109 protein-coding genes, 13 tRNA genes, 2 pseudogenes and 1 riboswitch (1 of these 125 running past the window's edge) are annotated in these 115,343 nt (G+C 45.0%); of the genes and pseudogenes, 82 read left to right on the top strand and 42 right to left on the bottom strand.

Annotated elements, in window-relative coordinates:
• Positions 1-22 precede the first annotated feature (22 nt).
• The 13 genes from J2T19_RS17955 (at position 23) to J2T19_RS18015 (ending at position 1,280) form a co-directional block, all read left to right on the top strand.
• Positions 23-94: transfer RNA gene (locus J2T19_RS17955), tRNA-Glu, on the top strand.
• Between the two features lie 43 nt (positions 95-137).
• Positions 138-213: transfer RNA gene (locus J2T19_RS17960), tRNA-Val, on the top strand.
• A gap of 18 nt (positions 214-231) precedes the next feature.
• A tRNA-Met gene (locus tag J2T19_RS17965) sits at positions 232-305 on the top strand.
• Positions 306-330: 25 nt separating this feature from the next.
• Positions 331-408: transfer RNA gene (locus J2T19_RS17970), tRNA-Asp, on the top strand.
• A 25-nt stretch (positions 409-433) separates the two neighbouring features.
• Positions 434-509 (top strand) — tRNA-Thr (locus J2T19_RS17975).
• A gap of 96 nt (positions 510-605) precedes the next feature.
• Positions 606-681 (top strand) — tRNA-His (locus tag J2T19_RS17980).
• Between the two features lie 9 nt (positions 682-690).
• A tRNA-Gln gene (locus tag J2T19_RS17985) sits at positions 691-765 on the top strand.
• Between the two features lie 7 nt (positions 766-772).
• Positions 773-845, top strand: a tRNA-Lys gene (locus J2T19_RS17990).
• Positions 846-857: 12 nt separating this feature from the next.
• A tRNA-Leu gene (locus J2T19_RS17995) sits at positions 858-945 on the top strand.
• An 8-nt stretch (positions 946-953) separates the two neighbouring features.
• Positions 954-1,028: transfer RNA gene (locus J2T19_RS18000), tRNA-Gly, on the top strand.
• A 5-nt stretch (positions 1,029-1,033) separates the two neighbouring features.
• Positions 1,034-1,110, top strand: a tRNA-Arg gene (locus J2T19_RS18005).
• A gap of 15 nt (positions 1,111-1,125) precedes the next feature.
• A tRNA-Pro gene (locus J2T19_RS18010) sits at positions 1,126-1,199 on the top strand.
• Between the two features lie 10 nt (positions 1,200-1,209).
• Positions 1,210-1,280 (top strand) — tRNA-Gly (locus tag J2T19_RS18015).
• A gap of 413 nt (positions 1,281-1,693) precedes the next feature.
• On the opposite strand, the gene J2T19_RS18020 is transcribed toward J2T19_RS18015, so the two are convergent.
• Entirely contained in the window at positions 1,694-2,557 is an 864-nt protein-coding gene (locus J2T19_RS18020; RefSeq protein ID WP_307218100.1) for a CYTH domain-containing protein, read from the bottom strand.
• A gap of 212 nt (positions 2,558-2,769) precedes the next feature.
• The gene (locus tag J2T19_RS18025) at positions 2,770-3,672 is read right to left on the bottom strand and encodes a LysR substrate-binding domain-containing protein (protein ID WP_307218102.1); all 903 of its coding nucleotides are present in this window, start codon (positions 3,670-3,672) and stop codon (positions 2,770-2,772) included.
• Positions 3,673-4,030: 358 nt separating this feature from the next.
• Here J2T19_RS18025 and J2T19_RS18030 point away from each other — a divergent pair, with 358 nt between their 5' ends.
• The 4 genes from J2T19_RS18030 to J2T19_RS18045 are packed head-to-tail and all read left to right on the top strand — an operon-like array spanning position 4,031 to position 9,493.
• A complete protein-coding gene (locus J2T19_RS18030; RefSeq protein ID WP_307218104.1) occupies positions 4,031-5,044 on the top strand; it encodes an ABC transporter ATP-binding protein in 1,014 nt (337 codons plus the stop codon).
• A gap of 45 nt (positions 5,045-5,089) precedes the next feature.
• Positions 5,090-6,163 carry an ABC transporter substrate-binding protein gene (locus J2T19_RS18035; protein ID WP_307218106.1) on the top strand — a complete coding sequence of 358 codons (1,074 nt, stop codon included), beginning with the start codon at positions 5,090-5,092 and terminating at the stop codon, positions 6,161-6,163.
• A gap of 1 nt (position 6,164) precedes the next feature.
• Positions 6,165-7,835 (top strand): ABC transporter permease, encoded by a 1,671-nt coding sequence (locus J2T19_RS18040; RefSeq protein ID WP_307218109.1) that lies wholly within the window; start codon positions 6,165-6,167, stop codon positions 7,833-7,835.
• Positions 7,832-9,493: an MBL fold metallo-hydrolase gene (locus J2T19_RS18045; RefSeq protein WP_307218111.1), complete on the top strand. Its 1,662-nt coding sequence runs from the start codon at positions 7,832-7,834 to the stop codon at positions 9,491-9,493. Before J2T19_RS18040 ends, J2T19_RS18045 begins: the two co-directional genes overlap by 4 nt.
• A gap of 177 nt (positions 9,494-9,670) precedes the next feature.
• Here the strand turns inward: J2T19_RS18045 and J2T19_RS18050 are convergent, their stop codons facing one another.
• The 3 genes from J2T19_RS18050 to J2T19_RS18060 are packed head-to-tail and all read right to left on the bottom strand — an operon-like array spanning position 9,671 to position 12,517.
• On the bottom strand, positions 9,671-10,231 hold the full coding sequence (locus J2T19_RS18050) for a GerMN domain-containing protein (protein WP_307218113.1): 561 nt from the start codon (positions 10,229-10,231) through the stop codon (positions 9,671-9,673).
• A 36-nt stretch (positions 10,232-10,267) separates the two neighbouring features.
• Positions 10,268-11,680: an N-acetylmuramoyl-L-alanine amidase family protein gene (locus J2T19_RS18055; protein WP_307218115.1), complete on the bottom strand. Its 1,413-nt coding sequence runs from the start codon at positions 11,678-11,680 to the stop codon at positions 10,268-10,270.
• 12 nt (positions 11,681-11,692) lie between these two features.
• Complete coding sequence (locus tag J2T19_RS18060) at positions 11,693-12,517, bottom strand: hypothetical protein (protein WP_307218117.1); 825 nt, start codon at positions 12,515-12,517, stop codon at positions 11,693-11,695.
• Positions 12,518-12,812: 295 nt separating this feature from the next.
• Between J2T19_RS18060 and nagZ the strand changes: the two genes are divergently transcribed.
• Complete coding sequence (gene nagZ / locus J2T19_RS18065) at positions 12,813-14,486, top strand: beta-N-acetylhexosaminidase (protein ID WP_307218119.1); 1,674 nt, start codon at positions 12,813-12,815, stop codon at positions 14,484-14,486.
• Positions 14,487-14,689: 203 nt separating this feature from the next.
• Here the strand turns inward: nagZ and J2T19_RS18070 are convergent, their stop codons facing one another.
• Positions 14,690-16,123, bottom strand: coding sequence for a serine hydrolase domain-containing protein (locus tag J2T19_RS18070; protein ID WP_307218120.1), 1,434 nt, complete (start codon positions 16,121-16,123; stop codon positions 14,690-14,692).
• 237 nt (positions 16,124-16,360) lie between these two features.
• Between J2T19_RS18070 and J2T19_RS18075 the strand changes: the two genes are divergently transcribed.
• Positions 16,361-18,334, top strand: a complete 1,974-nt coding sequence (locus J2T19_RS18075; RefSeq protein WP_307218123.1) for a methyl-accepting chemotaxis protein — start codon at positions 16,361-16,363, stop codon at positions 18,332-18,334.
• A gap of 305 nt (positions 18,335-18,639) precedes the next feature.
• Positions 18,640-19,866 (top strand): DUF2087 domain-containing protein, encoded by a 1,227-nt coding sequence (locus J2T19_RS18080; RefSeq protein ID WP_307218125.1) that lies wholly within the window; start codon positions 18,640-18,642, stop codon positions 19,864-19,866.
• 210 nt (positions 19,867-20,076) lie between these two features.
• On the opposite strand, the gene J2T19_RS18085 is transcribed toward J2T19_RS18080, so the two are convergent.
• Entirely contained in the window at positions 20,077-22,077 is a 2,001-nt protein-coding gene (locus J2T19_RS18085) for a methyl-accepting chemotaxis protein (RefSeq protein WP_307218127.1), read from the bottom strand.
• A gap of 321 nt (positions 22,078-22,398) precedes the next feature.
• Between J2T19_RS18085 and J2T19_RS18090 the strand changes: the two genes are divergently transcribed.
• The 6 genes from J2T19_RS18090 to J2T19_RS18115 all read left to right on the top strand — a co-directional run bounded on the left by J2T19_RS18090 (position 22,399) and on the right by J2T19_RS18115 (position 29,057).
• Positions 22,399-23,127, top strand: coding sequence for an AzlC family ABC transporter permease (locus J2T19_RS18090; RefSeq protein ID WP_307218422.1), 729 nt, complete (start codon positions 22,399-22,401; stop codon positions 23,125-23,127).
• On the top strand, positions 23,118-23,447 hold the full coding sequence (locus tag J2T19_RS18095) for an AzlD domain-containing protein (protein ID WP_056703634.1): 330 nt from the start codon (positions 23,118-23,120) through the stop codon (positions 23,445-23,447). Before J2T19_RS18090 ends, J2T19_RS18095 begins: the two co-directional genes overlap by 10 nt.
• A 349-nt stretch (positions 23,448-23,796) precedes the next feature.
• The gene (locus tag J2T19_RS18100; RefSeq protein WP_307218424.1) at positions 23,797-24,594 is read left to right on the top strand and encodes an NAD-dependent epimerase/dehydratase family protein; all 798 of its coding nucleotides are present in this window, start codon (positions 23,797-23,799) and stop codon (positions 24,592-24,594) included.
• A gap of 131 nt (positions 24,595-24,725) precedes the next feature.
• A complete protein-coding gene (locus J2T19_RS18105) occupies positions 24,726-25,385 on the top strand; it encodes an SGNH/GDSL hydrolase family protein (protein WP_307218131.1) in 660 nt (219 codons plus the stop codon).
• A gap of 409 nt (positions 25,386-25,794) precedes the next feature.
• Complete coding sequence (locus tag J2T19_RS18110; RefSeq protein WP_307218133.1) at positions 25,795-27,876, top strand: heparinase II/III family protein; 2,082 nt, start codon at positions 25,795-25,797, stop codon at positions 27,874-27,876.
• A 50-nt stretch (positions 27,877-27,926) separates the two neighbouring features.
• A complete protein-coding gene (locus tag J2T19_RS18115; RefSeq protein WP_307218135.1) occupies positions 27,927-29,057 on the top strand; it encodes a glycoside hydrolase family protein in 1,131 nt (376 codons plus the stop codon).
• 369 nt (positions 29,058-29,426) lie between these two features.
• On the opposite strand, the gene J2T19_RS18120 is transcribed toward J2T19_RS18115, so the two are convergent.
• Positions 29,427-30,056 (bottom strand): class I SAM-dependent methyltransferase, encoded by a 630-nt coding sequence (locus J2T19_RS18120; protein ID WP_307218137.1) that lies wholly within the window; start codon positions 30,054-30,056, stop codon positions 29,427-29,429.
• 197 nt (positions 30,057-30,253) lie between these two features.
• On the opposite strand from J2T19_RS18120, the gene J2T19_RS18125 reads away from it, so the two are divergent.
• Complete coding sequence (locus J2T19_RS18125) at positions 30,254-32,638, top strand: Ig-like domain-containing protein (RefSeq protein ID WP_307218139.1); 2,385 nt, start codon at positions 30,254-30,256, stop codon at positions 32,636-32,638.
• A 128-nt stretch (positions 32,639-32,766) separates the two neighbouring features.
• Here the strand turns inward: J2T19_RS18125 and chrA are convergent, their stop codons facing one another.
• From chrA to J2T19_RS18155, 6 genes are all read right to left on the bottom strand, one after another.
• On the bottom strand, positions 32,767-33,312 hold the full coding sequence (gene chrA / locus J2T19_RS18130; protein ID WP_128099962.1) for a chromate efflux transporter ChrA: 546 nt from the start codon (positions 33,310-33,312) through the stop codon (positions 32,767-32,769).
• A 3-nt stretch (positions 33,313-33,315) separates the two neighbouring features.
• Positions 33,316-33,903 (bottom strand): chromate efflux transporter ChrB, encoded by a 588-nt coding sequence (gene chrB / locus J2T19_RS18135; protein ID WP_145050027.1) that lies wholly within the window; start codon positions 33,901-33,903, stop codon positions 33,316-33,318.
• A 12-nt stretch (positions 33,904-33,915) separates the two neighbouring features.
• On the bottom strand, positions 33,916-34,410 hold the full coding sequence (chrS, locus tag J2T19_RS18140; protein WP_056703659.1) for a chromate efflux transcriptional regulator ChrS: 495 nt from the start codon (positions 34,408-34,410) through the stop codon (positions 33,916-33,918).
• Positions 34,411-34,815: 405 nt separating this feature from the next.
• Positions 34,816-35,931, bottom strand: a complete 1,116-nt coding sequence (locus tag J2T19_RS18145; protein ID WP_307218143.1) for a PAS domain-containing sensor histidine kinase — start codon at positions 35,929-35,931, stop codon at positions 34,816-34,818.
• Entirely contained in the window at positions 35,924-36,574 is a 651-nt protein-coding gene (locus J2T19_RS18150; RefSeq protein WP_056703663.1) for a response regulator, read from the bottom strand. Before J2T19_RS18150 ends, J2T19_RS18145 begins: the two co-directional genes overlap by 8 nt.
• Before the next feature lie 170 nt (positions 36,575-36,744).
• On the bottom strand, positions 36,745-37,176 hold the full coding sequence (locus J2T19_RS18155) for a GAF domain-containing protein (RefSeq protein WP_307218146.1): 432 nt from the start codon (positions 37,174-37,176) through the stop codon (positions 36,745-36,747).
• A 386-nt stretch (positions 37,177-37,562) separates the two neighbouring features.
• Here J2T19_RS18155 and J2T19_RS18160 point away from each other — a divergent pair, with 386 nt between their 5' ends.
• Entirely contained in the window at positions 37,563-38,342 is a 780-nt protein-coding gene (locus J2T19_RS18160) for a Crp/Fnr family transcriptional regulator (protein WP_307218148.1), read from the top strand.
• 108 nt (positions 38,343-38,450) lie between these two features.
• Here J2T19_RS18160 and J2T19_RS18165 read toward each other — a convergent pair whose 3' ends face one another.
• The 4 genes from J2T19_RS18165 to J2T19_RS18180 all read right to left on the bottom strand — a co-directional run bounded on the left by J2T19_RS18165 (position 38,451) and on the right by J2T19_RS18180 (position 40,859).
• Positions 38,451-38,969 carry a GNAT family N-acetyltransferase gene (locus tag J2T19_RS18165; protein WP_307218150.1) on the bottom strand — a complete coding sequence of 173 codons (519 nt, stop codon included), beginning with the start codon at positions 38,967-38,969 and terminating at the stop codon, positions 38,451-38,453.
• 17 nt (positions 38,970-38,986) lie between these two features.
• Positions 38,987-39,859: a barstar family protein gene (locus J2T19_RS18170; protein ID WP_307218152.1), complete on the bottom strand. Its 873-nt coding sequence runs from the start codon at positions 39,857-39,859 to the stop codon at positions 38,987-38,989.
• Between the two features lie 169 nt (positions 39,860-40,028).
• Positions 40,029-40,184, bottom strand: a complete 156-nt coding sequence (locus J2T19_RS18175) for a hypothetical protein (protein ID WP_307218154.1) — start codon at positions 40,182-40,184, stop codon at positions 40,029-40,031.
• 267 nt (positions 40,185-40,451) lie between these two features.
• The gene (locus J2T19_RS18180) at positions 40,452-40,859 is read right to left on the bottom strand and encodes a GNAT family N-acetyltransferase (RefSeq protein WP_307218156.1); all 408 of its coding nucleotides are present in this window, start codon (positions 40,857-40,859) and stop codon (positions 40,452-40,454) included.
• A gap of 290 nt (positions 40,860-41,149) precedes the next feature.
• On the opposite strand from J2T19_RS18180, the gene cdaS reads away from it, so the two are divergent.
• From cdaS to J2T19_RS18200, 4 genes are all read left to right on the top strand, one after another.
• The gene (cdaS, locus tag J2T19_RS18185) at positions 41,150-41,779 is read left to right on the top strand and encodes a sporulation-specific diadenylate cyclase CdaS (protein WP_307218158.1); all 630 of its coding nucleotides are present in this window, start codon (positions 41,150-41,152) and stop codon (positions 41,777-41,779) included.
• A 206-nt stretch (positions 41,780-41,985) separates the two neighbouring features.
• Positions 41,986-43,092, top strand: a complete 1,107-nt coding sequence (locus J2T19_RS18190) for a Glu/Leu/Phe/Val family dehydrogenase (RefSeq protein ID WP_307218160.1) — start codon at positions 41,986-41,988, stop codon at positions 43,090-43,092.
• Between the two features lie 219 nt (positions 43,093-43,311).
• Positions 43,312-45,381 (top strand): methyl-accepting chemotaxis protein, encoded by a 2,070-nt coding sequence (locus J2T19_RS18195; protein WP_307218162.1) that lies wholly within the window; start codon positions 43,312-43,314, stop codon positions 45,379-45,381.
• A 300-nt stretch (positions 45,382-45,681) separates the two neighbouring features.
• Complete coding sequence (locus J2T19_RS18200) at positions 45,682-46,287, top strand: hypothetical protein (RefSeq protein ID WP_307218164.1); 606 nt, start codon at positions 45,682-45,684, stop codon at positions 46,285-46,287.
• A gap of 97 nt (positions 46,288-46,384) precedes the next feature.
• Here J2T19_RS18200 and J2T19_RS18205 read toward each other — a convergent pair whose 3' ends face one another.
• Both J2T19_RS18205 and J2T19_RS18210 read right to left on the bottom strand, forming a co-directional pair.
• Positions 46,385-47,491 (bottom strand): LLM class flavin-dependent oxidoreductase, encoded by a 1,107-nt coding sequence (locus J2T19_RS18205; protein WP_307218166.1) that lies wholly within the window; start codon positions 47,489-47,491, stop codon positions 46,385-46,387.
• Positions 47,492-47,766: 275 nt separating this feature from the next.
• Positions 47,767-48,969, bottom strand: coding sequence for an MFS transporter (locus tag J2T19_RS18210; protein WP_307218168.1), 1,203 nt, complete (start codon positions 48,967-48,969; stop codon positions 47,767-47,769).
• 202 nt (positions 48,970-49,171) lie between these two features.
• Between J2T19_RS18210 and J2T19_RS18215 the strand changes: the two genes are divergently transcribed.
• The 14 genes from J2T19_RS18215 to J2T19_RS18275 all read left to right on the top strand — a co-directional run bounded on the left by J2T19_RS18215 (position 49,172) and on the right by J2T19_RS18275 (position 62,314).
• On the top strand, positions 49,172-49,747 hold the full coding sequence (locus J2T19_RS18215) for a TetR/AcrR family transcriptional regulator (RefSeq protein ID WP_307218171.1): 576 nt from the start codon (positions 49,172-49,174) through the stop codon (positions 49,745-49,747).
• Positions 49,748-49,865: 118 nt separating this feature from the next.
• The gene (locus tag J2T19_RS18220) at positions 49,866-51,251 is read left to right on the top strand and encodes a helix-turn-helix domain-containing protein (RefSeq protein ID WP_239292935.1); all 1,386 of its coding nucleotides are present in this window, start codon (positions 49,866-49,868) and stop codon (positions 51,249-51,251) included.
• A gap of 277 nt (positions 51,252-51,528) precedes the next feature.
• The gene (locus tag J2T19_RS18225; protein ID WP_307218175.1) at positions 51,529-52,977 is read left to right on the top strand and encodes a helix-turn-helix domain-containing protein; all 1,449 of its coding nucleotides are present in this window, start codon (positions 51,529-51,531) and stop codon (positions 52,975-52,977) included.
• A 470-nt stretch (positions 52,978-53,447) separates the two neighbouring features.
• A complete protein-coding gene (locus J2T19_RS18230; protein ID WP_307218177.1) occupies positions 53,448-54,524 on the top strand; it encodes an ABC transporter substrate-binding protein in 1,077 nt (358 codons plus the stop codon).
• The gene (locus tag J2T19_RS18235) at positions 54,496-55,788 is read left to right on the top strand and encodes an ABC transporter substrate-binding protein (RefSeq protein WP_307218179.1); all 1,293 of its coding nucleotides are present in this window, start codon (positions 54,496-54,498) and stop codon (positions 55,786-55,788) included. The genes J2T19_RS18230 and J2T19_RS18235 overlap by 29 nt, the downstream gene beginning before the upstream one ends.
• On the top strand, positions 55,781-56,242 hold the full coding sequence (locus J2T19_RS18240; protein ID WP_307218181.1) for a hypothetical protein: 462 nt from the start codon (positions 55,781-55,783) through the stop codon (positions 56,240-56,242). Before J2T19_RS18235 ends, J2T19_RS18240 begins: the two co-directional genes overlap by 8 nt.
• Positions 56,242-58,044 (top strand): ABC transporter ATP-binding protein, encoded by a 1,803-nt coding sequence (locus tag J2T19_RS18245; protein WP_307218183.1) that lies wholly within the window; start codon positions 56,242-56,244, stop codon positions 58,042-58,044. The genes J2T19_RS18240 and J2T19_RS18245 overlap by 1 nt, the downstream gene beginning before the upstream one ends.
• Positions 58,034-58,453: a peroxiredoxin family protein gene (locus J2T19_RS18250; protein ID WP_307218185.1), complete on the top strand. Its 420-nt coding sequence runs from the start codon at positions 58,034-58,036 to the stop codon at positions 58,451-58,453. Before J2T19_RS18245 ends, J2T19_RS18250 begins: the two co-directional genes overlap by 11 nt.
• A gap of 18 nt (positions 58,454-58,471) precedes the next feature.
• Positions 58,472-59,134, top strand: coding sequence for a hypothetical protein (locus tag J2T19_RS18255; RefSeq protein WP_307218187.1), 663 nt, complete (start codon positions 58,472-58,474; stop codon positions 59,132-59,134).
• A gap of 15 nt (positions 59,135-59,149) precedes the next feature.
• On the top strand, positions 59,150-59,650 hold the full coding sequence (locus tag J2T19_RS28170) for a MauE/DoxX family redox-associated membrane protein (protein WP_370874897.1): 501 nt from the start codon (positions 59,150-59,152) through the stop codon (positions 59,648-59,650).
• Positions 59,548-60,099, top strand: a complete 552-nt coding sequence (locus J2T19_RS18260) for a hypothetical protein (RefSeq protein ID WP_307218189.1) — start codon at positions 59,548-59,550, stop codon at positions 60,097-60,099. Before J2T19_RS28170 ends, J2T19_RS18260 begins: the two co-directional genes overlap by 103 nt.
• 371 nt (positions 60,100-60,470) lie before the next feature.
• Positions 60,471-61,040, top strand: coding sequence for a hypothetical protein (locus tag J2T19_RS18265; protein WP_307218191.1), 570 nt, complete (start codon positions 60,471-60,473; stop codon positions 61,038-61,040).
• Between the two features lie 11 nt (positions 61,041-61,051).
• Complete coding sequence (locus J2T19_RS18270; protein ID WP_307218193.1) at positions 61,052-61,759, top strand: ATP-binding cassette domain-containing protein; 708 nt, start codon at positions 61,052-61,054, stop codon at positions 61,757-61,759.
• Between the two features lie 366 nt (positions 61,760-62,125).
• The gene (locus J2T19_RS18275; RefSeq protein ID WP_239292946.1) at positions 62,126-62,314 is read left to right on the top strand and encodes an aspartyl-phosphate phosphatase Spo0E family protein; all 189 of its coding nucleotides are present in this window, start codon (positions 62,126-62,128) and stop codon (positions 62,312-62,314) included.
• A gap of 60 nt (positions 62,315-62,374) precedes the next feature.
• On the opposite strand, the gene J2T19_RS18280 is transcribed toward J2T19_RS18275, so the two are convergent.
• The 5 genes from J2T19_RS18280 to J2T19_RS18300 all read right to left on the bottom strand — a co-directional run bounded on the left by J2T19_RS18280 (position 62,375) and on the right by J2T19_RS18300 (position 65,985).
• Entirely contained in the window at positions 62,375-62,698 is a 324-nt protein-coding gene (locus J2T19_RS18280) for a hypothetical protein (protein ID WP_307218195.1), read from the bottom strand.
• 152 nt (positions 62,699-62,850) lie between these two features.
• Positions 62,851-63,501, bottom strand: a complete 651-nt coding sequence (locus J2T19_RS18285; RefSeq protein WP_307218197.1) for an amino acid ABC transporter permease — start codon at positions 63,499-63,501, stop codon at positions 62,851-62,853.
• A 34-nt stretch (positions 63,502-63,535) separates the two neighbouring features.
• Positions 63,536-64,258, bottom strand: coding sequence for an amino acid ABC transporter permease (locus tag J2T19_RS18290; protein WP_307218199.1), 723 nt, complete (start codon positions 64,256-64,258; stop codon positions 63,536-63,538).
• 102 nt (positions 64,259-64,360) lie between these two features.
• Positions 64,361-65,200, bottom strand: coding sequence for a transporter substrate-binding domain-containing protein (locus tag J2T19_RS18295; protein ID WP_307218201.1), 840 nt, complete (start codon positions 65,198-65,200; stop codon positions 64,361-64,363).
• A 32-nt stretch (positions 65,201-65,232) separates the two neighbouring features.
• Complete coding sequence (locus J2T19_RS18300) at positions 65,233-65,985, bottom strand: amino acid ABC transporter ATP-binding protein (protein ID WP_307218203.1); 753 nt, start codon at positions 65,983-65,985, stop codon at positions 65,233-65,235.
• Between the two features lie 462 nt (positions 65,986-66,447).
• Here J2T19_RS18300 and J2T19_RS18305 point away from each other — a divergent pair, with 462 nt between their 5' ends.
• Entirely contained in the window at positions 66,448-68,061 is a 1,614-nt protein-coding gene (locus J2T19_RS18305) for a glycoside hydrolase family 28 protein (protein WP_307218205.1), read from the top strand.
• 277 nt (positions 68,062-68,338) lie between these two features.
• Here J2T19_RS18305 and J2T19_RS18310 read toward each other — a convergent pair whose 3' ends face one another.
• Entirely contained in the window at positions 68,339-69,190 is an 852-nt protein-coding gene (locus J2T19_RS18310) for a helix-turn-helix transcriptional regulator (protein ID WP_307218207.1), read from the bottom strand.
• A gap of 256 nt (positions 69,191-69,446) precedes the next feature.
• Between J2T19_RS18310 and J2T19_RS18315 the strand changes: the two genes are divergently transcribed.
• Positions 69,447-69,905 (top strand): cupin domain-containing protein, encoded by a 459-nt coding sequence (locus tag J2T19_RS18315; protein ID WP_056703735.1) that lies wholly within the window; start codon positions 69,447-69,449, stop codon positions 69,903-69,905.
• A 148-nt stretch (positions 69,906-70,053) separates the two neighbouring features.
• Here the strand turns inward: J2T19_RS18315 and J2T19_RS18320 are convergent, their stop codons facing one another.
• Positions 70,054-70,881, bottom strand: a complete 828-nt coding sequence (locus tag J2T19_RS18320) for an aldo/keto reductase (protein ID WP_307218210.1) — start codon at positions 70,879-70,881, stop codon at positions 70,054-70,056.
• Positions 70,882-71,288: 407 nt separating this feature from the next.
• Here J2T19_RS18320 and J2T19_RS18325 point away from each other — a divergent pair, with 407 nt between their 5' ends.
• The 4 genes from J2T19_RS18325 to J2T19_RS18340 all read left to right on the top strand — a co-directional run bounded on the left by J2T19_RS18325 (position 71,289) and on the right by J2T19_RS18340 (position 74,909).
• Positions 71,289-72,545 (top strand): DUF445 domain-containing protein, encoded by a 1,257-nt coding sequence (locus J2T19_RS18325; protein ID WP_307218211.1) that lies wholly within the window; start codon positions 71,289-71,291, stop codon positions 72,543-72,545.
• A 420-nt stretch (positions 72,546-72,965) separates the two neighbouring features.
• Positions 72,966-73,247, top strand: a complete 282-nt coding sequence (locus J2T19_RS18330) for a hypothetical protein (protein ID WP_307218213.1) — start codon at positions 72,966-72,968, stop codon at positions 73,245-73,247.
• A gap of 69 nt (positions 73,248-73,316) precedes the next feature.
• Positions 73,317-74,585, top strand: coding sequence for a Tle-like phospholipase domain-containing protein (locus tag J2T19_RS18335; protein WP_370874901.1), 1,269 nt, complete (start codon positions 73,317-73,319; stop codon positions 74,583-74,585).
• Positions 74,586-74,636: 51 nt separating this feature from the next.
• A complete protein-coding gene (locus tag J2T19_RS18340) occupies positions 74,637-74,909 on the top strand; it encodes a hypothetical protein (protein ID WP_056703751.1) in 273 nt (90 codons plus the stop codon).
• 159 nt (positions 74,910-75,068) lie between these two features.
• On the opposite strand, the gene J2T19_RS18345 is transcribed toward J2T19_RS18340, so the two are convergent.
• The 4 genes from J2T19_RS18345 to J2T19_RS18360 form a co-directional block, all read right to left on the bottom strand.
• A complete protein-coding gene (locus J2T19_RS18345) occupies positions 75,069-75,860 on the bottom strand; it encodes a YcnI family copper-binding membrane protein (RefSeq protein WP_307218217.1) in 792 nt (263 codons plus the stop codon).
• Between the two features lie 317 nt (positions 75,861-76,177).
• Entirely contained in the window at positions 76,178-77,893 is a 1,716-nt protein-coding gene (locus J2T19_RS18350; protein WP_307218219.1) for a copper resistance CopC/CopD family protein, read from the bottom strand.
• 371 nt (positions 77,894-78,264) lie between these two features.
• Positions 78,265-78,921 (bottom strand): response regulator, encoded by a 657-nt coding sequence (locus tag J2T19_RS18355; RefSeq protein ID WP_307218222.1) that lies wholly within the window; start codon positions 78,919-78,921, stop codon positions 78,265-78,267.
• A 1-nt stretch (position 78,922) separates the two neighbouring features.
• Positions 78,923-79,753, bottom strand: coding sequence for a sensor histidine kinase (locus tag J2T19_RS18360; RefSeq protein WP_307218224.1), 831 nt, complete (start codon positions 79,751-79,753; stop codon positions 78,923-78,925).
• A 288-nt stretch (positions 79,754-80,041) separates the two neighbouring features.
• Here J2T19_RS18360 and J2T19_RS18365 point away from each other — a divergent pair, with 288 nt between their 5' ends.
• Positions 80,042-80,215, top strand: coding sequence for a hypothetical protein (locus J2T19_RS18365; RefSeq protein ID WP_164848580.1), 174 nt, complete (start codon positions 80,042-80,044; stop codon positions 80,213-80,215).
• A 184-nt stretch (positions 80,216-80,399) separates the two neighbouring features.
• Here the strand turns inward: J2T19_RS18365 and J2T19_RS18370 are convergent, their stop codons facing one another.
• The 3 genes from J2T19_RS18370 to J2T19_RS18380 all read right to left on the bottom strand — a co-directional run bounded on the left by J2T19_RS18370 (position 80,400) and on the right by J2T19_RS18380 (position 84,916).
• Positions 80,400-82,232 carry a bifunctional diguanylate cyclase/phosphohydrolase gene (locus J2T19_RS18370; RefSeq protein WP_307218227.1) on the bottom strand — a complete coding sequence of 611 codons (1,833 nt, stop codon included), beginning with the start codon at positions 82,230-82,232 and terminating at the stop codon, positions 80,400-80,402.
• Positions 82,233-82,531: 299 nt separating this feature from the next.
• Positions 82,532-83,164, bottom strand: coding sequence for a DUF5317 domain-containing protein (locus J2T19_RS18375; RefSeq protein WP_307218229.1), 633 nt, complete (start codon positions 83,162-83,164; stop codon positions 82,532-82,534).
• 318 nt (positions 83,165-83,482) lie between these two features.
• A complete protein-coding gene (locus J2T19_RS18380) occupies positions 83,483-84,916 on the bottom strand; it encodes a hypothetical protein (protein ID WP_307218231.1) in 1,434 nt (477 codons plus the stop codon).
• A gap of 277 nt (positions 84,917-85,193) precedes the next feature.
• Here J2T19_RS18380 and J2T19_RS18385 point away from each other — a divergent pair, with 277 nt between their 5' ends.
• The 14 genes from J2T19_RS18385 (at position 85,194) to nfsA (ending at position 98,939) form a co-directional block, all read left to right on the top strand.
• Positions 85,194-86,225, top strand: coding sequence for a BMP family lipoprotein (locus J2T19_RS18385; RefSeq protein ID WP_307218233.1), 1,032 nt, complete (start codon positions 85,194-85,196; stop codon positions 86,223-86,225).
• Between the two features lie 103 nt (positions 86,226-86,328).
• Positions 86,329-87,828 carry an ABC transporter ATP-binding protein gene (locus tag J2T19_RS18390; RefSeq protein WP_307218235.1) on the top strand — a complete coding sequence of 500 codons (1,500 nt, stop codon included), beginning with the start codon at positions 86,329-86,331 and terminating at the stop codon, positions 87,826-87,828.
• A complete protein-coding gene (locus J2T19_RS18395) occupies positions 87,825-88,892 on the top strand; it encodes an ABC transporter permease (protein ID WP_128100003.1) in 1,068 nt (355 codons plus the stop codon). The genes J2T19_RS18390 and J2T19_RS18395 overlap by 4 nt, the downstream gene beginning before the upstream one ends.
• Positions 88,876-89,799, top strand: coding sequence for an ABC transporter permease (locus J2T19_RS18400; RefSeq protein WP_128100004.1), 924 nt, complete (start codon positions 88,876-88,878; stop codon positions 89,797-89,799). Before J2T19_RS18395 ends, J2T19_RS18400 begins: the two co-directional genes overlap by 17 nt.
• A 45-nt stretch (positions 89,800-89,844) precedes the next feature.
• Positions 89,845-90,516: a sulfite oxidase-like oxidoreductase gene (locus J2T19_RS18405; protein WP_056703787.1), complete on the top strand. Its 672-nt coding sequence runs from the start codon at positions 89,845-89,847 to the stop codon at positions 90,514-90,516.
• Between the two features lies 1 nt (position 90,517).
• On the top strand, positions 90,518-91,303 hold the full coding sequence (locus J2T19_RS18410; protein ID WP_307218242.1) for a nucleoside phosphorylase: 786 nt from the start codon (positions 90,518-90,520) through the stop codon (positions 91,301-91,303).
• Positions 91,304-91,520: 217 nt separating this feature from the next.
• Positions 91,521-91,706 carry a hypothetical protein gene (locus J2T19_RS18415; protein ID WP_056703799.1) on the top strand — a complete coding sequence of 62 codons (186 nt, stop codon included), beginning with the start codon at positions 91,521-91,523 and terminating at the stop codon, positions 91,704-91,706.
• A gap of 125 nt (positions 91,707-91,831) precedes the next feature.
• Positions 91,832-92,314, top strand: coding sequence for a GNAT family N-acetyltransferase (locus J2T19_RS18420; protein ID WP_307218244.1), 483 nt, complete (start codon positions 91,832-91,834; stop codon positions 92,312-92,314).
• Between the two features lie 74 nt (positions 92,315-92,388).
• Positions 92,389-92,799 carry a metal-sensitive transcriptional regulator gene (locus tag J2T19_RS18425; protein ID WP_174715325.1) on the top strand — a complete coding sequence of 137 codons (411 nt, stop codon included), beginning with the start codon at positions 92,389-92,391 and terminating at the stop codon, positions 92,797-92,799.
• Between the two features lie 232 nt (positions 92,800-93,031).
• Entirely contained in the window at positions 93,032-93,232 is a 201-nt protein-coding gene (locus tag J2T19_RS18430) for a copper ion binding protein (protein ID WP_056703804.1), read from the top strand.
• A gap of 195 nt (positions 93,233-93,427) precedes the next feature.
• Complete coding sequence (locus tag J2T19_RS18435) at positions 93,428-95,956, top strand: heavy metal translocating P-type ATPase (protein WP_307218248.1); 2,529 nt, start codon at positions 93,428-93,430, stop codon at positions 95,954-95,956.
• Between the two features lie 269 nt (positions 95,957-96,225).
• On the top strand, positions 96,226-97,386 hold the full coding sequence (locus J2T19_RS18440) for a YhgE/Pip domain-containing protein (protein ID WP_307218252.1): 1,161 nt from the start codon (positions 96,226-96,228) through the stop codon (positions 97,384-97,386).
• 220 nt (positions 97,387-97,606) lie between these two features.
• The gene (locus J2T19_RS18445) at positions 97,607-98,212 is read left to right on the top strand and encodes a TetR family transcriptional regulator (RefSeq protein WP_307218254.1); all 606 of its coding nucleotides are present in this window, start codon (positions 97,607-97,609) and stop codon (positions 98,210-98,212) included.
• On the top strand, positions 98,196-98,939 hold the full coding sequence (gene nfsA, locus J2T19_RS18450; protein ID WP_307218257.1) for an oxygen-insensitive NADPH nitroreductase: 744 nt from the start codon (positions 98,196-98,198) through the stop codon (positions 98,937-98,939). Before J2T19_RS18445 ends, nfsA begins: the two co-directional genes overlap by 17 nt.
• Before the next feature lie 85 nt (positions 98,940-99,024).
• Here nfsA and J2T19_RS18455 read toward each other — a convergent pair whose 3' ends face one another.
• The 6 genes and pseudogenes from J2T19_RS18455 to glxA form a co-directional block, all read right to left on the bottom strand.
• Positions 99,025-99,843: a TatD family hydrolase gene (locus tag J2T19_RS18455; protein ID WP_307218259.1), complete on the bottom strand. Its 819-nt coding sequence runs from the start codon at positions 99,841-99,843 to the stop codon at positions 99,025-99,027.
• A 161-nt stretch (positions 99,844-100,004) separates the two neighbouring features.
• A complete protein-coding gene (locus tag J2T19_RS18460; protein ID WP_370874898.1) occupies positions 100,005-100,937 on the bottom strand; it encodes an ABC transporter ATP-binding protein in 933 nt (310 codons plus the stop codon).
• 42 nt (positions 100,938-100,979) lie between these two features.
• Positions 100,980-101,738 (bottom strand): ABC transporter permease, encoded by a 759-nt coding sequence (locus tag J2T19_RS18465; RefSeq protein WP_307218262.1) that lies wholly within the window; start codon positions 101,736-101,738, stop codon positions 100,980-100,982.
• On the bottom strand, positions 101,738-102,031 hold the full coding sequence (locus J2T19_RS18470; RefSeq protein WP_307218264.1) for an MTH1187 family thiamine-binding protein: 294 nt from the start codon (positions 102,029-102,031) through the stop codon (positions 101,738-101,740). Before J2T19_RS18470 ends, J2T19_RS18465 begins: the two co-directional genes overlap by 1 nt.
• A 215-nt stretch (positions 102,032-102,246) precedes the next feature.
• A complete protein-coding gene (locus J2T19_RS18475; protein WP_307218266.1) occupies positions 102,247-103,287 on the bottom strand; it encodes an ABC transporter substrate-binding protein in 1,041 nt (346 codons plus the stop codon).
• A gap of 215 nt (positions 103,288-103,502) precedes the next feature.
• Positions 103,503-103,614, bottom strand: a riboswitch (TPP riboswitch).
• 157 nt (positions 103,615-103,771) lie between these two features.
• Positions 103,772-103,873 (bottom strand): annotated as a pseudogene (gene glxA / locus J2T19_RS18480) (glyoxalase GlxA); the annotation flags it as partial.
• A 182-nt stretch (positions 103,874-104,055) separates the two neighbouring features.
• Here glxA and J2T19_RS18485 point away from each other — a divergent pair.
• The 6 genes from J2T19_RS18485 to J2T19_RS18510 all read left to right on the top strand — a co-directional run bounded on the left by J2T19_RS18485 (position 104,056) and on the right by J2T19_RS18510 (position 108,377).
• On the top strand, positions 104,056-104,556 hold the full coding sequence (locus J2T19_RS18485) for a DUF2798 domain-containing protein (RefSeq protein ID WP_307218269.1): 501 nt from the start codon (positions 104,056-104,058) through the stop codon (positions 104,554-104,556).
• Positions 104,557-104,668: 112 nt separating this feature from the next.
• Positions 104,669-104,923: a hypothetical protein gene (locus tag J2T19_RS18490; RefSeq protein WP_307218271.1), complete on the top strand. Its 255-nt coding sequence runs from the start codon at positions 104,669-104,671 to the stop codon at positions 104,921-104,923.
• A 91-nt stretch (positions 104,924-105,014) separates the two neighbouring features.
• Positions 105,015-105,137 (top strand): hypothetical protein, encoded by a 123-nt coding sequence (locus J2T19_RS18495; protein WP_307218272.1) that lies wholly within the window; start codon positions 105,015-105,017, stop codon positions 105,135-105,137.
• A gap of 293 nt (positions 105,138-105,430) precedes the next feature.
• Positions 105,431-106,729: a serine--tRNA ligase gene (gene serS, locus J2T19_RS18500; protein WP_307218274.1), complete on the top strand. Its 1,299-nt coding sequence runs from the start codon at positions 105,431-105,433 to the stop codon at positions 106,727-106,729.
• Positions 106,730-107,003: 274 nt separating this feature from the next.
• A complete protein-coding gene (locus J2T19_RS18505) occupies positions 107,004-107,855 on the top strand; it encodes an aldo/keto reductase (protein WP_307218276.1) in 852 nt (283 codons plus the stop codon).
• A gap of 48 nt (positions 107,856-107,903) precedes the next feature.
• Positions 107,904-108,377, top strand: coding sequence for an HIT family protein (locus J2T19_RS18510; RefSeq protein WP_307218277.1), 474 nt, complete (start codon positions 107,904-107,906; stop codon positions 108,375-108,377).
• 24 nt (positions 108,378-108,401) lie between these two features.
• Here J2T19_RS18510 and J2T19_RS18515 read toward each other — a convergent pair whose 3' ends face one another.
• A complete protein-coding gene (locus tag J2T19_RS18515; RefSeq protein WP_307218280.1) occupies positions 108,402-109,247 on the bottom strand; it encodes an AraC family transcriptional regulator in 846 nt (281 codons plus the stop codon).
• Between the two features lie 158 nt (positions 109,248-109,405).
• The gene (locus J2T19_RS18520; RefSeq protein ID WP_370874899.1) at positions 109,406-110,038 is read right to left on the bottom strand and encodes a hypothetical protein; all 633 of its coding nucleotides are present in this window, start codon (positions 110,036-110,038) and stop codon (positions 109,406-109,408) included.
• 254 nt (positions 110,039-110,292) lie between these two features.
• On the opposite strand from J2T19_RS18520, the gene J2T19_RS18525 reads away from it, so the two are divergent.
• The 9 genes and pseudogenes from J2T19_RS18525 to pxpB all read left to right on the top strand — a co-directional run.
• A complete protein-coding gene (locus J2T19_RS18525; protein ID WP_307218282.1) occupies positions 110,293-111,399 on the top strand; it encodes an Ig-like domain-containing protein in 1,107 nt (368 codons plus the stop codon).
• Between the two features lie 158 nt (positions 111,400-111,557).
• Positions 111,558-111,740 carry a hypothetical protein gene (locus tag J2T19_RS18530; RefSeq protein WP_307218284.1) on the top strand — a complete coding sequence of 61 codons (183 nt, stop codon included), beginning with the start codon at positions 111,558-111,560 and terminating at the stop codon, positions 111,738-111,740.
• On the top strand, positions 111,737-112,126 hold the full coding sequence (locus J2T19_RS18535) for a ribosomal maturation YjgA family protein (protein ID WP_307218286.1): 390 nt from the start codon (positions 111,737-111,739) through the stop codon (positions 112,124-112,126). The genes J2T19_RS18530 and J2T19_RS18535 overlap by 4 nt, the downstream gene beginning before the upstream one ends.
• Positions 112,127-112,130: 4 nt before the next feature.
• On the top strand, positions 112,131-112,745 hold the full coding sequence (locus tag J2T19_RS18540) for a GNAT family N-acetyltransferase (RefSeq protein WP_307218288.1): 615 nt from the start codon (positions 112,131-112,133) through the stop codon (positions 112,743-112,745).
• An 82-nt stretch (positions 112,746-112,827) separates the two neighbouring features.
• Entirely contained in the window at positions 112,828-113,157 is a 330-nt protein-coding gene (locus tag J2T19_RS18545) for a DUF952 domain-containing protein (protein WP_307218289.1), read from the top strand.
• Positions 113,158-113,319: pseudogene (locus J2T19_RS18550) on the top strand (DUF1572 family protein); the annotation flags it as partial. It lies immediately after the preceding gene.
• The gene (locus tag J2T19_RS18555) at positions 113,316-113,909 is read left to right on the top strand and encodes a histidine phosphatase family protein (protein ID WP_307218291.1); all 594 of its coding nucleotides are present in this window, start codon (positions 113,316-113,318) and stop codon (positions 113,907-113,909) included. The pseudogene J2T19_RS18550 and the gene J2T19_RS18555, both read left to right, overlap by 4 nt.
• A complete protein-coding gene (locus tag J2T19_RS18560) occupies positions 113,910-114,746 on the top strand; it encodes a DUF2785 domain-containing protein (protein ID WP_307218293.1) in 837 nt (278 codons plus the stop codon).
• 85 nt (positions 114,747-114,831) lie between these two features.
• On the top strand, positions 114,832-115,343 hold the 5' portion of the coding sequence (pxpB, locus tag J2T19_RS18565; RefSeq protein ID WP_442418857.1) for a 5-oxoprolinase subunit PxpB. It continues 295 nt past the right edge of the window; 512 of the gene's 807 nt are visible here — the first part of the coding sequence; it begins with the start codon at positions 114,832-114,834; its stop codon lies beyond the right edge, outside the window.

Consider the following 115,343-nt stretch of genomic DNA (forward strand, 5'->3'; position numbering starts at 1 on the left):
CGCCAGATAATTTTTTTAGCAAGGCCCGTTGGTCAAGGGGTTAAGACACCTCCCTTTCACGGAGGTAACAGGGGTTCGAATCCCCTACGGGTCATAACAATTTTTATTGTTTCAATGAGGGATGAGAATCCTGATATGGAGGCTTAGCTCAGCTGGGAGAGCATCTGCCTTACAAGCAGAGGGTCGGGGGTTCGATCCCCTCAGCCTCCACCATATATTTTTTTCTAACGACGCGGGGTGGAGCAGCCCGGTAGCTCGTCGGGCTCATAACCCGAAGGCCGCAGGTTCAAATCCTGCCCCCGCAATTATACTTTCTCACGAAAGTGATCTGGAACCGTGGTGTAGTTGGCCTAACATGCCTGCCTGTCACGCAGGAGATCGCGGGTTCGAATCCCGTCGGTTCCGCCATTTTTAAAATTTTACCTTACACCTTGCCGGTGTAGCTCAACTGGTAGAGCAACTGACTTGTAATCAGTAGGTTGGGGGTTCAAGTCCTCTCGCCGGCACCATTTATACCTTAACATCTGAGTCTGGATTAGCGTGTATATTTAAGATAAAGATGGGTATACTGAATTACTCTAAGCAAGTTATGAGATGTAACTATGGCGATCGTGGCGAAGTGGTTAACGCACCGGTTTGTGGATCCGGCATTCGGGGGTTCAATTCCCCTCGATCGCCCCATTATCTCATTGGGGATTAGCCAAGCGGTAAGGCAACGGACTTTGACTCCGTCATGCATAGGTTCAAATCCTATATCCCCAGCCATTTACTTGAGTCATTAGCTCAGTTGGTAGAGCACCTGACTTTTAATCAGGGTGTCGAAGGTTCGAGCCCTTCATGACTCACTTTTATATTTTGCGGTCGTGGCGGAATTGGCAGACGCGCACGGTTCAGGTCCGTGTGGGCTAACCCCCCGTGGAGGTTCGAGTCCTCTCGACCGCACCAATTATTATGCGGAAGTGGCTCAGCGGTAGAGCATCGCCTTGCCAAGGCGAGGGTCGCGGGTTCGATTCCCGTCTTCCGCTCCATATTTGCGCCCTTAGCTCAGCTGGATAGAGCGTTTGACTACGAATCAAAAGGCCGGGAGTTCGAATCTCTCAGGGCGCGCCATTATTTTTTTTGTATCGGGATGTAGCTCAGCTTGGTAGAGCACCTGGTTTGGGACCAGGGGGTCGCATGTTCAAATCGTGTCATCCCGATTTTACTTGTGCGGGTGTAGTTCAATGGTAGAACTTTAGCCTTCCAAGCTAATAGCGTGGGTTCGATTCCCATCACCCGCTTATTGTAATAAATGAAAAGGCTCTTGCGCTTAGCAAGGGCTTTTTATTTGTATAAAATGATATTTTCTAATGACAATGTTGGACGATTTCATTCCGTATTTGTGTAGCGTGATGCGCCAAACGAATTACACCGCGCTCTAATGATTAACCATCTCTAAATCCTAAGTGGATAAAATAATACACCACACGATTAAAATAAAAGGACATGAACTGGATTGAACTCCAATGCATGTCCTTTTACGTTTATCTCTACAAAGTTTGTCTTTAAATGGTACACGAATTGGAATCCTTACCTGAACCTTAATTTGTGCCTCAATTCGTACCTCAACTCGACCTTAACTCATACTTATACTATATGCTTACTCTTCCCTAATTCTTGACTCAACTTGTCTGTACCTTGCTATATCAGCAACTCAGTATCTCTCCAGAATAAGCTGTGTTTTCAGGCCATCTGCTGGAAGGAGCCACTGTTTGTTTTCAAGTACCTGCATGAATTGATTACGGAGATCTGATACAGTTGAAGCATTATCTGTTTTGAAGGAGACCTCAACAATGTTCTCTACTCCAGTACCAGCTGCATCACGGATAGGCCATACCTCTAAGGTCATCTCTTGTCCATTCCATGTTCCTTTGTACCGTTGGAAAGTAACTGGACCATACACACGGGAGTCAGTTAACTTTTGTTTGCCCCAGTTGGAGGAAGACCATTTGTTCAACTTACCCGGCAGCTTGTCCAACAACATCTTCAATGCTTCTTGATCTGAAGGCAGGTTAATGCCACTATTTTTCGGGGAATCTACTTTTTTGGTATTAGAGAAGCTAAGTGTTTGTTTGCCATATCCCCAGTCGATCTCAGCTTCATAGTTATCATCTGAAGAATCGAATCCTTCTTGGTTAGCCAGTGTAAGAGCCGCATTTACATCGCCATTGATGATAGGATAGCGCTTCTTGTACGTCAGTTCATAATTATTTTTATCTTCTTTCTTGCGAAAACGCACATTCCAACCTTCTTCGTTCAGCTCCAGCGCATTGGTGTCAAAGTATTCTGTCTGTATAGCCGTTGGAGTGGAATCAAGACCAAGCGTCTGCACAACTTCAGTACGTGGAGTACCATCTGCATTCAATACCAGTTCGGGTTTAGCCAAAAATTTAACCTCATATGCAGGAACCGCATTTGCTGCAGCAGAGGCCTGTGGTGCTTCCAGTACCGTAAGTCCACTTCCCAATGTCACGATGCTCAGCATCAACGACGCCGTTACCTTTTTCCACTTTTTCAAAACCAATCACTCCCTAGGCTGATTTATTGTACAGACCCAACTTTATCGTTCGAGTATGTCGAAGTGATTAACGGGAGAAGCACTTTGCGTTAACCCTGCATAGATTTGATGAATGGCGAACGAGAGTTTCTCTAGGTGATCTGTTGACAGCATCATAGGAATCTGTGATCAGAGTGTACAACGTTAAATGTCTATATCTGGATTAACTTTATTTAGGTTACCTCTGCCTCTAGACTCCATTCTCGCAAAACTTCCTCGAAACGTTTGATCTGAACAGAAGGGTGCCGATCCTTATTATGAACCGTATAAATATGGCGAGGTGCCTGTTCCCCCGGAATCGGAAGAACCCGAATGAGCCCCTGTTGTTCCTCCCACTGTACAGCCATTCGTGACATGAACGAGATATGTCCCCCAAGGAGAACGAGTTGTTTGATTGCTTCCAACGAATCCATCTCAACCGTTCCACGTAATCGCACCTCATGCTGCTCCAGCCATTGATTCGTCAAACGGCGTGTGCTGGATTCGTGACCATGCAGGGCAAACGGCACTTGGGCAATATGTTCAGGCTGTACATCCTCCCGTTGAACCAAGGCATGCTGAGGCGCACAGATCAGCACGAGATCATCTTCACACAATGTCTCTGTCTGTAGCTGCGAGCCGACAAACGGCTCAGATGAAATGATCCCTAGATCAATCTGATGTCGAACTAACATATCTCGGATGACAGGAGAGGGTTTAACCGACAAATGAATTCGAATGCCAGGAAACTCATGAGAGAAAGCATTAAGGATCGGCGGTAATAGATACGTTGCAGGTACATAACTTGCTCCAATGTGCAAGGTTCCCCGGTAGAGACTGTCATATTCCCGCACGACTCGGCGAGCCTCTTGGGTGAGGGCATTGATTTTGACTGAATAATGGAGCAACGCTTGTCCAGCCTCGGTCAGAAATGTTTTTCCACTCCGTGATTCAAATAACCGCACACCCATTTCTTCTTCTAATGACTTCATATGAAATGTAACCGTAGGCTGCTTAATACCTAAAATCTCAGCAACGCTCGTCATGTGATGATGTTTATCAATCAACTCAACGATCTGTAATTTGATCAGATTCAATGGATACTCACTCCTCTCAGTTCTATAAATCTCTAGTTCGTAAGTTAGCTATTAACCTAGCCCCAACGAACAAAGCCTAACAAGAACAAGCAATCCAACCTCAACCTCAACCTCAACTTCAACCCAAAACCTCAAACCTCAAACCTTAGATACTCAGGTTCTCAAAACAAACCTTCCTGGTGCTCTATCCTTGCAAAAGGCAGTGAAAATATCATTAGTTGACCCTTATATAGATTTAATCTATGAACATCAACAGAATTCATCTAAAAAGTTAATTATCATTTTACATTCCTAACATACAACTCTCGAAGGTGAACGTTAGACTGATAATAGTACTAGAAGACAGGCAGGGATGCTTATGAAATTAGAAATACGACAGGTTCAAAAATCATTCAATCGTACTCCGGCGTTACTACCTACTGATCTCATACTAGAGCATGGTCAGTTTACAACACTGCTCGGCCCATCAGGCTGCGGTAAGACAACATTGCTGCGTATGCTGGCTGGGCTTGAACAACCGGATGCAGGAGCCATATATGCAGACGGACAGTGTATCTACTCAGCAGAGAAGCGGATCGATGTGCCAACGCATAAGCGGAATCTGGGCATGGTGTTTCAGGACTTCGCCTTGTGGCCGCATATGACGGTATATGAAAATGTTGCGTTTGGCTTAAGGGCTGGTAAACAGAAGTCCGATCTGCGACAAAAAGTAAAAGAAGCACTCGACATGGTACGCCTGCAAGGGATGGAGGATCGTTATCCTCACCAGTTGTCCGGTGGACAGCAACAGCGGGTTGCTTTTGCCAGAGCCGTGGCCGTTCGACCTGGTGTGATCTTGTTCGACGAACCGTTAAGCGCACTGGATGCTGTACTACGGGAAGAGATGCGAATTGAGATGATGTCACTGGTACGAGATATGGGCTTGACGGCACTGTATGTAACACATGATCAGGTCGAAGCGATGTCTATGTCGGACGAGATTGTGGTGATGGAGAAGGGGCGAATATTGCAAAAAGGCAGTCCAGAAACCATTTACGCTACACCGAGCGAGCCGTTTGTTGCTTCATTTATCGGTAAATCGAATTGGCTGACGCCGAATCAATCTATGGTTCGACCGGAGTATGTCTCCTGGAACAAGATCAATCATGACGATCTCCGGTATCACGGGGTCGTGCTCAGTGTTAGTTATGTAGGTGAGCGTTATGAGGTTCGGGTGCAAATGGATGGGCTGGGCATTTGGACAGCATATCGGAACAATAGAGTAGGTATAGGCGAGCAGGTAGATCTCTATGTGCCTCCTGAGCGCATACATCGAATGAATATAGAAGGCGAGACAAGCTTTACGAGAAACAAGATCGCAGCAGTAAATTAAGTGATTGACCACGACTATAAAACCAACCAAGGGAGATGTCATGATATGTTTGGAATGAATACACGTAAGAAAAGCGCAATGCTGATTTTATCCGCGGTAATGAGTATCAGTTTGTTTGGATGTAGCACAGGTAACACGACTACAGGCTCAGCGGCTCAACCGGCAGGTGAGGGTAACACGGCAGCTGCTGCAGAAACAACGGATAAAACAGGCGGGAAGCTGGTATTGTATAGCGCAGGGCCACAGAAGCTGGCTGATAATATTGTAAGTGGATTTACTGCAAAAACCGGCATTGAGGTGGAAATGTTCCAAGGAACTACAGGCAAAATCCTAGCTCGGATGGAAGCTGAAAAATCAAATCCAGTAGCGGATGTAGTCATTCTCGCTTCTTTACCTTCAGCACAGGCATTGAAAGCAGATGGATTAACCTTGCCTTACCCAGAAGCGGCGAACGCTGATAAATTGAACAAGGATTGGTCTGATGCCGATGGTAACTATTTCAGCAGCAGTGCATCTGCTCTAGGAATCGTCTACAATACCAAGCTTGTATCTACACCGCCTACTTCATGGGCTGAGCTCGCTACACCTGCATGGAAAGATGCAGTGAACATTCCCGATCCTACACTCTCAGGATCAGCACTGGACTTTATCACAGGTTACTTGAGTGCAAATGGAGACAAGGGTTGGGATCTGCTAAGCAGTTACAAAGCGAACGGCGTAGCCATGGCTGGCGCGAACCAAGAAGCACTTGATCCAGTTATTACGGGTGCGAAAAGCATCGTAGCAGCGGGTGTAGATTACATGGCGTATTCCTCCAAAGCAAAAGGTGAGCCACTGGACATTGTGTACCCTGAAGAGGGAACAGTGATTAGCCCAAGACCGGCAGCTATTTTGAAATCAAGCCCGAATGTGGATAATGCCAAAGCATTTATTGACTATCTCTTGTCCGATGAAGCACAAAAGCTGGTTGCCGATGCCTACCTGATTCCAGGACGTGAAGATATTGAAGCGACCAATCGCGCAAACGTGAAAGACATTCCACAGCTTAAGGTGGATTGGGCTTGGATGAGTGAGCATGGAGATGAGACGGCAGCACGCTTCTCTGAAATCTTCAAATAAGATGAATAATCAAACTATTCTACGGAGGGTCGGCGTGATTCTGGCCCTCTTTCTGTTGACGGTAAGCATCGGCGTACCCCTGCTTTTTATTTTCTGGCAAAGTATATATCCCGATGGCCAGTGGGACTGGACGGCTCCTATTCGTACGATCACAGGGCATCATTTGTCTGGGGTGTTGCTTAACTCGGTTTGGCTTGGTATCTGTGTAGTGATGGTAACAACACTGCTCGCCTTGCCGCTTGCCTGGATGATGTCTAAGACTCGAATGGGTCAGCATCGCTGGGTAGACGTCATCTTGATGATTCCGTTTATGACTCCACCATACATCGGCTCGATGGGCTGGATACTATTCATGCAAAAAGGGGGCTATCTCCAGCAATGGATTCCCTCGGCTTCGAAATGGAGTGAGCTGTTCTTCAGTTTCTGGGGAATGGTGCTCATTATGAGCCTGCATCTATTTCCGTTCCTATACTTGCTGCTACGAGATGCATTAATTCGCATCGGCGGCAATCTAGAAGAAGCGGGAGCAGTACACGGTGCAACTGCGGGATATCGATTCCGCCGTATTATTCTTCCATTGTTACTGTCTTCCTACGGAATGGGGATCATGCTGGTATTTGTCAAAACCATTGCAGAATTCGGAACACCCGCCACCTTCGGCAGAAAGATTGGTTATTACGTGATGACTTCTGAGATTCATAAGTATATCTCCAGTTGGCCGATTGATTTTGGCAAGGCAACTTCACTCGCTTCCATCTTGTTGTCGGTCTGTCTCGTCATGTGGTACATGCAATCTACGATGTCCCGTAAGTTCACTTACCGCTTAATAGGAGGAAAGGGGCAACGTTCCAAGCACTATACTCTCCGAGGCTGGACGGGGGTGCTCTGTGGTTCGTACCTTGCCCTGCTCTTGATTCTTTCTGTGGGCATTCCGTATTTCTCCATTATTGCGGCTTCAACGATGAAGTTACGCGGAGCCGGACTGGCTTGGGATAACCTAACGCTGGAGCATTACCGTGATCTCTTGTCGTGGGGCTCTGTTAGTATGAAGGCAATCGGAAATAGCTTAGGGTTGTCACTCGCAGCTTCAACGGTAGCGGTGTTCATTGGTACGGGGCTTGCGCTAACGATCGGCAAATCATCTTCATGGATGCAGCGTATCATCGATTTGTTCAGCCTATTGCCGAACACTGTGCCGGGGATCGTCATGGTTGTGGGGCTGATTTTGTTCTGGAATTCACCTTGGATGCCATTCACGCTCTATAACACCTATGGCATGGTTGTTCTGACCTATGTCGTGCTGTTCCTTCCTTACACCGTGCAATATGTAAAATCAAGCTTTACCCAAATTGATGGATCATTATTTCAGGCAGGTCAAGTATTTGGCGGCAAGCCGCTGTACATCCTACGACGTATTCTTGTACCCTTAATTATCCCGGGCATGCTTGCTGGGTGGATGATGACCTTTACGATTGCGACAAGAGAACTGGTCGCCTCGTTATTAATTCTTCCGCCGTCGATGCAGACATCGGCGACATATATTTTTGCCCAGTTTGAACAAGGTCAGGTTTCATTGGGGATGGCGATGGCAGTTGTTACTGTAGGTATGACGGTACTTATGCTACTTGGGATCGAAATTCTGAATTCGAAGAGAAAGTGGAATGCATCATGATCAAACTGAACGTATGGGGCGGTGCTGGAGAACATGGCCGCTCTGCGTATCTCCTTAGCGGGAGTACACAACGTCTATTACTGGATTGTGGCGTCAAAAAAGGTGGAGCTGGGGAGTATCCGCTCCTTGATAAAAACATTATACCGCAGTTGGATGCAGTGTTACTGTCTCATGCACATGAGGATCACTCTGTTGCTATTCCTCTGCTGTATAACCTTGGATATCAGGGAGAAGTGTGGACGACACGAGAGACTCGGGAACAGCTGGACACGTACTTTAAGGCATGGCGAAATAATACGGAACGTGCAGGGTATGCTGTACCCTATGAAGAGAGTGACGTGCAGTCTATCCGTTATCGCTATTTGGAACAAGAGGCAGCGCGTGGAGTTTGGTTTGAGCTTATCTCTGGCGTGTGGGCGATCTGGGGACGTACGGGTCATCTCGCGGGTTCGGTGTGGTTTGCCATTGAGATGGAGGATCAGCGCATATTTTACTCCGGCGACTATACCTCTGAATCCATGCTACTACAGGAAGATGATCCTTTAGAGACTTTACGTGGGGCAGGCCGATTGCATAGCTCGCTGAGGAGCAAATCAATGCGCAGTCGGGTAGATCATACAGCGTTTAGGAGCAACATCGCTGTGGGTCAGGAAGCCGAGTTTGTAGGTGTTCAAAGGGGCAATGTGTCCACAGCTACGCCATTTGGTGAAATGGAGCAACCTGCAGTCTCTTCTCTTGCTCATGAACCGGTAGCAATGGACGATAAGCGGTCCATGAACTGGCGATCAGCTCCAGCACCTAAGGCAGCGGAGGCAATAGCTCCTAGTGAGAGTAGAATACTACCGGTACAGTCTATGCAACCGTGGGGGGAGATGCTGGATCTCGCGATCATGGATGCTGCATACGGAACAGACCGAGACACGCAGGCTGATAAGTTGCAACAGTTAGACCATGCGATTCGCGAGACGATTGCGCGTGACGGGAAAGTGTTGTTGCCTATGCCTGTGGTAGGACGTGGGCAGGAGATCATGTTATGGGCAGAGCAGCAGTACCCTGGCATTCCTCTATTCGTCGAACAGGGGTTAATGAAGGGAATGAAGCAACTTCTACATTCACCATACTGGTTGAGAGAGAACGAATCATCTAACAAGGGATTACTGACCGAAGCAATTATGGAATGCTTGAACGGATCAAGATGGCAGACCCCTGTGACACAAGATGAGCGCGAGCAATGGTTGAAGCGGAACACAGCCTCACTATGGTTTATACCAGATGGGATGATGCAATCCGCTCTTGCTCGCTGGTATTATAGCCAGTTAGCTGGAGATGAGAACAATATGGTGCTGCTTACTGGCCATGTGTCGGAGGGAACCTATGCAGATCAATTATCGCAAGCTCCTGAAGAGCATGGGAAATGTGAAGTACGGAAGGTTCGTTACAAGGTTCATCAAGGGTGGCTGGATGTGGAAAGAATGATCCGTAGACTTCCTGCACGACACACGATTCTTGTGCACACCAATCGCGAAGAGACGGATAAACTTCGGGATCATCTTCTAAGCGAAGATATGCTCAGTGAAGCTAGGTTAAGTGAAGCTGAAGGAGCTATGCCTGGTCAGATGATTCATTCTCTATCACCTGGGGATGAGCTTGTGGTGTGATTGGTGAGTGCGAATTAGATAGGCAGTGAGAGATTATTGAAATGAGTGAGAAAACGAGAACGCCCTTACTTGGGCGTTCTTTCTTTTACCTCATGAAAATAAAAAAACACGATGATAAGTGTTGCTTATCATCGTGTCTGCAAATGATTCATACATGAATTATCAATTCTTTTTCAACTATGGTGTACGTTGAATGGGGTGCTCTAGTTCAGAATGACCCATCAAGCTCTCGGATGCTTCACCATCCACTAACACATCAATACTGTTGACTTCATCGAATTGAAACATCGTTTGTGTCAATGCATCAAGTGCAAGCAGTTCTCCACTGGATCCCAGGTTGGCTTCCTCTGGAATATGGACATCTAACGTGAGTGCCCCATCCTCAAACGTTGTGGAGAGCAGCTCCACCTGATCCCATAAGGAAATGAGGTTAGCATCGGAGCTGTTTTGTAATGCTTCGAACGTCTTGTGATACTTCTCTGTGTCTTCCTTGAAATCAATGGTCTGCTCTTGTTGCTCCAGCTCCAGTAATTCTGCATCTGCGTAATAGACCTCCACAGCTTGTGAGGTTCTTGTCTCTGGTTCTACCGTGGTTTCCGCTGGGCTCGGGGATTGTCCCTGTCCTTGCACACTGCTCGGTTCATTCGATCCGGATTCAGTGACAGGCTTTTGAGCACAACCGATTCCAACAATCATTAAGATGGACAAGATGAGTGCGCATCCTAGCTTAGCTTTCAATCGAGCACATCCCTTCGAAGTGATATTCAATATAATTTAGAGCCCGAGGTATTCCTTGATTCCATCCACAATCGCTTGAGCAGCCTTCATCTGCATATCCTCGGATAAAAGAGCAGTCTCCTCCTCCGCATTACTGAGGAAGCCGAGTTCTAACAGCACCGCAGGCATCTTAGTGTTTCGAATGACTTCTAGATTCCCATTTTTCACACCGCGGTCTTTAAGGCCCATGGCTTGAATCAAATGTTTATGGATAACGTTCGCCAGATCCTTGCTATTGCTGCGTTGATAATAAAATGTCTCTGTTCCTGATACTTTGGGAGCGGACTCTACACTATTGCCATGAATGGATACAAACACATCTGCATTCAGATCATTGGCAAGTTTGACACGTTCAGGGCGTGTTGGATACACATCCGTATCACGTGTCATGACCAGTTGAATGTTCTCCTCTTGTAGAAGGAGTGCTTGTACTTTCAACCCTACAGCGAGGGTGAAATCCTTCTCAGGTTTGTTCGTAATGCTTATTGTTCCTGGATCACTTCCGCCATGCCCAGGATCAATGACGACCACTTTGCGACCTGGTTCACCTACTGGCGTGACAATGACCGGAATGACGTTCTCACCAGAAACGTTCAGGTCCACTATGAGTTTACCAGCGACTTGCTCTTGGCTGAACTGAACACTTTTTACTTGATTCAATTCAACAACAATCCGGACTTGACCTGGATCTTTTTTGAACAGTGAATATCTTACATCGGTCACATTCGGGAATCCACTCACATCTAACTTTCCATTCATCCCCTGATCCAGAGGTTGGGTCATATCGCCAAATACGGTTCCAGGCAAGTCAACCACCAGCCGGTCGGGGTTCTTCAATGTGGTAATAATCGGTTGCACATCTTGATCCATAGATACCACGAGTTGGTTGTTTGTAAACAGGATATCTGTCACTTGGGCTAGGGTAGAGCTATCATTTTGCCCTGGATCTGTGTTGGGTTCTTGGGCAGGGGTCTTGATGGTATTGACTAAGTATACGATTTTCTCTTGGTTGTTCCACTTCACCGTTAATCCCATCTGTTCACTGACAAATCGAATCGGTACTACGACTGTATTGTTAATAATCTGCGGGGCGGTATTTAAACTTACTTCCTTGTCACCCACCATAGCTTGCTTCTGATTAACGGTTAAAGCGAGTATTTGGTTATCTTGTCGAATCTTCACTTGGCTTGCTTTCTGATTCCAGTCGACCTGGAATTTTAGATTTTCGGCAACAACCCGGATGGGGATCATCACGTTTTTATTGACGATTGTGACTTGAACATCATTAGGTAGATTTAACTGCTCACCATCCAAAAAAATCTTTGACGTGTTCGCTGCAGCATGCCCTGGACTTGGGAGTAAGAACAGCACGAACAGACTCATCCATAAGAGTAGCAAGGTCTTCTTCATTACACACCTCTATTATTTAGATCTAAGAGCTTGATTAAGCTTGATCCATTCTTGGAATTCTTGTCGTTTCATTTTCTTCACGGGCTTTACCTTGTTACTAGCTAACGTGTATCTATACAAAATAAATTGGTCTGATGGATACTCACTGATGTAATCTAGCCATGTGCCGTCCTTTTGCCACAAGATCAGTGAGGTCGTGATGTAGTTCGTTGTCCTTGGCAGCTTCATCAGGCGGTCTTGTTGCGCATTGTAGATGGATATGGTGCTTTTGGAAGTGTCTCCGTAAGAGAAGGCGATCTGATCCTCGGAAGCTGCCCATGCATAAGCGGTAATCGTTTCTACGTTTTTCTGACCAGCCTGGTGTAATCGATCCTGAAGATTCCGCCATTCGCCCGTTTCAAGGTTCAGGAGAATCAATGAACTTCCTGCGCTACGTTCTGCTTGTATGGCAATCCATGCCTTCGAGTCGGAGGCAGTGACACTTGTAATCTGAAGCAGCTTGTCCTCCCAATCGCTAGTTTGCATCGTATACTGCTGTTTCCCTTGGGTGACGACAATGGATTGAATGACATGTTGCTCAAAAGCTGGAACGTCTTCCCGCTGAGTAGAAGTTGTGGTTAAGGTAACGTTTCCCCCCTTCCAATGGAGGGGATTGCTGCTACTTTTTTGGAACGTATGGTTACTGGCATACACAGATGGAGCGGTCGTAGCACTTAGAACGGAGTTGGAGGTCACAGACTCGGATAGGTTCTGTTTAGCGTCCACGACAGAAGGTTCTGTAGTCGTCAATCCTGCTAAGAGCACGCCGACCAATAACCAGCCAGTCACATTTTGCATCGCATCATCTCCTTCATTACCTATGGATTGCAAACATACAATTATAATTCCATAATATCCCTACATAGTATAAACGGTAAAATTGTAAAAATGTTTCTATATGGAATTGATTCATGTGATCAATATTTAAAAGTTTGTATATCATCAATTGATTAACGCTTTAATGCATCCTTCAGTCAGTAAGATATATATTTAATGGATCAAACAGACAAACAGATGTAGGATATGGACATACGCTCTAATTAATTTCATATTTTCATACGATGAATACTGGTTTATCGGGAGGGGAATGGAGATGAGTGAGCAAGGGGAAAGGGTTCGAAGTATTCTGCAGTCTATGAGTTTACAGGAAAAAGTTGGGCAAATATTATTGATTGGATTCCATGGCACGGAAGCTGCCGGAGATATTGAAGCGTTCATTCAGCAGTACCCGGTTGGTGGCGTGATATATTTTGCGCGTAACGTAGAATCGCCCGAGCAGGTACAGCAACTGTCAGAGGGATTACAGAGCATTTCTTCCACAAGTAACCATACTCCACTCTGGATTTCCATTGATCAGGAGGGCGGTATGGTATCCAGGATTACGGAGGGGATTGCGTTAATGCCCGGACAGATGGCGATTGCTGCTGCTGGTTGCCAGGATGATGCTTATCAAGCGGCATATATTAGCGGAATAGAGTTGAGATCTATGGGGATTAACATGAATTTTGCTCCCGTCCTGGACGTTAATAATAATGCGGCTAACCCTGTCATTGGTGTGCGCTCATATGGTGAGAATGCTGATATCGTAGCAGATTACGGAGTTAGAGCTGTAACGGGTTACCAAAATGCTGGAGTTGTAGCGACAGCTAAGCATTTCCCAGGTCATGGGGATACCGATACGGATTCCCATCTTGATCTACCCATTATTCCTCATGACCGAGAGCGGATGAACCGAGTTGAGCTGGTTCCCTTTCGAGCCGCTATAGCAGCAGGTGTGGATGCAGTTATGTCAGCACATATTTATTTTCCTGCACTCGAATCAGAGCGTCTACCTGTCACCTTATCACGATCCGTACTTCACGGTTTGCTCCGCAAGGAATTTGGTTATGAGGGTATGATTGTAACAGACTGTATGGAGATGGATGCCATTGCTGTACACTATGGAACGGTTGAAGCGGCAGTCATGGCTGTAGAAGCTGGAGCAGATCTGGTACTCATTAGTCACACGCCGAGGTTACAGATAGAGGCTTATGAGGCGCTAATTGCTGCGGTACAGCAGGGACGAATTAGCGAAGCACGAATCAATGAGTCGGTGATACGGCTTTTGAGTTATAAGAGTAAGCATGGTTTGTTAGACAGCAGAATGAATGCAGATAATCGAAGTGAGGATGCTAATCGATCTCTCGCACAGCCGGATATGCCCGCTATGGATACTGGAAAAGAGCGTAACAGTCCGCTCCATCAGGCTGTAGCTCAGCGGATCAGTGAGAGAAGCATCACACTTGTACGTGATCAGATTGGGATGTTACCCCTGAAAATGCAGCGTACATTGGTCATTACCGTTGCATCATCGGTGACCAGTGCTGTTGATGAACAATTAAGTGAAACATCCACGCTGGGTGCTGTATTGTCGCGTTATGGGCTGGAGGTTATTGATCTGTATGTTAATGTGGAGAATGTCTCGACTTCCTCTGCGAGTATGTTACAGGCTGCCAGAGCGCAAGAAGTGGAGCAAATTATCGTAGGCACCTACAATGCCGGAAGTCCTTCTGGTGAATCACAAGGCAGATTAATTGAAGCATTGCAGCAAATTGGAAAACCACTAGCAGTCATAGCGCTACGCAGCCCATATGATCTGCTTGCTCTACCTACCGTAAAGGTCTACGTAGCAGCTTACGAGAGCCGGCCGCTCGCGATGAATAGTGTTGCTCAAGCGCTCCTAGGTCACATTCCTTTTCAGGGGATATCACCTGTGTCGATCGAGTGAAGTGAGATAAAAACGATGATGTAGCGTACTAATGTAGAGTGTAGAGTGTGCAATAGCGTGCGTGGTTATGGCTAGTGCACACAGCAAAAAGGACGAATCCATGAGGTTCATTTCCCTGCAACATAGATCGGGAGATGGGTAACCAAGGAAACGTCCTTTTTTGATGATATATTAACTTGGGCTAATTAAAAGGAAGAGCATCATTATTGCAAATGCAGTGCTTTGGCTGTCTCTGCTTCAACCTCACTCATCAGAGTAGTCATGTCCATGCCCGCATGATTACCGAGCAAGATGATTGTGATGTCATCGGATAGATTACGAGAGAACGCAGTAGCGAAGCCACCACCACTACCGTTATGGAAAACGGTACGGTTCTGATCATTTTCTTTCAAAATCCAAGCGTAACCATAGTTTTTGCTAGAGTAGGGCTTGTACATTTGTTCAATCGTATCTTGGCTCAAGATCTGATCGGTGTAGAGCGCACGATCCCACTTCAACATATCATCCACGGTGGAGTAGATTGTTCCTGATCCCGATTGTGAAACGTAATAAGGTGCAGGCACCCAAGCGTTATTTTCGGAAACAAATCCACTGATCGTATGAACTTGACGGGAGGCTTCTCCTGAGTTTTTCATTCCGAGCGGTTTCAGAATCGTTTGTTGTACATAATCAGCGTAGCTGCTGCCGGATACTTGCTCAATGACATAGGCGAGTAACACGTAGCCGCTGTTACTGTATAGATAAGCACTGCCTGGTTCAAACTTCAGCGTTTTGTGCCGGATCTCCTCTACGGTTTCCTCCAAAGAAGTTCCTTCTCCTCGGCCAAATGCGGAAGGAATACCCGAAGTTTGGGATAACAACATATGTAGCGTAATTTTATCCCCTTCTGGAATGCCTGAGATGTACTTGGAGATCGGGTCTTGCACATCGAGCAACCCTTCTTCTGCTAAGTGCAAGATGGATGCAGCAGTGAATGACTTGCTCAGTGAAGCGATACGAGTCTTCTGATCCGGACGATTCATAGTGTGTTCATCAGCCAGGCCGTAACCTTGGCGCAGTAACACCTCGCCGTTCTTAGCAATCAATGCCATGCCAGGAAACTCAGCTTCGCGCAGATACGTATCTACACTCGCAAGTTCAGCATTTAATACGCTGACTTGGTCTGTCTTCACATTTACACTCATCTGTCCGGAGGCGGTACGTTGTACCTTGATATCTGCCTTGAGCGCATTGGCAAGCGGACGAACCGGAATCATCATTGTACCATTCACCGTCCGAGATTTAACGCCTGTAGACAGTTGAACGTGATTGACTTGAATAGAGCTGGTGCTTGCCTGATGAATGAGGGTGTCTCTTCCCACCTTAATGGTAGCTGTCTTCGTAGGTGCATCCCACTTAAGCGTACCATTTAAGGACTGTACAACATCTCGAAGCGGTACGAAGGTTGATCCTTGAAAAATAAGGGGCTGATTCTTCCAGATCTGTTCTTGACCATTCACTTCAATATGGACAGTGTTAGCCGCCTGAGCGGCCGTAGCGACATTCCCGGCCTGTCCCAGCACTGGGCTAGCACACAACATAAGTACGAGCATGATGCGAGATAACGATATAAAGAGCTTAGAAACAGGTTGTTGCACTTGCGACTTGCGTATAATTTGAATCCTCTCCTTCCAAACGTTTCATGAATAACCAGCTTTATGAGCAATTGTAAACGATCTCGAACAAGCGGTCAAAAATTAAGGATGTTCATGGAACTATATTGTAAATTGAAGGCCAATCTCCAAAATCCGAAATATTTAGTATCTATACGTAATATTTTTTGGATGTCTATCCGATAAAAAGAAGGGTGAAGAATTTAATGGAGGATAGAAATAATGAAGAAATCGATGAAAAAATGGTTTACCTTGACCGTCAAAAAACGGCTAATCGCTTCATTGCTCTTGTTCCTGATTGTACCGAGCATTAGCGTAGGCTGGTTATCCTACACGAAGGCAGCGGAGCGGGTTAACGAAGAGCTCATTCGTTCTGCAGAAGCCAAAACAGAAATGCTAAGTCTGCAAATCAATGAAATGCTTGATATGGAGAAGGATAATGCCGCACAGCTAGCTGCAGGAGTAACGTCTAGCGATGTGATTAACAAATCGCCTGCTGTGCAAAAACAGATGGATCGCATGTCTGAAAACCACGATGAACTCGCTGTACTGACTATAGGTGCTGAGGATGGTAGCTGGATGAAGTCCCCAGATCCAGGCGAGCAGATCTATGATCCACGTGAGCGGAGCTGGTACACGCAGGCTATGGCTGAATCGGAGCCTATTATCTCAGACACGTTCCAATCTGCGACAACTGGGGAATGGGTTGTGACGGCAGCGGCCAAGCTAGCCGATGGTAAAGGGGTATTTGGTGCCAATGTAAGTCTCAATCATCTGAAGGAATCGGTAGATAATATACATATCGGTAAAGAAGGTAAGCTGTACATGCTGGATAATGGAGGGAAGTTTCTTTTCCATTACAATATTGAATCTGGGGTACAGTCTGATGCAAGTTATATTAATGAGATGTACACGCAAGACCGGGGTACTGTGAAATACACCTATGAAGGTCAGGAATTACAAGCCGTATATTTCACGAATCCAGCGACGGGTTGGAAAATTGTTGGCGAGCTGGTTCCTTCTGAAGCGACTGAAGCAGTAAGACCCATTTTGATTCGGACGTACATGGTGGTAGGCGCTTCGCTATTGGTCGGTATTATTTTGCTGATCTTTATCATCCGTAGCATCCATCGTCCATTGACGCAGCTTACACAGGCGGCTTCTCAGGTGAGTGCAGGGGATCTTACCGTTCATATCGGCATGAAGCGAAATGATGAATTCGGTCACTTAGCGAATAGCTTTGACACGATGACCTCGTCTCTGCGTGAAGTTCTTGGCGAAGTTCATGGTACATCAAGTCAACTGGCAGCCTCATCGGAAGAGCTGATGGCAAGTTCAGAACAGACATCCAAAGCGACGGAGCAGGTGGCTGAGCTGATGCAAGGCGCGGCGGAAGGAACGACGAAGCAAAATCAAAGTCTTTCGGCTACAGGACAATTAGTTGGAGAGATGTCCTTAGGTGTTAAGGAAATTTCAACGAGCGCCGAAAGTACTGCACGAATTGCACTGGAAGCTTCTACGAAATCCGAGGCAGGGATGGTTACGGTAGATGGAGCGGTAGCATATATGCACCAAGTCAATGATGAGAGTAAGGCAGTTGAAGCTGTGATTGAGGATCTGCGTGCCAAAAATGATGAGATTATTCAGATTGTTACCGAGATCACGGCAATTGCTAAACAGACGAACATTCTTGCATTGAACGCAACCATTGAAGCGGCACGAGCAGGTGAGCAAGGTCGCGGCTTCGCCGTTGTTGCTAATGAAGTGAAGATACTTGCCCAGAGCTCGGGTAGTTCGGCTGAGCGTATTAATGAGCTGATGCAAGAGATGCAAGAGAAGACCAATGCGGTACAGTCGACCTTTGCTCAAACAGGCGAAAGTATGATGAAGAGCTCGCAAATGATTACAGAAGCCGGAGAGGCCTTCCAAGATATTCGGGATGCTGTTCAGCAGGTTGCAGCGCAAGCAGAGGAAGTATCGGCTGCCTCCCGTCAGATTGATGGTGGAATGGGGCATGTAACCAAAGCGGTGAATGACACGATCATTCTGTCGGATCAGATTGCCTCAGGAACCGAGGATGGTTCAGCCGCTGCGCAGGAACAGCTGGCGACGATGGAAGAGGTTGCGGCGTCCTCTGCGGCTCTGTCCCGTATGGCAGAGGATCTTCAGAGTATGATTGAACGTTTCAAACTATAGAACGCGTTGTAGAAAAAGATATGTAAGGCTGTGGGGTTATAACCCTACAGCCTTTTTTGATCTCCAGCTTATAAGCTGACGAGAGAACTACCTTCTGGATACATGTTCTGTCCTATACCTATATGAGTAAGAGCGTTTGTTGACAATTGATAAACTTAATTATATTATATCTATAAATAAACAAACATTATAAATTAATGTCTATATTATTAAATAAATTAATTGGATTGAACCAGTATTAGCGATAAAGTCATGAATTCATTCACATGAGATTAACGATAGAGAATAAAGGAGAGAGTTCTTCCATGAAATCAACGGATGTTATTTTGCAAACAGCCTCATTAGAAGAGATCAAGCGAGGGTACTTGAGGGAAGCATCGAATTATGTGTGCATTTGCTGCGGGTACAGCACCGAAGTAGGGATCATCTATCCCGAAGACGGCGTGTTGTATGAGGCAGAGCGTTACATTCGAGTTCATTTGGAGAAAACGCATGGATCAGTATTTGAATATTTGCTGGAGCAGGACAAAGCTATAACTGGACTATCGGATGTACAGCGGGGCTTGCTTGCTCAATTCTATGAAGGGAAGAAAGATGCCGAAGTGCAGGAGGCACTTGGGATTGGCAGTGCTTCCACCATTCGAAACCATAGATATATGTTGAAGGAAAAGGAACGGCAAGCAAAAATATTCTTGGCATTGATGGAGCTTCTCAAAAGCAAAGATACCCATGCACCAGCTGAATTCGTGACACCTGTGAACAAACCAGTTGGTCAAATGAATAGGGGATCATTCGATATATCCGATCAGGATCGAGCCAAGGTGTTAACTAAATATTTCCCCGAAGGTACGGACGGCATGCTTACGACGTTCCAGATGCAGCAAAAGCACAAGTTTATTGTGCTGACTGAAATCATCAAACGATTCGAACCCGGACGAACCTACACGGAAAAACAAGTCAAAGCGCTGTTACAGCAGGTCTATCACGATGATGTTGAGATCCGTCGTTATCTCGTTGACTATGGATTTCTCGGTCGAGAAGCGGATGGCAGTCAATATTGGCGGGAAGTTGATCAAATTGATGGGGCACAGAGCAGTACGGGTGCAGCCTCCAATGGGGGACATTCAACAACGGTTGAAGAGAATAAATTGAAGAAAGGGGAGTTGGAACGTATGAATCGCCGTAAAGAACTTCAAGAACAGGCTAAAGAGGTTAAGATTGAGGCAGGTGTATATCAAATTCGCAATGAACAAAATGGGAAGGTGTTTTTGGATAGCACCCCTAATCTGAAAACGATGAATGGACAGAAGTTCATGCTCCAGATGGGAACCCATCTCAATCGATCATTACAAGCAGAATGGAATGAATATGGAGAGTCTGCTTTTACGATTGAAGTCGTGGAGAAGTTGAAAAAGCAAGATAATCCGTTTTTTGACACAAAAGATGCGCTGGCGAAGCTGTTGCAGGCATGGATGGAGAAGCTTCAGCCTTATGGAGAGCAAGGTTACCATGGAGATAGCAAGAGTAGCTGATTCAACCCAGGTATAAATTGAGGCAACAGAGGTAAAGTGAAAATAATGTAAAATGTGTATCTTAATGTTCTATAACATGTTCTATAAAAAGAGTGAGCCCCGCTAGGTTAATTTTGACCAGCGGGGCACTTTTTATTTGAAGTAATACTCAATATTAAATGATTTACCACAGCTTAACTGCAACGATGCCAAGCGAATGGATCAGAAGACTTATAGCTTGAATTGGTCAACCAGCTTCTGCAGTCTGTGCGCTAAGTGCGCCAGAGAGTCAGCCGAGGATGAAATCTCCTGCATGGAAGCAACTTGTTCCTCTGTTGCTGCGGAGATATTCTCTGTACCATCTGCATTCGCTTCAGAAATAGAGTGAATATGATCGATGGATTGAACCACTTCTGCTGTACTTGCAGCCATCTGCTGTGAAGCTGCTGCGATACTTTCTAACTGGTGATTAACTACATCCACGGCTTGATCGATCTGTGCAAAAGCTTCATCAGCAGAGCGAACAGCACGGATTCCGCTAGCCACATCCTGTTGCCCAGCTTGGGCATCCTTATTCGCCTGCTCAATCTCCTGTCTGATGGAGGCAACGCGCTCGACAATACGTTGGCCGGATTCGCTGGATTGCTCTGCGAGCTTGCGAACCTCACTGGCCACAACAGAGAACCCACGTCCATGTTCACCAGCTCGTGCGGCTTCAATAGAAGCGTTCAGGGCAAGCAGGTTAGTCTGCGCTGCAATATCAGTAATGACTGAGACCATTTCACCAATGGAGGTTGAGTGATGTCCAAGGCGCTCCGCTGTTTTGGTCATATTATCGACAAAGCGGCTTACCGAATCCATTTCAGTAACGACCGTTTGAATAGAGGCATTGCCCTGCTTAGCTAACTCACTAGCCTGTAGAGCAGCTTCGGAGACTTGCTGAGTGCTGTCCGTCACCTGTCCAACGCCTCCAGCAAGTTCATTCATCTGCTGCGAAGTATGCTTCAGACGGCTAGCTTGTTTCTCGATGCCTGTTGCTGATTCTTCGGTGATCAGCGCAACCTGCTCGGTCGCTTTCGTTGTCTCAGTTGCGTTCACAGCAAGCTGGTTAGATGAGCTGGTTAATTCATCAGCAGTCTGTCTTACATCTTGAATCACACTGCGCAGAGATTGGCTCATTTTGTTGAAGCTAGTGCTCAGTTTACCGAATTCATCTTGACCAGTAACCGGTACCTCTATCGCCAAATTACCATCACTAATCTCATTAGATGCCTGCACCAGGCGATTCAGTGGGCGTGTAATGGATTGTACGATCCAGTAAATGATAATGGAGCTTACGGCAACAGCAATGGCAACGACAATGAGCGTGGTATACAGAATAGGACGAACGGATGCAGTGACTTCATCACTGTCAATAACACCTACAACTGTCCAGCCTGTTGTTTCATTTGTTGTGAAGAATGCATGCTCTTTATGTCCTTCTAATGTATACGTAAGGGAACCGTTTTTCTGATTAAAAATGTCTTGGAATGGAGCAGCAGTACCTTCTGTCCCTGGCTCCACGGTAGGGTGAACGATGATTTTATTGGCGTTATCAATGATGTACACATAACCTTTGGTACCAATCTTGGTATTGTTAACGGTCTGCGACAAGCCTTCAAGTGAAAGGCTGACAGAGACGACGCCATGACCATCTGCTGTGGTCTGAGCTACTGAGGCAACCACGTTACCTGTGTTACTGGAGATATATGGTGTGATAACGGTTGGGACATCTTTGTTCTGTGTTGCAGTTTGATACCACGGGCGTTCACGAGGGTCATACCCTGCCTTATTGACCGCGGTTACGGGAGAATTGACATACACACCTTGATCCGTACCGATCGAGGCAAGCTCTACGTCATCGTGGGTTTCTTTATATGCATCAAGTAGGGTACGAATGGTTTCTGTCTCGTCACCTTGAGTTGATCCTACATTGCCTGCATCCATCTGGGAAGCCAGGAAATCGACATTTTTTCGTGTAGCACCAATGATCTCATCAATGGTCTGATTAAGCACATTCACACTGCTCATGGCACTTTCATACATCTTTTCTTCCACTTTGCCTTCGGCTGTCTGGAATGAGATGATGCCTAGGCTGATCGTTGGAATGAGTAGGACAATCGCAAATGACAGAATCAATTTCTCTCTCATCTGTATAGACCTTTTGACAACAACCTCATGTTTCTTCTTCATACATATTCCCCCTCTAAGCAACACCCGCAATAATTTGGATCAACCACGTTTGAGCAAAAAACAGCGACATCCTACATTGTTATTGTTCTGGATCACGACATAAGCAAGGTTAAGCTTGTCCCATCATGACTTAGGTGATCATGTAATATATATTCGGCTGTATAGGTCATTTGGATTAGGTCTATTTGAGTACTTTTGCATAAAAAATTTACCTCTCCCCGAATCTTTCATCTTGTGGTATATTTCTAGATTAATGTGTGAAAAACACCCATACATCAAGAGGAGTAGGAAGGGGTTGTACCCGAATTGAGTAAAGCAGTCATGGTCGAGGCTGAGCCTTCATCCGCAGCAGACGTGCAGGATACAGCTTCTTTTATGCAAGGGGTTAAAGACTGTATCCCAACATTGTTAGGCTATCTAAGCATTGGTTTTGCCGCAGGTGTTATTGAAATGACAGCGGGTCTAAGTTTAGCGGAAACGGCTCTGCTCAGTCTGATCTTATACGCAGGATCTGCCCAGTTTATTGCTGCTGGCATGTTAGCATCGAATGGGTCAGCAACTGCGATTATATTTACGATATTCTTTGTTAATCTTCGTCACTTGTTGCTCAGTGCAGCAGTGTCTCCGTATTTTCGCCATCTGACTCCACTCAAAAATATGTGGATTGGCTCTCTCCTCACCGATGAGTCGTTCGGTGTGGCCATGACTCGTGCAATCGGGCGCGAGAGATTAAGTGAGCGCTGGATGCATGGACTAAATATTACCGCGTATCTGAACTGGTTTGCAGCGAATATGGCGGGAGCGTACTTTGGGCGCTGGATTACGAATCCAGAGCGGTTAGGGCTTGATTTTGCATTACCTGCTATGTTCATCGGTCTGATCGTGCTTCAACTTGTACAACGGAATAATAAAAAGCTACATATTAACGTCGCAATCATCGCAGTGGTATGTGTCATTATCGCGAGCATGGCGTCACTAGGCAGCATGAGTATTATTGTAGCCGCAGTCATTGCGGCGACCATGGGAGTGGTGATGGAAAGATGGAAGTAAGATGGGATGTATTCTGGATCATTATGGGCTCGGCATTGTTAACATTTATCCCTCGCGTGCTGCCCTTGATGTTGTTCAGTAAAATACAGATTCCGATGTGGCTGCTTCGCTGGCTTGAATACGTACCTGTAGCGGTTATGGCTGCTCTAATTGGACAGGAACTCTTCATGTCTGGTAACAAACTAGTACCGATCACACAGAATCCAGCGTTATGGGCTGCCTTGCCCACACTTATTGTTGCAATCTGGACAAGAAGCCTACTTGGAACCGTCCTAGTAGGTATTGTTGCGATGATGATATTGAGGTATTGGATGGGTTAATTCTACGTTAAATTTCCAGTGATTAGGAGTAAACCTTCGGCTTAATCGGTTAATAATGCTTTATAGTGCGTGTTCAAAAAGGTCGGTTTTCAGTACCGAGAAAATGGGATGAAGATAGAAATGGAGTAGCGGAGCGTAGGCAAAACTACGTGAGCAACTACATTGTTTCCGAAGGAAACAAACTTCGTAAGCCTCGACTTATTTCGGCTGAATCCCATATTCGAAGCTGAGATGCCGCTCGCGCATCCTTCGTAATCAAAAGCGGACTTTTTGAACAACCTCTTATAGAAGTGTCTTACATGATAGAACATGATGCTGAAGAGCGAAGGGAGCGAGATCGATGGGAACGATAGGGCGCAAAGTGTTAATTACAGGAGCGGCTGGTGTAATTGGTCGAAGTCTGCTTACGGGTCTAAGAGCCCTTGATAAGTATGATATTGTGGCTGCTGATCTGCAGCAGGACGATGAAGCGGGAATTGTAGAGCTGGATGTTACGGATGCGGAGAGAATCAAGGAACTCACTCAAGGTGTGGATACGATCCTGCATATTGCTTGGGCAAAAGATGAAGAGGATTTTCTAGGCAAAGTACTGCCGATTAATGTGACCGGGGCATATCATCTGTATGAAGCTGCTCGATTAAATGGTGTGAAACGTGTCATATTTGCAAGTTCGAACCATGCAACAGGGTTCTATAAAACAGGCGAGGATATCGAGGTTGATGATCCGTATCGGCCAGATAGCTTCTATGGGCTCAGCAAGTGTTATATTGAGTTGTTGGGACGGTATTACGTGGATAAGCATGGCTTGTCTTCATTCAATATCCGAATTGGTAACTTCTCTGGGGACACACATCCACATTCCGAACGTTCCGCACATATCTGGATTTCGCCACGGGATATGGTGCAGTTAGCCCATTGTTGTATTGAGGCAGACACAGACCTTACGTACCTTAACCTATATGGAACTTCAGCGAATACAGACAATTACTACGATATTGGATACCTCAAAGAGAAAATTGGTTACATTCCTTTAGATGATGCGGCAGATCTATGGGAGGAAGCCAAACGTCATGGCGCACCCGATAAGCAAGATGAAACGGCCTATCAAGGCGGCGGTTATACAGCGAAAGAGCAAAATGGAACCTAGACATGTGTCTAGGTTCTTTCTTATTTTAAATATGAAAACGCTATTTTCTATTGGGCGGGAAAGGGATAAAATGGGGAATGAGGTAGTCAGGTGTTCATTGCTATTATTATTCGAAGGAAGGAACGGTATCAATGACGAGTACACATTCATCCGTTATATTGTTTCAGGGAGATTCGATCACAGATGGAGGAAGATCCCGTAATGATGACCCAAATCATTTTCTCGGTCACGGGTACGCCTATCTAGTCGCAAGCAGATTGAGTGTAGATCTAGCAGCTAGACAGCCGCTTTTCTACAATAGAGGTATTAGTGGTGACCGCGCATCCGACCTGTATGCACGCTGGAATGAGGATACGTTCAGCTTGAAGCCGGATCTTATTAGCATTTTGATTGGTGTTAACGATGCATGGCGTAGCATGAATGGTGAAGCGAGAGGGTTCACCGATCGTCTGGGACGAGCGTACCGCCACCTTTTGGAAGAGACACGTGAAGTGATGCCAAATACGGGGCTGGTGCTTATGGAGCCTTTTATTTTGCAAACAGGAGCTACCGTGGAAAATTGGGATCGTTGGCAAGAGCGAATTGGCGAATATCAGCACTTGGTTCGTGAGCTCGCCCATGAATTTGATGCTGTATTTGTACCGCTGCAACAGCAATTCAATGATGCACTTCAGCAGGCTGAAGCTGCTTATTGGTTATGGGACGGTGTTCATCCAACAGCAGCAGGACATGAACTGATTGCTCGCCAGTGGTTGGATGTGGTACAGAACAGCCCATTGAAAATACAATAATAGAGGTAGTTCAAAAAGTTCGCTTTGGATTACGAAGGATGCCTGTCGGCATCTCAGCTTCGAATATGGGATTCAGCCGAAATAAGTCGAGGCTTACGAAGTTTGTTTCCTTCGGAAACAATGTAGTTGCTCACGTAGTTTTGCCTACGCTCCGCTACTCCATTTCTATCTTCATCCCATCTTCTTGGTACTGAAAACCGACCTTTTTGAACACGCAATAATATCGTGAGCGAAGGAAGACTATGTAAACTTTCTTCGCTTATTGCAATGCGGTAGGAACAAGTAAATCGAAGCGAGTAGTTCTATTTTTGAATTGGAAGTTACTCCCTAAAGAGTGTTAAAATAATCATATGCATATCAAGCAATAGCTCAAATTGAAATCGGTTACAGTGGTAAGGAGGCTTTTCTCATGACCGTCCATCCTGGACTGAACTGGACGACGAGGCAGATTGCGGAGGCATTGGAGCAGGGAACCCCGGAAGCTTTAGTAAGCGTTTCCGAGTGGAAAGGCAAGATTGCGAATACACGGGATGATCAGGAATACTGTGATTTTTGGAAGGACATCGAGTCGTATGCGTTGAGGGCAGGCCGTGAGCCTTTGCCTGAATTATCGTTTACCCTTTTGCGCCAATTCAGGGATACTGGGGAACGCAAGGCGTATGAAGCAGCTTATTTTGAACGTCGTGGACGAATAGTGGCTCTTAGTGTATTAACGGCTACGTCGAAGACTTCTACATACGTATCTCTGCTGGAGGATCTGATCTGGAGTGTGTGTAATGAACATACCTGGTGCCTCTCTGCCCACATACCATCTGGAGAAGAAGCGACTGCTTACACATGGATTGATCTGTTTGCAGCAGAGACGGCTCAGATGCTTGCAGAGATTATTGTCATGCTGGGTGGCATCATCGATGAGCGAGTAGAGCGCCGGGTTCGCTCTGAGATGGAACGCCGGATTTTTACGCCGCTTTACCGAGAGGATCGAACGTACGGCTGGGAACGTGCAGAACACAATTGGTCGGCCGTATGTAGCGGTGGCTGTGGGGTGGCTGCACTCCTTCTGCTGGAGGATCAATCGCTTCGGGTTAAGGCTGTAGAACATACCTTGCAAGCCATGGATGCCTTTTTGCATGGATACGGCGAGGATGGCGGATGTGCAGAGGGGATTGGTTACTGGGTATATGGGTTTGGCTTCTATACGTATTATGCAGAGATGTTGAGAACCTTCAGTGCAGGTACACTCGATATGTTATCTGAATCTAAGACGAGAGCGATTGCGTTATTTCCCCAGCATATTCACATGTCTGCAGGTACATTTGTTAATTATTCAGACAGTCATGAACGGGAGATTATTCCGTCAGGCTTGTTATCGAGGTTAGCGCAGCGAACGCAAGGGGAAGTCAACTGGCGGTTGTCCATCCCTCGTTTGACAGATGATCCATGTAGGCGCTGGACACATGTCTCACGTAATCTGTTATGGACAGATAGGACTGTACTTGGTGATCATCGTGATCAAGCTGGGCAACTCCTCTCTCAGTCAATGATTGTTCTGGAGGATCTATCATGGATTGTGGGGAAGGCCCGATTGATGAGTGCCGAAGCGAGGGCAGGGATCGAAGTTGCTTTCTCGGTCAAAGGTGGGCATAACGATGAACCTCATAATCACAATGATCTGGGACATTTTATTCTTCATGCAGCGGGTGACAACATACTCTGTGATCCGGGTGCAGGTGCGTATACTCAGGCTTATTTCAGTCCTGGACGGGAGAGTATTCTCCATATTGGTTCTCAGGGACATAGCGTACCAATCCTTGAAGGAACGGTGCAGCAATCTGGAAGAGAAGCGGAAGCAAGGATGCTTGAAATGAAGCATTCATCACCACATAGCGCAGAAATCAAGTTCGACCTCACATCGGCCTATGGGAATGCACCTACGTTGGATCGATATACAAGGCGTTTCAATTGGAATTGTCCTCCGGCAGCGCAAGAGGCCGAACTGTTGGTAGAGGATCATTTTATATGGAAGTCTGTTTACGATTCTGATCGTACAGATATAGATTTAGATGATGTGGCACGAGCAAGTGAGCTGAATCTGTCTGCTGAAGCAAGAACAAATGCAAATACAAATGTAACTGGAAATACAAATGTGAGTGCAACTCCAAATGCTAGTAGTAGTACTTATGCTGTTGCTTACAAAAATGTTACTCAGCGCTTAGTCAGCCACGTCGAACCAGTGATCCATGATGGTGTGGTTCAGTGGAAGACCGATAAAGCCGTGGTGAGTATGACCTATGAACCGGAACACAGCTCGGAACGTTGGGTTGCTCGACTTGAAGTGGTGGATACGGTTGACCATGATCATCTTCCTCTCAGGCTATATGTTACGGAGCTTGTCTTGGTACGTACATCGAGTCAGGGTATGGAAACCACATTGTCATCTGTGCAGGAGACCTGGTGCAGAATGAAGTTCATCACTAAGCCACGAGTGTAGAGAAGAATCAGATGGACACAAAAAAGATTGATTAGAGGAGGATACAACGTATGACAGACACGGCTAATTGGGTAGAAGAGGCATGGCGGCAGGGTTCAGCAAAAGTACTTCGCAACGCAGAGCGGATTAAAGATACCTTTCCACATATCGCTCCGCAAGGCAGATATGATCAGAATGATCCAGAGTGGTGGACGGCGGGCTTCTGGCCGGGGCTACTCTGGCTGGTCCGTGAAGCAGCGCCGAATGCTGAGGCGGTTGCCTCCTTGGCGCGTATTGCTGAAAGCTGTGAGCGCCAACTGGAGGGTTGTCTTCGTGATCCGGACTCTGTCGATCACGATCTGGGGTTCATCTGGCTGCTTAGTGGCGTAGCCAACTACAGCCAGACGGGCAGCGCAGATGGCAAGCGGCGGGGCATACTCGCCGCGAATTTACTTGCTGCCCGGTTCCACGTGCGCGGTGAATTCATCCGCGCCTGGAATTTCAGCTCGTCAACGATGGACACGCGCGGCGTAGCCATCATTGACAGCATGATGAACCTGCCGCTGCTCTACTGGGCGTCAGAGCAGAGCGGCGATCCGCGCTTCCGCTGGCTGGCGGAAGCACATGCGGACACCGTCGCGCGTGAATTCGTGCGCGAGGACGGATCCATCTGCCACGTGGTGGAGTTCGATCCACACACGGGGCAGAAGCTTCGGGAGCATGGCGGGCAAGGCCATGCTCCGGGTTCCGCCTGGGCGCGGGGCACCGCCTGGGCGCTGCACGGGTTTGCGCTGTCATTCCGGCATACGGGCGAAGCCCGCTATCTGGAGACAGCGGAAGGCGCGGCCGATTTCTTCCTCGCCATGCTTGGCGAAGAGATCGTGCCGATGTGGGATTTCCGCGCACCTGCGGAGCATCAGGTGGCGTGGGATTCGTCCGCTGCGGCCATTGCCGCGAGTGGACTGTTGGAGCTCGCGAAGCTGTCGCCACGCGGAGCGGAATACGCTGCGGCAGGTGAGCGGATCGCTCGTGGCTTGTACGAGCGATATAGCTCAGGTGAGTCGGCAGCTGAGGAAGGCTTAATTATGCAGGGAACTGTGCATTATCCAGAGGGACGGGGCATTAATGTCCCGATTATCTACGGTGATTATTTCTATATGGAAGCACTGGCGAAGCTGCAAGGACGTCCCGGGTTCTTTTAATTCATTTCAACAGCCTACTGCAATTATTGATGAGTCATGATAACTAACTTAATCTATAAATAGAAAAACACAGTGGTTGAGTGTGCAAAGTAGAGTCTTCTGTGGAATTCACCAGAATCCTTACATGAGCACATCTTGCCACTGTGTTGTTTTTTATGCCGCTAGAGAACAGCAATTACGTAAAAAGTTTAAGCTGGGGAAGTTTCCTTTTGAGATAAGGGAACTTACAAAAAATATAGACTAAGACGGAATAGAAGGTTACTTAGCTTTCATCGGAGTAGCAAGTTTAATAATATCCTTACGTTCCTTCCAAATAGATTCAAATTGTGTCCCTATAGTATCGAGATATTAGGTAAACTACTGGAGGTTTTACGGTGTGTTCTCATGCGCGTCTCTAAGTTCCAGGCTACGTCTCAAAATAACAAAATCCGCTGAAGATTGATCCGGATAACGCTGCGGGATGATCTCCTGCACTTTGAATTCCGGATAATCATACAGGTAATGGAACAGATTGCGATCTTGGATCGTATCAACGCCTGGGTTTCCTATCTCTTTCAGCCGGGTGTAGAGGACAACCCACTCTCCAGAGGCATGCAGGATATCATACAGTGTATTCCGAAAATCTTGTTCATCTGTAATGTGGTAGAGCACATCGAGACAGATGGTCAGATCTGCCTGAAGAAAACCTCGGTTAATCCACAGACCAGGTGTATATAACATGAAGCTTTTAGATGTATCGCTCGCAAACTTCGAAGCACATAAACGAACAGACGATGCTGCTACGTCCATGCCGAGATACGTACCATAGTTCATATATTGCAGCTGATTACCGTCCCCACATCCAAACTCAATTACGCTGGTGATGCCTTCTCGCTGAATGAGCTCATTCACGATCTCAGCCTTAAATTCAGCCAGCACCCCGTAAGAGCCTCTCCCTGACGTTTCTCCTGAGCGATACGTTTGCTCCCAATATTCAATGTAGTCGAAAGACTTCGTCATCGTTGTCCCCCAATCATCCATCAATTTCAATTGCCGCTATAATATCGTATGCGGGAACTTATCCTATATGATCTTGAGTGCTTTTTACAGCAGAATAAGAATTAATTTCCACTAATTTTCCTGAAAGTCTAAACATCTGGAAAGAACCTGCCGACATTAAACGTAAGGAAAAAAATGATTACAATCGGGGGGAAATGATGTTAAAGCCAAGATTGACCAAGTATATGGTGATGATGCTGGTACTGGTACTGAGTATTTCCAACGTAGGCCTGGCCGCTGCGGCAGATAAAGAACTATCCAAAATTGTATTGTCTAAAAATGAGTTGTCGCTCGAAGTGGGTGATTCGACTTCAGTGACGGCTACAGGGGTATATAGCGATAATACATCGCAGAGTGTGACGATTAGCTCGGATTGGAGCAGTAGTGACAGCTCAATCGCAACAGCGAATAACGGTACGATCAGCGCCAAAGCTGAGGGTGATGCAACCGTAACCGTGTCCTATCAGGGCAAACAACAAACGATTCATGTCAATGTGACGAAAAAGGTCAAAGCGCTATCTAAGGATGTACAGACACTGGATCTGCGAATCGGAACTTCGAAGAAGATCAATCTAACAGCAACATACAGTGACAACACGGTAGAGGAAGCAGCAGCGAAAATTGCGGAATGGTCCTCTAGTGATGACAAAGTAGCGACTGTAGTAAATGGAGAGGTTACCGGCCAAAGTGCAGGTACAGCCGTGATCACAGGTAAGGTTGGTAAACAAAGCGTAACGGTAGATGTTAACGTTGAAGTGGTTAAGCGTGTAGATGTGAATAAGAAACAGATCAACCTGTTATTGAATGGTCAAGATGATGTAGAACTGACAGCAACATATCCAGATGGTTCAACAAAAGTTGTAACTGAGCTTGCAGAGTGGACCACAAGCAACGAGAAGGTAGCAGATGCAATTAAAGGTAAAATCAAAGGTTACGCTGCCGGTTCAGCTAAAATCACAGCAACATACGGTACGAAATCCGTAACGATTGATGTTGATGTTGATCTGACTAGCAAACTGAGTGCGGATGTACAAAGCGTGTTCTTGCGTGTCGATGGTACAAGCCCAGAAAGCAAGGATTCAGCAGATATTGTACTAACCGCTTCTTACCCGGATAGTGCGGATAAGACAGTCACAGATCTTGCCACATGGACATCCAGCAATGAGAAGGTAGCTACCGTATTCAAAGGTAAAATTACGGCTGTGGGTAGTGGTTCAACTACGATTAAAGCGACACACAGTGGTAAAACGGTAGAGATTGCAGTGGATGTAGATACAGCGAGATACCTCGATATCGATGGTGTTGAGGACAAGGTTGCTATGAGCCTTGCAGATAATACCAAAACCAAGAATCTTGTCGTAAAAGCAGAATATATCGACGGAAGCAAGGAAGACGTAACGAAAAAAGCAACATGGACTTCCAATAATGCAGATGTCGTCTATGTATCTAACGGCGAACTGATTGCATACAAATCCGGTACAGCGACCATTACCGTTTCCTATGGCGGCAAAACCGTTAAGTTCACGGTCAATGTTGATGTAGCCGACAAGTATGAGATGGAGAAGAAAAAAGCCTCCGTCGCAGTGGGTGGCACGTTCGCTGCTAAAGTTTTTGCCGTGTTCGGTGACATCTCCAAGGATGTATCTGAGGATGCAACATGGAGCAGCAGCAGTGAAAAAATCGCTGAAGTTGACAGCAAAGGTAATGTAACGGGTGTAGCAACGGGTAAAGCGACCATTACAGCCAAAATCGAAGGAAAAACATTAACGTTGCCCGTAGAAGTTGGCATGGCTAGTGATCTGGAAGCAGATGAGAACTTCGTAGTATTGTCTGTGAAAGAAACAAAACAAATCGAGTTGACTGCTACGGATGAGGATGGATTGACGAAAGACGTATCCTCTGAAGCAACTTGGAAATCAAGTAATGCACGTGTGGCTGATGTGAAAAAAGGCGTTATTACGGCGAACAGCAGTGGTAAAGCAAACATCACAGCAGAGTACGGTTCCAAGAAAGTCACCATTCAGGTTGAGGTTGATGTCATCTCACGGATTGAAGCATCCGTGCCAGCACTTTCGCTGAAATCCGGGGACACTGAAAACCTGACCGTTACTGTCCTATTGAGTGATGGTAGCGAACGTGATGTAACAGATAAAGCAGAATGGAAAACAAATAACTACAAGGTTGCACAGGTGAGCAAAGGCGCTGTAAAAGCTATCGGTTCAGGTAAAGCTAAAATTACAGCAAAGTATGGCAGTAAATCGGTTACGATTGCAGTGGATGTAGATACGTTGAAATATCTGCAAACCGACAAAGTTACGCTGACGATGAAGCCAGGTGACAAAGCGACCGTCATTGCAACAGCAACATTTGCAGATGGTAGTGAAGCAGATGTATCCAAACCAGCGTTGTGGAAGTCTTCCCGTATTGCAACTGCATCGGTGAAGGACGGCGTTATTCAAGCGAATGGTAAGGGTAAAGCAACAATTACGGTCACCTATGCTGGCGTGAAAACGAAAGTGACGATCGTTGTTGAAGCGAAGTAATCGCTACGAATAAGGCAAACTTACTAAACTACTCAAACTTGATTACTCAAAAGAAAAACGGTGATGCCTGTTCCTTAGAACAGGCATCACCGTTTTTTGGCTTTGTTATTATGTTATTAGTATTCCCATTACATGAAATGAGGCAGAACGAATGCGCCATAAGCAAAGGCAATCACAATCAGAATAGCAGGGTGAAGCTTAGTTTTAGTCATGACCCACAGCGAGATTCCAGCAATAATCAGGGTTTGCCAGATGCCGATCGACTCGGTTGAGACTTGGCCGAACTCCCATGTGAGCAAAATCATGAGCACAGCAATGACGGGCTGTACTAACAGCGTCATGCCTTTGACCTTTGAAGAGGTACGGTATTTGTTAAGCAAGCGCAGCAATAGAATTAATGCGACGGCCGAAGGCACGATCGTAGCGAAGCTGGCAATGAACGCACCAAACCAGCCAGCAACCTGATAACCAACAAAGGCAGCAATCTTCGTGGCGATTGGCCCTGGGAGCGCATTGCTAATGGCAAGCACATCACCGAATTGCTCTGTCGTTAACCACTTGTAGTGATTCACGATCTCTTCTTGCATCAGCGGAATGGAGGCTGGACCGCCCCCGTATCCTAATATATTGGCTACAAAAAATCCCCAAAATAACTCCCACCATGTCTGCAGCATCGTCTAGGACACCCCCTTATCGGCGTTGTCCTTCGACTTGAAGCGCTGAACCACATCAAAGTGGAAGAAACCATAGACGAGAAAGACAGCGATGACGATACCGGGGTGAATGTCTAGTAGCAACAAGAGTACAAACGCAATGACCCCAAATAGGAGGGCAAAGGTTTTGCCGAGTCCTTTCCACGCCTTCATGGCGAACTCATAAGCCATCATGCCGAGCATGACAAAAATGACTGGGCGTACGGCTGCCACCATGCCCGCGACCACTTTGGATTCTCGTAGCGCGTACATCGAGCCGAGCAGTGCAATAATGGCAATACTTGTCGGTAATATATGGGCTAGCACTGCTACAATCGCGCCCAAGAGACCTTTGGTTTTATAACCTAAGTATGCAATCATTTTGGTCGCAATCGGACCCGGGAGAGCATTAGCGATAGCTAAAATCTCCCCGAACTCCTCATCACTGACCCATTTATAACGTGTAACGGCCTCATAACGAATCAAGGGAATTACCGAAGGGCCGCCGCCATATCCCAAAATTCCGGTTCGCACCATTCCTGTGACGAGACCGCTATAAACTTTCCAACTCATGCTGTTATCCTCCTACAGTCTCATGCCCATCCGGCTTTTATAACGCTTTAACAATAGTTGTGACTCTACTTTGACGATTCCAGGCATCTTATAGAGCTTCTCTAGTAGAAACTGCTCCATCTCCTCCATGTCGGCAAAAATACCATGCATGTGCAGGGTACTTGGGCCTGTCATATGGTATAGGCTGGTCACGGCTGGTTCTTCATCCAGCTTCTCCGCTACCTCATCCAGAAAAGGAGGTTCTACGTCGACATTGAAAAAAGCTGAGACCTGTAGTCCAACCTTGCTGGGGTTGATGACAACCGTGAATCGTTCAATAACGCCTTTTTCGGATAGTGCATTAATCCGTGCCTGTACGGCTACGCGAGATAACCCAATCTGTTGTCCCAGATCGGTATAGGACATCCGGCTATTGTGGTGCAGAGCAGCCAATATTTTGCGATCTATGTCATCCAGATTGTGCATTTGGGGGATTTCTCCACCCTTAGAAGAGCGTTTCTCTGCCATGATTGACCATCCTTTTCTATCACTAATTACAGTTAGAACATGAAATAAGCATTTATACATTTTGTACGTAGCACTCTTAATTTTAATGACGAAACGTAATTCGAGTCAATATATTTATAATAAATATGGATTATACCTGATAATTCACTTTCACTTTGTTAAATTGAACAAGTTTACTTTCTAAATAGAGCAGAAGTTGCCTCAAAAATAGAAAAAAGACTGCTCAAGAAATGATCCTTGGCAGTCAACAAATGTGTATGAAGTGCTCGAATGTTACGGCATCATCTACCTCAACGTAGCGTCTGCTTCAAATGCGATACGATGAATCCAATCCAATCCAGGCTAGCACGCAGTGCCCTGCTTCATAACAGGGATGGTCAGTCACATCTGATCGTACTCGTTGCATTACTTCGTTGATGTCCTTGGCAGAACGAGGGTGACGGTTGTCCCTTCACCTGGCTCTGAAGATACCCTAAGTGTTCCGCCAGCTCCGCGCGCACGTTCTTCCATGCTGAACATTCCAACGCCGTTACCTACCTTCGTTCCATTGAAGCCGACGCCCTGATCTTCTATGATGACCACGGTTGCATCCTCAGCATCTTCTACGGTCACTTGTGCTTCAGATACATCGGCGTACTTCGCGATGTTGGTTAACGCTTCTTGGATGATCCGGTACATCGCGATCTCACGATTCATCTCCAGTCGTCTGCGTAGATTGCACTCCAGCTTAACTTCGATACCATAGTGCCGGTTGTAATTCTCTATGTAGGTGCGAATCGCAGGTACAACCCCGAGATCATCCAATACAGAAGGTCTGAGCTCCCAAGCCATACCACGAACGTCCTCCATAATCCCGGTCACTTGTTTCCGCAGGGATTCGACGCCAGGATGTGGCTGATCTGCGAGCAGGCGATCCATCTGGATGACGAGAGAGAATAGACTCTGACCGATTCCATCATGCAGCTCGCGAGAGATCCGTCGCCGTTCCTCTTCCTGAATGTTCATAACCTGAGACATCATCGTCTGCAACTCACCCTCTACACGTTTAAGCTTGGTCACTTCACTTCGTACAGCTAAATATTGATAGGGCTGTCCTTCGTTATCGAGGAATGGCACGATGGTGGTGTTCACCCAATAATAGTTGCCGTCTTTGTCCCGGTTACGTATCTCGCCATGCCATACCCTGCCGGAGGATATCGTATCCCACAAGTTCTTCATAAACGCTTTGCCATGATAACCTGAATTGATGATCCGATGATCCTGACCTATCAGCTCACTCCGATCATATTTCGAAATCTCACAGAATTTATCGTTTACATATTGAATTTTGCCTTTACGATCGGTGAGCGCCACGATGGAGGATTCGTCGAGAGCAAACTTCAGGTCGCTGAGTTGATGCAATGAACCTTTCAGTCTGCTGCGAAATTGGTCATCGGTGATATGCTCATCCAGCTCAAGAAGTAACTGCAGAACAGGCTGGTCGGCAAGTCCGCTGAGTCTATTTTCATGTTCACTATTCAAAGTTCAGCAACCCCTTTTTCATCGCAAATTTCACGAGTTCAGGACGGGTACGGAGCCCGAGCTTCTCCATAAGATTGCTTTTGTGGGATTCTACAGTTTTGACACTAATGACGAGATGCTCGGCAATTTCCTTGTTGGCATACCCTTTGGCGATCCATGACAAAATTTCCTTCTCTCGCTCGGAAAGCGTGTCATATGGGCCAGCATTCTCTTGTTTTGCTTTATCCAGATACTCACTCATCAGTCGTTTCGTTGCACTTGGATACAGATATGCACTGCCTTCTGCAACGGAGCGAATGGCGGCGAGCAACTCTTCATGTGGGGCACTCTTGAGGATATATCCAGAGGCTCCAGCATGGATGGCACGGAATAAATATTCTTCATCATCATGCATCGTCAGTATGAGAATGGCGATGTCTGGCATTAATTTTTTTAATTCAGCAGTGGCTGTTAAACCATCCTTGCCTGGCGGCATGCTGAAATCCATTAAGACCACATTGGGTTTTAGTTGCTGAGCTTTGGCAATAGCTTCATCCCCGTCCGCTGCATCTCCAACGATCCGAATATCACTTTTTCCGTCCAACAAGGCAATCAGCCCGGAACGTACGACCACATGGTCATCAACGACCAATAGTTGAATCACATCTTTTTCCCCCTATCCGCATGCATATGTCTACCTCTATCATACCAAAAAAGAAAGCCACCCAGAGAAGGAATCTCAGAATGGCTGGATATCTATACAAGAACAAATAAAGGCCTTGCTCAACCTTAACAGGCGAAACAAGCCTTTGTACGCAAAGTCTATTGCGCAGGTTATCCATGAATGAGAGGTTCTAGGTCACGTGCCAGTTGCTTAACTTCGTGGATCATATCCTCTGAAAATGTGCAGGACATTCGGTTACCTACCAGCAACACCGCTTCAGGCAGGCTGCCTGACTGGAAGACAGGTACCGCAATAGCACATACGAGCCGTTCAGCAAGCATAAGCGGGCACCTCCCAGGTGTATGCTCTGAACTAGATTGTGCATCTGACAGCGTGGTTCGCCCAGTTCGCAGCGCTGTGCCGACGAGGTCTTGTCCGGGACGCATTTCCATGCGCTGTACACGTTCGTTGCTGGCACCGGACGTATATTTCCAGCGGAGCAGCGTACCAGACAAACAGGCGAGACCGCAGAAATCGCTGGAGGTGTTAAGGCGCAAGCGGTCAATCATCTCCTGAATGCCAGATGGATGTTCATCATGCATGAGAGACACTTCCTTTTAGGGTCATACCGTAAAATCCGGTCGAATGAACTAACGTTAACTATATAGAACTGAGGCATCATAAATATGGAGATGTATATGTGTTCTTACGTTCATTTCTATTGTAGACCTTTTCCTTCTCCGTGTAATTCAGGGAAAACCCCTATTTCGTTTCTAGATTTTACTGATCATCCTTGCCCAAGTGCCCTCAGCCCAGACCTACTGCGGTATGCAATGCAACTCAGGTTGTAGGTTTAGTGCGTAGTGTGACTTTTCTCACAGCAAATTCAGGGAATTTATCCGTAAGGTTCAGGTAATCCCCCGATAACCTTTATGGTCTTTTCGCGGTAAGATAGATGCATAAGGAAACACGAGGGGGACGATGAATTATGGGTACGGTATTTATAGAAAGAGCAACCCAAGCGACGGAACGAGAACAGACGGAGGGAAGCAAGATGACACAGAGGAATACTGGCGGAATTCTTTCGTTCGTAACATCCGAACAATGGGCATCGATTGAAGCTATGATGCAATCCAAACGGGTGAAGTCGGGGTATAGTCTCTTTCTAGAAGGCGATGAAGCCGGATACCTGTACTTCATTCGTTCGGGACGTGTGAAGCTGACAAAATCCACTGAGGATGGCAAAGAGATTATTTTGTCCATTCAACAAAAAGGCGATCTGATCGGAGAATTCGGTGGCATTGGTGGTCAGATGCATAGCTACAGTGCTGAGATGACGGATAAAGGGGAACTTGCTATTATCTCGCTGAGTGAACTGGAGAGTGTGCTTAGTAAAGATGGCGATCTTGCGCTGAAATTCCTGCAATGGATGGCGCTCGCACAACGTATTACTCAGTCGCGCTTTCGCGATCTGCTGCTCTATGGTAAAGCGGGTGCATTGGCATCGACTCTTATTCGCGCTAGTAATTCGTACGGAAAGATGACGCCAGATGGTATCGTTCTGGAAATGAAGCTGAACCATACAGAGCTTGCAGAGATGATTGGTGCAACCCGTGAAAGTGTAACGCGGATGCTGGGTGCTTGGAAAGAGCAGGGCACGTTGGATACATTCGATGGCAAACTGATCATTCGCGACTTGGCGGCGTTACGGTGTATGTGTGGTTGTCCTACAGTCCCGAGCTGTCCTACAGAGTTGTGCAGAATGTAATGCAACACAAGTTAGAATAACTGTTTATCTTCATTGGCGATTGGGGTCGTTACGGAGAACGGTTGTTGTACGTAGAAAGAGGGTCAGCCTGTGGGCTGACCTTTTCTGCTATGACTTCGCCAGAATGGAATATAGGAAGGAGTCATGATATTTCCCTTTGTAGTACCAGTGTTCTCGCATCAGACCTTCGCGTTCCATACCGATGTGCAGCATGACCTTCTCTGAAGAGCTATTCTCTGGACGACATTTGGCAAAGATGCGGTGTGCTTTAAGTGTGTTGAAGCCAAATTCCAACATCGCACGTGCAGCTTCCGTTGCATAACCTCGGCCTTGATAGCTCGGGTTCAACACATAGCCTAGTTCGGCATTGGTGTCCATGACATGAAGACCAATACCACCAATTAGTGTACCTTCTTGCTTCAGACATATGGCTAGTTCGTAGCCTTCTCGTGGCTCTGCTTGTTGTAGCTCGATTACATACTTCACATAAGATTGGGTATCTTCTTCCGTATTCGGCCCCCATGCTGTATGTGTAGTAACCTCGGGTAGCGAAGTATATGTATGAATGTGCTCCCAATCTGACTCTACAATCTCACGAATAATTAATCGTTCTGTTTCTAGTTGCATCATGTCACCATCCTTAACTATTGTAAAATAACCGTGATTCCTTGGTGCTCCAAATTTTCAATAATCGCATGATATAAAGGTCTATTCCCCACTTCCACCAGAAAATCCTCTTCTCCTAAACGTTCGTTCTCTGCCCGCATCCAGTCAATCTCTCTCTGCCATGCTTTAGTATCCAGATATGATCTGGCGACTTGATGATTAGCCCACATTAAGGTAAAAGGGGCGTTTGCTCCGAATCCGCCATAAGTACAATCGATGAATGAGTTAAAATCCGATCCATAATAGCCACCTGGCCCGTTAATGGCTTCACCTAATGCACAGAAAAAGGAAGCGTAACTAGTGATATATGTACCGTCTATTTGAAATGTTGTTGCCTGATCTTCCTTTATGTCGAGAGTGTTATCAACGACTTCTGTTGCTATATTCATATTGTTATGGCTCTTCACCACACTGAGCCAGGCTCTTCTTCCATTCTCATCGTAGGTAGCCCACTGGTTAAGCTCAGAAGGGAGCGATGTTCTCCATTGATCCCATATCTGAAGTTCTTGTGCTGAGATCAGACGATGGATGGATACGTTCAACTTGAGATCTGAAGCCAGGGTAGGAAAACCAAGTTTATGATACTTTATTGTGTCATGAATAAACAAACCATAGTTGCCTATCGTGTGATTATCTTTATTCAACATTCCGACATAGGCATATCTTGATAGGGATTCTTTCTTTTGCAAAATGTACTGTTGGAACTCATACGAAAATACGAAATGTTTCAATATAAGCTGGTGGTAACCCTCTGCGAGGTTAATTACTGTACCATCTAGCCCGATGATATCTGTACAATGTCCTATGACCAGATCGGTTGAATCATCTAGAAGCACGAATGGAAAAGTCATGGTCGTGTAACCTCCTAACTGTTATGAATTAATTCTACACATACCGTTTGTGATGAGAAAGGCTTACACCCCAAGCGTACCACATTACTATTAGACGCAAAAAAAGCCCATGACTAATTCTGTACGAATCGGTCACGAGCTATTTTAAGTATATCCGTTGCGTTCTGATCTATTGTGGCTGTTTACATTCCACTGCTGGATAAGCTGCGGATAGCTTACGGATGATTTCCTTTTGCCATTTCACATCACCAATGTTCATTGCTAGGTTTAGAAGATCCAGATAATCATCAAGTTGCAGTGTCGTTCTTTGCAGAGTCGTATCCATTCGATGTTCGTTCCCCTTTATCTATATGATCGTTAATTCATGTACAGTAAACAGAAGAGAGATGAGTCCAAGAATGATAATCATTATCAAACGTATAATATCATTATGCATGGGTTGAAGACAAAATGCAATGGCAAGTGCCTTGGTTTTTAGTTTTTTTTGATGAAAATATGATCAACAACGTGCTTCGTATCCGTCCATCAACGAAAAAAAGCAACCAGAGATTCGGCTGCTGTTGCATCTTATCATAACGTTGAGAGTTTAAAGCTAAATATGTTTGGTCATTAAAATTTCCAAAGGCTCACCCTCAAGCAATAGGCCTCCCGCATCACGATAACCTAATTTTCGATACAGATGCTGAGCACCTTCATTGGCTAAAGTAGAGGTCATGGCCAGTTCAAACCCGAGGTTCTTCATCTCATTTTCCCAGAAAAGAATGGCTTGCTTCCCAAATCCTCTGTTGCGATAGAGTTCATCAATCCAGATCATATTCATAAAAGGGGTATTGTCCCAGAAATAGCTGTGCCGCATCCAACCAATGAGTTGATCCTCATCATTTTGCAGCATATAAATCTCATTGCCTCTGATTTTTGGCAAAATAAAGCTGTCTACGATATGACGGTCATGTTCTCGAATATATTCATAGTGCGATTCTGTTGCTGCAATAATTCTCATTCTACGTCCTCCACGAAATAATGATTTAATGTAAATATTATACAATGGAATCAATATCATAATCCCTTTAGCTGCTTAAATCAAGGCGAGATATAGATCAAAACGGTTTAATTTGTCTATATCTGGTTACAAAAATCTCGTTTTAATGAGTTATGAAATTGATTCAATGGTTTATTTATATGAGGAAGTAGGGATGTTGATATACATAGAATAAGGTGAATAGATTACCTCTGTTACGGGAAACGTATAGGGTAATTATGCAGAAGATGAAGACGAGGAGGCAGCGATCCATGAACCAGCGGCAAGCAGACTGTGACAGCTCATCAATGAGACAAAAGTTAAAGGGGGATCTTCATCGTGTGGCGGAACGCATGAACATAACATTATCCCGTTTTGACAATGATCATGCCTGCTTGCTGGGACAATTCGCTGAGATTCGAGCCGAGATCAAGCAGATCGAGGTGTTGGCCTCATCGTTTTACCTGGATTGTTATCTGTCTCCATTCACTGAAAAGTTTGCCGAGCTCTCAGCCAGCGTGCAGCATCTATCTGATCGAAGATACGGAGCACTCATAGTGATTGAACGTGAAACTCCACTGGATTCCATCATTCATTCGGGTGTCGCTGTAGATGCGAGAATAACGCATGCCTTATTGGAGTCGATCTTTATACCTGGTGCGCCATTACATGATGGGGCTGTGTTAATTCGGGGCAACCAGATTGTATCCGCAGGAAATGTATTACCCTTGTCACAGGTTGAAGTACATGAACGTAAAATGGGAACTCGCCACCGTGCAGCTCTGGGGCTTAGTGAGGTTACAGACGCCGTGGTACTTATTGTCTCAGAGGAGACAGGGCAAGCATCCTTCGCAATAGATGGGGATCTGCATCCGATTAATGTCATTGAAGTCCTTTCCTGACTTTCCCGACGACGAACTTAAAGATCATAAATGATGCACACCTTTTTCCCTGTTCAGGAGAGAAAGGTTTTTTAATGAGAGGCAGATGCCTTACATCGTGATGTGATTTTGCACAAACTTCGTATTCATATGTACAATAGAGAGTGGTCAACAGACAGATCTATAGCGATTCAGGTCGCTAAATTGGTTAGAGGAGCGTTATAATTATGAATTGGTTTGAAGCAATGGAGCATCACGATTATGAGCAATTGGTTCTGTGCCAAGATAAAGCCTCCGGGCTAAAAGCTATTATTGCAATACACGATACCACACTTGGACCTGCACTAGGCGGCACGCGGATGTGGACATATGCATCTGAAGATGCAGCCATGGAAGATGCCCTGCGGCTCGCAAGAGGGATGACATATAAGAATGCAGTATCAGGTCTCAATCTTGGTGGTGGCAAGGCGGTCATTATTGGTGACCCACGGCGTGATAAGAATGAAGCGATGTTCCGAGCATTTGGAAGGTATATACAAGGGTTGAATGGACGTTATGTCACCGCAGAAGATGTGGGTACAACCGAGGAAGATATGAACCTGATCTACCAAGAGACAGATTATGTTACCGGCATTTCTCCAAGCTACGGTTCGTCAGGTAATCCATCTCCTGCAACGGCGTGGGGCGTATATCGGGGGATCAAAGCAGCAGCTAAGGAAGCATTCGGCACGGATCTACTGGAAGGCAAAACGATTGCTGTCCAAGGTGTGGGGAATGTAGCCATGCACTTATGCCAATATCTAAACGAGGAAGGCGCACATCTGATTGTGACAGATATTCATCATGATTCAGTAAAACAAGCCGTAGACCGTTTCGACGCTAAGGCTGTCGACCCAGCAGACATCACCGGAGTAGAGTGTGATATCTATGCCCCATGCGCATTAGGTGGGACAATTAATGATGATACCTTGAAACAGCTCAAGGCTAAAGTGGTGGCAGGCTGTGCCAATAATCAGTTACTTGAGCCAAGGCATGGTGACCAGTTGCATCAGATGGGCATTGTATACGCACCGGACTACGTCATTAATGCGGGTGGTGTGATCAACATTGCCGATGAATTAAACGGGTACAATGCGGAACGGGCATATAGTAAGGTGAGCCAGATCTACAACACACTGGAAAACATCTTTGCCTCGTCCCGTTCGGAAGGCATTCCGACATATGTGGCGGCAGATCGCCTCGCTGAGCGCCGAATGGAGATGATGAAGAACACACGCAGTACGTTTCTGCAAAATGGACACCACGCGTTAAGTTCCCGCAGATTGCGCGGATAATCCACGGTAAGTAACAGGATAGGGACTACTTAAACTGTCTGATACGTCCGAAAACATCCCTTCACATGAACCAGTGTGAAGAGGTTGGCTCGTGTATTTAGACAGTTTTTTGATTTCTTTTTACACAGATAGTAGACATGTACATCAAATTCCCACTTCAATATACCGATAATGAATGTACATCGTTCAGATGGTTCATGAAAGTGGGGGAAATCGTAAATGGGGAAGAAAAAACAAGGCTTGTCTTATCGAATTAGAAATGTCTCGCTAAAGGTTAAGCTACCGATCATGTTAAGCTTGTTAGTCATATTGGTGCTTATGGGAACAACCACAGCAACGTATTTTATCTCATCCAAACTAGTAGTGATGAAGAGTGAGGCAGAGATTAATGGAATGTCCGATCGCCTTGGGGAAGGGTTATGGACTTCCGTACAGCTTCAACAGCAGATGAGTCACGCGATCTCAGTACATAATACGTTTAAAGAGATGTTGGAACTGCGGAATACGAATAGCATGACAGATGAAGAGTTTTTCTCGGATGCTAATCCGTATTTTAACAAAGCGAATACGATCTTGACGAACAGTGTATCGGATACAGAAGTAGCAAAGCCTAATCTGTATTTGTTAGACCAAAATGGGATTATGGTAGCTGCAACCCAGACCGAAGTCATTGGCCAGCCGCGAGATGATCGGGAATATTTCCAAAAATCCATTAAAGGTGAGTCATTTATCAGTGATGCAATAGTATCCAAACAAAGTAAACAACTAGTTATTATCTTCTCAGAGCCTATTCAGGATAATGAAGGTAACACCATTGGTGTGCTCGCGATGTCGATGGATAGCAGCTTCTTCCTAGGACAATTGGGCAATATCCAAATTAATGGTGAGGGTAAGATTGAAGTGCTCAGCCGCAGTGGCACAATTATGTATGATTCAATCGATGAGACCTTGATTGGACAATCGCTCGCAGAAGACAAGAACGTTCAGGCACTCCTTCAAGATAGACCAACAGGTGAAGTGAAAATTACAACTACAACGATTGATAACACGTATTATCGTGTTAATCAGATCCCTGGTGCTGATCTGCTCGTTGTTGTTATTGACAGCTATGACGATATTAAACGCCCGGTGCAGGATATGCTCCAGCAGATGTTATGGCTTACGTTGCTCGCCATTGTGATAGCGATTGGGGTCGGCATGTTAATCTCTCGTAATATTACGAAACCAATTGTTAGGCTTACAGGTTTGTTCAAACAGCTTGCCCAAGGGAATCTGACGGTGAAGGCAGAGGGCAGGTACAACAGTGAGTTCAAGGATCTGGCAGATAGCTTCAACAGTATGGTTGAACAAAACAAGAACCTTATTACCAATATGGGGCAATCTATCACTGTTCTACAAACGAGCACACAGGAACTGGAGGATACCTCCAAACAAACTGCTCGATCTGTGGATGAAACGTCTGCTACGCTAATGAGTATAGCGCAGGCTATGGAGGCTCAATCGGAGGATACGGAGCAGATTGCAGGTAAATTTAACAACTTTGGCGATAAGGTAAACGCTATGAATAGCAGTGCACAGGATGTAAAGGCACACGCTGATGAAATTGAAAGTGTGTTCCACAATGGAAGTGAAGTCGTGAACGAACTGATGCGGATCAATGAGATGAATGAGCGGGAAGTGGAGAAAATCTCTGAGATTACGGTCAAGCTGCAGAATAGTTCAGGCAGTATTAGTCATATTACAGAGGCAATTAGCCAGATCGCCAAACAGACGAACCTGCTCGCCTTGAATGCCTCCATTGAAGCTTCTCGGGCTGGAGAGCATGGTAGAGGATTCGCGGTTGTAGCAGAGGAGATCCGTAATTTGGCAGAGCAGAGTTCCCGGCAATCGAAAGAAATTTCGAGCATTATTACCCAAAATCTAGCTGATGTAGCCGAGAACAATCAAAGTGTTGCGGAAATTCATACCATCTCGTCCAGACAGGATGAACTTGTTATTCAGACACGTCAGGCATTCGACGTGATCTTGGAGAAGGTAACGGAGATTAACCATCAGATCGCTTCAATGGCAGGACAGATGCAGGAGATGATACAGAACAAGGACGATGTGCTGGAGTCAGCGCATAGCCTGTCGGCATCAGGGGAGCAGGTATCTGCTTCAGTTCAAGAAGTTACAGCGACAATGATGGAGCAATCAGCAACTGTACAGCAATTGGCGAATATGGTGGATACCATTGACCAGTTAACACGTAATTTGGCTGATGCTGCTGGCAAGTTCAAGGTGGAATAAGTAACGGAAATAAAATCAAAGCGTTACAGAAGAGCTTTATGATACACGAATGAAATCAAAGAAGTCCCTTGTGCCATTATGGTTGGCAGATCGAGGGGCTTCTTTGGGTATATCAACTTTTTACACAGGAGAACAGAGGGGATAGAAATAAAGGAGAAGATGCACAAATGTGCGGGGGCAAGCAAATACATTAATAAATGGCATATAATTGGAATATTAAGCTAAAAAATAGTATAATGTTAACATATAAAAATTGTAAATATGGGTGATTACGGTTATCTATACAGAAGGAGGTCTAAGATGAGACGACATTGGATGTGGCTGATGCTTATGGTTCTTATCACGAGTGTATTCATGATGGGTTGTACGTCATCTACAACGACTGAACCGAGTACAGAGTCAACAAAAGAAGCGATAACAACACCTACCGAAGTGGATAATGAGGTTCCAAAGGCTACGGATCAGGATGAGCAGGCTGCGCTGCAGACAGCAAAAGACTATAAGGCTACTGAATTTGAAGTCAATGAAAATGATGAGAAAAGTGCAACAACGATGGAGTCTGCCCTAGCCAGGGGAGAACTGATCAAGCCGTTCCTGACCGAGAAGTACTACGAAAAACAGATGGCTGATCGCAATATCATTTTGCCTCTTATGGTGGCTTATAAAGAGCAGGTGAAGCTGCGTGGTGAGAATATGAATTTCACGTTGAAGGAAAATAGAGGCGATTCTCTTCTCGTATCATACACGCTAGATCTTATTTTCATAGATGAACAGGATAAAGAGGTTCGTAAAATACCGCTCGAAGGTGAGCTTACTTTCCTGTTTGAGAACAAGCAGTGGCTCATTGTAGACGATACCTACAACATCAGGGAGCTTCAGGAATTAGTCTACGATTATGGTAACTAATTGTGGAGAGGTTCAGAAGATAAAGTGGGGGGCGATTCAGACGAATCGCCTTATTTACGTTGAACAAGAATGGCTTTTGGATTAGAGGGGATTAGATCTAAAATATCGGAGAGATGGCAGGAGGTGCCGATGGCGTAGGTGTGGCGGGTTGCTGAGTTAAAAGTGGGGCATTGTCCCAGACGGAGCTGGGCAGTTCGCGTCGTAATACGGGGGCTACCTCCCCAGCGAATCGCTCTAGCTGCTCCAGTTGCTCGCTATGGCTGAGTCCATCGACACTAATACTGAGCACCTGATGTCCATAGGCTGCGTGATAATTTACGATTTTCTCAACAACCTGATCTGGACTACCAATCAAGACAGGGCCGTTCGCGATGTTATCCTCCAGATCCTTGAAGGGAGACTGGTTATGCTGTGCTGAAGCAGTAGCATGGAATGTATCGTAATAGGGCTTGTATCTGCGAAGGGCTTCTTCTCGCGTATTGGCGAGGTACAAGCTGCCAGCTCCAGACCCAATCACTGCTCGCTCGGCATCATGACCATAATGATCGAGGCGTTCTCGATAATGATCGATGAGTGCTTTGTATTTGGCCTGAGGATGGAACGAGTTAGAGGTGAACAGCGGTTCACCGTACTGCGCTGCAAGCTCAGTGGATAAAGTACTCGATGCGCTACCATGCCAGATCGGGATGGATTGCTGTAATGGACGTGGTTGAGTGGTTACTTTGTCTAGTGGCGGACGGTATGTGCCTTCCCAGGTCACTTCCTCCTCTGTCCATAGACGCTTGAGCAGACGATAGCGTTCACCCAATGAATCCCACTGCTCTTCCTCTGTGATGCCAAACAGCGGGTAATGCCGAGGATCATTGCCTTTCCCGATAATCATCTCCAGCCGCCCGCCGGATAACTGATCCAGTGTGGCATAGTCCTCTGCAACACGTACAGGATCAAGTACACTGAGTACCGTAACGGTCGTTAGTAGACGGATGCGCGATGTAGTAGCAGCAACTGCCGTCAACACGACAGGTGGAGAAGAGGAGAGGAATGGTGCGCCATGTCGCTCGCCAATTCCGTATGCATCAAATCCCAGACGTTCTGCCAATTTGGCTTGTTCCAGAATGTTCTGGAATTTCTGTTGTGTCGTAAACGCTTCTCCAGTGATGGCATTGGGCAGATTCATCATGAGGCTAAATAACGCAAATTTCATCTGACCCTCTCCTTGATTGATGTAAGGAACGATTACATTATTATTTAATCCAATCTGAATAGTGTGATATGTAAGTTGATATAACTGTACCATGTTGTCCGTGTTTCTTCTAATGGATTTTTTCTATAAGCAAATGTTCACTCTGGTGTACTGTTTACGATCAAGCTTCTTATCGTTGTTGGTTCACTCTTAATAAAAGAGCCGTTCATCGTTATGACGATGAACGGCTCTTTTCGTGTGTAATCACAGAAGGAAGTGTGTCATTGACCTTTGAATTAGCGTGTGTTCTTTTCCGTAAAATAGTACAAGAAAGCGAGAAGTGGCATAGCAATTCCAATGATAGATGTTAGTGCCCAGCCCCCATAGGCATAAGACCAACTTCCGATCGATGAGCCAGCAGCTCCGCCGATAAAAAAGATCGACATGAAGATCCCGTTGATTCGTCCTCTCGCTTCATTCCCTAAAGAATAAATGACGCGCTGCCCAAGCACGAGATTACCGGATACGGCCATGTCTAAGGTGATAGCTGCAATGAGCAATACAATTAGAGCTGTTGTGGAGTTGCTTTGGAATAGATAAGTTATCGCAAATGACAGTAATGCAATCACCATTGCAGCACCCGTAAGAATCCGGGTTAACCCACGATCGGCTAGTCTTCCCGCAATTGGTGCTGCAATCGCACCGCCTACACCGGCTAAAGCAAACCAGGCAATACCTTGCTGTGACATATTGAAGTCATTGGCAAGCCGCATAGGGACTGTCGTCCAAAACAAGCTGAACGCCCCAAAAAGACTAGCCTGGTAAAGCGCCCGGCGACGCAATGGAGGGAGCTTTTTCAACAAAGTACCTAGAGAAATAATGAGTTGTCCGTAATTTAAATTAGGCTCTGGCTGACGTGCAGGGAGCGTGCGGGACAGAAGGATGGTCAATAGCGAAATCATGATGGCGGAGAAGATAAATACGGCTTGCCAGCCCCAGATGCTCGTAATAAAGCTGGCTACGGGGCGAGCGAGCATGATGCCGAGTAGTAGACCGCTCATGACGTTACCTACGACACGTCCGCGTTGCTCTTCTGAGGTCAGATAAGTGGCGTACGGGACTAGAATTTGAGCTACGACAGAGCCTAAGCCAATGAATAGCGATACTATTAGGAATAGACCCGATTGAGGAGCGAATGCGGCAATAATCAGAGCTAGGATCAATACAATTAAAGAAAATGTGGCTAAACGTCGATTCTCAATAATGTCGCTGAGCGGTACGATAAATAACAGCCCAATCACGTATCCCAACTGGGTTAAGGTCACAATAAGCCCGGAAGCGGCAGAAGATAATCCTGTTGTCATGCTGATCGGACCCACTACGGTCTGAGCATAATAGAGATTGGCTACGATTAAACCGCAAGCGGACGCGAGAAGCAACACAATCCATGGCGAGAGCGTAGGTTGAGCAGAAGTTGTTGAAGCTTGTTTGGTTGGCATGTTTATCATCCTCCGAGATTAAGATGGGAATCAGTTTGTATCAGATTAGGTGCAAATAGTTAATTAGTGAACGCTTCGTACACTTATTGTTGATAAATATATACTAAACGTTTAGTATTGTAAATAGGTATTTTTCAATGAACTGGGATTTTAGTATGATGTATCGTGGACACATAGATGTTGCACCGAGGAGGAAACCAAGATGACTGGCAAGAGAGGGCGGCCTCGTAATGTCGAGACACAAAATGCAATTTTGACGGCAGCATATGAACTGCTTTTGGAGAATGGATTTGCATCGGTTACGATTGAAAAAATTGCAGAGCGAGCACAGGTTAGTAAAGCAACGATATATAAGTGGTGGCCTAATAAAGGTGCGGTCATCATGGATGGATACATGCATGAAGCAACAGCAAGGCTACCTGTCCCCGATACAGGCTCTGTATTTGAAGACATAGAGCTTCATGCGTCGAATCTGGCTCGGTTTCTGACCAGCCGTGAGGGGAAAGTGATTACAGAGATTATTGGTGAAGGCCAGTCCGATCCAGCACTTGCGGTGGAATACCAGACTCGTTACATTCAGCCAAGACGACGCGAGGCATGGGGGATTATTGAAAAGGGTGTGGAGCGCGGAGAACTGAAATCGGACTGTGATATTGCGTTATGCATCGACTTGGTCTATGGCGCTATTTTTTACCGTATGTTAGTTTCTGGTGAACCAATAGAGGATGGTTACGTTAAGCGTGTAGTAACTTCATTATTCGACGGCATACAAAAATAAGTTGACATGGATATCGAATTGCCACGGTTTTTATTGACCAATGTAAAAATTAGGATTAAAATTGTGTATATCATATAAATTCAAATTTTTGGATTTATTATTGTGGAGGTGGGATGTATTGGAACCTACAACTACGATACGATCCTATATTGAGGATCACATCAGGAAACAGGGGTATACGCTGCAGTATTTTGCCGATTTATCGGGTGTAAATGCTGGAACACTTAGTGCAATAATCAAAGGCACAAGACCCATCGCAATGGCTCAACTGGATCTCATTACGCAAGGTATGAATCTGGAGCCAGGCCACTTCTACGAACTATATGGAGCAGAATGCTTCGTGGAATCTTCCCCACACTGGAGAAGACTGGAGCCATTTTTGCAACGTTGTGCTGAATTGGACAAGCTGGATTGCATTCATAGGGTCATACAGCAGGTGACAGATGATCGGTCATATATCTCGGAATTATTCGAGATGGCTGAGGGTATGTTCGAACGAGAGCAGAATCAAGCCGCGCTGATGTTGTATGAATGTGTCGCTGAATGTGAGAAGTACCAGCATTCGGAACGACTTGCGCTATGTCACTACCGCATTTTCACCCTCTCGCTGAGTCAGGATCAGAATCAAAATCTGAGAGCTGCCGTGCTGTTCGAACCGTATATTAATCGGCTGGATGAGGAGCGACAACTTGACGCCATTAAGGATCTGGCGAATACATATTCTGCGCTCCGATATTGGGAAAAGTTATTTATACACGCGGAAGAATTGGAACGTAAGACAGAATTCCTGCAATCGTATAAAAAGAAAAATGAAGACAAACTCAACCGTGTAACAGTGTATCCATTATTTGTATACAAGGCGTATTCTAATCTGCTAAAGGCAACCGCTTCCGAGAGAATGGGGAAGTACGAGGAGGCTTTACGGTATACCAAGTCCTTTGCTGAGACCGTGAAGGATGCAGAACCTGATGACGAAGCACTTGAATACATTCATAAATTTAAAAGTTGGGAAGAGGCGAACACTTATCTTTATCGGTTACTAATGGGGGATCAGAGTGTACTGCCAACCTATGTTGAATTTATTGAGAAAAACCAAGCAGAATTGTTGCCTGCATTAGTTAGCATTATGGAGGCGGCCAACAAATATGGCATGAATATTGATCATATTCTTCTAAAATTTGATTTTCAAATCAACTCGGTTGAAACGCTAACGCAAGGATACAGCAAACAGGTTAAATCCGACCTTTATACAACCTTTTTGGTTGAACTAGCGATATATCATCTTACACGTGGTAGACATGAAAAAGGTTTAAGGCAAATAATGAATTGTCTCAAGTCTGCTATCGAAATAAATAATCAATCAGATATTATCCATTGTGTGGCTCTATATGAGAAATACAGAAATAAAGCAACAGATGAAATTCAGAATCAATACAAATCCTTATTAATGGAGGTTCAGAATAGTTATGAAAAGAAAGAATATCCTTTATATAATCTTGCTTAGTTTTATTATCATCAACGGAAGCTTATTTTCAGCAGTTGATACAGTACACACCTACACGACCGCATTTATTCATGGGACAGGCGATTTGTAATCGGTAGGTTATGCAATAAATAGTGAAATAGAGTTTACTGAAACAGTGCAGTCCGATTCAGGACTGCACTGTTTCTCGATGTTTAATATAGCGTAATTAGGTAAGGCGACACCAGTGTGGAAGTTAGATTTGGGGTTTGAACAATAGTCTCAAGAATTTGTGTTAAGACAGGGAAGCTCTCAATATATGAATAATGGTGTAACTTTATATGCATTGACTGTTATAAGATACAGGATTAATATTACATTTATTGAATTGTTTAATGGACTCCACAATATTATGGGGGTGAGGAGAGTGTTACTTACATCTACGATACGCTCACATATAGAAGGTTTTATTAAGCAACACGGGTATAAGCTTCAAGAGTTTGCTAAAGTTTGCGGGGTTAACGTGGGTACAATCAGCGCAATAATCAACGGATCGAGGCCAATAGCTGTGAATCAACTTGATCTGATCACTTCGGGTATGGGTCTTGAGAAGGGATACTTCTATGAGATGTATACTATAGAGTTTTTTATGAAAGCGGCACCAGATTGGCGAAGGTTGGAGCCTTTCCTTTATCGCTGTGCGGAGCTTGATAAGCTGGACTGTATTGAGAAAGTGGTTATCCAAGTGACTGAAGATCGCTCATATACTTCTGGACTGTTTAAAGTTGCCGAGAACATGTATGACAATGGAATGAAATCAGCTTCACTTATTCTGTATGAATGTGTTGCAGAATGTGAAAAATATCAACACTCTGAGCGATTGGCTCTTTGTCAGTATCGGATTTTCCTGCTTAGCTGTGTATGTGATCAAAAAGCTTCTGCGCGCGCAGCCACTCGATTTGAGCCATTTGTAGATCGGTTGGAGGAGGAGTATCAACTGGATGCTCTGAAGGACTTGGGTAACCTATACTTAGCAATCCATGATTTTGAAAGGTTGTATCCATTAACGGTGAAATTGGAGAAGTTATCTACAGTCTTACAAGGGCAGCGATTTAGTAACCTTAATAGGAAAACAACATATCCGATCTTTGTGTACACAGGGTATTCTTTGTTGATGAGAGCCTCGTGTTACTCTAGAGCAAGCCAATATGAAGAGGCGTTAAAGTGCACGCAAACTTATTATCAATTATCAGTAGATAATCCAACAGAAGAAGATATGTTATATATAGAAAAATTTAGAAAATGGGGTGAAATGAATACCTATCTATTTAAATTAATGATGGGACAAAATGAAGTTTTACAGGATTACATAAATCATGTTGAGGGAGAGGACGAAGAATTGGTTGTTGCACTGTACAATATCGTGCAGACAGCGAACCGATTCCGGATGGATGTTAACTTTGTATTAGATAAGTATAAGACTAAGCTCGATCATATTCATATTGGTTCCAATCGGGAATATACGACACAAAGTTGGGGAACCATCCTAGTAAAATTTTTATATGAAATGGCGTTATATCATCTGAGTAGGAGCAATTATGAAGCGGGTATGGATGCACTAATACGAAGTATAGAACTCTCGGATTATATTAATAATGATTCGGTTTTAATAAAATGTGTGAGCTTGTTCGGTGAATATAGAGCATTTGCTTCTGAAGAAACCAGAAGAAAATACAAGCTTATATTAAAAGCAAAATATATGTTGTGAAGAAGACACACTGTAACAACCCGCTTCACTCATGTGGGTTGTTTTTGTTTATTTACCCAAAACTTATTCAAATGAAACATAGTCCAAAGTTTTCCGAAAAAACCATTTATCAGAGTAACGCAAAAAGAATTATAGTCTTGTTAACCAAATATATTCAAATAAAAACAAATAATACAATAATTACTCATAAAGTTAAAATATAAAATTTTAATCATATTAACATTTTTGGAGGATACACTAGGAGGAAAAGTAGGATGAAGAAGTGTCTGATAGTATGGATTGCAATTCTGTTGATCACAACATCTTGTAGTCATCCTGAAGCAACAGAAACTAAAAATATAAAAATTTTGTATAGTTCGTATGTGGATTTCAAACGAGATTATGGGAGTGTAATAGACGCACAATTTAGCGATACCAACATAGAAATTATAGAGTACAAGGGTGTCATGGGAGAGGGGGTTTGGGATGCGATGAAATATACTCCTACAGGTGACCTCGATTGGAACGTTAAGGGCTACATAGACTTGATAAAAACAGAAAGTCCAGATATTTTATTTTTTCCATCGGAAGCTTATATGGAGCTGCAGAACGAGAATATGCTGAAGGATCTCAATATCTTTTCTACAGATGAAGACTTTACTGCAGGGATTAATGAGTATGTATTAACTACGCTCAATGAGATGGGGGGCGGTAGTATTTATGCGTACCCTCAATCCATGGTATCCCAGGCATTATTCTATAATAAAGATGTATTTTCAAAGTATGGTATTCCAGAGCCTGCTGACCGAATGACATGGCGTGAGTTGCTATTGCTGACCCAGCGTTTCTCTGGTGATTCCGACCTCCAAGGTCTGTACACACCATATTATGATTACGCTGATTTGTTAATTGAGATGGGAAAGGCAGATAATCGAAGATGGTATGACGCTTCACAGCAAGAGGCTCACGTTGGAACTGAATTTTGGAAAGACTTGATAACTAATGCAGTCACAGCATATTCAAGTGGAGGTATAAGTATCGAGGGAGGTATTCCAATCGACCTGTTCAGTCAGGGGAAAGTTGCGATGATCTTGGAAACGCCTTATTTTATGAAGCAAGTTCAGAGCGTGAATCCGAAGATTAATTGGGGTGTTGTAACGGAACCTGTGGGTACGGAGAATCCTGATGTCAGTACAACGATAACATACCCAATCATGAGCGGAATAAGCAATAATTCTCAAGACTTGGCTACGGCCACTGAAGTATGGAAGCAGTTGAACAATAAAAGAACTACGGAGATGCGTTCTAACTCAAGTATGGATAAATTCACCACGCCTATAAGGCAGCTAAAGCCGGGAACAGAACAAGATGTATTCTATACGTTAAAGCCTTCGGTCAGTACTCTGATGGAGCGAGTACCTTTGCATATAGAATTGAAGCAGAAGACAGATCGAATTATAAATGATGGCATACAAGATGCAATAAAAAATCTGGATTCACTCCATTCCATTATTGATAAAATGCAGGAGGATTTAACGCATGTATTATATAAAGAAGCACAAAAATAACATATTAGCTTGGTTCTCGATTGCCTTATTACTCAGTCTGTTAACAGGTTGTGGCTTGTTTGGTGAATCTACCAAAGAAAAAATTGAACCTATAACGAATAAGGAACTTACCGTTCTGACTCCTCAGAGTGAGGAGTCATTCTATCAATACTATGGCAATCATATCATGAGTAAGTTTCCGGGCGTGACTTTTAATGTGATCTCATCAAACAACGATAGTTTATATGAGGACGAACGTTTTTTCGAAGATAGTCATGCGGATCTAATTATTTCGTATCTGCCTACATTCCGCAGTTGGCGTGAAACAGATCGAATTGAAATTATGAACCCGTATTTGCAAAATTCAACGAAAGAAATACAACTTGATGATTACTATGATCAAATGAAAGAAGTCCTTTCGAACGAATCGGGAGAACTGTTGGGTCTTGCACCCCAGGTTGTGGTTTCGGGGATTTTTTACAACAAAGATTTATTTGACTCCATACAGGTCGATTACCCGACAGATCAAATGAGTTGGGAACAATTATTATCCTTGTCTAATCGATTTGCTGATGGTGACAGGTACGGATTTGAGGGCGGAGAAGCTACATCCCAAAATGTAGTGATGACAATTCTTGCCACAAATAAAATAAGGTTGCTGGATGACCAAAATCAAGAGCTTATCTTTAATGAGAAGGATTGGCTCAAAATGATTGAGCTAGCGGTGAACTTACAGAAGCAAGGCAGTTTAATTGAGGGCACGGGAGAACATTTTTTAGAAGGAAAGTCTGCGATGTTGTCCTCCAATATAAGTATGATTCCTAAGCTGCAACAACAAAATTCTTTTTCATGGGGAGTGGTAAGCTATCCGAGTGATCCTCTACATACGGAGCTGAGCTCAGGCTTGCAATTTAATCATGTGCTTTCGATAAACAAGGAATCAGCTAACAAGGAAGATGTGTGGAAGATTATCGCGTATTTAATGAGCGAAGAATCGGCAGATCATCTTCAAACGCAGGATTATATAGGGAGCTTACCGACCCTTAACTCTAAATTAGGAAGTTATAGCGGAGTGGAGATCAACCATGTAATTCAGAAAAAAGTCGATACAAGAAGAGGATATTACGATGATCTATCCCAAGGTTTTCAAGAGAAGTTTGGTGGAATGCTGAAATCTGTTTTGGACGCTGGTGTGAAAGATGAGAAGAGCACAGAGCAGATATACAAAGAAATCGTTAGTCAGGGGAGTAATATCTATCGTGAGGAGATGCTAAAGGATGAGTGACCACAGAAGGTTCTTGAAAAGTTCAACTACCGCATATGAAGTAGGAGAGTACATCCCTAAGAAAGTTCAGCTTTTTCAGAATCAAGCTTCAGTAGACTTGTCTTGGATTTATGAATCAAGTCTCGGGAGTGTACTCTTTTTTCTAAGTGGTGGCTGTGAGGCCTGTGATATTAACCCGATCAAAAGAACGATAGAACATTATCCTGAACTAGATTTTGCAGTTTTTTATGAGGGGCCGACTCGTGAAGAGGAAGCGTACTTTGTTGAAAAGAAGGTTCAATATTACTACTGTGATTTGGCCAAAATAGAAAAAGAGCTTCTAGTTAAAGTTGCTCCATTTCAACTGGTAGTTAACAACGTTGGACAAGTAATAACGGCTGGTGTCTGTAATCATGAGGAGCATATCGAGAACCTATTATCACCGCTTACGCGGTTGTTAGCCAACCGAAAATGATGAAATCATCTCGTGAAATAACAAGAGTCACGCTTGAAGCGTTTTTGAAGTTGATTCGATTTGACCCCATATCTTCTATGATTATTATCGCTATTGTAGTATACGGAGCTTTTGAATCCTATTTAAGTATTATCATCTCGAAACAAGTAGTTGATCAAATTTTCGAAAAAAACAACTCTTATTTTGTTATTAACATTCTCATTTTATTAGGGATACAGCTATTAAATCTATACTTACAAGCAATATCATCCTCAAGAAATAATAGGTTGCAGATTGCATACAGCAATTATACGGACGAAGCGTTAATTAATAAAATTTCTAAAATGGACTTAATGAGTAAGGAAAATCCAGCGTTTAACGCCAATTTTTCCTTCCTAAGATTTGCATCAGGGAGAACATATGAGATGTTCCTGCTGTGCAACCAACTGTTGTTGAGAGTTATTACATTGTTGCTAGGTGTGCACTTCCTGGGGTCAACATTAGTTGTATTTGCCATTATTGCAGTAGGTGTTGGAGTGCTCAAAGGAGTACTGTATTACAGAAGTGTGAGTAAACGAACTGAGATAAACGAAAACATAGAGTCTGGTTCAGTAAAGTATCAATATTATTTCAATTTAATAACGGGAGCTGAAGCCCAGAAGGAAATTTCCGCATATAATAGTTACTCCTTTTTGAAAGCAAAATGGAGAGAAGAAAAAGAGTATATAGACAAACATAAAGTATCGCTAGAAAAGTTAAACATTATTACTAATCTGCGCAGTGAAATGTTTACTGTAATCAGTACAGCACTGATTATGTTTATGGTTGCTTCGCAGATCAGAAATAACACGATGACAATCGGTGACTATGTAGCGGTTACAATGGCTGTATCAGTTACTATTATAAATATTTCCTTGTTAATGCAAGATGCTTCTCGTCTAATTGAGAACTATCGTTATATGAATCGTGCTGAAGAAGTGAGTAAAGAACAAACGAAAGTGGAGATCATGTCAGCGGAGAACAAACAAGGTAAACCTTTTGTTTTTCAAGATAGCCTATCAGTAAGAAATCTCTCATTTCGCTATCCTAACACTGCGGAGAATGCAGTAGATAATCTTAGTCTAGACATCAAAAGAGGCGAAACTGTAGCTATATTAGGAGAAAATGGATCAGGTAAATCGACCTTAATCAAACTTCTTCTTGGATTATATGAAGCTAATCGAGAACATATTTTCTTCGATGAAATTCCAGTTAGTGAATTGGATATGGATGAATACAGACAGCGTACGGTCGTTGTGTTTCAAGATTTTATGAAGTATCACATGAATTTGAGGGAAAATGTCGGCATGGGTGATATTCAAAATATGTATAACAATGACCCAAACTTGATTGCCATTTTTAAGAGATTAGGCATTTATGACAAGTTTACAAATGGGCTGGATACCAAATTAGGTTACATTGATCCCGATGCGATTAATCTCTCAGGTGGTCAGTGGCAGCGTGTGGCTTTGTCTAGATTCTATGCTAAAGAAGACGCGGAACTCATTATTTTTGATGAACCAACGGCTGCGCTCGACCCCATGACAGAATATCTGATATTCAAGGATATTCTAGAACTCTGTAAATCGACTACCTCGATTATTATATCCCACAGGGTAGGAATAGCAAGACATGCTGACCAAATTATAGTCATGGAAAATGGGGGGATTGCTGAAATTGGAACGCATGAAGAGTTAATGCGCCTAAAGAAATCCTACTACATGATGTGGAAGACACAAAAAGAATGGTATGAAGAGGAGGCTCAACCTAACTATGCTGTCTGATACAAATAACAAGCTTAAAGAACATTTGCGGGAAGAAGTGTTTTCGAACTGGGATGGAACAGAGCTGAGAATTGTACCGCAAAGATTTACTGCTTATTTCTTCATAACCCTTCATTGTGTTTACTGTATCGATCTAATTCCTTGTCTTAATGAAATTAAAGACAGATACCCGAATGTTGATATTGTTTTATTGTCTTCTGGCTCACAGGAAGACCATAAGGAAATGGTGGAATACTTCCAGTGGGATTTCCCATTAATTGAGATGGAGAGATTGGAAATGCATAAACATTTTGATGTAACAATGCAGCCTTATATGATCATTGTTGACGCAGACAGAATTATTCACTCTTCTACGGTAGTCTATACTAAGGAAGACGTTCTTCGAATGTATGAAGCTCATATCAAATGATTAGACAATGGTTTAGTCATGAAAGGAGGTGAAAAACAATGGCATGTGGATGTTCTAGCGGAACAAATGCAGGTCTGGTTGATCTGCAAACCTACTGCACTACAGGAAGTTGTCAATCTGGCTCTACTATCTATACCAAAATATTGTATGCAGACAAGAAACAATTTTGCAGACAAAGCAATGGTACAACGACAGAGTCGATCTGCACAATCAGAGCGGGCTGCTGTAATTAATCTAATATTTGCAAAAGAGGGGGATATGAATTCACCCTCTTTTTGCTTAGGAGGAATGGGTATGTGGGTGAATATGCTCATATGTGACAAGATTGATGTGAGAGATAATCAGTTTATTTTAGGACGAATTGTAAACAAACTTGCGGTTCCTACGTATCCTTTTGTTATCAAATTCTCGTGTCTTATAAAAATTGCAGGCCTTCCGGAATTAGATACTGTGCAAACGGAGCTGAAAATTGTCAATTCCAATGCAGAAGTAATGGGTAACACGTTGCTCCAGGTTCATAGGAACTATCGTGAGGATTACATGGTTCCTGGTGTGGATCAATATTTCGATTTTAAGGTGTTAGTTGAGCAAAATGAAAATATATACATTGAATGTATTGTGGATGGTGAATTGAAGTCAAGATATCCAATTAACATCAACCTGGTTGAAATGGCTGGTTAAGAGGGAGGATCTTTCATGATTAGATTCGTCTTAGATATCATTGTGGTCTTTATTTTCTTTTCCTCATTCGTTGCTAAGGTTATATCGTTTGAAAATTTCAAGTATGAAGTAAGAGCCTACAGAATCATGAATCTAAGTCATTTAAGTGTGTTACCTCTTCTCATTTTGTGTGCAGAATTGGGTCTATCCACTCTTTTCTTATTACCAATTCAAATTGGATTTTATAAGGAGCTCATCGGTATAATATTTTTGATAGTACTTACACTATTGACCATCAGAAAAGATGGCTTCTCCAAGGAATGCTCCTGTTATGGTAAGAATCATCTACTTAGCAGTTTCCCAATACAGCGAAATATCATATTTATCTTAATTTTATTGGTCAGTCCTTTTGTTCATCACCCATACGTGTTTGAATGGCAACGCGCATTTCTAGTTTTTATTATTGTGGTGCTAATTACATTGATATTCGAAAATATACGAGTATTTCAAGAAGTCAAAAGGGGGGCAAAAGTATGATAGTAGCTTCCTTCATTATGATGATATTGTCTGTTATCAATTGGGGTATTATCGTAATCAGTAAACGAAAAAAAATAGCTTTTTTTAAAGAGAGTTTTAAACAAGTGGGGGACAATGCAAAAGATCAAAAAATAAAGTATATACTGTTTCTTAACACAGCAGATCTTATTAAAATTGAGGGTTACAGTACGCATTTTCCAGAAGACTGGGCGATTATCTATAACGGGCCTGAGTGGTTTTATAAGATTAAGTTGAGAAAATGGAATGTGATGGCTGTACAGGTAGCCGAAATCTTCAAGGAACCTATAGGAATCATGGATAATTCATTCATTTTAATTCGCAATCATTCAACGCGCCAAGATAGCTATAGCATTATTTATGAACTGGAGGAGTTTCTGGAGTTTCACCTATCAAATAAACAAGCAAGAATGGTTTATGCTGAGACATAGTGAAAAGAAACCAAACGGATTGCATAAGCAACCCGTTTTATTGGTATTTTCCGAATGGAATCTATTCTTGAGAATTATTACACAGGTACTAAATATTTTTTGAAAAATTGAATTGACCATTGTAAAAATAAGGATTAAAATTACATTTGTTATCAATTGCAAATGGTGAATTGGAGAGTACTATGAGAATAACATATGAGTATCTCAGGCTTTTTGTAAAGATGATGTTAAGCAACAAAATAGCCTTTGTGTGGTATTTAATTTTTCCGCTCGTTGCTTTTCTTATTTTCAACTATTCCTGGTTTGACTCTAGACCCACCACAATTGATTTTTACATTCAAACGAGCTTCTTTATTTCATATATTACCTTTGTGATGTCAATTGACGTGGCTACCCACTTAATTACATTGCGAGAGAATGGCTTCTATAAAATGTTTAAATTTATATCAGGAAGTAAATACCCGTTTATTTGGGGCAAGGCTCTAAATCAAGTTTTGTTCATTATCGCTACAATCTTTCTGGTGTCATTCGTAACAGGTGTAATGTTCTTAGACCCGGCACAACTCGTGACGTTTCTGATCACTGCCATTGTGAGCTGTATCCTTGGATCCATCATTCTTATTTTGCTATCATTGGTTCTGATGCTGATCCCGATTAGACAAGAGTCGTTGAACGCAGTGATTAGTATGAGTTTGTTGGTGTTATTTTTTGTATCTGCCAAAGGATTTGCATATTCTACGGAGCATAGCTTCCTGTTTGTACTATTGAATCCGCTTGAATATGTGAGAAATATTACGTTTATCTTCGCAGATTGGTTTACGGGTCATTCATTCGATCACGAGAGTATTGGGGTTGTTGGTATAATCTCGGCATGTTATGTAATCTGTGGATTGATTGCTCTTAAACTTGTAAACGTCATATCGAGAACTCATCGGACATAGCAGGAGGATGTATGATTACAATAGACAATGTAAGCTTTTCCTACCGAAAGTCACCGCGTCAGAACTTGGATCGTTTAAGTGTGGAATTCCGGGCAGGTACCGTGAACATGATTATTGGCAAGAATGGTTCAGGCAAAACAACATTATTTGACCTCATTACCAATGTCATTAAACGTCCTCCCGAAATTAGAGGTGTGCCTGAGGAGAAAGATATGATCTATCAGCTTCAAGGCTTATTGTTTCCACCTACGTTGAAATCAAAGGATGTATTTCGTTTCTTTCTATATTCCGATCATGCGAGCCGTATTCGAGTTACGAATGAGCCTTATGTTGATGATGATATGAGCGCGTCTGAGATTGATATGGTAAGACGGGTATGGAATATGGAGTTTGGACAATTATCTATTGGAGAACGAAGGTATCTGTGTATTTTGGCTATTACCTTGATGAAGAGGAAACTATACATCTTTGATGAGCCGTTGGCTGGCATTGATCCCGAGATGAGGCAGTACATATTAAAAAGAATCGAAAAACTTGCATTACACAAGGAATGTACGGTGTTATTATCCAGCCATCATTTACATGATTTTCAAAGGGTTCAATGTACTCTCCATCTACTGCATCAAGGCAGAATATCCTTTAGTGGTTCATACGCTGAGTTTATTCAGAACGTAGAGGGAGAAGATCCGGATGATGCATTTCTAATGAAAGTTCAATGAATAGATCGAAAACCTTTTCTTGTTGTACCTCCATTAATAGTTTGGAATGAGTATCAGCGGTGGCATCCAACTTATTAATCTTAGAGGTAGGATGATAGGCCGATCTTGAATACAACTGGTCTATTGCATGTATGTATCTATATCCCTTCCTTATGTGAGATATATTTTCCTGGATGCGATATATGGAAGGGAGTAGGATTCGAATATCTATATCTTGTAGGCTTAGGCCAATACTGCAGTGTAGATGAAAAGGGTTTGATTGTGAAAGTATTGAGATGCAAATAAACATTTTGTTTTGCAAAGGATTTCATTGTAAATTTTTTAGCAATATATTCTATAATAGTAGAAATAAAGGGGGTGCATGCTGTGAATGAGCGTAAGAAGATCAGCGACCAAATTGAATGGAGCAGGCAAAAGTTATGTCGTATGGCGGAGAATCAGGGCATGCAAGACGGCCAAGTCCTGCAGCAGTCCATGATACTAGATGAACTTATTAATGAATACAATCGTTTCAAGTACAAGAAACATATTCTAAACAGACAGCCAATTACCTAGGTAATTGGCTGTTTTTTGTATAACTTTAACTATCTCTAACCGCTTAATCCTAATGCATGACTATGGAGCGTTATTGGCTAGTTGCATATCGTTGATAATATCAACGGAGTGGATCTGCCAGTGAAGTAGATCACGGGTTAATGAGAACGATAACGTACCGCTGTGGATCTTCTTGAGTTGACCATCGTCAGCATAGGTAAACACCGCAAAGCTGGCTAGAACCTCTCTAGAGGAAAATGATTTTTGAATTGTATTAAATGTCACGGTTGGTGCCGGTAATTGATGATCTGTAACATACTGATTGAATTGAGCTACCGGATTAGTGGAAGAACCTGAGGGATTAACAGTTGTAGATTGTTCGGATATGTGAGGTCGCCAAGGCAATGTACTCAGTCCAACTCAGCTCAAGCCATCTCTACTTCATTGTTGAATGATCTATACTTATAACAACTGTAACGCTTAGAAAGTTGTCTCTTCAACTAAAATAAACATAACAGGCATACCGGGAGGTACACATGTTATGTCTATTTTTTTCCTTAATTCATCCGAGCTTCAAGCCGCTTGGCCACAATGGACAGGGCGTAATTGACAACAAAGTACAGCACGGCTGCCAGCAAGAGAGCAGGAATAATATAATCGAAGCTCTGTCCCCCTAGAATCTGCACATGGTGCATCAGTTCAGGCAGGGAGATGATGATTGCCAGCGACGTATCTTTGAGTAGTGAGATAAACTGGCTGACCATGGGCGGAGACATACGTCGTAACGCCTGAGGCATAATAATACCGCTGAGTGTCTGCATGTAGCTTAGCCCAGAAGAGCGAGCGGCTTCAATCTGCCCACGTTCAATAGACTTGAGACCACTGCGAACAATCTCCGCAATCATAGCTCCTTCAAACAAACTCAGACCGACAACGGTAGACCAGAATACGGACATCTTTATCCCCAATTGAGGCAATACGATATGAATGAAGAAAATGATAAGCAATAACGGTAAATTACGAATGGTGTCTACGATGACTGCGACAATCTGGGATAACACCGGGATGCGTGTATACCGAATCGTCCCTAGAATTGTGCCGAGTGCAAAACTAAATACGATAGATAACCCTGCGACTTGCAGGGTAAGTAGAAATCCTTGTAATAGAAAGCGAAGGTTGGGCCAGGCATAGGCCCCGCTGAAGTCCATAATTCATCGACCTCCTTTTCGAGATAGTACCTGATCACATGGTGACCTGACCTGTTGGCCTCGGCTTGTTCGATTTTCCCTTAGTGGGGGTTGAATCAGCGTCACTTTGTCCAAATCGTCGCTCCATATAGTGAACGAGCAAGCTGAGGGGGAGCGTCAGAGCCAGGTAAAAGAGAGCGACAATCGTATACACACTTAAAGGTAGGAAGGTATCCGAGTTGATGAGATCGGCAAAATACATCAAATCCATACCTGCAACGACCGCAAGAATGGATGAATTTTTGACCAGATTAATGAATTGGTTGCCGATAGACGGCAGTACAATTTTAATCGCTTGAGGCAGAATGACTAGATTCATCGCTTGCACGTAAGATAAACCGGAAGATCTCGCTGCCTCTAGCTGACCTCGTGGTACGGACTGGATTCCCGCCCTTATGGCCTCGGCGATAAATGCCGCAGTATAGATCGTTAGACCCAACGTGCCGGAGATGAAACCATCTAATGAGATGCCAATGGCGGGCAGCCCCAGATAGAAGAAAAATACGACAAGCAGTAAAGGAATATTACGAATAAACTCCACAAAAGCTGTTCCAATCCAGTTCAATGGTTTGATCGGAGAGATGCGGAATATTGCAATAATCGTCCCAAGGATAAAGCTGCCAATCAACGCCATAATGCTTACTTGAATCGTGTTCCAAAATCCTTCCAGGAAACGATCGGAATGCCGGATCAGAACGTTAAAGTCCAAATTGCCCATTCAGGGTAAACCTCCGTTCCTCAGATGTGAGCGGCGACGACAGCCTATCCTTACAGGGAGGAGCACACATACCATCGCCGCTGAACCATCAGTTAATCGAAGTTACTCAGGCTTGGCGCCCAGCCATTTTTCATGTAAAGTGTCATACTCGCCGCTATCTTGCATGCTTTTGAGCAGGCTGTTCACTTCGGATACAAAAGCAGAGTCGCCTTTTCGAATTGCCATACCATAAGGCTCACTGGTGAAATTGCCACCGACCAGCTTGTAGTTATTATCTGTTTGTTGCATACCAATGAGGATGATGTTATCCGTTGTTAATGCTTCACCTTTGCCTGCTTTGAGCGCTGTGAAGGCATCCTGATAGTTATCGAATTCCAGTACTTCGGCATCAGGCGCCTTTTCGCGAATGTTCTGAGCAGAGGTGGAGCCCTTCACGGCCAGTACCTTTACACCTCCGAGGCTCTCTAACCCGGTGATATCACTGTCGTTTTTCACAAGCAAGGACTGTCCTGCCTCAAAATAAACATCACTGAAATCAACCTGCTCTTTGCGTTCATCCGTAATCGTCATCGTGGCAATAATGATGTCAATGTCGCCGTTTTGCAGCAGTGGAATACGTGTCTTAGAGGTAACTTCTTTCAGCTCGACCTTGGTCTCATCTCCAAGAATTTGTTTGGCGAGTGCCTTCGCGATATCGATATCGAAGCCTTCGACCTCACCGCTTGCAGGGTCTTTGAGTCCAAACAGCTTGGTATCGTATTTCACGCCAGCAATGAGTTTGCCCCGTTTTTTAATCTGTTCAATGGTACCTTTGGCTTCCGAGGTGTTGTCACCAGATCCACCGGATCCAGATGATGAATCCCCACCGGTGTTACAACCGGAGATGACAAGCGCCAAAATCAATACGAGCATGAGTGACGGCCACTTCAATATGTTCTTCATTTGTTAAAGACCCCTTTTCCAATGGAATGATATTAGTGGTGAATCAGACGACTCAGGAATTGTTGGGCACGTTCCTCTCTAGGGTTGTCAAAGAATGAGGCAGCAGAAGCTTCCTCCACAATGCGGCCTTCATCCATAAAAATAACGCGATCAGCCACTTCACGGGCGAAGCCCATCTCGTGGGTGACAACAACCATGGTCATCCCGTTGTGTGCAAGGGAACGCATGACATCAAGCACTTCCCCGATCATTTCAGGATCCAATGCGGAGGTGGGTTCGTCGAACAGCATGATTTTGGGCTCCATCGCCAGACCGCGGGCGATCGCAACACGCTGTTGTTGTCCACCCGACAACTGTGATGGATAACTGTCTGCTTTCTCGGCAATGCCTACACGGGTCAGATATTTCATAGCCGTAGCGGCAGCATGTTCTTTGGGTTGTTTGCGCACCTTCATCGGTGCCAGGGTGATGTTATCAATGACTTTTTTGTGGGGATAGAGATTGAAGTGTTGAAATACCATGCCTATGTCACGGCGGAAGAGGTTAATGTCGACCTTTTTCTGATGTAAAGGAATCCCGCTAACAACGAGCTCACCTCCAGAAATGGTTTCTAGACGATTAATACAGCGGAGCAATGTGCTTTTGCCTGAGCCAGAAGGCCCGATAATGACGACAACCTCACCCTCCTCAATCCGAAGATGGATATCCTTGAGAACGTGGAAATGGCCAAAGTGTTTCTGAACCCCTTTGAATTCAATCAACAGTGCATCCCATCCTTTCTGCAACGTTTATAGCTTGAAAAGGAAGATTAAGGAAAACATTGGAAGTGGTTATTTCATCATACATAGTCATCCTGTGTGTGGCAATTAATTTGTTATAAAATGTGACATAAGTAATGGGTTAAGTAGGGCTGACACCGATATTATGTTAGATATTTGTTATATTAGAAGGTTTGCTGTGACGAATTCTGACAGAAAAATGATCCGATTTTCCTAGTAAATTTACAGACATTGGAATAGATGGTTGTAGTATGATGAAAGAGATATTCTGTTAGACCAACCAGAATCCGAACAAATAACATCAAGTTCCTTTCGTAGTTGGCAAAAAAGATCAACCTTTGATCCCATTGCTACTGTTATGATGGAGCGAGAATACACTTCATAGGCCTAATCTATATAAATTGAACGATCATCTTGTTGTTCAATTTATATAATCCAATAAGAAGCAGAAAGGATGATAACTACGCGATGAATACATATAATTCCGCAATACGTGCTGGTGAGGAATTAACGTCTGATAAAATATCATACGACGTTTCCTTACCTAACATTCCTGCTCAGGATTTTCTGATTACCGAATTTGGGGCTGTAGGAGATGGTGTGACCGATAATACAGAGGTGTTCCGGCTTGCCATCGCGGCTTGTTCTGAGGCAGGCGGGGGGCGTATCGTTATTCCTGCTGGTGTTTGGCTCACGGGACCGATTATTTTACGTAGTCGAATCGAGCTGCATGTCCAGGCTGGAGCACTAGTCACCTTCAGTCGAGACTTTGATCAATACCCTTTGATTGCATCGACCTTTGAAGGGTGGCAGGCTGTGCGCTGTCAATCTCCGATTGATGGAGACCAGTTAGAGGATATCGCCATTACGGGTGAAGGTGTATGGGACGGAAATGGTGAGGCATGGCGTCCTGTCAAACGTTCTAAACTGACGGCATCACAATGGAAAGCACTAGCAGCTTCCGGTGGAGTCATTGAACATACAAGCGGTGAGGAAGAGATCTGGTGGCCATCTCAGTCTGCGCTTGAGGGGAATGCAGTTGCGAATCGGATGCATGTAGAACAAGTGCGTGACCTATCAGCCTACGAGGGGATCAGAGATTTCCTTAGACCGAATATGGTGAGTTTGCGTCGATGCAAACGAGTATTGTTGGATGGGCCAACCTTTCAGAATTCTCCGGCTTGGAATCTGCACCCTTGGGCTTCAGAGCATGTGACGATTCGGAACGTAAGCGTTCGAAATCCGTGGTTTTCTCAGAATGGGGACGGACTGGACATTGAATCCTGCCGTTATGTTCTGGTAGAGAACAGTGTCTTCGACGTTGGAGATGATGCAATCTGCATGAAGTCGGGCAAGGATGCCGAAGGTCGCGAACTAGGATTGCCATCGGAGTATGTTACCATTCGAGGTTGTACCGTGTACCACGGTCATGGCGGCTTCGTCATTGGCAGTGAAATGTCTGGTGGTGTAAGACATGTGCGTGTGTCAGACTGTACCTTTATCGGAACAGATATTGGGCTTCGTTTCAAGAGTGCACGTGGGCGTGGCGGCGTAGTGGAGGACATTGAAATTGAGCGAATCTATATGAAAGACATCATTATGGAAGCGATCTCATTTTCGTTTTTTTATGCGAATCAGGAAGGTTCGGCACGAGGAAGTGACATTGCACACGAAGTCACTGAAGAGACGCCGGTGTTCCGGGATATTCGAATTAAGGATGTAGTTTGCTCTGGAGCCGACACTGCATTATTGGTGAGTGGACTACCAGAAATGCCGCTAGATGGATTAGTGATTGAAGGGTACCGCGTGTCTGCGCAGAAAGGTGTGCAATGCTCACATGCCAAACATGTGCGGATTGCCGATCTGCAGCTCACCGTAACTGAAGGCTCGCTGATTGAGCTTCACCAGTGCAAAGGGGCGGAGCTTGAAGGCATCGAAGGAACAGGCGCGGATGGTCGACTTTTGCGGATTACAGGACATGATACGACAGGTATTGTGTGCCGGGGAGAAGTAGCCGATACCGAGGGAAGACAGATTTCCATTGGGCCAAATGTACGAAGTGGTGCGCTGATTCGTCAATAATTAGCTTATAAAATGGAACTGGATAGCAGCCGAAGTGGTGTAGCAATGATCTCCGATGAAGGGCTGAATGAATGGTGCATGCCTATATGGAGATGGAGATAGTAGTTGGATCATTGAGGCTACCCACTCGGCTATCCTGTATGCCATACTGGCCTCACTATAGATGGATCGCATGTTAATCATGCGGTCTATTTCTAATTTTTTGATGCACTAGATGGATACAGGGATGTCGTGCATGATGAGGTACAAGTACCTACGCTAAGATCACTAAGATCTCTTACCGATGCTCTTTGCGATAACGAAGCGGTGTGGTGCCAGTGACCTGTTTAAAGGTTTTGTTAAAATGAGCCGTATGCTCAAACCCCACTTTCTCTGCAATGAACTGCACGCGCTCTTGTGTGGATAATAATCTACGCTGGGCTTCCCGAACCCGGACAACGCGCAGATATTCACTAAATCGAAAACCAGTTAACCGGCTGAACATGCGGCTCAGATAGGACGGGCTTATATAGAAACGAGCGGCTGCTTCCTCCAGCGTAAGCGGTTCGTCATAATGAGTGTTCACGTAACGGGCAACTTCGGTAATTTTTTCATGCATGGGGTGAATTGGCTCCGGCATCATTTGCCTTGTCATCTCTAGTGCGCGATGGATGCTGATTAATAGCTGGGCGAGCAGGCTGCGTACAACAATTTCATAATACGGACGGCGATCTTTGCACTCGTGTAGCATCTGTTCTAACAAGCGCTGTATCTCAGGCTGTTCTGATTCCGGAACATGCAGTAATCGTGATCGTTCAAACGGAAGCAGACCGCAGATGCCAAGCTCCATTCCCGTAGCGAACGAGGGAGAGAATCCGACGAGGATACGTTCAAAACTAGGAATGCTTCCTTTAGACGTAATGTGTACGTCGTGTGGATTAATTAAGATCAGATCACCTTTGCTCGCGTTGAGCAGCTGACCATTCATGGAATACACACGTTCTCCTTCAAGCAGATAGTATAGCTCATAAAAAGGGTGAGCGTGGGGCTGTGGCATGGCGTTCCCATCATGTCTTCGCATATGTTCTATGGTAAAGGAATGATCTCCAATTCGATATTTGGGTCCGATTCGATCTTCGATTACATTCATAACACGGCTCCTCTCTGCTTCGGCGGTTAACGGTTATATGTATATCATAACGGAAAATCCAGTTTATTGTAAACGCTACCAATCAAGACTGTGGCTTGTTGTGCAGATAGAGACATTTGAGGAGACAATCAAATTGGGCAGCTGTGATGCAGCCTAAAGGTGACAAAAAGCTATTGATGTTTTACAGTAGGGAGAGCGAGGCAAAACTCTAGATGAAGAGTACCTCCAATTAGATGTGGAAGGAAGGAAATAGGATATGACGACACATGAATTATCGCCTCTGGTTGCGGCACTGGACATGCAGCCTCACGTTGAAGGCGGTTGGTATAAGGAAGTATGGAAGGCTTCTTATCAGATCCCACAATCCGTATTGCCGGAAGCATACTCGGGACCCCGGTTCTCAGCAAGCTCGACGTACTTTTTGCTGCACAAGCATGAAATTTCAGAGTGGCACACGGTGTTATCTGATGAACTGTGGTTGTGGCATAGCGGTAGCCCGGTTGAATTGAAGCTGGGTGGTAATGGAGAGAATCCAGAGAACGAAGAGGTTCTCGTACTCGGTATGGATCTCGCTGCTGGACAATCACCACAAGTACTTGTTCCTGCCGGCGTGTGGCAGACAGCTCGCCCGCTCGGTGATGAGCCCGTACTCGTGACGTGCGTTGTAGCACCAGGTTTCCACTTTGATGATTTCAAGCTGGTATCCAAAGGCTAAGTAAAACAAAGGCTAAGTAAAACAAAGGTTAAGCTGAATAGGGGCATACGTTGACCCAAAGATAATAAATCCCGACTCCAATGCAGTCATGCATAGGGTCGGGATTTTGATTTTAATATCATGTGTTAGCGTATCATATTTGTTTGCTCTAAAAATTGAAGTTATCTGGATCGGAACCGAAGCGTTTATTCTCGTTCAGACTGTTGATCTGCTCGATATCTTCTGCTGTTAATTCAAAATCGTATACATCGGCATTCTCGCGAATACGTTCTGGTGTAACGGATTTAGGTATAGTAACGATGCCGTTTTGCAGATCCCAACGCAGAATAACCTGTGCAGCTGTTTTGTTGTATTTGGCTGCAATCGTTTGCAATAGTGGGTGTTCTACTAAATGACCTTGTCCCAGTGGTGACCAAGCTTCGATCTGAATCTGGTGTTTGGCACAGTACTCTCTTAGTTCTGACTGGATCAGCAATGGATGTAGCTCGACTTGGTTGACCGCAGGTTTGATCTTAGCCTCTGTCATCAGATCTTCAAGGTGGTGAATCTGGAAGTTACTCACCCCAATGGCGCGGATGCGCCCTTCTTGATGTAGCTTCTCCAGTGCTCGCCACGTGTCCTTGTACTTTCCTTTTACAGGCCAGTGGATGAGATAGAGATCAAGAACCTCAAGTTCGAGTCGTTCCATACTTGCTTCAAAAGCGGCCAGTGTGGATTCATATCCTTGATCGCCATTCCACACTTTGGTCGTAATAAACAGATCTTCCCGGGCAATTCCGGATTCACGAATACCTTGGGCAACACCAGATTCATTGTTATAACCTTTGGCCGTATCGATGCTACGGTACCCAGTCTGAATGGCAGTTTTAACCGTTTCAACAACTTCTTCTCCATCCTTTACCTTGAATACACCCAAACCTAACCAAGGCATTTTGACGCCGTTATACAGTGTAGTTGAATCTTGCACATGTTTCATGATCCGAATTCCTCCTTTAAGATAGATGGATTAACTCACTCACTCGTTCTCTGTATGTATTACCCTATCAAGCAATAGAGTACCTCATAATTATAGTCTTGTACTTTGGTACAGAACAAGATGCTAGCACATGTCGATCCGCTCATACTCATCGTGAAAATTTATGCTTTTTGCCCGGTAGAGGTTTGGATTTGGTGCGTTCGGGTGATAAGATGAAGTATACGAAACAGCGATGGTCTATTCCGGCTGAATCTCATCTTCGACGCTGAGCTGCTGTCAGGCATCCTTCGTAATCAAAAGCGGACCTTTTGAACAACCTCAAGAAGTGCGTACATAATGTAGATATGATACACGACTGACCTGTAGCGGCTGGAATCGTGTGATTAATCATAAAAGGAGCAAGTGTAATGGCTAAACCTAAACAAACTAAAAAAGCAGCAGCATGGTCACTCGTCATCATGGGGGCAGGGTTTGCTGCATCGTTGCCATTTCAGGGCAGTCTAGTCGGTAAAATGCTGGTTGGATCATTTGAGGCTGGACTGGTGGGTGGACTCGCAGATTGGTTCGCTGTAACGGCACTATTCCGTCATCCGCTAGGCATACCGATTCCACATACGGCATTGCTGCCGAAGAATAGAGATAAGATGACCGAAGGGCTGGTCTCTGCGGTTGAGAATAATCTGCTTAACAAAGACAGTATTACGGAGAAGATCGCGGGCTACAAAGCAGCGGAGACGATACTTGATACCCTGGCTAAAGAGCTTCATACGGATGGCGCCAAAACGATGATTGATACACTCTGCAAACGAATTCTTGCTGGACTGCCAGTGCAACAGATTGCTCCACTTGTGGCGCGTGAGATTAAGTCGCAGGCGGGTGCATTTGATCTTGGGCCGATTCTAGAGCGGGCATCCATTCAGATGAGCGAGCGAGGATACGATGTTAAAGCGCTGGATTATGGACTGAAGCAGGCGGAAGAATGGCTTGTGAAACCAGAAACCATCATGTTCTTGGGTGAAGCGGGCATGAAAGCGGTCAGCGGTATTCAGTTGAATGGATTAATGCAATTTGCGATGAATGCGTTCATGGGTTATTTGAATGAAGAGCGTCTCGGTAGTATTTTGCAAGGGTATCTGTTTGACCGTGTAGAGGACATGAAACGGGAAGGCAGCGCGCTTCGTTACAAAGTGCTTGATCTGGTGCGGACACAGACGATTCGCCTAGCGATGAGTGAGAGTGTGCAGCAAGGACTGAATGATTGGAAGAATAGTATGTTGGACGGCTGGAATGCAGAAGAAACGGTGCTGAATAAGCTCACTGAACTGAGAGACAAAGCACTTGCTGGCATGGAAGATGGGCAATATGTGGATACGTATGCGCTGCCTGCAATTGAGCGGGTGTTGTCTGATCTGCGAGCAGATGAGGCGCTGCTGACGAGCCTGAATGCGAAGATTGTAGAAGGTATAACCACACTGCTGGAGAAAAATCATTCCAAAATCGGGAACCTCGTACGCGAAAATGTTGATAAAATGGACAATGCATCCTTAGTCTCTTTAATTGAGGATAAGGTTGGGCAAGATTTGCAATGGATTCGAATTAACGGAGCCGTTACAGGATTTATCATTGGTATCGCACTGACCGCGCTCCGGATCGTGTTGGAATAGTACAGTTAAACAGCGGATTAAAATAAGTGATGTAAGTAAAGTGTCCCAGAGCCGCTCGATCGAGAGCAGGCTCTTTTTGTCGTACATTGGGAAAATAATCAAATTACCTTACGCAAATATGATGCAGGTATCAGGAAAAAGGGTAATATACACCGGGATGCACCTTTGAATCATTTAGGAATAAAGTTACATAAAAACGATTCTGCTAGCCGATGTGGCTGATGTTGATTTTGTACTATGATGCAGATAACAGAAGAAGAGTCATTACTATAAACCAAGGATAAGTTCCTTTTTCATAGGATGGATGTAGGACATGAAAACAATGCGAAGAAGGTGACCCATGTGAAACCAATGCAAAAATATGTGTGTTTATTCTGTTTAATTATACTATCTGCATTTATCTTAGGAGGCTGTCAGAGCATGAATAAAAATGAAGACGAGGCTTTGTTACAGGAAGCGGAGAATATTGCGATCCAGCATATGAAGGAAAAATATGATCTTGATGTTGTCGTCACTAGTGAGAAGAAACTTCCTAGTATAGCAGTTGCTGAAATATCACTCAAAGGACATGTCGTTAATCATGAAGAACAACGATTCAACCTGTATGTGAATTACGAGAGAAAAGAAGTGACCAGTATGGGAATGAGTGAAGAGTTCAAGAAGCTGTTATTAGATAAAGGCTATGATCCGTTCAAAAAGTGAGTTTTAACGACTTCTTATATTAGGAGGAGAGCATAGTTGAGTAAAATAGATGATGAAACGTACAAAGAGATGTCGAGGCTTGCTTATGAAGATCTGGAAGCCGGGGATGAATACGATACGCTCCCTGGCTGGAAAGTGCTTGAGGACACACACGGTAACGGGTATTCTGGCTTTGATGCGGTAACCTTCTATAACCCTGAGACAAGTGAGGCGGTTATTGCGTACCGTGGGACAGAGGGAAGTGCTGGATGGGGTCGCAAAGGGCCTGACTTATTTGCCGATGCACAGATAGGTTTGCCAGAGCTCGGGAGAAAATGGGAGCAGAAGACAGACTTTACACCGGATTGGGTGACGGGAACCGTGCAGAAAGTGAAGGACGTTACTGGAATAACCCATCTAGAGAATGCCAAGGGCAATGTTGATAAATTTGTAGATAAACATCTGAGTGTTCAGCCCAATCAAATGTACGAAGCAGAAGATTATGCGAAGGATATGCAAAACAAGCATAAAGATCTGAATTTCTCATTAACAGGACACTCACTCGGAGGCGGTAATGCCCAGTATGCGGCCGCCTACACGGGATTACAAGCGGTCACTTTTAGCGCACCGTCAGTGATCTCCAGCCTCACACCAGAGATGAAACGTAAAGCTGAAGAGGGTGGCTTTGATGGGCAGGTTACGAACTACGCTCATCCCGGTGATTTTGTGGCGAGTGGTTTCTTCGATGGATATGATCGCCATGTTGGTTCAACGTACTATATCGATTCCAACTATAAAGACATGAATAAGGGTAGTTTTTTTGGATTTGGAGACATAAAGGAGAAGATCGACAATACGTTTGGCGGAGAAAATTATCACGAGCTTGATCGATACAAATTCGATGGGAACGGATATATTGCTAACGATCTATATGATCCTGTTACTGGAGAAAAAATCAATTACTCCCCGCGCCAGCCTTCCAACGTGTTGACCGATCTCGCCGGATTTATGCGTAATTTAGGTGTTCAGGCAAGTGGTCTCGCCAAAGGTATGGCAGGAGCGATGGCGGCTTCCGGATTGATTCAGGTAACGCCGGAAGAACTAAAAAGCGTAGCAAGCCGCTGGAAGCAGAACGCGCAGCAGTGCAATTCGGAGCTGAATCAGATCAGACATCGAATGGCACAGTATCTGCATTCCAGCCGTAGTCGTAGGCTTGAACCCATTGTTACGCAGCTCGATGCTTCGATCAATGAGCTCAGCACATGGCATATGAAGCATACGAGCCAGTTCTTGAACTTTATTGATGAGAAGGCAGATGCCTTCCGGCAAGCGGATCAGACTCAGGTGAGTTTTAAATAGGACAGGCGATTCCGCCAAACCTTGAAATTTACATAGGAGAGGTGAACATGAGTGAGCGGACAATTGCTGGTGGAATTAAATGACCTTCGAATTGCGGAAAAAGAACTGTCGCAACTGCTTGTCCGTCTGCAAGCCGACGAGCAAGAGGCGAGAGCGTTATATGCTCGTCTTAACGATTGGAAAGGCCAATCGGCAGACTATACACGAGAGCAGATAGAGGCGTTCTTTGCAGGTCTATCCTCACGTATTCATTCGATTGAACAACAGAAGAGGACCTTGATTCAATATATCGAGATTATGATTCAGACGGATCAGGAACGCTAAGGTTGATGTGTGCAATCCTAAATAAAGGAACCGTTGGCATGTGGAGAACATCTCCAAGCCAACGGTTCCTTTGCGTTTATCTTCTTATGCTACGCTCAATTCACGCTACTCTCAGAGAGCAATGTGCTAATCTGTAGCTGACTTTGTGATGAATCTAAATTAGCGTTTTTTGCGGCGTGTTGCTAGAGCAATCCCCAGGAAAGACATGATCAATGCGAGAATGGATACAATCAAAGTCGCCTGTTGCAGCTTCAGTGTGCCTGGGTCTGTATCCGTATTGTTAGGTTCACCTGTCACTGTATCTGTCAGAGCATCCCCTAGTGTTGTATCATCGTCAGCTTTGGCATCGTCGGCTGCATTAGCGTCACCAGTACCCGCTTCAGTGGACGTATCATCGTGTCCCTCATTACCTGTAGCTGCACTGTCGTGATGATCTCCGCTCGCTGTGGCATTACCTGCCGCCGGGTCTTCGCTGATGGTTGTGATGCTGTGCGGCGTGCTGTCGCTCGGTTCACCCGTCCATTCTACGATGCTACCGTCGCTATAGTACTGGAAAGCGTCCCAAGCTACTTCAGTTTCAGCTTGTGGATTTTGAGCAACAAAGTTGAACTGTTGGAATTGTCCCGCCAGAATGCCTTCGTTATCTCCATCCACTTCCCATGTAATGGAAGTAACTTCATTGGAATCATTCTTTTCCGTAGTGATCTTCCAGCCTGCGAGTGGCTGATATTGTTTAAATGCTACACCTTCTGGAACTTTAAGCGTAATTTTGGTTGTTGGCAGTTCCTTTTCGGATGGAATCTTAATCGTATACGTCTGCCATGCACTCGTCTGAGCTACTGTAGGATTCACAGTAACGTGAGCGCTGGCGAATCCGGCGAACAGCATAAGTGCTGCAGCACTTGCAGATACCGTAGATATAAGTTTGGAAGTCCATGATGTTTTTTTCAAAATAAATTACCCCTCTCAGTTCTTATCATATATGATTCAGTCTCATTTCAAAAAAATAAGTGCCGGTGTTGTGCTAGGAGGCCGTTCCGCGTACGAATCGTTCTTACGATCGCTGTTATTCCCGGATTTTTTTTGATTCCACTTTATAAGTGAAAATCCGGGAATAAGCATATGCTTTCGATGTAGCTTTCTTGCAGAAAGCTTTCAGGCGAACGCTCCGCTTCTACAGAATCAATTTCGTCCTCTTCACTACATTTACAGCTTGTCGCAACACTAATTTTAGATTGGGTCACTTTTCAATATAGGTTGTTTGCAGCTTACGGACTAGCAGCGTCGATTTCAAACTCTGCATCCAGCGCATCCAGGCTGCGTGTAAGAAGATGCACCTTAATATTCCAACGTCCTGGCATAGAGATATAATCTTCGGCCTTGTAAACGCCGGTGTCATTCTTCGGAATGGTAATCTCGTAAATACCCATATCCATATCCAGATGTGTCAGTGATAAGGTAACTTGCTCCAGATCATTAACGATACTGCCATCTGCACGCTTAACACCAACTTCGAAGACGTTCTCTCCGGTCACATTAGGGCTAACCTGAAGTGATATGGTTGTGCCATCATCGGTGGTCTGCACTTCGTTGAATGGACCAACGGGTGCAGGCTGTCCAGGAGATAGGTGAGTTAACACAGCAGCCAGGGCAAGAACAATTGCTCCTGCTGCAAGTTCGGCTTTGAGACTGCCGGCGAGTCTATCGCCACTACCTGAACGAGCGAGTCGAGCATGACGCCAAGCGAAGGCGAGCATGACAATGAGCAATACAACTTTGGCAATCAGAACAAGACCATATCCTGTAGTGAACAACGACGTAAGTATAGGTGCCGGTAGAATAATAAGGCTGCTATATATGCCCGTAGCGACCAAGAGTGCAACAGCACCAACGCCCCAAGCAGTAAAGCGGCGAATGGCTGTCCAGTAAATATCTCCTCGTAGTTTCCGAGGCAGTTGATCCGTCAGTGGCGGCAGGCAGATCGCCATGGCCGTGAGGGCACCAATCCAGAATGCAGCCCCAATCAAGTGTACATAATCCATGGTAATTGCAAGCGCCCGTTGCTCCGCAGCTGCAGGGTGACCCGTCATTGCATGCGTGAACAACCAGCCCAGCACGAGCAGTAGGGAGCCGTACGAAGACCAGATGCGAGTTCGCATGGATCGGTCTCGATCATAGCCAGATAGAATGGTGACTGCTAGCAGCATGATGATGAGCATCTGTACGATCCAGATCAAGCCGAACGAAGTTAGCTTAAGCGCACTCCCGATCAGCGCCCAACTCAGCTCGTTAAGGGATACACCAGATTCGTATAATGTACTTAGTGGCAGGCTTAGCATTGCAGCAACTGAAGCTGCGCCGTAACTAATCCACAATAGCTTGTGGCTTCCCGGAACATCCAGCGGTTCCCTTGCCATAGATGTAGGCATGATGCGGAACAGTAGAAAGGCAAGTGTACCAAGAATCACAGACAAGCCAAGGTATTGAATCCAATCTGTTAGGGATAAAATCCACTTAATCGGCCCATTTCCTTCACCAGCACCAGAAGTAAGATCCGCCAATCCTGCAGGTGCTCCGGAAGGTTCTCCGATGTGGAATACATAGGCACCTTGGATGGGGTGACCATCCGCAGAGACGGCTTTCCAGTTGACGACATACGTACCATTGCCTAATCCACTTTGAAGACCTGTCTCCATAATATGTGGTCGCGTAGCATCAATCCGTACATTTCCATCATCCGCCCTTGTCCCGTCAGGCGCGGTTATTTTGATATCAAAAAAGGCAGTTTGCAAGGATTCGTTAAACTCCAAGGACAGAAGCTCTGGAGCAGTAACTAACAGCTCATTCTCTGCCGGAGAAGCCTTAACAATATAGGCATGGGCAGATGCCCATTGCGGCATAACAAGACAGCAGATCAACATCAGGGCAACAACAATGGCCCAATGCCGTTTGCTTCGTTTCAGGGTAAAGCTTACTAAACTCAAAAAATCATCACCCTCAGGTTATAGAATTGTAGTCCCTATTGTAGTTCTTTTAGAGGTTGTTCAAAAAGTCCGCTTTTGATTACGAAGGATGCGCGAGTGGCATCTCAGCTTCGAATCTGGGATTCAGCCGAAATGTCCGTTGCTCACGTAGTTTTGCCTACGCTCCGCTACTCCATTTCTATCTTCATCCCATCTTCTTGGTACTGAAAACCGCTCTTTTTGAACACGCACTTTTATCGATCCGACAACAATCTATACCATTATAACTTTGTCCAAAATGATGGTGTATGACTACATAGGGCTATAAAAAAATGATTTAATCCGCATAATTGTGACAAAAGCATGAATGCACTGTCATTCTAGTTTACAGATTATTTTCGAAGTTTCCGTCCAGCGATCCCACTCTCTAACGCATAACGGGTCAATTGAACACGATTCTCCAATTGAAGCTTCTGCAAAATGTTCTTCAGATGATTCTTCACAGTCTGTTCCGAAATCCCAAGCTGGTCGGCAATCTCTCGATTCGTGTAACCAGCAGACACCCATTGAAGAATTTCAAGTTCTCTTGCCGTGAGCGGGTTATCCGGAACATCTCCGCTACGAGGAGCAGGGAATTCCTGCAGGATACGATAGGCGAGTTCCCTGCTCAGTGGTGCATCATCGGAGACGATGGCGTGCAAATATTCAAGCCAAGTCGAAGGGGATAGATTCTTCAGCAGATATCCTTGAGCCCCTTGTTTAAGTGCTTCGAATAGATAGGTCACATCATCCGATACAGTAACCATAACGATAATGACATAAGGGAAGCGCATCTTAATCAGACGTGTGGCTTCCAGTCCATCCATATCAGGCATCTGTACATCCATGAGAATTAAATCAGGCATCCATTGCTCCGTCAGTTCTAAGGCTTCCTGTCCATTCGAAGCCGTGCCAATCACTTCGAATGTTGTATCTTCCGCCAAAATACTGCAGATTGCTTCACGCGCATGGGCATGGTCATCAACAACTAACACACGTACATGTTCCATGTTAGATATGCTCCTTTCCAATCGTCATCCGAGTACACCCTGGCTCTGAATCCAGCGTCAAGAACCAGCCCATCTGAACGGCACGTTCCTTCGTAATGCGCAGACCGTATCGATCCTTAAGATGCAACGGGTCTCCAAGGAATCCTTTACCGTTATCCTGAATCTGTACATGCCACTGCCTTGAATCTCCGGCGGCTTGAATCTCAACCTTAGTAGCTTGAGCATGTTTACGTACATTCATAAGTGCCTCCCGGATGCAAGCGATCAACTCTACTTGTTCTTTCGGTGTGAAAAAGGAATCATCCAGCTCCCATGTAATCTGAGCGGTCGGTACTGTATCTCGAATGAGCGTTTCGACCTGCCCTCGGAGAGCAATACCTTCCGAAGCGGCATCTCGCACAGGCACATGTCGTAGCTGAGCAATGGCTTGTCTAACGTAAGCGTTGACCTCATGTACCGTTTTGCGAATCTCCTGAATGTCTTGTTCATGACCGCTGCCTGCAAGACTTCGTTCTGCTTTGTCTGTCTTCACGAATAGAAGAAAGAGAGATTGGGCAATTCCATCATGGAGCTCGCGAGCTAGTTGATCTCGTGCTTCCAGTGCTGCCTTCGAGGCGCGCTCCTGCTCCAGAGCAGCTCTAGCACTTTCGAGCATGAGGAACAACCGACTGAGCAAGGTCACACTGACGAGATAGACAATGAGGGGCGTGAGCCAGTTCCCTGCATCCATGGAAAGATAGGGCATGAGAAACTGATGGCGTATGTATTCCCAGATCCCGACGGTGACGGTAGGAATCAGCAGGATCATCCATTTTATTTGTTTATAGGACATGAACGTAGATAACTCCTTTGTCATAAATAGAACATCGTCTGACTACAGTATAACGCAAGCTTGTCTTAAGACCATAGCCTCCAAGATTAAGAGGATTTTGGGGTGGATGTGGGAGGATATAGAAGGATATCTAAGAACAACATGTGTTGAAATACTGTCAAGCGATGTGAGCCTGGATGTGAAGGGGTGAGCAGGTCTGTGTCCGTTTTCCCTAATGGCGAAGGTTCTCTATACTTAATATAGAACGTTAATTCATGACAAACCATGTTAAGGAGTGGAAGCATCAACATGAATCAAGAGGTATTGGAACGTCGCAGTGAGTTGCTCAAGAAGAACATTCACCAAATGCTCGTTCAAGACAATCAGCACGGGATCAGCCGCCAGGATAACATGTTTTTGCAGCAGATGATTAAAGAGCTGCATCAGACTTCACATGAACTGAATAACGCCCGTACGGAGTAGTTTCCGTACAATCTCGTACGATTCAAGTTCAGTAACTTGATCCGTAGAGTCTGCACTTGCAATTGAATAAAGCAGGCTAATGTACGATTTATCCCCTGACGAAAATGAAAATGGCGCTATCTCCGACTAGATCGGAGATAGCGCTTTGGCGTTTTAGGACAAGTATGCTTTTATTCTAAGCGTGTTAGAACAGCGGTTGTTGCTTGTTTCGCTTCTCAATATAACCGATGAATATCTCCGTAAGCTCTGGGTCGAATTGTGAGCCTGAGCAGCGACGTAGCTCGTTGATTGCTTCAAGTAAGTTTTTCGTTTTCTGATATGGCCGCTCTGTAGTCATCGCGTCAAATGAATCAATAACCGTGAGCATACGGCATAATCGAGGGATCTCTTTTCCTTTTAACCCATAAGGGTAACCTTGTCCATCATACCGTTCATGATGTAATTCGATATAAGGGATGAGATCATTAAAGCGTTCGTTCGTCATGACCATTTTTTTGCCCCAAGTAACATGTCCCTTAATGGTTTCCCATTCTTCACACGTGAGTGTGTCCTTCTTGTTCAGAATAGACCACGGAATCTCCAGCTTACCAATATCATGGATCAGTGCTCCCAGCACAAAAAGGCGTTTCTCCGCATTATCCAGCTCCAGTATTTCACTCATGTCCAAAGCGTATTTGTATACTCTCTTCGAATGTTTGAACGTATCGATATCCTTGTATCTGAAAAGATTAAGCTGCTGCTCAATATCACGTACATCCTGTACGAGATCGATCTCATGCTCCATACCTTCGTTAATACCATGGCGATGCACATTGTTTTTCCCTTGCTTTTTGGCATAATAGAGTGCTTTATCCGCCTGATCCACAAGCTGAGACTTGTTATACATATCCACCTGATAAGGAGCAACACCAGCAGAGAACGAAAGGCAGCCATGAGGGAATACCTCGACACCTTCAAACGGTGTATCGTTTAGCTGTTTGCGGAGCTTATTCATGAACGTATATGCGTCGTCTAGCTCCATACCGGGCATGAGCAAGGTGAATTCTTCTCCTCCATATCGAAAAGCGGTAACAGCTGTGTTCTCCGTCCGTTGAATGAGAAATTCACCGAAAAAAGCGAGCAGGCTATCGCCTTGTAGATGACCGAATCGGTCATTATACTTTTTGAAATCATCAATATCGATAAGCCCTAGCGAGAGTGGGGTTCCTAGTCTACGAGCTTCACTCAGTTCATTTTCTAGCATCGTCTCAAAATAACTGTGATTAAACAGTTTGGTGCGTTGATCCGTATTAGCTTTCTCCTCAATACTCTGATACATCACGAATAGTTGTTTGAATGCGTGGGACAGCAAAATGCTCAGACTCAGATAGAGAATCAGCCCAAGTACGCCGTTGTGTACAACGAGAATTGTCAGAACAAGGGCTAGAATCAACGTACAGAGATAAACCAAGAGCGATTCGGTCACGAATGCACGCTTCATTTGTTGTAGTGCATCTTTCGTAGAGAAGTGGAAGAACAGGCCCAGTGTCATTGTATTAATGATGAAGTAGACAGCGAGTGCTGCAAAATAAGGTAATAAATTATACCCATTGATCTCTCCGGGCTGTCCACCTGTCCATTCGAATATGAAGGAGGCTCCAGCGATCATTAAGGTATATATGCTGAAATTGACGATGTGTTTCCACCAGGTTAAATTACGCTCCTTGATCAAGAGGATGAGGGAAACGGGCAGTAACACGGATAGGCTGAACGCCCCGCCAAACATGAAGATGCAGGCAAGATACACAGAAGAGTCCATCGATTGCTGATTGCCTTTGGGGGGAATCTGAAACGTGAAATAATCCAGAATCAATGCTGCTCCCAACATGGTATATACCATGACCCATCCATCGGTGGACAAGCTAAGATAAGACCACTTATTCATGTAGAGAAAAACGCCGATGCCCGTGCAACTTAGCAAAATTACATATATCTGGCTTCGGTCTGCTTTATGGATAAGGTTACGAATAAAGTTCATAAATAATCTCCTGGTTAGGGCATATCTTAAATCTCGCATACAGAGTTCAAAGACACGACCTGGTTTAGTCTGCTCTTGGTGTAAAAGAATAATAGCATCTTATACTATATCGATGTATAACATAACAAGTTGCTCACCAAAAATCCAGAAAGAAAAAACAGGCCGCAGGCAGCCTGTTTCGTCAACGCTGATGAGGTACTAGCCTCCCAACTTGTATCCCGAAGTTAATGCAACAACAACCGAAGCAACGATAATGGCGTTGATGACAAGGCGGGAATATTTAATGCCTTCGAATTTTTTCATGGAAAAGACCTCCCTTCCTTGGAGTCTACCGTTAGTTCATCGGATTTCACGGATGCTCGAACGGATGCAGTCTTGCGATGACGTGGAACCATCATGCTCTGAATAAACAGGAATATACCGATATTCATAACCACATCCCCGATACTGATGACTTGCGTACGTGGATAAGGGCTGGATAGTGGGATAATATCACCTAGAAAAGCCAGATGTGTAGATGCATCCATCATATGATGTTTCGAAATGGCTCCACCTTGTAGCAGCATATCCACATAATAAGGGCCAAGCACGCTAGATGCCTCCACCGATACAGGCATACGCCCGCCATTCACGGCCATAACGACAAAGTTGAGAAATACACCAATCCAGATTAGGGTAAAACCGGTATGATTCCGGTTCAACCATAGAAAGGCAAGACCTGTGATGTAAATTAACGCAAATAGGTAACCGTTAATGGACGCAACCCAATCCCACTTCTCCTGTACAAAAAAGATCGCGAATTGAGCAAGCAGTAGCATGGGGAAGATCCAACCACCTCGCAGCTTGAGTTCTGAGAACTGGCGGAGGCCATTGCGAATCCCACCTCGAAATAGTCCAATGATCAGGCCGATTATAATGCCGTCATATACCATGATTAACTCCTGTTCATGCAGAAATATGTAAGATCAATGCGTAGTTGTGTACCTAAAATATTCGACCTTTTATTGGTAATTCCTGCAAGAAAAACGGGCTCGACAAAGGAAATTTTTTGCGGGGAATTCCACTAGTTGAAACCCCTTTAAGACCGCTGTTTTGGCGGATCTGAATAAAGTTTATTTTCACAATGCGTTTGCAGAAATAAAGAAAAACCGTTTTTACAAACCGGAGGGTCAAGTGCCATAAGGTTTCGTAAAAACGGTTATTTTGTAAGTCAAAAGATGACGTTTATTGCGTGAGTGCGTACATCGAAATTACTCGGATTCTCCGTTCAAGTAATTAAGGAATGGTTGATCCACCCAGAAGTTATAGCTACTGATATCTGCGTCTGGTGCCAGCTTACGGAAGCCGTCTTGAAGATCTTTTGCTTTCTCCTTCAGAGAGAAGGATTGTGCATAGTAATGACCGAGCGAGATCTTGGTATTGGCAATCACCGGATACCCATCCATAGCTGTAGCTGAGTAATAGAGCGGTTGCCACCATGAAGCGTGAATCAAGTTCGACGTATTGCCTGTGCTCTTCTTCGCATACTTCAGGATAATATCATTGAAGCGTGCTTTGTCCGCTGTCGTATTGAACTCAAATTGAATATCATATTCTTTGGAATAGGCAATATAATTCCCGTTTTCGATCTGTGTAACTTTGTAATCCGGCGTCTCTGTAGGCTCGCCCCACTCTTTAAGATAGATGAAGGCAGAAGTCTTCGGTTGGAACTGCACATCGGCATCGATGCCTTCGCTACGCAGAAGACCGATCAGCTGTACCGCATGTTTAATATCAGAATGTCCGTAAGTTAGCGTCAATTCATCAATAAAGTTGGAATCAAAACGGCTGTCTTTCAGGTTATAACCAGTCACCAGATCATTACGCAATGCCTGATCTACGATTTCTCTCAGTTCAGGTGCTTCAATGAGGTCGGCTGTCCGATAAGCAACGTACAATTTGGAATAGATGTCCGCATCGCCTGTACGGCCGATTTCGTTTTTGTATTTACCTTGGCTAGACAACACGCGACCAAGCAGGATGTTAGCAAAATCAGTAGTCGCTACGCCACCTTTGCGGAGGGCAGGATATAAACTTTCGGGAATCAAGCCGGTATCAATCGCTGCAGCCAGCTCTTGTGCAGCTAGACCTTGAACACGGTTAGGGCTAATACCGAGTTTAGCCAGTGCTTTTTTGGTTTTGGCTTCAGGATACGTGTAGGCCAATTCTTTGAAGCCGGCTGCTTTTACTGCGATAAATACAGCAGTATAGGCGCTGAGCTTGTCCTTGGCATGAACTTCGGTACCTGTAATAATGCCGTTATTGTATAAGGAAACGGCTGCATCATAAGCAGAATCACCTGACTTCAAATCCGTGAAGGCCGGAGCCTTAACTTCACTTGCTTCATCCGTGTCAGCGCTAGCTGCATCAGCTTCAATAATGGATGCGATAGCCTGAATGAAGTCACCTTTGGTCGGCTGCTGCGGCAATTTTACCTTGTATTTCGCTTGCAGGAACTGTGCATAATCTGCTGCACTCTCTGTATAGACTGTTGGTGCTTGAGCTACGGGTCCTTTCACGGACACCGAAGGGACAGAAGCAGGAGCTGCAGATGCCGCAGAAGCGTATGAAGGCAAGCTAAGACTGCCAAGTGTAACCGGGGCAGCAAGCAAAGCCGCAAGTGTGATCTGGGTGATTTTCTTCAAATGAATAGCCTCCTTAAAATGGTTGGTAAATAGCGTAGGTTTGCGATATAATTCTGACAAAACCTATGCGAATAAATAAGTTGGATTGACTCTAGCATGGAGCGTCTCTGGATGTCAACAGAAAAAAGCTTAGTATAGAGCGCTTTCCACAACCCTGTGGAATGCAATTCCACATTTATATTCTAAATGAGTGTATACGCTCAAAGATTTATTGACAAGGATCGACACTTTCCGATAGGATAATAAAAAAAGAATTTTGAAAAGGGGAATTTTCGAAATGAAAAGAGGTTTATCGTTCGTCTTATCGATCGTTATGTTGGCTATTTTGTTGGCAGCTTGTGGAACTTCGGCTTCTAAAGACGAACAATCTGCTCAAGGTAGCGATTCTGAAAAGTCCCTACGAATGGCTTTGGTACTTCCCGAAAAAATAGGGGTTAACCCTTTCTTTGTACAGATGGATGAAGGCTTCAAAAAAGCAGGCGAAGAGTTCAAAGTAGATACGAAGACAATCGAATCAACAGATCCGGCGGCATTCGAGCAAAATCTGCGTGCTGCTGTTGCTGAAAACTATGATCTAATTATTACTGCGACATTCCAAGCTGAGGATGCGTTGAAGAAGGTTGCTGCTGAGAATCCAGACAAATCCTTCGCGATTGTGGATACAACTGTTGATCTGCCTAACGTTCGTAGCGTTGGTTTCCGTGAATATGAGGGAGCGTACCTGCTCGGTGCAGCTGCTGGATTGTCCACAAAGACAGATAAAGTCGGCATGATTGCTGCAATGGACGTTCCATTGATTAAGAAATATACAGAAGGCTTCAAAGCAGGTTTGGAATCCGTTAACCCGGATGCAGAATTCCTCGTAAACTACGTTGGTGGATTCAATGACCCAGCAAAAGCAAAAGAATTGGCATTGGTGCAATTCGGCAAGGGTGCTGACTTCATCGCTGGCGCATCTGCTGTAGGTGATCTTGGCGTGTTCGAGGCTGCTAAGGAAAAAGGCTTCTACACTTCTGGACAAGATACAGACCGCACAGTTGAAGACCCAGAGCACATCGTATTGTCCCAGTTGAAATCAACCGATACGGTTGCTTATGAGACAGTGAAGGATTATGTAGAAGGTAATTTCAAGGCAGGCGCTGTGAACTACGGTCTGAAAGAAGACGGTGTAGGTCTGACATTTGTTACTCGTGATAGCGAATCTACGTTAAGTGATTTTGTTGGACAAGAGGTCATCGACCAAGTGAAAGCCATTAAGGATGATATCGTATCCGGTAAAATCGTTGTCAAAGATCCATTGCAACAATAGTCTACCGTGTTCTATGTGAATGTGTTGATTAGCCGGCTGCCCGTTCAGGCAGCCGGTTTTGCTGCTATTATAATGAAGCGACTGAGAGGAGAGGACGCGAGATATGCTGCTGGAGATGGATCAGATTACGAAAAAGTACGGCGAATTTACGGCGAATCGGGATATCCGTTTTAATTTGCGTGAAGGGGAAATCCACGCCCTCGTGGGTGAGAATGGTGCAGGTAAAACAACCTTGATGCGCATGTTGTATGGGATGGAGCAGCCGACATCAGGCACAATTAAGGTTCGTGGACGTGAGGTAAGCTTCGCAACCCCGTCTCAAGCCATGGCTAGTGGTATTGGCATGGTACATCAGCATTTCATGCTGTTTCCTTCCTTTACGGTTGCCGAGAATATCGTCATTGGTCGTGAGCCAGCGTCTGCAGGGGTGTTTGACCGTAAACAGGCCGCTGCACAAGTGAATGAGCTAGGCAGGAAGTATGGGATGCCTGTTGATCCATGGAAAAAAGTAGCGGAGTGCCCGCTTGGTTTACAGCAGCGTGTAGAGATTTTGAAGGTGCTGCATCAGGGTGCAGATATCATTATATTGGATGAACCTTCGGCGGTATTAACCCCGCTCGAAGTGAAGGAATTGCTGGCGAACATGAAATCGCTCGCTAAGTTAGGTAAAACATTTGTACTAATTACACACAAGCTTCAGGAAGTTATGGACGTGGCGGATCGGATTACCGTTCTTCGCGATGGACAGGTTACAGGCACGTTAGATGCCAAGGATACGAATATAGAAGAGTTGTCTCGGCTGATGGTTGGACGCGAGCTTGTGCGGATGAATAAACAGCCTGCAAACCCGACTGAAACCGTGCTTCAGGTAGAGGATGTGAATCTATCAGGAGGCAAGGATCGTTCCGCGCTTCATCACATTCACATGAACATTCGGAAAGGTGAAATTGTCGGGATTGCTGGAATTTCCGGTAATGGACAATCGGAGCTAATCCAGGTTATTGCCGGACTGCGGAAAGCGGATCGTGGTCGTGTCTTGTTGTCCGGGCAAGATACAACGAACTGGCCTGTGCGACGCATTCGTGAACATGGACTAGCCCATATCCCTGAGGATCGTTATATGTGGGGAGCGGCTAAGGACGCTAGTGTTCGCGAAAATGGATTGATGGGACACCACCATAAGCTGCAATCACGCGGTATCATCAAAGCGAAGGCAGCTCGAACGATGGTTGAGAACTGGATCAAGCAATTCAGCATTAAGACCGGTTCTGCGGAGACGAAAGCGCAGTTCCTATCTGGTGGTAATTTACAGAAGCTGATTGCTGCGCGAGAGTTTGCTCAAGATACTCCGTTTCTCATTGCTGCTGAGCCTACGCGGGGTGTAGATATCGGCGCTATGGAGACAATTCATGCTGAATTGCTGCGTAAGCGCAATGAGGGTGCAGGAATTCTATTAGTATCTTCTGAGTTATCTGAGATTTTGCAATTGTCTGACCGTATTCTGGTGATGTATGAAGGCGAGATTGCTGGAGAGCTGCAGGCAGATGAAGCGACGGAAGAACAGATCAGCTTGTTAATGGCAGGAGGGAAAGAGCGGGTATGAATCGGGTAAAGGAAAGTCTTCGTGGGCTCGTACAGCCGCTGCTTGCTGTATTGATTGGTCTGCTGGCAGGCGCTATCGCCATTATGGTTGTTGGCGGGTCTGTGGTCGATACGTATGCGGAGATGTGGAAAGGAGCCTTCGGGAACTTCTACTTCTTCACTAATACATTGGCTCGTTCTACGCCGATTATCTTAGCAGGACTTGGCGTGGCGCTGGCGTTCCGTGCGGGATTCTTCAATATGGGTGCAGAAGGTCAGATGATTCTAGGTGGACTTAGTGCGGCGCTAACGGCGCTCTATCTGCCAGGGCCGGGTTGGTTCGTGTGTATAGCCGCCATTGTGGCAGGCATTATTGCCGGAGGCATCTGGTCTTTATTTGCAGGCTGGCTTGATGCACGGTTTGGCATGAATCTATTAATCACGACATTACTATTAAACTATATTGCCATTAACTTCGGCGGGTATATGGTATCCTATCCGTTTAAAGATACAACGGGTTCTGCCGCCATGGCGCAGACGCCAATGATTGATCAGACGGTATGGCTACCGAAGCTATTTCAAGGAATGAGCTTACATGCTGGTTTTATTATCGCCATCGTGGCTGCCATTCTCATCTATTGGTTCACGCACAAAACGGTCACGGGTTATGAGATTCGTATGTTAGGCAGCAACCCTTCGTTCGCTACGTATGGTGGTGTTCGCCGTATTCGGATGATGATGCTATCCATGATTATTAGTGGTGGACTTGCTGGGCTTGCTGGAGCGGGGGAAGTGCTCGGTACCCAGTACCGTTTCCTTGATGGTTCATTGTCGTCAGCTAGTTATGCTTGGAGTGGCATTATGGCAACATTACTTGCTCGCTCACATCCGCTTGGTACAGCTGTAGCAGCCGTATTGCTCGCTGCACTACAGACTGGAGCGATGGGCATGGAACGGAATACGGATGTTCCACTGGAAGTGGGCAGTGTAATCCAGGCTGTATTAACATTATTTGTATCGGCTCAGATTGGATATTCATTCCTGAAGCGGAGAAAGGAGAAAAAGTCCAATGCAACAACTGTTTGATGCCGCATTGTTCGGCTCTACCTTACGGATTATGACTCCGATCCTGCTCGCGGCGCTCGGTGGTGCTTTATGCTCCCGGGTTGGTCTGTTCAATGTGGGTTTGGAAGGGCTTGTACTCATTGGAGCCTTCTCAGCGATCGTGGGTAATTACCTGTTTGGCAATGTACTGCTTGCCGTGATCTTTTCTATCATTATTGTTATGCTGTTCTCAGCACTATTTGCCTTTATTAGTATTAATCTAAAAGCGAACGCCATCGTCGTCGGGATCTCGCTTAATTTCCTCGCCGCGGGGCTAACGACCTTTGCACTACGTGCGATTTTCGATGTGAAGGGCGCATACTACGATAAAGACATGCAAGGTCTTCCGAAATGGGACATTCCTTTGATTAAGGATATCCCGTGGGTGGGTGATGTATTTTCCGGTCATAGTCCGTTGATCTATCTGGGTATTCTCATTGTGATTGGATTACAATTCTATCTATTTAAAAGTGTCTCCGGATTCCGTCTGCGCTCAGTGGGTGAAAATCCAGTAGCGGCACAGAGTATCGGCATCAAGGTACGCGGTATCCAGTACGGAGCGGTTCTTATGTGTGGTGTGTTGTGTGCACTGGCTGGAGCGCAATTGTCGCTTGGACAAGTGACTATGTTTACCGAAGGTATGACGGCTGGTCGTGGATTCATTGCACTCGTTGCTACGATGCTGGGACAGGCGAATCCGCTCGGGGTAATGGGTTCTAGCGTGCTGTTTGGTTTCATGGAGGCATTCAGTATTCGTCTACAGGGCTTCACGTTGCCAACGCACTTCACGCAAATGTTGCCGTATATCGTAACGCTGGTAGCGATGTTCTTCTTCAAAGACCGTACCTATCAACAGGATGCATTGAAAGCGGGCGGAAGCTCGCGTTAATTCGTTAAGGCTATACTGAGAGCTTATGAAAAGGGAGGGAGCACGTTGCTGAATAAGGCTGAACGGTTGAAAAAGACGAAATCACCAGCACCCAAAGTCGGTGCTGAGCATGGAGATCGGCTGCCGCCTGGGCAGATGTTGACTGAGAAATTCCCGATCCTGCATGAAGGAGAAGTGCCCGAGTACGACCTGTCTACATGGGATCTGAAGGTGTTCGGTGAAGTTGAGGAGGAGAAGGTGTTCTCCTTCGCAGAGCTTCAGGCGATGCCTCAGGTGAATACGGTGAGCGATATCCACTGTGTGACCCGTTGGTCCAAGTTTGATACGCCGTGGGAAGGCATTCGTTTCTCAGAATTCGTGAAGCTTCTTGGCGTTAAGCCAGAGGCAAAATATGTGATGGTTCATGCAGATCATGATTATGAAACGAATGTTCCACTCGAAGAGTTGATGCATGACGATGTGTTACTCGCCTTCAAATATAATGGCGAGCCACTTACACCGAAGCATGGGTATCCATTACGGCTGGTTGTGCCACAGTTATACTTTTGGAAGAGTGCGAAATGGGTACGTGGGCTTGAGTTCATGACCGAAGACCGCAATGGGTTCTGGGAGAATAACGGGTTCCATCATTTTGCTGATCCGTTCAAGGAGCAGCGCTTCTCAGGTGAGGATCTACCGATCCCAGAAGACGAATGGACGAAGAAGGAGTTTGATTAAGATGTTGATGCCGATTTTGCAAATTCACTCTGAGGACATGCCAGCATATGCCATCGTCTGTGGTGACCCGGCGCGTGCGGAGAAGATCTCTCGTAAGTTAGAACAAGTGAGAGAGCTGGCATTCAGCCGCGAGTATCGCACATTTGTCGGTCAATTCGAAGGTGTGCAGATGGCTGTAGTTAGTCATGGCGTAGGTTCACCGGGGGCAGCTGTCTGTTTCGAGGAGCTGATTCGTGCAGGTGTGACCACACTAATCCGTGTGGGAACTGCGGGTTCGTATACCGCCGATTATCCAGCTGGTAGCGTTATTGTCAGCACGGCAGCAGTTCGCACCGATGGATTGACACGGCAGTTAGTGCCAGATGGTTTCCCAGCTGTAGCGGACATCGGTGTTACGCAAGCGCTGATTGAAGCTGCACGGGGGACGGGAAGCGGGACGGATGGAGCTTCTGTAGCTTCCGATGCACCGACAACAGGTGCTACCAAGGTGGGGGTGGGCATTACCGTTACGCTCGATGCTTTCTTCACCGGAGTAGAAGAAATACCACATCGCAAGTACAAGCAGGCAGGTGCGCTTGCTGCAGAGATGGAAATTGCTGCGCTCTACATCATTAGCACCTTGCGAGGTGCTCGTGCTGGTGCAATCGTAGCGATTGATGGTTTTGCGGACAGCGATCTGGCTGCCGAGTATGATCCGCATACCGGTGCGGTTGCGAACGCGGTGGAACAAGAGATCAATACGGCGCTACAAGCGCTGGCTACATTGGCGCGTCAGGATCAGGCGTAGTTCGTTAGCACTGTCCTGGGAATAGACTAGAAAATATTAAAATGAATGCTTCGTACAGTCATTCATTATGGCGACTTTTTTCCGTATTCAATTGGAGAGAGGTCGCCATTTTTATGTATCTGTGTTAGCGATCCTTTTCAAATGAATGATCCTGTCAGTTGTGGGTAAGTTATATACAGGAACATCATCATGAATAGAGATCAAGGAGGATTCCGAAATGACACAGAACAATCAACCTCAAGATGAGGCTGCTATCCGTAACAAACTGGATGAAGACGGGGATTCTTTGATGGAGAAAAAGAAGATCCTCAGTGGTGTAGACATTGAGCCACAAGCAGATGAATGGGCAGCTAAGCCATCCCCAGTAGCCTTTAACAGTGTAAAATCCTCTTCCAAAGAGTAAAACGAGCTATGGCTGAATTGTGGCGGATACCTTCAGGGTATCTGCCTTTTGATGTACAAGGATGTACAGTGGTTGTACGGGAGATGTATAATACTGGGAACATCTTGGTGAGGAGTGGGGAAGTAATGAATGAAGTGAGCATCCGCAAAGCGGTAAGTAGCGATTATCAAGGAGTGTCCGCACTAATGGATGAGTTGCACCGTATGCATGTCGAGGCACGTCCTGACATATATAGACCGCTACAGCCTAGAATGAGTCAGCAGGAATTTGAGGATTTGTTGAGTGCAGAAGATCGCTACCTGTATGTAGCTGAAGCAACAGAGCAGGGGGGAATCTGTGGGTACGTCAGCGCCCAACTCAATAAAATTCAGAATGTAGAGCTGTTGATGGATCGGGAAGTGCTTTACATTAATGAGATTATTATTGATCCCAAGTATCGTGGGCGTAGCATTGGACAGAAGATGATGGCGGTGCTTGTTGAGCTGGGCAAAGAACTTCAAGCTGATCATCTAGAGCTAACCGTAGCTTCGTTTAACCAAGGGGCACAGGAGTTTTATGAAAAGTTAGGTCTGGTCGTCCGCAGCAGCAGAATGGAATACATACTCTGAAAATTATTTTATGCTTGAATACCCCTAGGGGGTATGTTATCCTTAAGTCAGAATGATGAAGAGGGGTGTTTATGATGGATCATCAGAGCCATCCCAAGGACTTGATGGAACCTTCCGGAACCGATGTACCTGAAGTATTGGAGACGGAATCTGCACAAACGGCGAATTCTTGTCATGCTCATGCTGATAACGATGACGGGAAGCAAGTCCGTAAGAGTCATCACTCACAAGAGATGAAGGGCAATCTGATTTCACGGTTGAATCGTGTTGAAGGACAGATTCGTGGAATTAAAGGACTTATTGAGAAGGATACGTATTGTGATGATGTCCTGACACAGATCGCGGCAGCCCAGTCAGCGCTTAATTCAGTAGGAAAACTTCTGCTTGAAGGGCATATGAAGAGCTGTATCGTTGAGCGAATTCAGGCAGGGGAACATGAAGTAGTCGATGAACTGCTGGTTACAGTAAGGAAGTTAATGAAGTAACATGTATTTTAAAATCTATATAAGTTCAACTAAACTTTTTACACGATAACGGAGAGGACAGAAATAGCTTGAAGAAGCGGAGCGGTCGCCTTTATCCTCGGATTTTCCCCATAGGGAAAGAGATCAAAAAAATCTGGGGATAACAGCGATCGGAAGGTTATTCTGTCATCGGAGTGGTAAGTGTAGCATTCTTTAATTGAACTTATATATAGCTCATAAGGAGGAATATATGATGTCTAATGTTACATTGAACGTAGCAGGAATGTCCTGCAATCACTGTGTGAAGGCGGTTGAAGAAGCCGTGAAGAATGCTGGTGCGAGTGGTCAGGTCGATCTGCAAGCTGGAACGGTAGCGGTAGAGTATGACGAGCAGAAGGTTAACGTGGATCAGATCAAGGCGGCAATTGAAGATCAAGGCTACGATGTAGCCTAATTATTTACTCTTAACTTTCGTATGATCCATATGAATGATTTATGATGGTCTGGCTTGAACAGAACTTCCTTGTAACTCAAGGGCGAGAAAATCAGTAGATCTTTTTCGCATAAGTTTATCGTTTAAGCCTCATTTTTTTCTAAGAAATATACCCCCATGGGGTATTGAAGAAATAAATCGAACGGAGATGACGACATGGATAAGCCAGCAACAGAAAACACTGCAACTGGCTCAGCATTACCACCCGTTGAGGGTACTTCCGGTGTACTCACCACACTCCAAATTACAGGCATGACCTGTGCAGCGTGTTCTTCTCGGATTGAGAAGGGGTTATCCCGTATGGAGGGGGTCAATCAGGCTAATGTCAATCTCGCAATAGAACAGGCCACCGTTAAGTACGATCCCAAAGTCATTAATGTCAATCAACTGCGCGATAAAGTTGAAGCATTAGGTTATGGCACAGTTACGGAATCGGTAGACCTGGATATAACGGGCATGACCTGTGCGGCTTGTTCGGCTCGGATCGAGAAAGGGTTATCCCGCTTGCCGGGTGTATCTCGTGCCAATGTGAACTTGGCGTTGGAGACAGGGCATGTCGAGTATACAGCAGGCGTGCTGAAGGCATCCGATATTACCGCTAAGATTAGACAGCTTGGTTATGGCGCAGAATTACAACAGACGGGAGAGGAAACTTCGTCTGTAAGAGAGCGGGAGCTACAGCGTAAGAAGTGGAAATGGATGATATCTGCAGCACTTTCGATTCCTTTGTTATGGGCGATGGTAGGTCACTTCTCCTTCACATCGTGGATTTGGGTGCCTGATCTGTTCATGAACCCATGGTTCCAATTGCTTCTCGCAACGCCAGTTCAGTTTGTGATTGGATGGCAGTTCTATGTGGGAGCCTACAAAGCATTGCGCAGCGGTAGCGCCAATATGGACGTATTGGTTGCTCTAGGTACAAGTGCCGCGTTCTTCTACAGTCTTTATCTGACATTAACCAGTGGCTATTTGCCTGCCGGCACGATGGATCATGGTGCAATGGAAACGAGCACAGCCGCTGTGCCGATGGTGGAACTTTACTATGAGACGAGTGCAATTCTGATTACCTTGATATTACTCGGCAAATGGTTCGAGGCTGTAGCGAAGGGACGCTCATCTCAGGCAATCAAGAGCCTGATTGAACTGGCGCCGCGTGAAGCCCGCGTCATTCGTGAGGGGCAAGAAGTGGTTATCCCTGCGAATTATGTTGCCGTGGGGGATCTCGTTCTTGTGAAGCCAGGGGACAGTATTCCGGTGGATGGCATCGTGGAGGAAGGGCAATCTTCCGTAGATGAATCGATGTTAAGTGGTGAGAGTTTACCTGTAGACAAAAAGCCTGGTGATGCCGTTACAGGTGCTACTTTGAACAAAAACGGCATGTTACGTATCAAAGCAACCCGGGTGGGTGCAGATACCGCGCTATCCCAGATTATTAAAGTTGTCGAGCAAGCGCAGGGCTCCAAAGCACCAATTCAGCGGATTGCGGATGTAATCTCGGGTATTTTTGTTCCGATTGTGGTAGGTGTTGCTGCTGTAACATTCCTTATCTGGTACTTCTTCGCAAGTCCAGGTGACTTCGCTGGATCATTGGAAAAAGCCATTGCTGTACTGGTTATCGCCTGTCCATGTGCTTTGGGCTTGGCTACGCCAACCTCAGTTATGGCTGGATCGGGACGAGCGGCCGAATATGGTATTTTGTTCAAAGGTGGCGAGCACCTGGAATCTGCTCAGCAGATTCAGACGGTTGTGCTGGACAAAACAGGTACAGTAACTCAGGGCAAACCTGTGCTTACTAACGTTGTAACAGCTTCGAACTGGACAGAAACAGAGCTATTAGAGCGGGTTGGCGCAGCAGAGCGTAATTCGGAACATCCACTTGCTGAAGCTATCGTGGAAGGGATTCAAGGAAAAGGTATCGCTCTGAGCCAATCCGATCAATTCGATAACATACCTGGCTATGGTGTTCGAGCTCGTGTTCAGGGACAAGAGATTCTGGTTGGAACCCGGCGTTTGCTTGCCGATGCTAAGGTGAATGTTCCAGATGGTACGGTGGCTCAGATGAACCAACTGGAGGAACAAGGGCGTACAGCGATGTTGGTTGCGATTGATGGTGTGTGGGCAGGGGTTGTTGCTGTTGCAGATACCATTAAGGAAACGTCACGCGAAGCGGTAGCTCGTTTACAAGCGATGGGGATCGACGTTATCATGATAACCGGTGACAATGAACGAACAGCACGTGCTGTGGCAGAGCAAGCGGGAATTCGCGACGTCTTGGCAGAGGTACTGCCAGAGGGCAAAGCGGCGGAAGTGAAGAAGCTTCAGGATAATGGCCGTAAGGTAGCTATGGTTGGAGATGGAATCAATGATGCGCCAGCTCTGGCGACAGCCGATATTGGGATGGCTATTGGAACAGGGACGGATGTAGCGATGGAAGCGGCAGATATTACGTTGATGCGCGGTGACCTGAATAGCATTGCTGACGCGATTGAGATGAGCCGGCGAACAATGGGTAACATCAAGCAGAATCTGTTCTGGGCGCTTGGATATAATGTGATTGGTATTCCAATTGCTGCGGTTGGTTTCCTTGCACCATGGCTAGCAGGGGCTGCGATGGCGTTCAGCTCGGTGTCTGTTGTATTAAACGCCTTACGCTTGCAACGGATGAAGCTGCAACATAAAGGATAAAGCTTTAACAACTAGAAGTTTTCAAGTTCATGGTGTGAGGTAGACATTTTAGATTAGGTGAGGCTTGTACAGAGATATGTCCTGCGTTATTTCGATAAATGATATGAAAAGAGAACAGTGATCTTTTTCAAAAAGAGACTGTTTCTTTCATTGATTTTCAGAAATTCCATTGACAATACTGACATATACATTTAAAATTTAAACATTCGTTTGATTCAAACAAATGTTTATATCAAATCAGAACTACTTTGCAATGGAGGATAAGATCTATGGTACAGGCTTTACGCGTATTGTTCAAAAAACCACCAGTGATTGTTGGAATCGTAACGGCACTTATGTTCCAAGTGATTTTCAGCATCATCTGGATGACTGCATATTCAGGAGTTAATGATCGCACAAACGAACTTACCGTCGCGATTGTGAATGAGGATGGGGAGCTATCCCAGGGCATTGCCGACCGATTGGCAGAGACGTTACCGTTTCATACCGTGTCGAATCTAAGTTCGGAAGAAGCAATAGATCAGCTCAATCATCACCAAGTTCATATGGTACTCGGAATCCCGGCTGGCTTTAATGAATTGCTTCAAACGGCTGGATCAACTGCTGAGATTAAATACACCATTAATGAAGCTAACCCGGTGACGATCAAAAGCATGATGCAAGGTGTATCACAGTCCGTAACCAACACGATCAATAAGCAGGCTACTGCTCAAGGTGTGCAAACTGTGCTAACAGCAACAGGAACGCCAGCAGATCAAGCCGCTAATGTGGCTACTAACCTGACATCCCGTGTGGAAGGTGTAACAACGTCCATTAACCCGGTGAACGGCATGAACAATCAGATGGTACCGATGATGATGGTGCTGGCATCTTATGTTGGAGCTATGATTATGGGGATGAATTTGCAAACGGCTATGGGGATGTTGTCCACAACGTTCTCTCGCTGGACCCTATTTGGCGCAAGAATTGTCATTAATGTAGGTTCGGCTCTGATGGTTTCCTTACTCGGATCTTCACTGATCGTTGCGCTTGGCGGACAGATTGAACAAGGATTCGTTGCATTCTGGTTGTTCCAGGCTTTGTTCCTTTGCACGTTCATGTTCTTCTCACAGTTCTTCTTGATCTGCTTCGGGCCTGCAGGAAGCTTGTTCAACGTGATCTCGCTGTCCTTGCAGCTCGTATCTTCTGGAGCAATGGTACCACGTGAATTGCTGAATGGATTCTATAGTGGTGTGGGTCAATTCTTGCCTGCAACGTATGCTGTTCAAGGCATCTTGAGTGCTCAACTTGGCGGCCCAGGCGTTCAGTCTGCTGCAGGTTCAATCGTTCTTATCCTGGCGATTGTGGTCGCACTCTCCCTGCTGGTTACACTTCTGAAGAAGCAACGTGTATCAGCGGGTGCACCAAGCCCAGCACCATCTAACGCTTAATACACTTCTTAGGATATACGGATTTACAACGTATACCTACACCAAGCCCCCCATTGATTGCCAATGGGGGGCTTGGTGTAATAATAGCGGGAGGTACATCTTCACATATACCTTCCAGAACGGCTATGCCTTGCGCTTTGTTGCACAAACTTTCATAATAGATAATTATGTATAATTCCATTAAACATTTACAAGAGAACGGATTAGAGGAGCGGACGGAATGACGGAACCAGAATTGGACATTAAAACGAGGATATTGCTTGCAGCCAAGAAGCTTTTTGCAGGTCAGGGGTATGACGGGACAAGTGTCCGTCAAATCTGTGATGAAGCGGGAGCGAATGTATCCCTGGTCTCTTATCACTTTGGCGGCAAGGAAAAGGTGTTTGAGGCATTATTTGAACACTTTTTTCCTGGTCAGATGATGCACGAGCTGGTTGCAGAGCCCATGTCCCCTGTAGAAGGTGTCCGCCGAATTGTGGGTCAAGTTGTGAAGTTTACGATGACAGACACCGAGATGAGCGACATTGTGCAGCTTGAAATTACGCTAAGGACACATCGCACACCAACAGTCTTTCGTTTCCTAGATCCGATCTGGACGAAGGTAAGAGATTTACTGCAAGAAGGTAAAGATCAGGGCATATTTCATATTGAATCCGTCTCGTATGCTACATTACAGGTGATGGGTGCAACTTTGGCACATAAACGAGCCAAAAACTCACGTTTTTTAGCGGATTATCAGGGAATAACTACAGAGGAACTTGCTGAGCAGACCATTGAATTTGTACTTCGAGGATTAGGAGTGACTACCGATGAACGAAACAATTGAATTGATGATGAAGCACCGCTCTGTACGTAAATTCAAGCCAGATCCTATAAGTGAGGAACAGTTAGCAACAATCGTTGCAGCTGGACAGATGGCTTCTTCCTCTAGCAGTGTGCAGGCGTATAGTGTAATTGCGGTAACGGATTTGACATTAAAATCGAAGCTTGCTGAGCTGGCAGGCAATCAGGCTTACGTAAACGAATGTCCCGTTTTCTTGGTATGGTGCGCAGACCTCTTTCGACTGAAGGATGCGGCGAAACAACATATGCCTGACAAGGAAGCCTATGCAGATTCGACGGAAAACTTCATGGTTGCTACCATTGATGTGGCGCTTGCATCACAGAACGCAGCGCTTGCCGCGGAATCACTCGGCTATGGTATCGTCTATATCGGTGGACTTCGCACACGTATAGAGGACGTTTCTGAGCTACTGGGGCTACCCGAAGGCGTATATCCGGTCTATGGCATGTGTATTGGTGTTGCTGATCAGGAGACAGGTATTCGCCCGCGCCTACCACTAGATGCTGTTCTTCATCAGAATCAGTATAATGCCGAGCAGACACTTGAAGGCATGGCGCAATATGATGAGACCACAATTGCCTACATGAATGAACGGACACAAGGCGCGAACAAGACACCTTGGTCTGTATCGATGGCTAAACGTCTTACGGAGCCAGCACGTTTGCAAATGAAGCCTTTCTTGGAAGGCAAAGGGTTCATGAAGCGGTAATCTTGGTAAATTGCATAGATGAGCATGTACGGATATCAAAAAGGTCAGTAGGTTTCAAGCCTAACTGACCTTTTCTTATATAAGTTTATAGCGATGATAGTGGCAAACCGTAGAACCGTTTCGCATTCTGGTAGAAAAGTCGCCCAGCGCGTTCGGTGCCCATCCCCATTACCTCGCACCAACTCTGAATGACTTGCCTTGTCATCGACGGATGAGTCATCCGTCCTTGAAAAGGACCTTCGAAAGGCCACGGTCCATCGGTCTCAGCCATAACCTGCTCCGATGGATATTGTCTTGCCAGTTCACGGATCTCTTCCTCATACATAATATCAGGGGTGAAAGAGACAAAATAACCGTTATCTGCCATCCGTGCAATCGTTTGGCGTGAGCCTTTGAACCAGTGGAAATGGGCACGACGGAACTGATACTTTTCAAGCAAATCACAGGCGATATCAGCATCTTCATACACGGCATGAAGAACGAGAGGTTTGTTGTACTGCTTAGCGAGCTGAATGAACTGTTCCAGCAATTCAATATAGCCGCTCTGATCCCATGAGTTCCCTGCTTGCTCCGCTTCTTGTCTGCTGTAATACGGTAAGCCCACCTCTCCAATGGCTATAGCTTGTCCGATGTGTTGTTTAATCCAACCAAGAAGCAGGTGGAGATCCTCAGCTGAAGGGAGCGATTGCTCTGGATGGTAGCCAAAGGCAGGAAATACCGAACGTGGGTGATGCTTGGCAAGTTCCAGATTGGCTTGGCAAGAATCGAGATTCATCGATACCGCAATGACGGCTTCGACCTGCTGGGAGGAGAAGGATTGCAATATAGACTGTTGTTGTGCTGGCGTGTATTGATCCAGGTGGATATGGGCATCAATTAACGGTGCTAAAGCACGAGTATTCATGTTTCCCTCCTTATGATTGCTATGAGTCTATCTAGTCATGGTACGTCGTGTTTCTCATGTTGGATCACCCATATTAGGTGAAATAATACATTTATCTTATGGGACTCTTACTGTTCTAATTGATTCATGATAATGCTCTAAAAAACTTCTAAAAACCCGCACTATATAGATAGGCGGGCTTTGTGCTGTTCTTCTCGCATCCACTGTGAAATTTGGCGTTTACGTTCAAGAAAGGCGGAATCCTCCGTAACCGATTCACGTCGTGGACGATCAAATGGAACAATAACCTCTTGTAGCACGGTTGCTGGGCGGTTGGACAGAACATACACCCGATCCGCTAGCAGAAGAGCTTCCTCAATGTTGTGTGTAATGAATAACACGGAGCGGCGGTTCTGTTCCCAGATCTCCAGCAGCCAGCGCTGCATATCACTGCGCGTCAAGGCATCAAGCGCACTGAAAGGCTCATCAAGTAGCATAAGCTCTTGAGGACTGAGTAGTGCACGCAGGAAAGCAACACGCTGCTGCATCCCCCCTGAGAGCATATGTGGATAAGCACGTTCGAAGCCAGCTAGACCAACACTCGCCAACCAGTTGCGTGCTTCAGCAATCGCTTCTGGTCGAGGTAGAGCTGTCTTCGATACTTCGCCAGCTAATACTACATTATCCTCAATCGTTCGCCAAGGCAGGAGAGCGGGCTGTTGCGGCATGTAGCTAATTTTGCCCCGTTGTCCGGTAACGTCATGCCCTTGCATAAGAATTCGTCCAGCCTGCGGCTTGAGCAAACCGCCAATGATATGAAAAAGAGTACTTTTGCCACAGCCGGATGGACCAACAATGGCTACAAATTCGCCTTGCCCAACCGTTAGGGACAGATTATCCAATACGGATAATGTTTTGCGTCGCTCACGATATGAAGCGTGAACCTGCATAACTTCAAGTGCTGGAGAAGCTTGAGTAACCTCGTTTGGTACTAATGTAGAATCAGACGGTTGCAAGGTTGTCTGAGTCGTTGAATTTTGGTTTGTCACATGTTCATGTTCATTCTTTTGGTTATCGGAAAGGTGATCGTTCAGCTTGTTCTGTTCGTTTCTCATCCCGGTTTCACATCCTTGCCACAAGGTTTTCCAGTGCCATTATTATCGTTTTTGTGGTCGCCAGCGCACGAGCAGCTTCTCTAGTAGCGCGATCAGCAGGAAGAGCAGTAGACTGAGCGCCACAATAATCATAATGGCTACAAATAGTCGATCCGTTCGATATGCAGACTTCTGTAACATCATATAGTATCCGATGCCCTTATCTGCGCCGATCCATTCTGCAATAATGGCACCCATCACACTATATGTAGCGGCTATTTTGATTCCAGAGAAGACTGAGGGCAGCGCGTGCGGAAGCTCCAATTTCCAGAATAGCTGTCCACGTTTGGCGCCAGCCATACGCATATAGTTCATCATCATGGCATCTGTACGGGTTAATCCATCCATGGCGGCAACGGCAACAGGAAAGAAGCAGACCAGAATGATGGTAATTAATTTGGGAAGCAATCCGAACCCGAACCAGATCAGCAAAAGCGGTGCTAGCGCGATGGTTGGAATGTTCTGGCTTAGGATAAGCAATGGATAGAGCGCGGACTTTAGAAATGGGATCAGGTGAAGCACCATGGCAATCAGCAGTCCCACCAACGTTCCTGCGGCGAATCCGATGAGTGTTAACTGGATCGTTGCCCATGCATGCATACCAAGTCGATCCACCTGTGAAGCTGCTTCACGAGCAATATCCGAAGGGGCAGGTAGCATCCACTTTTCAATATGAAATAGCGAGACGGCTCCTTGCCATATCGCAATAAAGAGAATAACCGCCACAAGGGGCGGCCATACGCTTTTGAAATAGGCGTGCATTAGCGATATTTCTCCGTTAGTTTATCCATGCTGAAGCCGGCACCGCCGCTATGGGCGATTTTGATCTGGGAGATGATGCTTGGGCTACCAGCCTCCACAAGTGCTTCATGCATTTTGCGAACAACGTCCAGCAGTTCCTCCAGCTCACCTTCCATCGTTGTTTCTAGAGGGTTGACCTGATATTTCACACCAGATTGTTGAATGACTTCAATCGCGCGATCCACATACGGATATGAGTCCTCACCATTTGGCGTCTTCGGGATGACTTGAATACTGAGTAACGTGCTTGCCATGAAGTTCACGGCTCCTTTCGAGTTGGGTTGTATAAGTTGAATCAGCGTTACACTTAACACTCCGATTGCAGTACCCTCTTACGATCACTGTTATCCCCGGATTTCATGAATAAATCTTAAGTGGAGTAAATCCGGGGATAAAGGTGAGCGCTCCGCTTCTCCAGATGGGTTCTGCACTCTTCGTATGTGTAAAAAAATTCAACTTAAAACAATGATTATTGGGGTAAGAAATCGTTCGTATATGCCTTGCTCACATCGATCTGTTCCTCCAGCAGTTTCTTGCTAAACATCCAGTCCGTATAATTCTGCCATACTTCCTGTTTCTGTTCGCCCCAGCGTGGTGCATCGTCTGTGTATTTCGGGCTTAACCACTTCTGGCTTGCAAGCACAAGATCTTTATCGAGATCCGGTACGGCTTTGATCAGAATATTAGCGGCGTCTTCGGGATGATCAATCGCATATTGGTATCCTTCGGACGTGGCTTTCATGAACGCTTTAACCAGTTCAGGATCGTTCTCAATCGTGGTTTCATTCGTTACCAATACAGGTGTGTAATAGTCGAGTGCTTCGGAGTAGTCTTTGACATACAACATGTCGATCGGCTCTCCGCGAAGCTCAGCCTCAATCCCAGTCCATGCATAGAAAATCCAGGCAAAATCGATATCTCGTTTCACGGCGGTGAAGAAGTCGGCATCGCCCATGTTAATGTTTTTCACTTTGGACACGTCAGCGCCTTCGCCCTCCATAATGGATTGCATTACGGCTTCCTCTACTGGGGAGCCCCAGCCGCCATAGGTTTTACCTTCGAAGTCTTTCGGAGATTTAATGTTCCGATCCGTCGGTGCTGCAAATCCAGATGTATTATGTTGAATAACGGCAGCAATGGAGACGAGCGGAACACCTTGGGTATGCGCCTGAGTTACACTTTCCTGATAACTCACGCCAAAAGGCACCTCATTTGAAGCGACCATCGTATCAGCACCGCCAGCACCAGGTTGCACGATCTCCACGTTCAAGCCCTCGGCTTCGTAGAATCCTTGATCTACCGCTGCATATAAGCCGGTATGGTTCGTATTCGGTGTCCAGTCCAGTACAACTTTAACATCTCGGAGTGCTGCATTATCACCTTCACTACTGTTCTCGGTGTTGGTACTTCCGTTCGATTGGGCAGGGCCAGCTTCCTTGCTTCCGCAAGCCGTGATTGCAATCAAGGTTACGCTTAGGAGCAACAAGCCGATCATTTTAAGCCATCTCATCTTCATTCTCTCCTTCATGTTGTCCGCCTAAATGGCGAGGGTTCTCCTTGGCTTCATATCCAAGCATCGTGCATAAATCCACAGAATTATACCGGCTATGATCTGGATGTCGTTTTTTTATGTAACGTGTTATGCAAAAGAACATAAAAAAAGCGCCCCGGATTCCAGGACGCGTGCAGGCGTTAGAGAAGTAGCGCGCAGCGATATAGCTGGGCCTATTCGATATACTCCGATTCCTACGCTGGCATGATCCAGATCAGGTCTAAGGGTTAGTATCTTGTGGGATACACTCTCAGCCGGCCAATTCCGACTCCCCTGGGAAACTATGAAGTTAAGGGTATTACTAGGTGTAATTATAGGACAGCGGGCAAAACGTGTCCAGTCATGAACTGGAATATCCAATGATGGATCTCACGAAGTGCATGTAAGCGATCATAGATGCTGTCAATGCGCCAATCGGGATCATTAATAGATCCGTTTACCTTTAACGCTGGAAGAATTCAATCCATTCCTTCTCTGGGCCATAGATGAAGAAGTAACGATAACCGTTCGGTAGGGTGATAATCTCTCCATCAATAAATTCGGCCTCCGTCGCTTGTATACGCTGATATTCAGCATCGAATAGGAAAATAGTTAATTTATCTAGATGTCATGATCTATATTTAAGTATAAGTATAAAGTGCCTTTATTAAAGTTCACAAAGTGTTCACTTATGTGACCCTATTCCTCATCTTTATAATTGTCCAAGTAGAAGAGAGGATGAGAGAATTGCCAACAACCAAGAAAGAACATACGTATTTTGGATTGATGATGTGCACAGGAATGGTAGTTGTTATGATGACTTTCAATTTACTGTATAACGGATTAATGGGGAGCATGTCTCCGCTAGAGATCTTATTTCAGTTTGTTCTATGTTTTATTGTAGCTTTTGTGGTGGAAAGCTTTATCGTTGGGCCGGTGGCTCAGAAAATTGCTTTTGCATTACCATTCAACAAATCAAATAAGGTAATCGGCATTTTGACGATTTCCGTATGTATGGTTGTGGGAATGGTGCTGATGATGTCGATGTATGGGATGCTTACGGCGTATCTTGCCAATCAATTGAACGGAAAGTCTCTCGTAGAAACGTATCTTCATACCATACTGCGGAACTTTAGCCTGGCGCTACCGTTACAGTTGCTTATCATTGGGCCGCTCGTTCGATATGTATTTGGTAAATTCATAAAAGCTAAAGGGAATGCGGCTCCCTTTGTTAATTCAGAAGCCTGATTGGCTTTGTGATTCCATATGCTCACTGAGTGTAGAGACAGAGTGAATCCTATATTAATTGGAAAATAGAGGATAAAAGTGTTACTATTTTTGCCATTAAGGATTTTAACAGGTGGTGAAGAAACTGAAGCAAATATTACTGATTATTGTAGCCCTGTTGTTGATTACTGGGTGTAGAGATCAACTTGATGAGGAAGAATACGTTGATACTTCTTCTAATTCTAGTACCAGTTTTACTCAACTGGATAGCGAATCAGAAATCAAAGCTGAAAGTTTGCAAGAGAACGAATATATATTGCAAAATATAGATCTTAGCCCTATAGATACACAGGCACCCTTTTGTTGGCCAAATTTGCAGGCACGATGATGGATGGGAAGCGGAATTTCAGGGTCAACTACGGCTACATTCATGATCCTTCGATCAACGAAATATTCGAATTCAATACTCGAACGGTACAATGCATGCCATGTCAATTGATGATCGCAAGACATTTCTGGATGTAACAACAGATGAGAACATGATTGAGACGTCCGTTCAGGGGATACATGGAGATAACAACCTGATTTATAAGTATGATTAAAAATGTAAACATTAAGCGAGTATCGCTTGCATTTAAACGTTGCTTTTGTATATACTGTTAATCAACAATTACAGATCGGAACATGCCGTTGAAGAGCATCCAACTCGGAGGCGTTTTCGCCAGGGGAGCGATATTTTCCCAAGTTAACCGGAACCGCCCGTTATCGCGGACCAAGCGGCTGGAGCAGTGAATGCACTGTTTCAGCAAGTTGGGTGGCACCGCGAGCAGAGCGCTCCTCGTCCCAAGGGATGAGGGCGCTCTTTGTATTTTTACAGCCAAAGGAGACGGTGACCATGCTTGAAATGAAGTGGATCAGAGCGCATGCAGAAGAGGTGCAGGCGGCGGCAGATGGAAAGAAAATCAATATTAATATTCAAGAACTGTTAGAGCGAGACGAGGAACGCAGAGCGTTATTGCTGGAAACCGAAGAAGGACGCAGGGTGCGTAACGCGTTGTCGGCGGATATTGGCAGGATGATGCAAGCAGGTCAGCGTGAGCAGGCAGAGGGGCTGCGAAGCGAGGTGAAACAACGGAATGAGCAGTTGGAACAGCTCAAAGCCAAGCTGGAAGTGATCCAAGAGGAATTTACGCGTATGCAGTGGCTCGTGCCGAATGTTGTATCGCCAGATACACCTGTAGGTACTTCGGATGCGGACAATGTAGAGCTACGCCGTGTAGGCGAGATCCCCGCATTTGAGTATAGAATAAAGGATCATGTGGAATTGGGTGAGGTGCATGACCTAATTGACATTGCGCGTGGGGTGAAAATCGGTGGAACTCGCAGTTATGTGCTCAAGGGAGCAGGGCTACTACTCCACCGAGCTGTGCAGCAGCTTGCGCTCGATCTGCTCTTGAAGCAGGGATTTACACCGCTAGAGGTTCCGCTCATGGTAAGGGAGGATGCCCTGCTCAATACAGGCTTTTTCCCAACAGGACGAGACCAAGTCTATGAGCTTACTGGTGAGAATAAGTGGCTGGTTGGTACTTCGGAGGTGCCGCTCGTATCCTATTATGCGGATGAAGTCGTGGATGTGGAACAACCTATTAAGCTGGCCGCTGTATCGACGTGCTTCCGCAGTGAAGTAGGATCGGGAGGACGGGATGTGCGCGGACTGTATCGTGTACACCAGTTTGCCAAGGTGGAGCAGGTGATTCTCTGCGCGCCGGATGCGGCAGAATCGGAACGGATGTTACAAGAGATCACAGGACATGCTGAGCAATTGCTGCAATTGTTAGAGCTTCCTTATCGCGTTGTAGCGGTATGTACTGGGGATATGGGGCAGAAGACGTATAAGCAGTATGATATTGAGACATGGATGCCTAGCCGGGAGGCCTACGGAGAGACACATTCTTCGTCGAATTTGCATGACTTCCAGGCACGTCGTTCGAACATTCGTTGTCGTGATGCAGAAGGGAAGCTAGTATATTGTCATACCCTAAACAATACAGCCGTGGCTTCGCCGCGTATTCTCATTCCATTGCTGGAGAATCATCAGCAGGCTGATGGAAGCATTCGAATTCCGGCTGCGCTCCAGCCATATATGGGCGGAGCTGAGTTTATTACACTGCCACATCCAGCGGGAGAAGAGTAAGAGATAATTGTAACGTTGGTATGCATATGAAAGAGCGGTATTGAACGTGAACTACAAAGAACTCCTATATCGCAATGTCATTAAGGTAATAAGCTTGATGATATTGCTCTTCATAGGGGTTCTTTTTTACATAACGAGATATCGTAGAAGGAGCATCAGTATATTTTTGGAATATATTATTAATCGAGATTACTGAGATGGGAGTGTATAGGATGGACAAGCATTACGATAACCTCCTGTTAGCTTTTGAAGAAGCAGTAGGAGGTTTTGGTTCATGCGATATCGTAAGCTAGGCAATACGAGTATAGACATTCCGGTGATTGGTCAAGGGACGTGGAAGTTTGGTGAAGATCCGAGGAAAGAAAGAGATGAAGTGGAGGCATTGCGCCATGGTATCCAAAATGGACTTACGCTAATAGATACTGCAGAAGAGTACGGAGATGGGGGTGCCGAGAAAGTGGTTGGTCGTGCTATTGATGATGTCAGAAGTGAGGTATTCCTAGTCACTAAAGTATCAGCCAAGCATTGTTCTTACCAAGGTGTTCTTAGAGCGGCAGAGGAAAGTTTAGATCGTTTGAGAACGGATTATATAGATCTGTATTTGCAGCATTGGCCAAGCCCACAATACGAAGTAGCTGAGACGATGGAGGCTATGTCAGAACTAGTCAGTCAGGGTATAGTCAAACATGTAGGCGTTAGTAATTTTACGCTCGATTTGATGAAAGAGGCACAGTACCATTTAGGCGAAGTGCCGTTGGTATGTAATCAATTAGCTTATCATTTACATGATCGAAGAATAGAGAAGGAAATACTACCTTTTTCTAAAGAAAACAGCATAACTATTATGGGATATTCACCTTTTGGATTTGCTCCATCTAAATTCGGTAATAAAGGATTTCCACAAGTGGGTTCCGCAGAGAGAAAGATACTGGATACCATCGGAGAGAACTATGGCGTAACCGCATATCAGGTTGCAATGAACTGGATTATAGGGCAGGAAGGTATGGTTACCATCCCCAAAGCGGCGAGTATACAGCATATAGATGATAATTTGAGAGCCCTAGATTGGGAGTTAGAAGAGGCGGACTTGGCAAAAATCGAGAGATGTTTTCCGCTGATGGACTAAGTTATAGCTAACACCTGTAATACATATGATAGGAGCTGAATGGAATCGATGACAGCATCATTTTCACATAGACCCGAAGGATACGAATGTCCATTTTGTTGTATATGGGGTATTGAAGGGTCTAATCAGGGAACCAAACAAAAGGATATCATCTATCAGAACGAAAAGGTAACGGCATTTATCGCACGTAAATGGTGGCCGAACAATAAGGGGCATGTGCTCATCATTCCTAATCAACATTTCGAGAATATCTTTGACCTTCCTGCCGATTATGCTGCTGAAATCCACCGGGCGACTCAGCTTACAGCACTTGCGATGAAGAATACCTATGGATGTGATGGAATCTCGACACGGCAACATAATGAACCTGCTGGCAATCAAGATGTATGGCATTATCATCTGCATGTCTACCCTAGATATGTGGATGATCAACTGTATCTGTCACATGGGGCTAATTCTGATCCAGAAGAACGTGCTCTTTATGCTGACAAGCTGCGTTCTTGGATCAATGAGAATACGTAAAATTCAGGAGAATACATCAACACATCATTTAATGGGTATCCAGATTTGAGGTGGTTGATTAGGCCCGGGATAGACCTCAAATTCGGGAATACCAGCATGTTCATAAGGGTTGGAGGGGAACCATTCTGTGATGATCTGTTTCCACAGAGCCTGCATACTTGCGGGCATCGGTCCTTGCACTTCAAATACGCACCATTTGGAAGCGGGAATTAGAAACGTCGATAATCCTTCAGGTACTTCTCCGTCGTAAGAGGTAGCAATCCAGTATTCCATTTGTTTCTCGTGAATCTCGTTCTGATCCACACAGACACCAAGAATGCCTTGAATCCATCCGTTATTTAATTGAAACAAGCGATCCTCAGCTCCACTGTGATATGCATCTTGCCACATCGTAGAGATTCCAGACAGGTGTTCTCCGTTTATATACGAAAAGGATTGTTGGATTCCTACCACCAAAAATTCATCATGTTCTACCATTTTATAATTCATGGGTTCTGCTCCTTTTAAGCTAAGCTGAATAACCAAGCGGTTATATGCCTTTATTGAAATCTTATTTCGACGGGCTTCACTAGGGGGGAATCCATGTTGTCTGCGAAAAGCTTTGGAAAATGACTCTGGCGTGTCATAACCGTACTTGAACGCTAAATCAATGATTTTGCCATCGCTTTGTAGAAGCTCATATGCTGCTAATGTTAATCGTCTTCGCCTGATATATTCTGCAATCGTAACATCAGCTAATAAGGAAAATGTACGTTGAAAATGAAAGAGAGACAGGTTGGTTTCAGCCGCAATTTGTTCAATGGTCATGTCCTCAAGCAGATGATCTTCAATATATTGAATAGCTGTTTGTAAGGGCTGAATCCATTTCATGTTGTGATCACTCCTTGATGCATATCATACAGGATTGTTGCTTCAGCAGCCTGTCTTTTTATGCTCGAATTTGTCTGTTTGATCCGTTTGTATGTATGGTTTCTTCAAAAAGACAAGTTTAATGAAAATCGGAGAGGTTGTTACCCTGCTCATTATACTTAAGAAAACTGCCAAAAACCTGCAATGGGATGTTCAATCTCCGTTCCTACTTTGGCGAAAATATATAGTGAACCAAAATAAAAAGGATAACTGCCATCCTCTTGAATCAATGTGTCGGGATAACCGTCTTCATCGACTTGGAAAAAGAATGAAAATGACTCTTCCTTAAGTTTGGCCAAATAATAGTCTTCATTTTGAATCAGCCTTGGATTGCCTCCGACTTTGATTAAAAAAGGTCGATCTATTGATTTTTCATCACTAGTTAGTTGACCAGCTGAGATGATGTGTTTGATAAGACTAGAATTAGCAAAGATATTAATCGTGCTTTCCGCTGAAATGGGATGCTCAATCACCTTCACCGAGCAGTTTGGATAAATGTTGTTCTCCAAATGCTCATCACGATCTTCCGGAATAAAAATGGAAATCATGCTACCTGGTTTAAAGGGATGGTTGAGACTTAGATAGAAAACATACTTTTGGTTGTGATCATGAATGAGGTCTGAGTGATTATCAAAAAAAACCGGCGCATTCCCGCCAATCCAGCCTGCTCCGTGTTCGTTCGTTGAATCCAAATCCGCGTAATAAAGAATACAATCTAATCTCTTGATTAAAATATTTGTTTTGTTCTCCATCGTTATTTGGCAACTCCTCTCAAAAACTAACATTACCGTCACAGCTTTGATAAAAAAGTGTTCGCTGAATCGAATAGTGATGGTTCCAATTCATGTAGTTTTTATTTTATTATAAGGAACGCTCGCAGCAGATAAAATGTCGATTTTAAGTTTAGATGCTCCGTATGGTTATATTAAAATTCACTTTTGTGCATATAGATTCCGATATACTATAATAGAAGTAAAATACTGGATAGTAGGAGGATGAAAAGTTCATGATGAGTATGAAACAGGCACTTCGCGGAGCACTTGCTCTAGTTCTTGTATTCGGGGTGCTAGCACCAACACTAGTTTTTGCCGCTACGGGAGATGTCACTTCAATTGAGATCACGAATGAGAGCCCACGGAAAATGAGTGTATCTGAAACGGCTACGCTTCAGGTCATGGCCGTTATTGAAGGTTTTGATAATAAACAGGATGTGACAGCGGGGGTTACGTGGTCAACCAGTAATGCAGCTGTTGCAACCATTGCTAAGGGGAAAGTTAAGGCTGTGTCAGCAGGCCAAGCAACGATCTTTGCCCAGCTTGATGGAGTGAAGACTGAGCTTGTGGTTCAGGTTCAGGATAAGATTAAGAGCATCAAAGCTTCGCCTAACTCCTATAGTTTTGTCAAAGGTAGTGAAGGTACACTGCCGAAAGTAACGATTACCCGTGCAAATGGCAAGTCAGAAGACGTCACGTCGGAGATTGTATGGACAGTTTCCAGCTCGTCGGCTGTGTTGGAAGACGGGAAGATCAGAGGTATTACACCTGGTCGCGTATTATTACAAGGAAAGTACGGTTCCACAACGGTAAAAGTACCCGTTGCCATCACGGATGTGATTACGAAAATCGATGTAACACCGAAGGCATTACAGCTCAACATCAAGAAGTCGAAGGCATTGAAAGTAATAGGTACATATGCGAATGGCAAAACAATCAATCTTTCGAAACAGGTGATCTGGACCTCTTCTAATAATGGTGTAGCTACAGTCAAAAATGGTACCGTTAAGACGTTGACTGAAGGAAAAGCCACCTTGACAGGAACGTATCAAGATCAGACAATAACCGTAGAGGTTACTGTCGTACCTTTGCTCAAAAAGCTGATTACAGGGCAGAAGAAACTGGTGTTATCTCCACAAGGAAGCACAACGCTCAGCTTGATGGCACAGTATGATACGGGCAAAATGACTGTTGTTACCAACAGTGCAGTATGGACCAGCAGTAAGCCTGGTGTAGCGACGGTTACAAACGGGAAGATTCAAGCGGTATCCAAGGGCAAGACCTCCATTGTAGCGAAATGGGGAAACAAAAAGGTGAGCATACCTGTTACGGTAAAATAATCTCAGAACTACAACACGGGTCTGTAATATGATATGTATCAGGTGACAACTTGCGTTATATATGTAATATTTATACAAAAGCAAAGAGGCAGGGAGCGTAGATTATACGCTCCTTTCTTGTAACCTTTATCAGAATCGCAAGGATCGGATGTGAGTGTATGAAAGGTTCCATTATAAGTTCAGGTTGGAATTGGAATGATGTGGCTTATCTTCGATATCTCCTGTTCTCGATTCTCTCGGCACTGACTTTTCAGATGAGTGACAAGATTGAAGGGATGAAACACCGTGCCTATACCAAGTACCTTGAAGGGTATCGATTGAAGAGTAAGCAGATCCAATGAGAAGTAGACTTGTTTATTTCATCGCAACGATCATCACGATGGGGCTAGGTCTTGCTTCGCGTCATTATGGAGATCAGTTACCCGATTGGGTGAGTGAACATACAGGAGATGCTTTGTGGGCAGGAATGATTTATTTTGGTGTACGCATGGTATGGCACAGGCGTAGTACAATTTGGGCAGTAATAATTAGTTTGTTGTTCTGTTGGATGATCGAATTCTCACAATTGATTCAGACACCATGGCTGAATGAACTCCGTTCAACGTTGTTAGGGGCACTTGTTTTGGGTCATGGTTTCCTCGTGGTTGATCTCATTCGTTACACTGTTGGAATTCTGTGTGTGTATATGTTGGATCGTTATTTCCCGAGCAATATCAATCGCATGTAAGATGGTGAGCAGGTTTCTAGAAATAGGTACCGATAAAGGTATCGATAAGGAGATGCTGATGATGAATGTGGACAAGCTTTTTAGTGAATCCCCGGAGTTTGATACAGAGCGATTGTTACTAAGACGTCTGACCATGAATGATGTTGAGGAGTATTTCCAATTTGCTTCCGATCCACGTGTGAGTGAACAGAGCTTGTGGAACTGTCATGAGACGATGGAGGACTCGGTTCATTATATTCAACGCGTTATGGATAACTATGAGCGTAAAACAGTTTATTTATGGGCATTTATCTGGAAGAAGACAGGTCAACTGATTGGAAGAGGCGGGATATTTGATCTAAATGAGTCTATGCAAAGTGCTGAGCTAGGATATGCTATATCTAGTTTATATTGGAATCAAGGTGTTGCATCTGAAGCGATGCAGCCGATTGTAAATTATTGTTTTGAAGAGCTTGACTGTAATCGTCTTGGTGGTAGATGTAATGCAGGTAATATAGGATCTGCGCGTGTGATGGAGAAAATTGGCATGTCATTTGAAGGGATACTGCGTAAGCAGTTGAAAATCAAAGGTGTCTTCACGGATCAGAAAATATACTCCCGCATTCGGGATGATCTATAATACATGAATGACGGATCGAACTTGTCATGTTATAACATTGGTTTTGCATTGAACTTTACATATGAATTCAGGAGGTATAGCGATGATCTACAGTATCATATCCCGCTCCACTTGGGAGCAACTATCGGGGCAGAGCTTCTATGCTCCTGACAGCTTGAATACAGATGGGTTCATTCATTGTTCTACGAAAGAGCAGATTCCGTGGGTAGCTGGGCAATATTATGAAGGACGAACGGATCTGTTACTGCTTGGTATCGATGAGAAAGCATTACAAGCGGAAGTAGTTTATGAGGATTTGTATAACTTAAACGAACTTTTCCCACATATCTATGGTCAGCTTAATTTGGATGCCGTGCACAAGGTTCTCGATTTTAACCCAAATGAAGATGGATCATTTTCTTTTCCGGAATAGTTAGGACAGATCGTTTATGTTGCCAAAATGCTCAAAGAGACGTCATGGGAGAGCTTATCCATTCCGCGAAATGGGTCTACCCTCTATAATGGTGAGAAATTCGCCAAGCTTAAGATGACAAAGCATTTTACAGACGAACTTAAAAGGGAGGAAACCAAATGACACAATTAACTCTAATTCGGCATGGGAGTACAGCTTGGAATAAAGAGAAGCGATCACAGGGGCAGACGGACAACCCGCTGGATCAAGAAGGTAGAGAACAGGCGCTATTGCTTGCCGCAAGACTTAGCTCAGATTCATGGGATGCGATCTATGCTAGTGATCTGGAGCGCGCCAGCGAGACCGCTCGAATCATTGGTGATCGATTGGGGATCAAGGAGATTCACCTCGATCCACGTCTACGTGAAATGGGCGGAGGTCAGGTCGAAGGAACAACAGAAGAGGAACGGATATCACGGTGGGGCGCAGATTGGAGCAACATAGAGTTAGGAAGAGAAACAGCCGATGCGGGAACGTCACGTGGCATGGAGGTCATTGAAGAAATCTGCCGTAAGCATCCACATGATCGCGTACTTGTCGTTAGTCATGGAGCGATACTCCGTAACACCCTTAGAGGATTACTGCCTGAACTTGATGTAAGTGTTAAGCTGTCTAATACTTCCGTTACCCGAATCGAAAAGAAGGCAGAGGCTTGGGGTTGTGAGTTGTACAACTGCAGCGTACATCTGAATACTTCTGAAGGAGCGCGATAGATGGAAGCCGCAGCGCTGAAAGAACAGTTGCAGCTTTTCCGAAGGAACGATATATCGCCTTCTGATATTGAGAACCCATACGAAGTAGCATTACATATGTTGCGACATATTGGCAGCACCGATCCGGTGCTGCGGGACGAACTTATCTATGTTACGTTTGCAACATGGATTGCGCATGGTGTGTTCTCTGCTGACCAGCTGAGAGAAATATTGCATATAGCAATAGATGACGAACATCTCTTCTATCGTCTGGGTGAGGATGGAACGGACAGTGTGTTTACAAGAACATTTTCGGTGTTGCTCATACCCCCTATTCTTAGCATAGATCGGCAAAGCCCTTTTTTGTACAAAGCAGATATCGATCGTGTACAGGAACGTTTAGTTACGTATTTGAAGGACGAGAAGGATATTCGGGGGTATGTTGAGGACAAGGGATGGGCACATGCTCCAGCTCATGGTGCAGATGCCGCCGAGGATCTCGCGCAATCGTCTGATATCGATCGACCTGGATTGAAGGAGCTAATGGCAGCACTTGCTGTGAAAATAATGGAGTCTAGAACAGTGTACATCTATGATGAGGATCAACGGATCGCGCACGCTGTCGTAACGATTCTCCACCGGAATATGTTGGAGCTGAATGATATTGCAAGTTGGATTGATTCTCTTCAACGTTCGGATTCTAGGGGAACCAAGACCCTGCAAGAGACCAGCCAGCAGGCGATGAATGTACGAGTCTTCCTACAAACTCTATATTTTATGATTCGGACAGAAGAGGCAGAGCCGTTTACATTTGTTCGTCAAGAAATGATAAAGGTTATTGATAAAGCCCGCCTTTGACGCGATATGCCTTCCGGCATGATCAGCATCCAATATGGATTCAAGCTGAAAGGTGATGACTAATCTGAGGTGAGGAGGAGAGAGCTTGAAAACACCGATGTATATGTGGACAGAAGAGATGTTGTCTCCGATCAGTGAGTCAGGAATAATGATACGTTGCGGCGATATGATCTCCGATGAGGTTCACCAGCGGGTGATGTCCGTCTGCTCCATGTTGGATCATATGTTTATACCAGGATTAATAGAGGTTATTCCGTCATTTGCCTCGGTTACGTTATTCTACGATCCGTATCTTCTAATGGAATATGTGTCTAGCAATCTAGATTCTACATCTACGACAATAGAAATAGGTGGATCATACCGACGTTCACGAGCTGATGCATCAGCTGCCTCCCCGTACATATACTTGCGTAACCTCCTCATCCCCTCTTTACAAGGATTACAATCGGTAGCACCCAAACAAACCAGAACGGTTACGATACCCGTGTGTTATGGGGGAGAGTTTGGGCCGGATCTTGAATATGTAGCGTCAGTACATGCATTAACGCCAGATGAGGTAATTGCTATTCATACGGCGGGTGAGTATTTGGTACATAT

The sequence above is a fragment of the Paenibacillus tundrae genome, assembly GCF_030812775.1.
Lineage (GTDB): Bacteria > Bacillota > Bacilli > Paenibacillales > Paenibacillaceae > Paenibacillus > Paenibacillus tundrae_A.

Excerpts from the sequence above, each read along its gene's own strand:
- J2T19_RS18555 (WP_307218291.1), top strand. The coding sequence starts at position 113,316 with ATGACACAATTAACTCTAATTCGGCATGGGAGTACAGCTTGGAATAAA.
- J2T19_RS18060 (WP_307218117.1), bottom strand. The coding sequence starts at position 12,517 with ATGCAAAATGTGACTGGCTGGTTATTGGTCGGCGTGCTCTTAGCAGGA.
- J2T19_RS18210 (WP_307218168.1), bottom strand. The coding sequence starts at position 48,969 with ATGCCAACCAAACAAGCTTCAACAACTTCTGCTCAACCTACGCTCTCG.
- J2T19_RS18285 (WP_307218197.1), bottom strand. The coding sequence starts at position 63,501 with ATGGACTTCAGCGGGGCCTATGCCTGGCCCAACCTTCGCTTTCTATTA.
- J2T19_RS18395 (WP_128100003.1), top strand. The coding sequence starts at position 87,825 with ATGAATCGGGTAAAGGAAAGTCTTCGTGGGCTCGTACAGCCGCTGCTT.
- J2T19_RS18355 (WP_307218222.1), bottom strand. The coding sequence starts at position 78,921 with ATGGAACATGTACGTGTGTTAGTTGTTGATGACCATGCCCATGCGCGT.
- J2T19_RS18425 (WP_174715325.1), top strand. The coding sequence starts at position 92,389 with ATGGATCATCAGAGCCATCCCAAGGACTTGATGGAACCTTCCGGAACC.
- J2T19_RS18250 (WP_307218185.1), top strand. The coding sequence starts at position 58,034 with ATGCTGTCTGATACAAATAACAAGCTTAAAGAACATTTGCGGGAAGAA.
- J2T19_RS18125 (WP_307218139.1), top strand. The coding sequence starts at position 30,254 with ATGTTAAAGCCAAGATTGACCAAGTATATGGTGATGATGCTGGTACTG.
- J2T19_RS18225 (WP_307218175.1), top strand. The coding sequence starts at position 51,529 with ATGAATAATGGTGTAACTTTATATGCATTGACTGTTATAAGATACAGG.
- J2T19_RS18115 (WP_307218135.1), top strand. The coding sequence starts at position 27,927 with ATGACAGACACGGCTAATTGGGTAGAAGAGGCATGGCGGCAGGGTTCA.
- J2T19_RS18260 (WP_307218189.1), top strand. The coding sequence starts at position 59,548 with ATGGCAACGCGCATTTCTAGTTTTTATTATTGTGGTGCTAATTACATT.
- J2T19_RS18530 (WP_307218284.1), top strand. The coding sequence starts at position 111,558 with ATGAAAGGTTCCATTATAAGTTCAGGTTGGAATTGGAATGATGTGGCT.
- J2T19_RS18045 (WP_307218111.1), top strand. The coding sequence starts at position 7,832 with ATGATCAAACTGAACGTATGGGGCGGTGCTGGAGAACATGGCCGCTCT.
- J2T19_RS18200 (WP_307218164.1), top strand. The coding sequence starts at position 45,682 with ATGAGACGACATTGGATGTGGCTGATGCTTATGGTTCTTATCACGAGT.
- J2T19_RS18495 (WP_307218272.1), top strand. The coding sequence starts at position 105,015 with ATGCATGCCATGTCAATTGATGATCGCAAGACATTTCTGGATGTAACA.
- J2T19_RS18330 (WP_307218213.1), top strand. The coding sequence starts at position 72,966 with ATGAATAAAAATGAAGACGAGGCTTTGTTACAGGAAGCGGAGAATATT.
- J2T19_RS18105 (WP_307218131.1), top strand. The coding sequence starts at position 24,726 with ATGACGAGTACACATTCATCCGTTATATTGTTTCAGGGAGATTCGATC.
- J2T19_RS18445 (WP_307218254.1), top strand. The coding sequence starts at position 97,607 with ATGACGGAACCAGAATTGGACATTAAAACGAGGATATTGCTTGCAGCC.
- J2T19_RS18120 (WP_307218137.1), bottom strand. The coding sequence starts at position 30,056 with ATGACGAAGTCTTTCGACTACATTGAATATTGGGAGCAAACGTATCGC.
- J2T19_RS18400 (WP_128100004.1), top strand. The coding sequence starts at position 88,876 with ATGCAACAACTGTTTGATGCCGCATTGTTCGGCTCTACCTTACGGATT.
- J2T19_RS18230 (WP_307218177.1), top strand. The coding sequence starts at position 53,448 with ATGAAATATACTCCTACAGGTGACCTCGATTGGAACGTTAAGGGCTAC.
- J2T19_RS18335 (WP_370874901.1), top strand. The coding sequence starts at position 73,317 with ATGTCGAGGCTTGCTTATGAAGATCTGGAAGCCGGGGATGAATACGAT.
- J2T19_RS18420 (WP_307218244.1), top strand. The coding sequence starts at position 91,832 with ATGAATGAAGTGAGCATCCGCAAAGCGGTAAGTAGCGATTATCAAGGA.
- J2T19_RS18030 (WP_307218104.1), top strand. The coding sequence starts at position 4,031 with ATGAAATTAGAAATACGACAGGTTCAAAAATCATTCAATCGTACTCCG.
- J2T19_RS18390 (WP_307218235.1), top strand. The coding sequence starts at position 86,329 with ATGCTGCTGGAGATGGATCAGATTACGAAAAAGTACGGCGAATTTACG.
- J2T19_RS18320 (WP_307218210.1), bottom strand. The coding sequence starts at position 70,881 with ATGAAACATGTGCAAGATTCAACTACACTGTATAACGGCGTCAAAATG.
- J2T19_RS18095 (WP_056703634.1), top strand. The coding sequence starts at position 23,118 with ATGGAAGTAAGATGGGATGTATTCTGGATCATTATGGGCTCGGCATTG.
- J2T19_RS18155 (WP_307218146.1), bottom strand. The coding sequence starts at position 37,176 with ATGCATGATGAACATCCATCTGGCATTCAGGAGATGATTGACCGCTTG.
- J2T19_RS18305 (WP_307218205.1), top strand. The coding sequence starts at position 66,448 with ATGAATACATATAATTCCGCAATACGTGCTGGTGAGGAATTAACGTCT.
- J2T19_RS18440 (WP_307218252.1), top strand. The coding sequence starts at position 96,226 with ATGGTACAGGCTTTACGCGTATTGTTCAAAAAACCACCAGTGATTGTT.
- J2T19_RS18455 (WP_307218259.1), bottom strand. The coding sequence starts at position 99,843 with ATGAATACTCGTGCTTTAGCACCGTTAATTGATGCCCATATCCACCTG.
- J2T19_RS18180 (WP_307218156.1), bottom strand. The coding sequence starts at position 40,859 with ATGAGAATTATTGCAGCAACAGAATCGCACTATGAATATATTCGAGAA.
- J2T19_RS18475 (WP_307218266.1), bottom strand. The coding sequence starts at position 103,287 with ATGAGATGGCTTAAAATGATCGGCTTGTTGCTCCTAAGCGTAACCTTG.
- J2T19_RS18080 (WP_307218125.1), top strand. The coding sequence starts at position 18,640 with ATGAAATCAACGGATGTTATTTTGCAAACAGCCTCATTAGAAGAGATC.
- J2T19_RS18255 (WP_307218187.1), top strand. The coding sequence starts at position 58,472 with ATGAAAGGAGGTGAAAAACAATGGCATGTGGATGTTCTAGCGGAACAA.
- J2T19_RS18410 (WP_307218242.1), top strand. The coding sequence starts at position 90,518 with ATGTTGATGCCGATTTTGCAAATTCACTCTGAGGACATGCCAGCATAT.
- J2T19_RS18085 (WP_307218127.1), bottom strand. The coding sequence starts at position 22,077 with ATGAAGAAGAAACATGAGGTTGTTGTCAAAAGGTCTATACAGATGAGA.
- J2T19_RS18315 (WP_056703735.1), top strand. The coding sequence starts at position 69,447 with ATGACGACACATGAATTATCGCCTCTGGTTGCGGCACTGGACATGCAG.
- J2T19_RS28170 (WP_370874897.1), top strand. The coding sequence starts at position 59,150 with ATGATTAGATTCGTCTTAGATATCATTGTGGTCTTTATTTTCTTTTCC.
- J2T19_RS18510 (WP_307218277.1), top strand. The coding sequence starts at position 107,904 with ATGACAGCATCATTTTCACATAGACCCGAAGGATACGAATGTCCATTT.
- J2T19_RS18075 (WP_307218123.1), top strand. The coding sequence starts at position 16,361 with ATGAAGAAATCGATGAAAAAATGGTTTACCTTGACCGTCAAAAAACGG.
- J2T19_RS18370 (WP_307218227.1), bottom strand. The coding sequence starts at position 82,232 with ATGAACTTTATTCGTAACCTTATCCATAAAGCAGACCGAAGCCAGATA.
- J2T19_RS18170 (WP_307218152.1), bottom strand. The coding sequence starts at position 39,859 with ATGACTTTTCCATTCGTGCTTCTAGATGATTCAACCGATCTGGTCATA.
- J2T19_RS18205 (WP_307218166.1), bottom strand. The coding sequence starts at position 47,491 with ATGAAATTTGCGTTATTTAGCCTCATGATGAATCTGCCCAATGCCATC.
- J2T19_RS18165 (WP_307218150.1), bottom strand. The coding sequence starts at position 38,969 with ATGCAACTAGAAACAGAACGATTAATTATTCGTGAGATTGTAGAGTCA.
- J2T19_RS18515 (WP_307218280.1), bottom strand. The coding sequence starts at position 109,247 with ATGAAATGGATTCAGCCCTTACAAACAGCTATTCAATATATTGAAGAT.
- J2T19_RS18270 (WP_307218193.1), top strand. The coding sequence starts at position 61,052 with ATGATTACAATAGACAATGTAAGCTTTTCCTACCGAAAGTCACCGCGT.
- J2T19_RS18365 (WP_164848580.1), top strand. The coding sequence starts at position 80,042 with ATGAATCAAGAGGTATTGGAACGTCGCAGTGAGTTGCTCAAGAAGAAC.
- J2T19_RS18385 (WP_307218233.1), top strand. The coding sequence starts at position 85,194 with ATGAAAAGAGGTTTATCGTTCGTCTTATCGATCGTTATGTTGGCTATT.
- J2T19_RS18110 (WP_307218133.1), top strand. The coding sequence starts at position 25,795 with ATGACCGTCCATCCTGGACTGAACTGGACGACGAGGCAGATTGCGGAG.
- J2T19_RS18520 (WP_370874899.1), bottom strand. The coding sequence starts at position 110,038 with ATGGAGAACAAAACAAATATTTTAATCAAGAGATTAGATTGTATTCTT.
- J2T19_RS18435 (WP_307218248.1), top strand. The coding sequence starts at position 93,428 with ATGGATAAGCCAGCAACAGAAAACACTGCAACTGGCTCAGCATTACCA.
- J2T19_RS18160 (WP_307218148.1), top strand. The coding sequence starts at position 37,563 with ATGGGTACGGTATTTATAGAAAGAGCAACCCAAGCGACGGAACGAGAA.
- J2T19_RS18460 (WP_370874898.1), bottom strand. The coding sequence starts at position 100,937 with ATGAGAAACGAACAGAACAAGCTGAACGATCACCTTTCCGATAACCAA.
- J2T19_RS18215 (WP_307218171.1), top strand. The coding sequence starts at position 49,172 with ATGACTGGCAAGAGAGGGCGGCCTCGTAATGTCGAGACACAAAATGCA.
- J2T19_RS18535 (WP_307218286.1), top strand. The coding sequence starts at position 111,737 with ATGAGAAGTAGACTTGTTTATTTCATCGCAACGATCATCACGATGGGG.
- J2T19_RS18055 (WP_307218115.1), bottom strand. The coding sequence starts at position 11,680 with ATGAAGAAGACCTTGCTACTCTTATGGATGAGTCTGTTCGTGCTGTTC.
- J2T19_RS18430 (WP_056703804.1), top strand. The coding sequence starts at position 93,032 with ATGTCTAATGTTACATTGAACGTAGCAGGAATGTCCTGCAATCACTGT.
- J2T19_RS18195 (WP_307218162.1), top strand. The coding sequence starts at position 43,312 with ATGGGGAAGAAAAAACAAGGCTTGTCTTATCGAATTAGAAATGTCTCG.
- J2T19_RS18310 (WP_307218207.1), bottom strand. The coding sequence starts at position 69,190 with ATGAATGTAATCGAAGATCGAATCGGACCCAAATATCGAATTGGAGAT.
- J2T19_RS18505 (WP_307218276.1), top strand. The coding sequence starts at position 107,004 with ATGCGATATCGTAAGCTAGGCAATACGAGTATAGACATTCCGGTGATT.
- J2T19_RS18470 (WP_307218264.1), bottom strand. The coding sequence starts at position 102,031 with ATGGCAAGCACGTTACTCAGTATTCAAGTCATCCCGAAGACGCCAAAT.
- chrS (WP_056703659.1), bottom strand. The coding sequence starts at position 34,410 with ATGGCAGAGAAACGCTCTTCTAAGGGTGGAGAAATCCCCCAAATGCAC.
- J2T19_RS18295 (WP_307218201.1), bottom strand. The coding sequence starts at position 65,200 with ATGAAGAACATATTGAAGTGGCCGTCACTCATGCTCGTATTGATTTTG.
- J2T19_RS18290 (WP_307218199.1), bottom strand. The coding sequence starts at position 64,258 with ATGGGCAATTTGGACTTTAACGTTCTGATCCGGCATTCCGATCGTTTC.
- J2T19_RS18240 (WP_307218181.1), top strand. The coding sequence starts at position 55,781 with ATGAGTGACCACAGAAGGTTCTTGAAAAGTTCAACTACCGCATATGAA.
- J2T19_RS18090 (WP_307218422.1), top strand. The coding sequence starts at position 22,399 with ATGGTCGAGGCTGAGCCTTCATCCGCAGCAGACGTGCAGGATACAGCT.
- J2T19_RS18560 (WP_307218293.1), top strand. The coding sequence starts at position 113,910 with ATGGAAGCCGCAGCGCTGAAAGAACAGTTGCAGCTTTTCCGAAGGAAC.
- J2T19_RS18415 (WP_056703799.1), top strand. The coding sequence starts at position 91,521 with ATGACACAGAACAATCAACCTCAAGATGAGGCTGCTATCCGTAACAAA.
- chrB (WP_145050027.1), bottom strand. The coding sequence starts at position 33,903 with ATGAGTTGGAAAGTTTATAGCGGTCTCGTCACAGGAATGGTGCGAACC.
- J2T19_RS18040 (WP_307218109.1), top strand. The coding sequence starts at position 6,165 with ATGAATAATCAAACTATTCTACGGAGGGTCGGCGTGATTCTGGCCCTC.
- nfsA (WP_307218257.1), top strand. The coding sequence starts at position 98,196 with ATGAACGAAACAATTGAATTGATGATGAAGCACCGCTCTGTACGTAAA.
- J2T19_RS18325 (WP_307218211.1), top strand. The coding sequence starts at position 71,289 with ATGGCTAAACCTAAACAAACTAAAAAAGCAGCAGCATGGTCACTCGTC.
- chrA (WP_128099962.1), bottom strand. The coding sequence starts at position 33,312 with ATGCTGCAGACATGGTGGGAGTTATTTTGGGGATTTTTTGTAGCCAAT.
- J2T19_RS18035 (WP_307218106.1), top strand. The coding sequence starts at position 5,090 with ATGTTTGGAATGAATACACGTAAGAAAAGCGCAATGCTGATTTTATCC.
- J2T19_RS18465 (WP_307218262.1), bottom strand. The coding sequence starts at position 101,738 with ATGCACGCCTATTTCAAAAGCGTATGGCCGCCCCTTGTGGCGGTTATT.
- serS (WP_307218274.1), top strand. The coding sequence starts at position 105,431 with ATGCTTGAAATGAAGTGGATCAGAGCGCATGCAGAAGAGGTGCAGGCG.
- J2T19_RS18235 (WP_307218179.1), top strand. The coding sequence starts at position 54,496 with ATGTATTATATAAAGAAGCACAAAAATAACATATTAGCTTGGTTCTCG.
- J2T19_RS18545 (WP_307218289.1), top strand. The coding sequence starts at position 112,828 with ATGATCTACAGTATCATATCCCGCTCCACTTGGGAGCAACTATCGGGG.
- J2T19_RS18245 (WP_307218183.1), top strand. The coding sequence starts at position 56,242 with ATGAAATCATCTCGTGAAATAACAAGAGTCACGCTTGAAGCGTTTTTG.
- J2T19_RS18375 (WP_307218229.1), bottom strand. The coding sequence starts at position 83,164 with ATGGTATATGACGGCATTATAATCGGCCTGATCATTGGACTATTTCGA.
- J2T19_RS18360 (WP_307218224.1), bottom strand. The coding sequence starts at position 79,753 with ATGTCCTATAAACAAATAAAATGGATGATCCTGCTGATTCCTACCGTC.
- J2T19_RS18175 (WP_307218154.1), bottom strand. The coding sequence starts at position 40,184 with ATGGATACGACTCTGCAAAGAACGACACTGCAACTTGATGATTATCTG.
- cdaS (WP_307218158.1), top strand. The coding sequence starts at position 41,150 with ATGAACCAGCGGCAAGCAGACTGTGACAGCTCATCAATGAGACAAAAG.
- J2T19_RS18525 (WP_307218282.1), top strand. The coding sequence starts at position 110,293 with ATGATGAGTATGAAACAGGCACTTCGCGGAGCACTTGCTCTAGTTCTT.
- nagZ (WP_307218119.1), top strand. The coding sequence starts at position 12,813 with ATGAGTGAGCAAGGGGAAAGGGTTCGAAGTATTCTGCAGTCTATGAGT.
- J2T19_RS18190 (WP_307218160.1), top strand. The coding sequence starts at position 41,986 with ATGAATTGGTTTGAAGCAATGGAGCATCACGATTATGAGCAATTGGTT.